The 115,343-nt window shown below is 72.1% G+C and carries 100 protein-coding genes, 3 pseudogenes and 1 riboswitch; of the genes and pseudogenes, 31 read left to right on the top strand and 72 right to left on the bottom strand.

Annotation, left to right across the window (positions count from 1 at the left end; genetic code table 11):
• Nucleotides 1–51: 51 nt before the first annotated feature.
• On the bottom strand, nt 52–1,041 hold the full coding sequence (gene selD, locus KBX50_RS13110) for a selenide, water dikinase SelD (RefSeq protein WP_210937300.1): 990 nt from the start codon (nt 1,039–1,041) through the stop codon (nt 52–54).
• A gap of 188 nt (nt 1,042–1,229) precedes the next feature.
• Between selD and KBX50_RS13105 the strand changes: the two genes are divergently transcribed.
• The 4 genes from KBX50_RS13105 to KBX50_RS13090 all read left to right on the top strand — a co-directional run bounded on the left by KBX50_RS13105 (nt 1,230) and on the right by KBX50_RS13090 (nt 4,552).
• Nucleotides 1,230–1,976, top strand: coding sequence for an amino acid ABC transporter ATP-binding protein (locus tag KBX50_RS13105; RefSeq protein ID WP_093410231.1), 747 nt, complete (start codon nt 1,230–1,232; stop codon nt 1,974–1,976).
• Between the two features lie 60 nt (nt 1,977–2,036).
• A complete protein-coding gene (locus KBX50_RS13100; protein ID WP_093410229.1) occupies nt 2,037–2,903 on the top strand; it encodes a glutamate ABC transporter substrate-binding protein in 867 nt (288 codons plus the stop codon).
• An 81-nt stretch (nt 2,904–2,984) separates the two neighbouring features.
• A complete protein-coding gene (locus tag KBX50_RS13095) occupies nt 2,985–3,659 on the top strand; it encodes an amino acid ABC transporter permease (RefSeq protein WP_210937299.1) in 675 nt (224 codons plus the stop codon).
• Nucleotides 3,656–4,552, top strand: a complete 897-nt coding sequence (locus KBX50_RS13090; RefSeq protein ID WP_210937386.1) for an amino acid ABC transporter permease — start codon at nt 3,656–3,658, stop codon at nt 4,550–4,552. The genes KBX50_RS13095 and KBX50_RS13090 overlap by 4 nt, the downstream gene beginning before the upstream one ends.
• 119 nt (nt 4,553–4,671) lie before the next feature.
• Here KBX50_RS13090 and rny read toward each other — a convergent pair whose 3' ends face one another.
• From rny to KBX50_RS13050, 11 genes and pseudogenes are all read right to left on the bottom strand, one after another.
• Nucleotides 4,672–6,438: a ribonuclease Y gene (gene rny / locus KBX50_RS13085; RefSeq protein ID WP_210937298.1), complete on the bottom strand. Its 1,767-nt coding sequence runs from the start codon at nt 6,436–6,438 to the stop codon at nt 4,672–4,674.
• Nucleotides 6,435–6,560: a hypothetical protein gene (locus KBX50_RS33345; RefSeq protein ID WP_282101379.1), complete on the bottom strand. Its 126-nt coding sequence runs from the start codon at nt 6,558–6,560 to the stop codon at nt 6,435–6,437. The genes rny and KBX50_RS33345 overlap by 4 nt, the downstream gene beginning before the upstream one ends.
• Before the next feature lie 660 nt (nt 6,561–7,220).
• Nucleotides 7,221–7,985, bottom strand: a complete 765-nt coding sequence (locus KBX50_RS13080; RefSeq protein WP_210937297.1) for a regulatory protein RecX — start codon at nt 7,983–7,985, stop codon at nt 7,221–7,223.
• A 10-nt stretch (nt 7,986–7,995) separates the two neighbouring features.
• The gene (locus KBX50_RS33340; protein ID WP_269742610.1) at nt 7,996–8,496 is read right to left on the bottom strand and encodes a hypothetical protein; all 501 of its coding nucleotides are present in this window, start codon (nt 8,494–8,496) and stop codon (nt 7,996–7,998) included.
• A gap of 171 nt (nt 8,497–8,667) precedes the next feature.
• Nucleotides 8,668–9,243 (bottom strand): annotated as a pseudogene (locus KBX50_RS33335) (LAGLIDADG endonuclease); the annotation flags it as partial.
• 39 nt (nt 9,244–9,282) lie between these two features.
• Nucleotides 9,283–10,134, bottom strand: a pseudogene (gene recA, locus KBX50_RS33330) (recombinase RecA); the annotation flags it as partial.
• 185 nt (nt 10,135–10,319) lie between these two features.
• Entirely contained in the window at nt 10,320–10,520 is a 201-nt protein-coding gene (locus tag KBX50_RS13070) for a DUF3046 domain-containing protein (protein WP_210937295.1), read from the bottom strand.
• A gap of 4 nt (nt 10,521–10,524) precedes the next feature.
• Nucleotides 10,525–11,907: an MFS transporter gene (locus tag KBX50_RS13065; protein ID WP_210937294.1), complete on the bottom strand. Its 1,383-nt coding sequence runs from the start codon at nt 11,905–11,907 to the stop codon at nt 10,525–10,527.
• 68 nt (nt 11,908–11,975) lie between these two features.
• Nucleotides 11,976–13,115, bottom strand: coding sequence for an acyl-CoA dehydrogenase family protein (locus tag KBX50_RS13060; protein WP_210937293.1), 1,140 nt, complete (start codon nt 13,113–13,115; stop codon nt 11,976–11,978).
• 75 nt (nt 13,116–13,190) lie between these two features.
• Nucleotides 13,191–13,892, bottom strand: a complete 702-nt coding sequence (locus KBX50_RS13055; RefSeq protein WP_210937292.1) for a UdgX family uracil-DNA binding protein — start codon at nt 13,890–13,892, stop codon at nt 13,191–13,193.
• Between the two features lie 441 nt (nt 13,893–14,333).
• A complete protein-coding gene (locus KBX50_RS13050) occupies nt 14,334–15,674 on the bottom strand; it encodes an aminotransferase class I/II-fold pyridoxal phosphate-dependent enzyme (protein WP_210937291.1) in 1,341 nt (446 codons plus the stop codon).
• A 34-nt stretch (nt 15,675–15,708) separates the two neighbouring features.
• On the opposite strand from KBX50_RS13050, the gene KBX50_RS13045 reads away from it, so the two are divergent.
• Complete coding sequence (locus KBX50_RS13045) at nt 15,709–16,953, top strand: bifunctional pyridoxamine 5'-phosphate oxidase family protein/GNAT family N-acetyltransferase (RefSeq protein ID WP_210937290.1); 1,245 nt, start codon at nt 15,709–15,711, stop codon at nt 16,951–16,953.
• Entirely contained in the window at nt 16,950–17,612 is a 663-nt protein-coding gene (gene leuE / locus KBX50_RS13040; protein WP_210937289.1) for a leucine efflux protein LeuE, read from the top strand. The genes KBX50_RS13045 and leuE overlap by 4 nt, the downstream gene beginning before the upstream one ends.
• A gap of 79 nt (nt 17,613–17,691) precedes the next feature.
• Here the strand turns inward: leuE and KBX50_RS13035 are convergent, their stop codons facing one another.
• The 10 genes from KBX50_RS13035 to KBX50_RS12990 form a co-directional block, all read right to left on the bottom strand.
• The gene (locus KBX50_RS13035) at nt 17,692–18,633 is read right to left on the bottom strand and encodes a sporulation protein (RefSeq protein ID WP_210937288.1); all 942 of its coding nucleotides are present in this window, start codon (nt 18,631–18,633) and stop codon (nt 17,692–17,694) included.
• 9 nt (nt 18,634–18,642) lie between these two features.
• The gene (locus tag KBX50_RS13030) at nt 18,643–19,710 is read right to left on the bottom strand and encodes a hemolysin family protein (protein WP_210937287.1); all 1,068 of its coding nucleotides are present in this window, start codon (nt 19,708–19,710) and stop codon (nt 18,643–18,645) included.
• A complete protein-coding gene (locus KBX50_RS13025; RefSeq protein WP_210937286.1) occupies nt 19,707–21,059 on the bottom strand; it encodes a hemolysin family protein in 1,353 nt (450 codons plus the stop codon). The genes KBX50_RS13030 and KBX50_RS13025 overlap by 4 nt, the downstream gene beginning before the upstream one ends.
• 214 nt (nt 21,060–21,273) lie before the next feature.
• Nucleotides 21,274–21,609, bottom strand: a complete 336-nt coding sequence (mnhG, locus tag KBX50_RS13020; RefSeq protein WP_093410188.1) for a monovalent cation/H(+) antiporter subunit G — start codon at nt 21,607–21,609, stop codon at nt 21,274–21,276.
• Nucleotides 21,606–21,869, bottom strand: a complete 264-nt coding sequence (locus KBX50_RS13015) for a monovalent cation/H+ antiporter complex subunit F (RefSeq protein WP_210937285.1) — start codon at nt 21,867–21,869, stop codon at nt 21,606–21,608. The genes mnhG and KBX50_RS13015 overlap by 4 nt, the downstream gene beginning before the upstream one ends.
• Nucleotides 21,866–22,462, bottom strand: a complete 597-nt coding sequence (locus KBX50_RS13010; RefSeq protein ID WP_210937284.1) for a Na+/H+ antiporter subunit E — start codon at nt 22,460–22,462, stop codon at nt 21,866–21,868. Before KBX50_RS13010 ends, KBX50_RS13015 begins: the two co-directional genes overlap by 4 nt.
• Nucleotides 22,459–23,961: a Na+/H+ antiporter subunit D gene (locus KBX50_RS13005; protein ID WP_210937283.1), complete on the bottom strand. Its 1,503-nt coding sequence runs from the start codon at nt 23,959–23,961 to the stop codon at nt 22,459–22,461. Before KBX50_RS13005 ends, KBX50_RS13010 begins: the two co-directional genes overlap by 4 nt.
• 37 nt (nt 23,962–23,998) lie before the next feature.
• The gene (locus KBX50_RS13000) at nt 23,999–24,463 is read right to left on the bottom strand and encodes a Na(+)/H(+) antiporter subunit C (RefSeq protein ID WP_210937282.1); all 465 of its coding nucleotides are present in this window, start codon (nt 24,461–24,463) and stop codon (nt 23,999–24,001) included.
• Entirely contained in the window at nt 24,460–27,294 is a 2,835-nt protein-coding gene (locus KBX50_RS12995; protein ID WP_210937281.1) for a Na+/H+ antiporter subunit A, read from the bottom strand. Before KBX50_RS12995 ends, KBX50_RS13000 begins: the two co-directional genes overlap by 4 nt.
• 147 nt (nt 27,295–27,441) lie before the next feature.
• Nucleotides 27,442–27,819, bottom strand: coding sequence for a hypothetical protein (locus KBX50_RS12990; RefSeq protein ID WP_210937280.1), 378 nt, complete (start codon nt 27,817–27,819; stop codon nt 27,442–27,444).
• 181 nt (nt 27,820–28,000) lie between these two features.
• Between KBX50_RS12990 and KBX50_RS12985 the strand changes: the two genes are divergently transcribed.
• Nucleotides 28,001–32,566: an ATP-dependent helicase gene (locus tag KBX50_RS12985; RefSeq protein ID WP_307870942.1), complete on the top strand. Its 4,566-nt coding sequence runs from the start codon at nt 28,001–28,003 to the stop codon at nt 32,564–32,566.
• A gap of 7 nt (nt 32,567–32,573) precedes the next feature.
• Here the strand turns inward: KBX50_RS12985 and KBX50_RS12980 are convergent, their stop codons facing one another.
• Nucleotides 32,574–33,182, bottom strand: a complete 609-nt coding sequence (locus tag KBX50_RS12980; protein WP_210937279.1) for a hypothetical protein — start codon at nt 33,180–33,182, stop codon at nt 32,574–32,576.
• 177 nt (nt 33,183–33,359) lie between these two features.
• Between KBX50_RS12980 and KBX50_RS12975 the strand changes: the two genes are divergently transcribed.
• A complete protein-coding gene (locus KBX50_RS12975; protein WP_210937278.1) occupies nt 33,360–34,271 on the top strand; it encodes an S-adenosyl-l-methionine hydroxide adenosyltransferase family protein in 912 nt (303 codons plus the stop codon).
• A 26-nt stretch (nt 34,272–34,297) separates the two neighbouring features.
• The gene (locus tag KBX50_RS12970) at nt 34,298–34,540 is read left to right on the top strand and encodes a CPCC family cysteine-rich protein (RefSeq protein WP_210937277.1); all 243 of its coding nucleotides are present in this window, start codon (nt 34,298–34,300) and stop codon (nt 34,538–34,540) included.
• Nucleotides 34,541–34,630: 90 nt separating this feature from the next.
• Here the strand turns inward: KBX50_RS12970 and KBX50_RS12965 are convergent, their stop codons facing one another.
• Complete coding sequence (locus KBX50_RS12965) at nt 34,631–35,833, bottom strand: hypothetical protein (RefSeq protein WP_210937276.1); 1,203 nt, start codon at nt 35,831–35,833, stop codon at nt 34,631–34,633.
• A gap of 110 nt (nt 35,834–35,943) precedes the next feature.
• Here KBX50_RS12965 and KBX50_RS12960 point away from each other — a divergent pair, with 110 nt between their 5' ends.
• Together KBX50_RS12960 and KBX50_RS12955 are read left to right on the top strand one after the other, a co-directional pair.
• Nucleotides 35,944–36,747, top strand: coding sequence for an Fpg/Nei family DNA glycosylase (locus KBX50_RS12960; RefSeq protein ID WP_210937275.1), 804 nt, complete (start codon nt 35,944–35,946; stop codon nt 36,745–36,747).
• Between the two features lie 273 nt (nt 36,748–37,020).
• Nucleotides 37,021–40,740 carry a hypothetical protein gene (locus KBX50_RS12955; protein WP_210937274.1) on the top strand — a complete coding sequence of 1,240 codons (3,720 nt, stop codon included), beginning with the start codon at nt 37,021–37,023 and terminating at the stop codon, nt 40,738–40,740.
• A gap of 86 nt (nt 40,741–40,826) precedes the next feature.
• Here the strand turns inward: KBX50_RS12955 and KBX50_RS12950 are convergent, their stop codons facing one another.
• The 7 genes from KBX50_RS12950 to KBX50_RS12920 all read right to left on the bottom strand — a co-directional run bounded on the left by KBX50_RS12950 (nt 40,827) and on the right by KBX50_RS12920 (nt 47,119).
• Nucleotides 40,827–41,609: a hypothetical protein gene (locus KBX50_RS12950; protein ID WP_210937273.1), complete on the bottom strand. Its 783-nt coding sequence runs from the start codon at nt 41,607–41,609 to the stop codon at nt 40,827–40,829.
• A 38-nt stretch (nt 41,610–41,647) separates the two neighbouring features.
• On the bottom strand, nt 41,648–42,508 hold the full coding sequence (locus KBX50_RS12945) for a PspA/IM30 family protein (RefSeq protein WP_210937272.1): 861 nt from the start codon (nt 42,506–42,508) through the stop codon (nt 41,648–41,650).
• 183 nt (nt 42,509–42,691) lie between these two features.
• The gene (locus KBX50_RS12940) at nt 42,692–43,150 is read right to left on the bottom strand and encodes a helix-turn-helix domain-containing protein (RefSeq protein ID WP_210937271.1); all 459 of its coding nucleotides are present in this window, start codon (nt 43,148–43,150) and stop codon (nt 42,692–42,694) included.
• Between the two features lie 272 nt (nt 43,151–43,422).
• A complete protein-coding gene (locus KBX50_RS12935; RefSeq protein ID WP_210937270.1) occupies nt 43,423–43,926 on the bottom strand; it encodes a CinA family protein in 504 nt (167 codons plus the stop codon).
• Between the two features lie 59 nt (nt 43,927–43,985).
• Nucleotides 43,986–44,579 carry a CDP-diacylglycerol--glycerol-3-phosphate 3-phosphatidyltransferase gene (pgsA, locus tag KBX50_RS12930; protein WP_210937269.1) on the bottom strand — a complete coding sequence of 198 codons (594 nt, stop codon included), beginning with the start codon at nt 44,577–44,579 and terminating at the stop codon, nt 43,986–43,988.
• Between the two features lie 71 nt (nt 44,580–44,650).
• Nucleotides 44,651–46,138 (bottom strand): 30S ribosomal protein S12 methylthiotransferase RimO, encoded by a 1,488-nt coding sequence (gene rimO, locus KBX50_RS12925; RefSeq protein WP_210937268.1) that lies wholly within the window; start codon nt 46,136–46,138, stop codon nt 44,651–44,653.
• 57 nt (nt 46,139–46,195) lie between these two features.
• Entirely contained in the window at nt 46,196–47,119 is a 924-nt protein-coding gene (locus KBX50_RS12920; RefSeq protein ID WP_210937267.1) for an ornithine cyclodeaminase family protein, read from the bottom strand.
• Between the two features lie 90 nt (nt 47,120–47,209).
• Nucleotides 47,210–47,276, top strand: a riboswitch (guanidine-III (ykkC-III) riboswitch).
• 57 nt (nt 47,277–47,333) lie between these two features.
• Between KBX50_RS12920 and KBX50_RS12915 the strand changes: the two genes are divergently transcribed.
• Nucleotides 47,334–47,648 (top strand): multidrug efflux SMR transporter, encoded by a 315-nt coding sequence (locus tag KBX50_RS12915; RefSeq protein WP_210937266.1) that lies wholly within the window; start codon nt 47,334–47,336, stop codon nt 47,646–47,648.
• Between the two features lie 99 nt (nt 47,649–47,747).
• Entirely contained in the window at nt 47,748–47,975 is a 228-nt protein-coding gene (locus KBX50_RS12910; RefSeq protein WP_093410153.1) for a hypothetical protein, read from the top strand.
• A gap of 383 nt (nt 47,976–48,358) precedes the next feature.
• Here KBX50_RS12910 and KBX50_RS12905 read toward each other — a convergent pair whose 3' ends face one another.
• Nucleotides 48,359–48,736: a glyoxalase/bleomycin resistance/extradiol dioxygenase family protein gene (locus KBX50_RS12905; protein WP_210937265.1), complete on the bottom strand. Its 378-nt coding sequence runs from the start codon at nt 48,734–48,736 to the stop codon at nt 48,359–48,361.
• Nucleotides 48,729–51,176, bottom strand: a complete 2,448-nt coding sequence (locus KBX50_RS12900; RefSeq protein WP_210937264.1) for a DNA translocase FtsK — start codon at nt 51,174–51,176, stop codon at nt 48,729–48,731. The genes KBX50_RS12905 and KBX50_RS12900 overlap by 8 nt, the downstream gene beginning before the upstream one ends.
• Before the next feature lie 112 nt (nt 51,177–51,288).
• Between KBX50_RS12900 and KBX50_RS12895 the strand changes: the two genes are divergently transcribed.
• Together KBX50_RS12895 and KBX50_RS12890 are read left to right on the top strand one after the other, a co-directional pair.
• Entirely contained in the window at nt 51,289–51,768 is a 480-nt protein-coding gene (locus tag KBX50_RS12895; protein WP_210937263.1) for a YbjN domain-containing protein, read from the top strand.
• 116 nt (nt 51,769–51,884) lie between these two features.
• The gene (locus KBX50_RS12890; protein WP_210937384.1) at nt 51,885–53,423 is read left to right on the top strand and encodes a YbjN domain-containing protein; all 1,539 of its coding nucleotides are present in this window, start codon (nt 51,885–51,887) and stop codon (nt 53,421–53,423) included.
• Nucleotides 53,424–53,466: 43 nt separating this feature from the next.
• On the opposite strand, the gene KBX50_RS12885 is transcribed toward KBX50_RS12890, so the two are convergent.
• The 6 genes from KBX50_RS12885 to KBX50_RS12860 all read right to left on the bottom strand — a co-directional run bounded on the left by KBX50_RS12885 (nt 53,467) and on the right by KBX50_RS12860 (nt 60,216).
• Nucleotides 53,467–54,651, bottom strand: a complete 1,185-nt coding sequence (locus tag KBX50_RS12885; protein WP_210937262.1) for a S1 family peptidase — start codon at nt 54,649–54,651, stop codon at nt 53,467–53,469.
• 166 nt (nt 54,652–54,817) lie between these two features.
• Nucleotides 54,818–56,509 carry a ribonuclease J gene (locus KBX50_RS12880; protein ID WP_210937261.1) on the bottom strand — a complete coding sequence of 564 codons (1,692 nt, stop codon included), beginning with the start codon at nt 56,507–56,509 and terminating at the stop codon, nt 54,818–54,820.
• A 52-nt stretch (nt 56,510–56,561) separates the two neighbouring features.
• Nucleotides 56,562–57,488: a 4-hydroxy-tetrahydrodipicolinate synthase gene (gene dapA, locus KBX50_RS12875; RefSeq protein ID WP_210937260.1), complete on the bottom strand. Its 927-nt coding sequence runs from the start codon at nt 57,486–57,488 to the stop codon at nt 56,562–56,564.
• A gap of 78 nt (nt 57,489–57,566) precedes the next feature.
• On the bottom strand, nt 57,567–58,310 hold the full coding sequence (gene thyX / locus KBX50_RS12870) for an FAD-dependent thymidylate synthase (RefSeq protein ID WP_210937383.1): 744 nt from the start codon (nt 58,308–58,310) through the stop codon (nt 57,567–57,569).
• Between the two features lie 62 nt (nt 58,311–58,372).
• Nucleotides 58,373–58,990 (bottom strand): DUF2752 domain-containing protein, encoded by a 618-nt coding sequence (locus tag KBX50_RS12865; protein WP_374224616.1) that lies wholly within the window; start codon nt 58,988–58,990, stop codon nt 58,373–58,375.
• Complete coding sequence (locus KBX50_RS12860; protein WP_210937259.1) at nt 58,987–60,216, bottom strand: winged helix-turn-helix domain-containing protein; 1,230 nt, start codon at nt 60,214–60,216, stop codon at nt 58,987–58,989. Before KBX50_RS12860 ends, KBX50_RS12865 begins: the two co-directional genes overlap by 4 nt.
• A gap of 78 nt (nt 60,217–60,294) precedes the next feature.
• Between KBX50_RS12860 and KBX50_RS12855 the strand changes: the two genes are divergently transcribed.
• Nucleotides 60,295–60,849 (top strand): GNAT family N-acetyltransferase, encoded by a 555-nt coding sequence (locus tag KBX50_RS12855; RefSeq protein ID WP_210937258.1) that lies wholly within the window; start codon nt 60,295–60,297, stop codon nt 60,847–60,849.
• Here the strand turns inward: KBX50_RS12855 and KBX50_RS12850 are convergent.
• Entirely contained in the window at nt 60,745–62,031 is a 1,287-nt protein-coding gene (locus KBX50_RS12850; RefSeq protein WP_210937381.1) for a glycosyltransferase family 87 protein, read from the bottom strand. The two genes, KBX50_RS12855 and KBX50_RS12850, sit on opposite strands and share 105 nt — an antisense overlap.
• 35 nt (nt 62,032–62,066) lie before the next feature.
• Between KBX50_RS12850 and KBX50_RS12845 the strand changes: the two genes are divergently transcribed.
• Complete coding sequence (locus tag KBX50_RS12845) at nt 62,067–62,648, top strand: GNAT family N-acetyltransferase (protein WP_210937257.1); 582 nt, start codon at nt 62,067–62,069, stop codon at nt 62,646–62,648.
• A 30-nt stretch (nt 62,649–62,678) separates the two neighbouring features.
• On the opposite strand, the gene dapB is transcribed toward KBX50_RS12845, so the two are convergent.
• The 6 genes from dapB to truB all read right to left on the bottom strand — a co-directional run bounded on the left by dapB (nt 62,679) and on the right by truB (nt 69,949).
• On the bottom strand, nt 62,679–63,452 hold the full coding sequence (gene dapB, locus KBX50_RS12840) for a 4-hydroxy-tetrahydrodipicolinate reductase (RefSeq protein ID WP_210937256.1): 774 nt from the start codon (nt 63,450–63,452) through the stop codon (nt 62,679–62,681).
• 73 nt (nt 63,453–63,525) lie between these two features.
• Nucleotides 63,526–64,824: a pitrilysin family protein gene (locus KBX50_RS12835; RefSeq protein ID WP_307870940.1), complete on the bottom strand. Its 1,299-nt coding sequence runs from the start codon at nt 64,822–64,824 to the stop codon at nt 63,526–63,528.
• A 200-nt stretch (nt 64,825–65,024) separates the two neighbouring features.
• On the bottom strand, nt 65,025–67,391 hold the full coding sequence (locus KBX50_RS12830; RefSeq protein WP_210937254.1) for a polyribonucleotide nucleotidyltransferase: 2,367 nt from the start codon (nt 67,389–67,391) through the stop codon (nt 65,025–65,027).
• A 221-nt stretch (nt 67,392–67,612) separates the two neighbouring features.
• A complete protein-coding gene (gene rpsO / locus KBX50_RS12825; RefSeq protein WP_013732184.1) occupies nt 67,613–67,882 on the bottom strand; it encodes a 30S ribosomal protein S15 in 270 nt (89 codons plus the stop codon).
• A 193-nt stretch (nt 67,883–68,075) separates the two neighbouring features.
• Nucleotides 68,076–69,005 carry a bifunctional riboflavin kinase/FAD synthetase gene (locus tag KBX50_RS12820; RefSeq protein ID WP_210937253.1) on the bottom strand — a complete coding sequence of 310 codons (930 nt, stop codon included), beginning with the start codon at nt 69,003–69,005 and terminating at the stop codon, nt 68,076–68,078.
• Nucleotides 69,006–69,064: 59 nt separating this feature from the next.
• Nucleotides 69,065–69,949 carry a tRNA pseudouridine(55) synthase TruB gene (gene truB, locus KBX50_RS12815; RefSeq protein ID WP_210937252.1) on the bottom strand — a complete coding sequence of 295 codons (885 nt, stop codon included), beginning with the start codon at nt 69,947–69,949 and terminating at the stop codon, nt 69,065–69,067.
• Nucleotides 69,950–70,147: 198 nt separating this feature from the next.
• On the opposite strand from truB, the gene KBX50_RS12810 reads away from it, so the two are divergent.
• Complete coding sequence (locus tag KBX50_RS12810; RefSeq protein WP_247673598.1) at nt 70,148–70,426, top strand: hypothetical protein; 279 nt, start codon at nt 70,148–70,150, stop codon at nt 70,424–70,426.
• On the opposite strand, the gene KBX50_RS12805 is transcribed toward KBX50_RS12810, so the two are convergent.
• From KBX50_RS12805 to rimP, 10 genes and pseudogenes are all read right to left on the bottom strand, one after another.
• The gene (locus tag KBX50_RS12805) at nt 70,415–71,746 is read right to left on the bottom strand and encodes an MATE family efflux transporter (protein ID WP_210937250.1); all 1,332 of its coding nucleotides are present in this window, start codon (nt 71,744–71,746) and stop codon (nt 70,415–70,417) included. The genes KBX50_RS12810 and KBX50_RS12805 overlap by 12 nt on opposite strands.
• Before the next feature lie 530 nt (nt 71,747–72,276).
• A complete protein-coding gene (locus KBX50_RS12800) occupies nt 72,277–72,486 on the bottom strand; it encodes a DUF6186 family protein (RefSeq protein WP_210937379.1) in 210 nt (69 codons plus the stop codon).
• Complete coding sequence (locus tag KBX50_RS12795; RefSeq protein WP_210937380.1) at nt 72,486–72,893, bottom strand: hypothetical protein; 408 nt, start codon at nt 72,891–72,893, stop codon at nt 72,486–72,488. Before KBX50_RS12795 ends, KBX50_RS12800 begins: the two co-directional genes overlap by 1 nt.
• Nucleotides 72,894–72,956: 63 nt before the next feature.
• Nucleotides 72,957–73,952, bottom strand: a complete 996-nt coding sequence (locus KBX50_RS12790) for a bifunctional oligoribonuclease/PAP phosphatase NrnA (RefSeq protein ID WP_307870947.1) — start codon at nt 73,950–73,952, stop codon at nt 72,957–72,959.
• 200 nt (nt 73,953–74,152) lie between these two features.
• Nucleotides 74,153–74,650, bottom strand: coding sequence for a 30S ribosome-binding factor RbfA (gene rbfA / locus KBX50_RS12785; protein WP_093402020.1), 498 nt, complete (start codon nt 74,648–74,650; stop codon nt 74,153–74,155).
• A 133-nt stretch (nt 74,651–74,783) separates the two neighbouring features.
• Complete coding sequence (locus KBX50_RS12780) at nt 74,784–75,077, bottom strand: DUF503 domain-containing protein (RefSeq protein WP_210937249.1); 294 nt, start codon at nt 75,075–75,077, stop codon at nt 74,784–74,786.
• Between the two features lie 91 nt (nt 75,078–75,168).
• A complete protein-coding gene (gene infB, locus KBX50_RS12775) occupies nt 75,169–78,141 on the bottom strand; it encodes a translation initiation factor IF-2 (RefSeq protein ID WP_210937248.1) in 2,973 nt (990 codons plus the stop codon).
• Between the two features lie 93 nt (nt 78,142–78,234).
• A pseudogene (locus KBX50_RS12770) lies at nt 78,235–78,565 on the bottom strand (YlxR family protein).
• 16 nt (nt 78,566–78,581) lie between these two features.
• Complete coding sequence (gene nusA, locus KBX50_RS12765; protein WP_210937247.1) at nt 78,582–79,625, bottom strand: transcription termination factor NusA; 1,044 nt, start codon at nt 79,623–79,625, stop codon at nt 78,582–78,584.
• Nucleotides 79,622–80,263 carry a ribosome maturation factor RimP gene (gene rimP, locus KBX50_RS12760; RefSeq protein ID WP_210937246.1) on the bottom strand — a complete coding sequence of 214 codons (642 nt, stop codon included), beginning with the start codon at nt 80,261–80,263 and terminating at the stop codon, nt 79,622–79,624. Before rimP ends, nusA begins: the two co-directional genes overlap by 4 nt.
• A 168-nt stretch (nt 80,264–80,431) precedes the next feature.
• Here rimP and KBX50_RS12755 point away from each other — a divergent pair, with 168 nt between their 5' ends.
• The 7 genes from KBX50_RS12755 (at nt 80,432) to KBX50_RS12725 (ending at nt 86,986) form a co-directional block, all read left to right on the top strand.
• A complete protein-coding gene (locus KBX50_RS12755; protein ID WP_210937245.1) occupies nt 80,432–80,935 on the top strand; it encodes a hypothetical protein in 504 nt (167 codons plus the stop codon).
• Between the two features lie 76 nt (nt 80,936–81,011).
• Nucleotides 81,012–81,458, top strand: coding sequence for a ferritin-like domain-containing protein (locus tag KBX50_RS12750; protein ID WP_210937244.1), 447 nt, complete (start codon nt 81,012–81,014; stop codon nt 81,456–81,458).
• Nucleotides 81,459–81,543: 85 nt separating this feature from the next.
• Complete coding sequence (locus KBX50_RS12745) at nt 81,544–82,125, top strand: PadR family transcriptional regulator (protein WP_093401640.1); 582 nt, start codon at nt 81,544–81,546, stop codon at nt 82,123–82,125.
• 110 nt (nt 82,126–82,235) lie between these two features.
• The gene (locus tag KBX50_RS12740) at nt 82,236–82,940 is read left to right on the top strand and encodes an ABC transporter ATP-binding protein (RefSeq protein ID WP_210937377.1); all 705 of its coding nucleotides are present in this window, start codon (nt 82,236–82,238) and stop codon (nt 82,938–82,940) included.
• A complete protein-coding gene (locus KBX50_RS12735) occupies nt 82,937–85,663 on the top strand; it encodes an FtsX-like permease family protein (RefSeq protein ID WP_307870939.1) in 2,727 nt (908 codons plus the stop codon). Before KBX50_RS12740 ends, KBX50_RS12735 begins: the two co-directional genes overlap by 4 nt.
• Before the next feature lie 28 nt (nt 85,664–85,691).
• Entirely contained in the window at nt 85,692–86,171 is a 480-nt protein-coding gene (locus tag KBX50_RS12730; protein ID WP_210937243.1) for a nitroreductase family deazaflavin-dependent oxidoreductase, read from the top strand.
• A 95-nt stretch (nt 86,172–86,266) separates the two neighbouring features.
• Nucleotides 86,267–86,986, top strand: coding sequence for a nucleotidyltransferase domain-containing protein (locus KBX50_RS12725; protein ID WP_210937242.1), 720 nt, complete (start codon nt 86,267–86,269; stop codon nt 86,984–86,986).
• A 1-nt stretch (nt 86,987) separates the two neighbouring features.
• On the opposite strand, the gene KBX50_RS12720 is transcribed toward KBX50_RS12725, so the two are convergent.
• Both KBX50_RS12720 and map read right to left on the bottom strand, forming a co-directional pair.
• Entirely contained in the window at nt 86,988–87,704 is a 717-nt protein-coding gene (locus KBX50_RS12720; RefSeq protein ID WP_210937241.1) for a VIT1/CCC1 transporter family protein, read from the bottom strand.
• Nucleotides 87,701–88,558: a type I methionyl aminopeptidase gene (gene map, locus KBX50_RS12715; protein ID WP_210937240.1), complete on the bottom strand. Its 858-nt coding sequence runs from the start codon at nt 88,556–88,558 to the stop codon at nt 87,701–87,703. The genes KBX50_RS12720 and map overlap by 4 nt, the downstream gene beginning before the upstream one ends.
• A 94-nt stretch (nt 88,559–88,652) precedes the next feature.
• Here map and KBX50_RS12710 point away from each other — a divergent pair, with 94 nt between their 5' ends.
• A complete protein-coding gene (locus KBX50_RS12710; RefSeq protein WP_307870938.1) occupies nt 88,653–88,967 on the top strand; it encodes an STAS domain-containing protein in 315 nt (104 codons plus the stop codon).
• Between the two features lie 19 nt (nt 88,968–88,986).
• Here KBX50_RS12710 and KBX50_RS12705 read toward each other — a convergent pair whose 3' ends face one another.
• From KBX50_RS12705 to KBX50_RS12685, 5 genes are all read right to left on the bottom strand, one after another.
• Nucleotides 88,987–92,694, bottom strand: a complete 3,708-nt coding sequence (locus tag KBX50_RS12705) for a SpoIIE family protein phosphatase (protein ID WP_210937238.1) — start codon at nt 92,692–92,694, stop codon at nt 88,987–88,989.
• 173 nt (nt 92,695–92,867) lie between these two features.
• Nucleotides 92,868–93,635, bottom strand: a complete 768-nt coding sequence (locus tag KBX50_RS12700; protein ID WP_210937237.1) for a 3-oxoacyl-ACP reductase — start codon at nt 93,633–93,635, stop codon at nt 92,868–92,870.
• A gap of 2 nt (nt 93,636–93,637) precedes the next feature.
• Nucleotides 93,638–94,993, bottom strand: a complete 1,356-nt coding sequence (locus KBX50_RS12695) for an aldehyde dehydrogenase (RefSeq protein WP_210937236.1) — start codon at nt 94,991–94,993, stop codon at nt 93,638–93,640.
• A 144-nt stretch (nt 94,994–95,137) separates the two neighbouring features.
• Nucleotides 95,138–96,502, bottom strand: coding sequence for a glutamine synthetase family protein (locus KBX50_RS12690; protein ID WP_210937235.1), 1,365 nt, complete (start codon nt 96,500–96,502; stop codon nt 95,138–95,140).
• Between the two features lie 93 nt (nt 96,503–96,595).
• A complete protein-coding gene (locus KBX50_RS12685; protein ID WP_210937234.1) occupies nt 96,596–96,856 on the bottom strand; it encodes a YciI family protein in 261 nt (86 codons plus the stop codon).
• A gap of 59 nt (nt 96,857–96,915) precedes the next feature.
• On the opposite strand from KBX50_RS12685, the gene KBX50_RS12680 reads away from it, so the two are divergent.
• Nucleotides 96,916–97,578 (top strand): Crp/Fnr family transcriptional regulator, encoded by a 663-nt coding sequence (locus KBX50_RS12680; RefSeq protein ID WP_210937233.1) that lies wholly within the window; start codon nt 96,916–96,918, stop codon nt 97,576–97,578.
• Between the two features lie 217 nt (nt 97,579–97,795).
• Here KBX50_RS12680 and KBX50_RS12675 read toward each other — a convergent pair whose 3' ends face one another.
• The 4 genes from KBX50_RS12675 to pcaF form a co-directional block, all read right to left on the bottom strand.
• On the bottom strand, nt 97,796–98,296 hold the full coding sequence (locus KBX50_RS12675) for a DUF456 domain-containing protein (RefSeq protein WP_210937232.1): 501 nt from the start codon (nt 98,294–98,296) through the stop codon (nt 97,796–97,798).
• Between the two features lie 72 nt (nt 98,297–98,368).
• The gene (locus KBX50_RS12670; protein WP_210937231.1) at nt 98,369–100,531 is read right to left on the bottom strand and encodes a bifunctional diguanylate cyclase/phosphodiesterase; all 2,163 of its coding nucleotides are present in this window, start codon (nt 100,529–100,531) and stop codon (nt 98,369–98,371) included.
• A 4-nt stretch (nt 100,532–100,535) separates the two neighbouring features.
• Entirely contained in the window at nt 100,536–101,354 is an 819-nt protein-coding gene (locus tag KBX50_RS12665; RefSeq protein ID WP_210937230.1) for an SAM-dependent methyltransferase, read from the bottom strand.
• 115 nt (nt 101,355–101,469) lie between these two features.
• Nucleotides 101,470–102,672 (bottom strand): 3-oxoadipyl-CoA thiolase, encoded by a 1,203-nt coding sequence (gene pcaF / locus KBX50_RS12660; protein WP_210937229.1) that lies wholly within the window; start codon nt 102,670–102,672, stop codon nt 101,470–101,472.
• 103 nt (nt 102,673–102,775) lie between these two features.
• On the opposite strand from pcaF, the gene KBX50_RS12655 reads away from it, so the two are divergent.
• From KBX50_RS12655 to KBX50_RS12645, 3 genes are read left to right on the top strand one after another with little or no spacing between them, the layout of a single operon-like run.
• Nucleotides 102,776–103,741 carry a glutathione S-transferase family protein gene (locus tag KBX50_RS12655; RefSeq protein ID WP_210937228.1) on the top strand — a complete coding sequence of 322 codons (966 nt, stop codon included), beginning with the start codon at nt 102,776–102,778 and terminating at the stop codon, nt 103,739–103,741.
• Nucleotides 103,734–104,456: a DUF998 domain-containing protein gene (locus KBX50_RS12650; protein WP_210937227.1), complete on the top strand. Its 723-nt coding sequence runs from the start codon at nt 103,734–103,736 to the stop codon at nt 104,454–104,456. The genes KBX50_RS12655 and KBX50_RS12650 overlap by 8 nt, the downstream gene beginning before the upstream one ends.
• Nucleotides 104,457–104,484: 28 nt before the next feature.
• A complete protein-coding gene (locus KBX50_RS12645; protein ID WP_210937226.1) occupies nt 104,485–105,552 on the top strand; it encodes an NADH:flavin oxidoreductase/NADH oxidase in 1,068 nt (355 codons plus the stop codon).
• Nucleotides 105,553–105,618: 66 nt separating this feature from the next.
• Here KBX50_RS12645 and KBX50_RS12640 read toward each other — a convergent pair whose 3' ends face one another.
• Together KBX50_RS12640 and KBX50_RS12635 are read right to left on the bottom strand one after the other, a co-directional pair.
• Nucleotides 105,619–109,353 carry an ABC transporter ATP-binding protein gene (locus KBX50_RS12640; RefSeq protein WP_210937225.1) on the bottom strand — a complete coding sequence of 1,245 codons (3,735 nt, stop codon included), beginning with the start codon at nt 109,351–109,353 and terminating at the stop codon, nt 105,619–105,621.
• Between the two features lie 144 nt (nt 109,354–109,497).
• Nucleotides 109,498–110,337, bottom strand: a complete 840-nt coding sequence (locus tag KBX50_RS12635) for a DUF4081 domain-containing GNAT family N-acetyltransferase (RefSeq protein WP_210937224.1) — start codon at nt 110,335–110,337, stop codon at nt 109,498–109,500.
• A 239-nt stretch (nt 110,338–110,576) separates the two neighbouring features.
• Between KBX50_RS12635 and KBX50_RS12630 the strand changes: the two genes are divergently transcribed.
• Nucleotides 110,577–111,155: a PadR family transcriptional regulator gene (locus KBX50_RS12630; RefSeq protein ID WP_210937223.1), complete on the top strand. Its 579-nt coding sequence runs from the start codon at nt 110,577–110,579 to the stop codon at nt 111,153–111,155.
• A 61-nt stretch (nt 111,156–111,216) separates the two neighbouring features.
• Here the strand turns inward: KBX50_RS12630 and ispG are convergent, their stop codons facing one another.
• Genes ispG through dxr form a run of 3 tightly spaced genes read right to left on the bottom strand, consistent with a single transcriptional unit; the run spans nt 111,217 to nt 114,860 of the window.
• A complete protein-coding gene (ispG, locus tag KBX50_RS12625) occupies nt 111,217–112,389 on the bottom strand; it encodes a flavodoxin-dependent (E)-4-hydroxy-3-methylbut-2-enyl-diphosphate synthase (protein ID WP_210937222.1) in 1,173 nt (390 codons plus the stop codon).
• A 9-nt stretch (nt 112,390–112,398) separates the two neighbouring features.
• The gene (locus KBX50_RS12620) at nt 112,399–113,649 is read right to left on the bottom strand and encodes an RIP metalloprotease (protein WP_093401662.1); all 1,251 of its coding nucleotides are present in this window, start codon (nt 113,647–113,649) and stop codon (nt 112,399–112,401) included.
• Nucleotides 113,649–114,860 (bottom strand): 1-deoxy-D-xylulose-5-phosphate reductoisomerase, encoded by a 1,212-nt coding sequence (gene dxr, locus KBX50_RS12615; RefSeq protein WP_210937221.1) that lies wholly within the window; start codon nt 114,858–114,860, stop codon nt 113,649–113,651. Before dxr ends, KBX50_RS12620 begins: the two co-directional genes overlap by 1 nt.
• Between the last annotated feature and the right edge of the window lie 483 nt (nt 114,861–115,343).

The raw sequence follows: 115,343 nt of genomic DNA, 5'->3' as shown, positions 1-115,343 counted from the left end.
TCGGGTATCGTGCGCGTTCCCACGCAACGGCACGCGTACCGAAACCTGCGTTCAGCGCAGGACGACCCGGTGTTCCCCGGGGGGCAGCAGCTCACCGATCACCGGGGCGCCCGGTATCTCCCCGGCGATCAGCAGCCCGCCCGAGGTCTGCGCGTCGGCCAGCAGCAGCCGATCCTCCTCGGTGGCGGCGCCGAAGTCCGTCCACGGGGTCACCCACTCCAGGTTGCGGCGGGAACCACCGCTGACGTACCCGTCCCGGACCGCCTCTCGGGCACCGGCCAGGTACGGCACCCGGGCGGTGTCGATCGCCACCGTCAGCCGGCTCGCCCGGGCCAGCTTCGAGGCGTGCCCGAGCAGACCGAATCCGGTCACGTCGGTGCCGCAGCGCACGCCGGCCGCCACGGCCGCCCGCGCGGCGTCCCGGTTCAGCGTGGTCATCGCCGCCACCGCCGCCGGGAAGCTCTCGCCGGTGCTCTTGTGGCGGGTGTTGAGCACGCCGACGCCGAGCGGCTTGGTAAGTGACAACGGCAGGCCGACCCGCCCAGCGTCCAGGGTGATCACCTCTTCCGGCCGGACCAGCCCGGTGACGGCCAGGCCGTACTTCGGACCGTCGTCGTCGACGCTGTGCCCGCCGGCCAGATGACAGCCGGCCGCACGGGCCACATCCAGGCCGCCGCGCAGCACCTCCCGGGCCAGTTCCAGCGGCAGCACCTCGCGAGGCCAGCAGAGCAGGTTGAGCGCGACCAGCGGACTGCCGCCCATCGCGTACACGTCGGACAGGGCGTTGGTGGCGGCGATCCGACCCCAGTCGTACGCGTCATCGACCACCGGCGTGAAGAAGTCCGCAGTGGTCACCAGGCCGGTGCGCTCGTCCAGCCGGACCACCGCGGCGTCGTCACCGTGGTCCAGCCCGACCAGCAGCTCAGCGGTGCCGGCGGTCGGACCGAGGCCGGCCACCATCGCCTCCAGCTCACCGGGCGGGATCTTGCAGGCGCACCCGCCGCCACGGGCGTACCGGGTCAGCCGCACGGGCTCGGTCATCTCCTCATGATCTCCGTCACCCGGGCCGGACGCCAGCCGGGCGGGTCAAATTCGGACGCCGGAGTCGGATCATCCAGGGTGTTACCGCTCCGTGACCATCTGAGTTGTGTTCCGCCACTTCACCCCGCCTACAGTGGCCGCTACCGGGGGTCGACCGACTTCCGACAGCGACGAGGAGGACAGACGACGTGGCGACGGGCGAACCGCTCATCGTGCTGGACTCGGTCAACAAATGGTTCGGGCCGTTGCACGTACTGGACGACGTCTCGCTGTCGGTGGGGCGGGGCGAGGTGGTCGTGGTGATCGGCCCCTCCGGTTCCGGCAAGTCGACCCTGTGCCGCACCATCAACCGGCTTGAGCCGATCAACTCCGGCACCATCACCTTCGACGGGCAGGCGCTGCCGGCCGAGGGCAAGGCCCTGGCCAAGCTGCGCAGCGAGGTCGGCATGGTGTTCCAGTCGTTCAACCTCTTCGCGCACAAGACGATCCTGGAGAACGTCACCCTCGGCCCGATCAAGGTCCGCAAGGAGAAGCCGGCGGCGGCCCGGGAGCGAGGGCTGGCCCTGCTCGACCGGGTCGGCATCGCCAACCAGGCCGACAAGTACCCGGCCCAGCTCTCCGGCGGCCAGCAGCAGCGCGCCGCGATCGCCCGCGCGCTGGCCATGCAGCCCAAGGCGATGCTCTTCGACGAGCCCACCAGCGCGCTGGACCCGGAGATGGTCGGCGAGGTGCTGGACGTGATGACCTCGCTCGCCCGCGACGGCATGACCATGGTCGTGGTCACCCACGAGATGGGTTTCGCGCGGCACGCGGCCAACCGCGTCATCTTCATGGCCGACGGCAAGCTCGTCGAGGATGCCGCTCCGACGGAGTTCTTCGCGAATCCGCGCAGCGAGCGCGCCAAGGACTTCCTCTCCAAGATCCTCACCCACTAGGCGTCCGGTAGTGGGGCGGGCCGTGACCCGGCCGGCTCCAGTTGAAGAAGGAGATCAGGTATGCGAATGAAGCGGATGGCGGCGGTTGCCGCCGTTGCCGGCCTCGCGGTCGCGATGACCGCCTGCGGCGGGGACAGCGACGAGGGCGGCTCCGGCACGGGCGCCGGTGGCATCGTCGGCAAGGCCGAGAGCCAGAACAAGCTGGTCATCGGCGTCAAGGCCGACCAGCCGGGCCTGGGCCTGCAGACCGGTAGCCAGTACGAGGGCTTCGACATCGAGATCGCGAAGATCATCGCGAAGGGCCTCGGCGTCGAGGAGAGCGGCATCGAGTGGAAGACCACCGTGTCGGCCAACCGGGAGCCCTTCATCGAGCAGGGCACCGTCGACCTCGTGGTGGCCACCTACACCATCAACGACGAGCGCAAGCAGAAGGTCAACTTCGCCGGACCGTACTACATCGCCGGCCAGGACCTGCTGGTCAAGGCGGACTCCACCCTCACCGGCCCGGACCAGCTGGCGGGTAAGACGGTCTGCTCGGTAACCGGTTCGACGCCGGCCAAGCGGATCACCGAGAACTACCCGGATGCCAAGCTGCAGCAGTTCGACGCGTACTCGAAGTGCCTGCCGCTGCTGGAGAACGGCCAGGTCGACGCGGTGACCACCGACGACATCATCCTCGCCGGCTACGCCGCGCAGGACCAGTACGCCGGCAAGTTCAAGGTGGTCGGCAGCACCTTCTCCGACGAGCCCTACGGCATCGGTCTGAAGAAGGACGACACCGACGGCTGCGAGAAGGTCAACGAGATCCTCAAGGCCGCCGCCGAGGACGGCAGCTACAAGGCTGCCTGGGACGCCACCCTGGGCAAGAGCGGCACCCCCGCGCCCGAGCTGGACACCACCAAGCTGACCCACTGCGGCGCTGTCTGACCGGTACCGGAGCCGGCACCCCTTGCGGGTGCCGGCTCCGGCCTGTCACCGGCCCTCATAACGTGCCCCGGGAGCCGAAGCATGGACGTATTCACCGATCCGCAGAACTTCGACGCGTTCGTGTCGGGCTTCGTCTGGATCCTCAAGCTGACCGGCGCGTCCGCGGTCTGCGCGCTGGTGGTCGGCGTGCTGCTGGCCGCGATGCGGGTCTCCCCCGTACCCGTGCTGCGCGGCTTCGGCGCGGCCTGGGTCAACATCTTCCGCAACACCCCGCTGACCCTTGTCGTCTTCTTCTGCTACTTCGGGCTGTACGCCACCCTCGGGCTGAGCCTGTCTCAGGAACTCGACGTCAACATCTACTGGCTCGGTGTGATCGGCCTGTCGACCTACACCGCCGCCTTCGTCTGCGAGGCGGTGCGCTCGGGCATCAACACCGTGCCGGCCGGCCAGGCCGAGGCGGCCCGGGCGATCGGGCTGTCGTTCGCGCAGACGCTGCGGATCGTGGTGCTGCCGCAGGCCGCCCGCTCGGTGATCGCGCCCTTCGGCAGCATCCTGATCGCGCTCTGCAAGAACGCCACAATCGTCGGCACCATCGGGCTCGTCGAGGCCTCCAGCGTCATGAAGGACCTGCTCAACAGCTACGGTAACGCCGTCATTTTGATCTTCCTGGTCTTCGCCGGCACGTTCGCCGCGCTCCTGATTCCCACCGGCTACTTCTTCGGCTGGTTGGCCAACCGTCTGGCGGTGAAGCGCTGATGAGCACCAGCGTCCTCTACGACCACCCGGGACCCCGGGCCAGGATCCGCAACGCGGTGCTGAGTGTCGTCTTCGGCGTCGTGCTGCTCGGGCTGCTCTACTGGATCTACACGAAGTTCGACCAGGCCAACCAGTGGGAGCCCCGGCTGTGGGAGCCGTTCACCCGGTCGGCCACCTGGACCCAGTTCATCCTGCCGGGCCTGTGGGCGACCCTGAAGGCGGCCGGGGTCGGCATGGTGCTGTCGCTCGCCTTCGGCGTCGTCTTCGCCTTCGGCCGGCTTTCCGACCGCTGGTGGGTCAGCGTGCCGGCCGGCATGGTGGTGGAGTTCTTCCGCGCCGTCCCGCTGCTGCTGATGATCTTCTTCATCTTCTACGGCGTACCGTTCCTCATCAAGGGTCCGGTGACCGCCTTCTGGGCCGTGGTGATCGGCCTGACGCTCTACAACGGGTCGGTGCTGGCCGAGGCGTTCCGGGCCGGAATCCGGGCCGTGCCCGGCGGGCAGTCCGAGGCGGCGTACGCGATCGGCATGCGTAAGAACCAGGTGATGCGGATGATCCTGCTGCCCCAGGCGGCCCGCGCCATGCTGCCGATCATCGTCAGCCAGCTGGTGGTGCTGCTCAAGGACACCGCGCTCGGCTACATCGTGGCCTACCCGGAGCTGCTCCAGCGCGGCGTCAACGACCTCTCCGCCAACTACGGCAACATCATCGCCTGCGCCATCGTCGCCGCCGTCATCTACATCGTGATCAACTCGCTGCTCACCTGGTTCGCCGGCTGGCTGGACCGGCGCAGCGGTGTTCGGGCCTTCCGGGTACCGAAGCAGACCGCGCCGGCCGGAGCGGCGGACTCCACCCCGGAGGGCGGCGCCACCGTCTCCGAGCCGCAGGGCTGAGCGGGTACCGCTTCGATGCGGCGCGCGGCTACCTCGCCGCGCGCCGCATCGCCGTCCGTGGAGCCCTGGGACTGAACGCCGCCAGCAAGGGACTCCCGCTGCGGGGTCGAGCGGACGCCTCAGCGGGCGATCTCGGTGACCCGGGACTCGCGGACCACCGTCACCCGGATCTGCCCCGGATAGGTCAACTCCTCCTCGACCTGCTTGGCCACGTCCCGGGCCAGCACCGCCGCGCCGATGTCGTCGACGTCGTCGGGCTTGACCATCACCCGGATCTCCCGGCCCGCCTGCATCGCGAAGACCTTCTCCACCCCGACCTTGCCGGCCGCGATCTCCTCGATGCGTTCCAGCCGCTTGACGTACGCCTCCAGGCTCTCCCGCCGCGCTCCCGGCCGACCGCCTGAGCAGGCGTCGGACGCCTGGGTCAGCACCGCCTCCACGGTCTGCGGCGGCACCTCGTTGTGGTGCGCCTCGATGGCGTGCACCACGTCCTCGCTCTCGCCGTACTTACGGGCCACGTCCGCGCCGATGAGGGCATGGCTGCCCTCCACCTCGTGGGTGAGCGCCTTGCCGATGTCGTGCAGGAAAGCCGACCGCTTGATCAGCGGCACGTCCAACCGCAGCTCGGCCGCCATGATCCCGGCGATGTGCGCGGTCTCCACCAGGTGCTTGAGCACGTTCTGCCCGTACGACGTGCGGTAGCGCAACCGACCGAGCAGGGTGACCAGCTCCGGGTGGATCTCGGTGATGCCGACCTCCACCAGAGCGTCCTCGGCGGCCCGGTGGCAGAGTTGGTCCACCTCCTGCCGGGCCAGCTCGTGCACCTCCTCGATGCGGTGCGGGTGGATCCGGCCGTCCAGCACCAGCTTCTCCAGCGTCAACCGACCGACCTCCCGGCGCACCGGGTCGAAGCAGGACAGCAGCACCGCCTCGGGAGTGTCGTCGATGATCAGGTTGACCCCGGTGACCGACTCGAAGGCCCGGATGTTGCGGCCTTCCCGGCCGATGATCCGCCCCTTCATCTCGTCGCCCGGCAGATGCAGCACACTGACCACACTCTCGGCGGTCTGCTCGCTGGCCACCCGCTGGATGGCGTCGACCACGATGTGCCGGGCCCGCTGCTCGGCCGTCGACCTCGCGTCGGACTCGATGTCCCGGACCAGCAGCGCGGCCTCCCGCTTCGCCTGGCCCTCGATCGCCTCGACCAACTCGGCCCGCGCGGCGTCGGCGGTCAACCCGGCTACCCGCTCCAACTCACGTCGCCGCTGGTTCTCGACCTCGGCCAGCTCGGCCTCCCGCTCGGCCAGCGCCGCCTCACGGGCCGCCAGCGCGGCGTTGGCCGCGGTGAGCTGGCGTTCCCGTTCCGCGAGCCGCTCCACCTCCTCGGTGTGCAGCCGCTCCCGCTCGTCCATCCGGGTCGCCCGCCGCTCCACCTCGGCGGCCTGCTCCCGGGTGGTCGCGGCCAGCACCGCCACCTCCCGCTCACCGCTGCGCCGGGCCGCCGTGCGCAACTGCTCGGCATCCGCCTCGGCCTGCTTGTGCGCCCGTTCCAGCACCGTGTCCGCCTCGGCGCGGGCGTCGTCGAGCACCCGACGTGCCTCCGCCCGGGCGGCCTTCGCCTCGGCCTTGGCCGCCGCCGCCTCGGCGCGGGCCGCCGCCGCCGCGGACTTCGCCACATCGATGGTGCTGTTCGCCTCGTCGGCGGCCGTGCGCAGCGCGGCCAGCGACTGCTCCTGCCGGTCCTTCTCCGCGACGTACGCCGGATCCTCCGCCGCCGGACGCGACATGAAACCCCGCATCAGGCGCACGCCGAACAGAACCGCACCGAGGACCACGAGGGTCAACACCAGCACGGCGACGAGAATCACGACGTCGAAGGCGCTCATCGAACGGCTCCGTCCGGCCGGTCGCCGACCCCGAGGGCGACGGCAGGTGGGCCGGAACTCTGCTCACCGTCGTCGCTGGCCCCGGACTCCGCCGCACCGGGAGCGCCCGCCCCCGCGCTCATGCCGGCGCTCCGTTCCGCTGCGTGCCCCTGGCGGGCAACGCCGAACGAAGCCTCAAGATCGGCCCGCTCCGCTCGCTCATACCGGGACTCCGGTGAACCTGTGCCGCCTCGCCATGGCGCGCCTCCCCTGAACCGTCGCGCCGCAACAGCCTGCCGGGTGGGCACGCTCCTGCGACTCTGGACGCCCGACCGGAGCGCATGGCCGTGGGTTGGCTTCCTCCGCCGACGTCCCTGACGGCCGTCGGCGGGCCGGGTGCACTGTCACGTGAGCCCGGACCGGCCTGTCCGGAGCTGACGTACGCGGCCGAAGGTGCCGGCCAAAGTGATGCTGTTCTGTTACGGGATCTATGTTGTGCGCTTAGCCTGCGCTTGGTCGGGCAATGTGAGCCTTATGGCGAGGCTAGGTCTCAACCGGGCTCCGGTCAAGAACGGATGATCAAACCACCCGGACGGAGAGAAGTTAAATCGTCACCCTCCGCCTATGAACACTCGGACGCCAGTGGGCAAAAAAGACGAACAACCAACGCCGAGTTGACTCATCAGGGCTGGTCACGTCGCGAAGGTGGTCGTCGCAGCCGCGCCACACGCATCGCCCGCGCCCCCGGGACGGGCCAGGCCGGGATCACAGTTGGTGGACGGCACGACAGCGCGAACGCGCGGTCAGCGGTCGATCTCGCCCTCGGCGTCGGCGAGGGCGTCGGCGTCGATCTGCTCGGCGAACTCGGCCGCCTCGGCGCTCTGCGCGGCGATCGCGTCCTTCACCGCCCGGATCGCGACACCGGCCGGGTACCCCTTGCGGGCCAGCATGCCGACCAGTCGCCGGAACACCGCGTCCGGCTCGCCCCGGGCGGTCCGCAGTTTCCGCTCCACCAGGGCGCGGGCGGTCTCCGCCTCGGTGGTCTCGTCCAGCTCGTCCAGCGCCTCGCTGGCCGTGTCGCCGTCCACGCCGCGCTGACGCAGCTCGTTGGCGAGTGCTCGGCGAGCCAGCCCACGGCCGGCGTGCCGGCTGCTCACCCAGGCCCGGGCGAACGCGGCGTCGTCGATGATGCCGACCTCGTCGTACCGGTCGAGGACCTGGTTGGCGGTCTCCTCGGAGATGCCCCGCCGCGCCAACGCGCTGGCCAGCTCGGCACGAGTACGCGGACGCACCGCGAGCTGCCGCAGGCAGATCTCCCGGGCCACCTCGGCCTCGTCGCGAGGCGTGGCAGCCGCGTCACCGCGTGCCGAACCGCCGGCCCGTCGGGTGGAACCAGCCCTGCCCGAGGCCGGGGAACCTGGAGCCGACACGTCCGGAGCCGACGGGTCACCCGGGTCGGAGGCGTTGCCGGCGGCGCGGCGGCCTCGACGGGGTCGTGGTGTGGCGTCACCCGCGCGGGGCGGACTGGCATCCCAGCCCCGCCCCGAGCGGGCACGTCGTCCTGCCACGGATCGTCGATCAGAAGTCGACCGGCGGCAGCTCCGGGCCACCGGCGGCGTCGCCCGCGCCGACCCCGACGCCGAGCTTCTCCAGGATCTTCTTCTCGATCTCGGCGGCCACGTCCGGGTTCTCCCGGAGGAACTCGCGGGCCTTCTCCTTGCCCTGGCCCAACTGGTCGCCCTCGTAGGTGTACCAGGCACCGGACTTGCGAATGATCGACTGCTCGACGCCGACGTCGATCAGCGAACCCTCACGGGAGATGCCCTTGCCGTACATGATGTCGAACTCGGCCTGCTTGAACGGGGATGCGACCTTGTTCTTCACGACCTTGACCCGGGTGCGGTTACCGACCACGTCGGTGCCGTCCTTCAGACTCTCGATGCGCCGCACGTCGAGCCGGACCGAGGCGTAGAACTTCAACGCCCGACCACCGGTGGTGGTCTCAGGGCTGTTGTGCACCATGACACCGTCGACGAAGTAGTTGTGGTTGCCCTCAACCTCGATGTCGAACCGGTTCATCGAACGGGTCTTCGGCTTGACCCGGACATCGATGACCCGTGCCGGCACCGGCATCAGCTCCGCCGCGACGAACTGCGGCTCGACGGCGCACTGGCCCCGGAAGCGCGGCAGCAGCTTGGCCTCCATCGCCGCCGGCACGTAGGGAGCAACCAGCTCTTGGAACTTCGCCGACGACTCCGTGGTGAAGACGATCGACGCCGTCTGTCGGGCCCCCCGGGACACCAGCTTCACGTCCATCCCGTACGCGTCGCGCAGATGCTCCACCAGACGATCCCGGCTGCCCTCCGCCATCGCCTCGACGCAGATCTCGATCCGGCCGGAACCGCCGGCCGTACGCTCCTGCAGGCCCTTGGAGCGGACGGTGAAGCAGCCGTCGTCCATGTACCACACCGCGAGCGCCAGAGGAGTCAGCGCCTTGAGGTAGTCCCAGCTGAGGTGCTTCTTGCCGTCACCCAGGTAGACCGCACGGCGCAGCTCGTCCAACTCCGGCAGCGGGGTGAAGTCCACGAAAGCGGCGCCCCGTGCGTCGGTACGCCGGGAGTGGCCGATGTTGCCCAGCAGCGAGACCTTCCAGTCGAGGTAGTCGACCTGCTGTGCACCGTGGCCGAGGCGGAAGCGGACACCGGAGCGATCCTGGCGGTTCGGCGACAGGTTACCGTCACCCATCAGCGAGCCGAGCAAGACCTGCCACTGCTGCTCGCTGAGACGGCGTGACTCGGCGAGCATCACCCGGTCGCCGGCGATCAACTCGCCCGCCTCCCGCCAGCCGCCGGGAGTGCGTACCAGGTGGTTGGCGGTGGCGGCGAACTGCGCCCGCCCGTTGCCACCCGACTTGGCGACGGTGAACTGGAGGAACTGCTCCGCCGGACCGTTGTTGAACCAGTTGGTGATCCGCTTCGGCTCCACCCGGTCGGTGTCCGGGTTGTAGGAGAGGACCTCGACGTCCATCCGCTGGTTGACGATCTTGCCGATCTTCTCCTGCGTGCCGTCGGCCAGAGTGACCCGGGTCGAGTACGACATGCAGCCGAACATGACCCCGATCTTCTCGCGGAGCTGGTTGATGAAAATCGCGGTGGTGCCGGTGTTGTTGAGCACACCGGTGATCTTCCGCAGCGCCTGGCTCATCAGCCGGGCCTGGAGACCGACGTGGCTGTCGCCCATCTCGCCCTCGATCTCGGCGCGCGGCACCAGCGCGGCCACCGAGTCGATCACGATGATGTCGATCGCGCCGGAGCGGACCAGCATGTCCGCGATCTCCAGCGCCTGCTCGCCGGTGTCCGGCTGGGAGACCAGCAGGGCGTCGGTGTCGACACCGAGGGCCCTGGCGTACTCCGGGTCGAGCGCGTGCTCGGCGTCGATGAAGGCGGCGATACCGCCGGCCCGCTGGGCGTTGGCCACCGCGTGCAGGGCGACCGTGGTCTTACCGCTGCTCTCCGGGCCGTACACCTCGACGACCCGGCCGCGGGGCAGACCGCCCACGCCGAGCGCCACGTCGAGCGCGATGGAACCGGTCGGAATGACCGAGGTCTGGATGACCGGTCGCTCCCCCAGCCGCATCACCGAGCCCTTGCCGAACTGCTTGTCGATCTGAGCGAGAGCAAGGTCGAGCGCCTTCTCCCGGTCAGGACCTGCCGCCATCGTTGCCACCCCTGCCTTCGCCGGCGTCTTTCCTGAGCTTCGCGTCACGCGGGACACGCTAGGCGCTGGGTCCGACAGAAAACCAGCCGACTGGCCGTGGCCTGTGGACGAGCACCCCGCTGTGGACAATAGCCGAACAGGTGTACGACTCGGCAAGAGACACGCGGAAGTAACGAATCGGCTGCTCAGCGTAGCCGGACGGGGACCCGGTCCGGATAGGCCGCGACCACGGCGCGCCACACCACGTGCGTCTCCACGCCGGCCTTGAGGGCCTGCTCGATGGTTCGCCCGCCGAGTTCCGACAGCACCTGGTCGCTGGCGATGCTGGCCGCGTACGCCGGACCGAACGCCTCGGCCAGGCGCGCCCAGAAGTCGGTCAGCCGCACGTGATCAGTCCTTCCTGTCCGGTGCAATCATCGGCACCGGACGCAACGCTAGCGCCAGCAGGGGTGCCACCGCGACCGCGGCGAGCAGGGTCAGCACCGGATAGCCCGCCAATTGCATGACAAACCCGCTCAGTGCTCCGGCCGACGCTCCGGCCAGCCCCATGAGCAGGTCGGACAGGCCCTGGGCGCTGGGCCGCACCTCGTCCGGTACCGACTCCGACAGCAGGGTGGAACCGGCCACCATGGTCGCCGACCAGCCGAGCCCGAGCAGGATGAGCCCGACGGTGAGCCGGGGCGTGTGGTGCCCGGCGGTGCCGGCGACCGCGCAGGCGGCCAGCAGCGTGCCGATCCCGCCGAGGATGACCGGGCGCCGACCGAACCGGTCGGCGAGCCAGCCGACCACTGGTGCCAGCGCGTACATGCCGGCGATGTGCAGGCTCAGCACCAGCCCGACCACCGGCAGCACCTCGTCGACGGCGTAGTACTCCCGCAGGTGCACCGGGGTCATCGCCATCACCGCCACCATCACCAGGTGGCCTACGGCCACGGCGGACACGCCGAGCCGGGCGGCCGGTCGGGCGCGTACCACCGACCAGGCGGCGCGCATGCCCACGCCGCGCCGGGCCGGCGCTGCCGGTGCCGGGACCGGGCCGGCCGGGGCGAGCGCGGACGCCGCCTGGGCCGGCTCGGCCGGGACCGGTGGTGGACCAGGCGGAGGCGGCTCGGACGCGGCGGCCCGGGCCACCGCGAGCCGGCGCGCGGTGAGCAGCGGGTCGGGCCGCAACCACAGCAGCAGTACGCCGGCGGCGAGCACGAACGCGACGGCGCTGAACGCGAACGGGCCGGACAGCGCCGGCAGCCCCCAGCCGCTTGTGGTGCGGTCGGCGAGCGCGGCGAAGTTCGGGGCGGCCACCGCGCCGATGGTGGTGGCCCAGACGATCAGCGACAGTTGCCGGGCACGCCGGTCCGGTTCGGCGAGATCGACCGCGGCGTAGCGGGCCTGGAGGTTGGCGGCGGAGCCGCCGCCGAAGAGGAGCATGCCGAGGAAGAGCAGCGGGACCGACCGGGTTGCCGCGGCGAGCACGACAAGCGCCCCGCCCAGCGCCCCGACCACGTACGCGACGGCCAGGCCGGGGCGGCGGCCGTACCCGGTGATGATCCGGGTGACCGGCACGGCGAGCAGTGCGGCGCCGACGACGGCGGCGCTCTGCGCCAGGCCGGCCACGGCGGTGCCGGCGATCTCGGCGGCGAGCAGAGCGCCGACGGAGATGCCGATGGTCACCCCGATGCCGCCGACGACCTGGGTGGTGAAGAGCAGCCGCAGGGTGCGCCGCTGGATGGGCGCGACGTCCGGATGCGCCGGCGTGGTCGTCAGGTCAGTGGCCAACGGGAGGCTCCTTGGTAAGGGGTGACCATCCTTTCGCACCCGACCGCCAGCCGGCAGCCCGGTTCTCGTCACAGCCCCAGACCGCGGCCGATGATCTCCTTCATGATCTCCGTGGTGCCGCCGTAGATGGTCTGCACCCGGCTGTCCAGCCAGGCCCGCGCCACCGGGTACTCCGCCATGAAGCCGTAGCCACCGTGCAGCTGCACGCACCGGTCGGCCACCCGGTTCTGCAACTCCGTGGTCCACCACTTGGCCTTGGCCGCGTCGGTCACCGACAGCCGGCCGGCGTTGAACTCGGCCACGCAGTGGTTGACGAAGGTCCGCGCGATGGTGACCTCGGTGTCCAGTTCGGCGAGGAGGAACCGGTTGTGCTGGAACTTCCCGATCGGCCGGCCGAACGCCTCCCGGGTACGCGCGTGGTCCAGGGTGAGGGCGAGCAGCCGTTCCGCGGCGGCGACCGCGGCGACGGCGATGCTGAGCCGTTCCCGGGGCAGGTTGGCCATCAGGTGGTAGAAGCCGTGGTTCTCGGTGCCGATGAGGTTGGCGGCCGGCACCCGACAGTCGTCGAAGAAGAGTTCGGCGGTGTCGTTGGCCTTCAACCCGACCTTGGCCAGTCGGCGGCCCCGGGTGAAGCCGGCGGTTCCGGTCTCCACCGCGATCAGGCTCACGCCGTGGGCGCCCTCGTCGGCGGTACGGGCCACCACGATCACCAGGTCGGCCAGTTCACCGTTGGTGATGAACGTCTTCTGCCCGTTGAGCAGGTAGCTGTCGCCGTCGCGGACGGCGGTGGTGCGGACGCCGGCCAGGTCGGAGCCGGCGCCGGGTTCGCTCATCGCGATGGCGGTGACGAGATCGCCGGAGCAGAACCGGGGCAGCCAGCGCTGGCGCTGCTCCTCGGTGGTCAGTTCGGTGAGGTACGGCGCGACCACGTCGTTGTGCAGGCCGAAGCCGAGCCCGGAGCAGCCCGAGTTGACGATCTCCTCGACCAGGACGGCGTTGTACCGGAAGTCCCGCTGTCCGCCGCCGCCGTACTCGGGGTCGACGTCCATCCCGAGCAGTCCGGCGGCACCGGCCTTCCGCCACACCTCGCGGTCGACGATGCCGTCGGCCTCCCAGCCGTCGTGGTGCGGCACGGCCTCGCGGTCCAGGAACCGCCGACACAGGTCCCGGAACTCGTCGTGGTCGGGCTCGTAGAGGTGCTGCTGCATGGCGGCAAGTGTGGCACCGTCCGCGACGTCGTCGCGTGGTCGGTGCCGGCGCTGCGGTGGGGGCGAGCGGGCGGATCAGCGGGCGAGGGCGCGAGCCGCGACGGTGAGGTCGGCGACCAGCCCGTCGTACGCCACGTCCTGGTTGTCGGCCCGGAGCACGGCGGAGGGGTGGATGGTGGCCAGCAGCTGGGCCGGGGGCGCGTCGGTGGTCCCTCCGGCGCTGTCCACCGGTACCCGTTGGAAGTCCTCCGGATGTTGGGCGGCGGCCGGCCAGGGCAGCAGTTCGCCGCGCTGGCGGGTGACCCGGAACGTCGGGCCGAGCAGCGCTTTCGCGGCGGTTGCCCCGAGCACCACGATCACCTCGGGGGTCAACTGGGCGAACTCGGCGACCAGCCAGGGCCGGCAGGCGGTGATGTGTACCCGGTCGGGGGTCTGGTGGATCCGCCGCTTACCGCGTAGTTCGAAGCGGAAGTGCTTCACGGCGTTGGTGAGGTAGATGTGGGCCGGGTCCAGCTTGGCGTCGTCGACCGCCTTGCGCAGCAGCCGGCCGGCGGGGCCGACGAAGGGCAGCCCCTTCTGGTCCTCCATGTCGCCGGGCTGTTCGCCGACGAAGACCACCCGGGCGGTGGCGTCGCCCCGGCCGAAGACGGTCTGTGAGGCGTCCCGGTACAGCTCGCAGCCTCGGCAGCCGGTGGCGGCGGCCCGCAGGTCGTCGAGGGTGTCGGCCTGCGGCGGGATGAACCGCTGTGCGCCGGGCGCGGTGTCGGTGTCGGCCATGGCGACTGTTCTACCCGCTGTGACGCGCCCCACGCGAGCGGGAACGCGGGTTGCTGCCGCTTTCCGCACCCGTTCGGCGAAAGGGGCAGCCCCGGCAGCCCGCGGCAGCCGCGCGGGAGAGACAGCGCGGCCGGCTCACGAAGAGCCAGGCCCACCGAGAGGCAGGGCCCCGCGGAGGGCAGGACCGGGATGCCGCAACTCGGCGTATCCACCGGCCGGGACAACCCGAGATGCCGCAAGCCGGGCCGCCCTACCCAAGCCCTGCCGCAGACCTGCGTCGAATCAGCAACTGCGGGGATGTTGCTGCCCTGAACCCCGACCTGGCCAGCAACTTCCCCGATGTTGCTGGCTCATTACCACGCCGACACAGCAACATCGGGGAAATTGCTGCGTCACCGCCGCCAGGGCGGGTGGGGGCAGGTGGGGGCGACAGGGTTCTGGTCAGGCGGTGAAGTTCGGGGAGGGGGTGGGGCGGGCTGCGCGGGCGACCGCGTCGGCGAGCGCGGGGATCTCCTCCTCGTTCAGGTGGCTGACGGTGATGCGCAGCCCCGGCGGGCCGGCGATCCGGTAGAGCGCGCCCGGCGCGACCGCCCAGCCGGCGTCCCGCAGGGCGGTCAGCGCGCTGGTCTCGTCGTCCACCGGCACCCAGACGTTGATGCCGGTGCGGCCGTGGGCGGGCAGGTCACGGCGGGCGAGGGCGGTGATCAGGGCGTGGCGCCGTCGTTCGTAGCTCGCAGCGGCCCGGTCGACCAGGGCGGTCACCTCCGGATCCTTCCAGAGCGAGAGCACGAGGCGTTGCAGGACGGTGGAGACCCAGCCGGTACCGACCCGGGCTCGGCCGGCCACCCGCGCCACAGTGGTCTCGTCTCCGGCCAGCACAGCCAGGCGCAGGTCTGGGCCGAAGGGCTTGCTGACCGAGCGGAGGAAGGCCCAGTGGGTGGTCGCTCCGGCGAGCGGGTGCAACGGTACGCGGGCCAGCTCGGCGGCGTGATCGTCCTCGATCAACAGCAGGTCGGCCCGGCCGGCGAGCAGGGCACGCAGGGCGCTGGCCCGGTCGGCCGAGACTGCCGCGCCGGTGGGGTTCTGGGCCCGGCTGGTCACGATGAGCGCTCGCGCTCCGGCGGCGAGGGCGGCGGCGACTCCCGCGACGATCGGCCCGTCGTCGTCGACGGGCATTCCGATCGGTCGTAGCCCGAGCGCGGCGAGCAGGTCGAGCAGGCCGGTCCAGCCGGGATCCTCCACGGCTACCGCGTCGCCGTGGCGCAGGTGCGCGCCGAGCAGGCGTTCGATGCCGTCCAAGGCGCCGCCGGTGAGGGTCAGCCCGGGGGCCGGCACCCCGTCGGCGGTCAGCCGTGCCCCGGCCACCTCGGTCATCTCGGGCAGTACGCCGAGGTCGGGATAGGCCACCGGGTCGCCGACGGTATCAGCGAGGGCAGCCAGATGCCGACGCAGCGGCGGCAGCAGTCGCTGGTCGGGTTCGCCTCGGGACAGGTCGCGCAGCCCGGGGGCGGGTGGTGGGCGCAGCGCGGCTCGGCGGGCGGCGACCGGTGGTCGGGGGCGTACCCGGGTGCCGTGCCGGCCGGCGGTGACGACGAGGCCACGGCGACGCAGTTCGGCGTAGGCGCGGGAGACGGTGGCCGGGCTGACGGCCAGGTCGGCGGCGAGAGTGCGCACCGGTGGCAGTGGGTCACCGGGAGCAAGGGCGGCGTCGCGGATGCCGGACTCGATACTGGCCGAAATCTCGGCGGCCGTCGCACCCGTCACCTGATAGCGTACTGACACAAACACAGCATTGTACTAGAACAAAGGTGGAAGCATGTACTCGCCAACCACCCGCACCACCGCCAGTCGTTCCCGGGAGCGGATGAGCTACGACCGCACCGCCAGCCACGCCGTGCTCGACGAGGCGTACCACTGCGTGCTCGGGTTCACTGTGGATGGTGAGCCGCGCGTGCTGCCCACCCTGCACGTACGCATCGGCGACACGCTCTACCTGCACGGATCCACCGGCAGCCGGCCACTGCTCGCCGCCCGCGCCGACGGCCTGCCGGTCTGCGTCGCGGTCACCCTCCTCGACGGACTGGTCTACGGCCGCTCCCAGTTCCACCACAGCGCCAACTACCGGTCGGTCGTCGCGCACGGCACCGCCCACCTGGTCACCGACCCGGGCGAAAAGTCCGACGTGCTGACCGCTCTGGTGGAGAAGGTCGGCACCGGCCGCGCGGCGGACAGTCGCCCGCCGAACCGACGGGAGCTGGCCGAGACCGCCGTGCTGGCGCTGCCGCTGGCGGAGGTGTCGCTGCGCAGCCGCACCGGCGCGGTACGCGACGACCCGGCCGATCTCGACCTGGCGCACTGGGCCGGGGTGGTGCCGCTGCGGCTGACCCCCGGCCTGCCGCAGCCGGACGTCGGGGTCACCGCACCGCTGCCGGCGTACCTGCGTCCGGACCGCTCGCCCTGGCACGAACCGGCGGTGCTGGGCGGCGCACACGTGCTGCTGGAGCCACTCGATGAGGCCCACACCGACGAGTTGTACGCCGCCACCGCCGACGCGGAGGTCTGGCGGCACCTCAGCCGGCCACTGCCGACCGGGCCGGAGCAGCTGCGTGAGGTGATCTCCGCCGCCCTGGCCGAGCAACACCGGCAGGAACGGGTCGCCTGGGCGCAGCGCTGCGCGGTCACCGGCGCGGTGGTCGGCACCACCTCGTACTACGAGATCGACCCGGAGCGTCGGTCGGTGGCGATCGGGCACACCATGCTCGGCCGGCCTTGGTGGCGCACCGGGATCAACACCGAGGCGAAGCTGCTGCTGCTCACCCGCGCCTTCGACGAGCTGGGTGCGGTGCGGGTGGTCTGGCACACCGACATTCGCAACGAGCGTTCGCAGCGCGCCATCGAGCGGCTCGGCGCGACCCGGGAGGGGGTGCTGCGGATGCACCGGTTGCGCCCCGACGGCTCGTGGCGGGACACCGTGCAGTATTCGATGACCGTCGACGAGTGGGCGAAAGCACAGGTCAGCCTGCGGGAAAGGCTTCGTGTCCGGCCCACGTCGGCCCGATGATGTCGGACGTGCTGGGAATCACCGACATCTGGACGTACGTGCTGGGCACCGTGGCCATCGTGCTGCTGCCCGGCCCCAACTCGCTGTTCGTCCTCTCCACCGCCGCGCGGCGCGGCGTCGGCGTCGGCTACCAGGCGGCGAGCGGCGTCTGGGTCGGTGACGCGATCCTGATGTTCCTCTCCGCCGCCGGAGTGGCCTCGCTGCTCAAGGCGTACCCCCCGATCTTCCTCGTGATCAAGTACGCGGGCGCCGCGTACCTGGGCTATGTGGGGTTGACCATGCTGCGTGGGGCGTGGCGGCGCTGGCGGGACCGCAACGACCCGGGCACTCCGCGGTTGATCGACGCCGCAGCGCCGGCGGCGACGCGCAGCCCGTTCCGCAAGGCACTGGTGATCAGTCTGCTCAACCCGAAGGCGATCCTGTTCTTCGTCTCGTTCTTCATCCAGTTCGTCGACCCGACGTACCCCTGGCCCGCGCTGTCGTTCCTGCTGCTCGGTCTGATCGCCCAGGTGACCAGCGCGCTCTACCTGACCGCGCTGATCTTCGCGGGCACCTTCCTGGCTGCCCAGTTCAGCCGGCGCCGCCGGTTGGCGGCCGGCGCGACAAGCGCCGTGGGCGCCCTCTTCCTCGGCTTCGGCCTCAAGCTCGCCCAGGGCTGACGAGACGCACGGGAGCCTCCCGGCGGACGAGCCGCTGCGGTGCCGGCGCGAACGGCGTCAGGTCGTGGCGCGAACGGCCTCAGGTGCCGCCACCTCCGCCGCCACCACCGCCCTCGCCGCCACCGACACCGGCGCCGCCCGCGTCGCCACCGGACGGCGGTCCGGGTGGCAGCGGCCGGTCCGGTGGGCGGCTGACGTGGGCCGACTCGGAGATGGTGGCCGACCAGTCGGCGTGCGCCGCCGCGGCGGCGTGCCGGTTGATGGCCTCGCGCAGCCAGCCGTCCACGGTGCTCACCCAGTCCCGCTGGTCGGCGCCGACGTGCCAGATCCGGAACCGACTGATGCTGGTGTGGGTGATCCCGGCCAGCGCCAGCCGCCGGTCACACCAGAGGATCACCTCCAGGCCGGCGGAGTTCGCTACGAAGATCACCTCCAGTTCGGTGATCGGCCCGGCATAGAGCGGACCGACCCAGAAGCCCCACCGCTGGTGCAGCGGCAGGGCGTGCTCCACGCCGGGCAGCCGGCCGTCGAGCAGGCCGGACTGGCGGACGCTGAAGCCGAGCGTGTCCAGGGCGGCCAGGATGTGCTGCTGGGTCGGCAGCGGGTGAACGAAGACCGGCACCATCGCGCCCTGGTCCAGGGTGGCCTCGATCGCCACCTCGGTACGCAGTCCCATCCGCAGGCTGAGCAACGGCACCCCGCCGTACGTGGTCACCGGTGTCTCCCACGGGATCGGGAACTCGAACGGGATCGACCGGGCTCGCCCGGCCCGCAGCACCAGGGCACCGGCCACCTGGGCCTGGTGAAACTGCACCAGCCGGCGGGGAGCCTCCGGATCGTCCGGCTCGACCGTGCTGACCAGGCCGAGCCGGACGTGCAGGACCGGTACGTCGACGGAACCGGCGATGAGGTTCACCCGCCCCGGCAGGCGCAGGCCGGGGCGGGTGCTCGGGTTGGCCAGCGCGGTCTGCACCGTCAGGCCGGTTCCGCCCGATTCCGGTGACACCCCCGTCAGCCGCACCTGTGGCTCCTATCTGAGCCGGCGTACCGCGCGCGGGATCGGATCGGTCTCGTCGTCGAACTCCCCGATGACCTCCTCCAGCAGGTCCTCCAAAGCGACGAAGCCGACCGGCCGGGTGGGACCACCACCGTTACGGACCAGGGCGAGTTGCGACTGGCGGGCCCGCATCACGGCCACCGCCTCGGTCACGGTGGCGGTGTCGGGGAGCGTGATGGCGTCGTTCATCAGGTCGGCGGCGGTGGCGTCGGGCCGGCCGGCGGTGGCCCGCACCGCCTCCCGTACGTGCACCAGACCGCAGACGTCACCGGCGGCGTCCAGCACCGCCAGCCGTGACCGGCCGCTGTCCCGACTGACCTGCTCGATGCGGCCCGCCGGATCGTTCCGGCGCACGGTCACCATCCGGTCGAACGGCTCCATCACCTGGGCGACCGTCGTGCCCTGCAACTCCAGCATGCTGGTCAGCAGTTCGTGCTGGGCGGCGCCGAGCAGCCCGTGTTCCCGGGACTGTTCGAGCAGCATCCGCAGCTCGTCGGGGCCGTGCACCTGGGCCAGCTGGTCCTGCGGGTTGACCTTCACCAGCCGCAGCATGGCGTTGGCCACCGCGTTGAGCACCGACAGCACCGGACGGGCCACCCGGGCGAAGGCCCGGAACGGCAGGGCCAACAGCAACGCGGACCGTTCCGGGTGGGTGATCGCCCAGGACTTCGGTGCCATCTCACCGACCACCAGGTGCAGGAAGGTGACCAGGCTCAGCGCGAAGATCAACGCGATCACGTGGCTGGCGCCGTACGGCAGACCGACGGCGTGCAGCAGCGGACTGAGCAGCCGCTCGATCGCCGGCTCGGCCAGGGCACCGAGGCCCAGCGTGCACAGGGTGATGCCGAGCTGTGCGCCGGCCAGCATCAGGGACAGCTCGCGTACGCCGTCGAGGGCGGCCCGGGCGGCCCGGCCGCCGCTGGCCGCCGCCTGTTCCAGGCGGTACCGCTTGCTCGCCACCAGGGCGAACTCGGCGGCGACGAAGAAACCGTTGAGGGCCAGCAGGACCACCGAGGTGATCAGCGCGAACCCGGTGCTCATGCCGTCACCTCCGCGTGCCCGTCGATCACCTGGAGGCGGACCGAGTCGGCCACGTGCCGGTCCACCTCCAGCACCTCGACCAGGGCGCGTGGCGGCACCTGCCCGTTGTCGCCGTCGGCCGGCAGGCTGATCTCCAGCCGGTCGCCGACCTCGGGCACCCGGCCCAGCTCCCGCATGACCAGCCCGGAGAGCGTGTCGTACTCGGGTCCTTCGGGCAGGGCGATGCCGGTGCTGTCGGCGACCTCGTCGATACGCCAGCGGGCGGGTACCACCCACGAGCCGTCATCCTGCCGCGCCGGGGCCCGCTCCGGCGGGTCGTCCTCGTCGCGGATCGGGCCGACCAGTTCCTCGGCGATGTCCTCCAGCGTGATGACGCCCGCGAAGCCGCCGTACTCGTCGACCACGCAGGCGAGCTGGCGGTGCCCGGAACGGAGCCGGTCCAGCACGGTGGGCAGCGGCAGCGTCTCGGGTACCAGCAGCGGCGGTACGGCCACCGCGCTGACCGGGGTGGTGGCGCGCTCGGCCGCGGGCACCTGGAGCACGTCGGCGATGCCGATCACGCCAACCAGGTCGTCGACGCCCTCCGCGCCGCGCACCGGGAAGCGGGAGCGGCCGGTGTCGAGCAGTTCGACCACTCGGCTGACCGGCTCGTGCGCGCGCACGGTGTGCACGTCCACCCGGGGCACCATGGCCTCACCGGCCGTCAACTGCCGGAAGTCGAGCCCTCGGTCCAGCAGCTCCGACATGTCAGCGTCGAGGTGCCCCTCCAGCCGGGACTCGGCGATGATCTGCTCCAGGTCCTCCGGGGTGGCGCCGCTGGGCAGTTCCTCGATGGGCTCGATGCCGACCCGCCGTAGCAGCCGCACCGCGGACTTGTCGAAGAGCTTGATCAGCGGGCCGGCGATGGCCAGGTAGGCCAGGGTGGAACGGGCCAGCGCTCGGGCGACCGGTTCGGGGCGGGCGATGGCCAGGTTCTTCGGGGCCAGCTCACCCACGACCATCTGCACCACGGTGGCGATGACCAGGGCCAGCGCGACCGACAGCGGCAGGCTGACGCCGGTGGAGACGCCGGCCACGCCGAGCAGCTCGGCCAGGCCGGCACCGAGGTACGGCTCGGCGACGTAGCCGACCAGCAGGGCGGTCACGGTGATGCCGAGCTGCGCGCCGGAGAGCATGAACGACAGCCGTCCGGCGACCTCCAGGGCCCGGGCGGACGCCTGGTCACCCTCGGCGGCGAGTTGCTTCAGCTTGCCGCGGTCGACCGCGACGTAGCCGAACTCCTGCGCGACGAAGTAGCCCGTCGCGACGGTCAAGACAACGATCAGGAGAAGACCGACGAGGATCAACACGGGAGGTTCAGGGCTCCCGGGGTCGTCGGTGTGTGGGGATGCCGGGGCCTACCCGGCTGGCTACTGCTGCCCTCCTGGGCAGAGGAGTCGATCATGTGGTCATTCTACCGGCGTCACGGCCCGGGCCGGGTGGGTGTGCCTACTGTTTCTGCCGGCCAGGATGGGCGGCACCCGGGACGACCTCCGTCGCCGGGCCGACCTGTGGGGCGCTGGTTCACCGGTCGGCCAGCTCGTCGACGTCGAGCAGGTTCCGGTCGACCCGCCCGGCCCGGTACGCGGCCCGACCGATCATCTGCGCGGCGACCGGAGCGGTGGCCAGCTGAAAGACGCCGACGAGAACGATCATGCCGAGGTCGGCCGGACTGCGCAGCCGGAGACCCACCCCCAGCAGCAGGAGCAGCACGCCGAGCACCTGCGGCTTGGTGGCCGCGTGCATGCGGCTCAGCGTGTCCGGGAAACGCAGCACTCCGATGGCGGCGGCCAGGCTCAGCAGCGCACCGGCGGTCAGGCTGACGACAGCCAGCCAGTCCGCGACGGCACCGGGTGTCATGGCCGGTCCCGGACGGCGAAACGGACAAGCGACACCGATCCGACGAAGCCGAGTAGGGCGAGCACCACCAGCACCGGCAGGGTGGTGGCGTGCCGGTTGACTGCCGCCTCCGCGCCGACGGCACCGACCATGGTCGCGAGCAGCATGTCGGCGGCGACGACCCGGTCCAGCAGGCTCGGACCCCGGTAGAGGCGGACGAGGGCCAGCAGGGCGGTCACCGACAGCAGGGTGGTGAGGACGACGGCGAGGAAGACGGTCACGGGAACTCCTTGTCAACGGGTCCGGTGCGCAGCCGGCGCAGCTCGGCGTTCGAGCCGATCGTCGCGACGATCCGCCGTTCCACGGCACGGACCTGGTCGCGGCTGGCGGCGAGGGCGGTGGGGCCGCGTACGTCGAGCACGTGGACGTAGAGCATTCCGGCGTCCCGGTCCACCTCGATGATCAACGTGCCGGGCACCAGGGAGAGCACTTCGGCGGTGAGGGCCAGATTGAGGTCGGTGGGCAGCCGCAGCCGTACGCCGATGATGGCTGAACGGGGCGTGTAGCCGGGTTGCACCGCGATCCGGGCGACGTGGACGCTGGCCCGGACCAGCTCGACGACGAACCGGCCGCCGAACACCACCAGACCCCACAGGCGGAGCCGGCCGTGGAAGGTCACCGGGGGCAGTGGGAAGAACAGCAGCACCACGCCGGCGGTCAGCAGCCCGCCCAGCAGGTTGCCCCAGGTGAACTCCCCCCAGAACAGGTTCCAGGCCAGCACCAGCCAGCCGTAGGCGATCAGCTGGTCACGCCACCGACCCGTCCGGGTCCGCTGGTCCGGCGGTGCGGGCGGCTCGACGCCGGGCGCGGTCATGACGCCCCGCCGGGCAGGACAGCGCGCACGTACGGGGTGCGCTCGATCAGATCCGCCGCCGCCCGCCCGGTGAAGTCGAACAACGGCCCCGCCACGAAGGTCAACGACACGCCGAGCGCCACCAGGGCGACCGTGGCGCCAACCATCAACGCCGGCAGCGGGGCGGTCGGCGCGACCGTTTCGCAGGGTGAGCGCCAGAAGGCGATGTTCCACACCCGACTCGCCACGTAGAGGGTGAGCAGGCTGGTCACGGTGCCGACGGCCACCAGCGTCCAGGGCAGCGGCCCGCCCACCGCGACACCGGCCTGGAGCAGGCCGAGCTTGCCCAGAAAACCCGAGAACGGTGGAATGCCGGCCAGGTTCATCGCGGAGACGAAGAAGAGCACGCCGACCATGGGTGCCAACCGGGCCAACCCGCCGAGGCGGCGCAGGTCGGTGCTGCCGGCCCGTTGCTCGACCAACCCGGAGATCAGGAACAGGGTGGTCTGGATGGTGATGTGGTGAACCACGTAGAAGATGGCACCGACCAGCCCGGCGACCGTGCTCAGGCCCACTCCGAAGATCATGTAGCCGATGTGGCTGACCAGCGTGAACGACAGCAGCCGCTTGATGTCCGACTGGGCCACCGCGCCGAGGATGCCGACCAGCATGGTCAGCCCGGCCGCCACCATCAGCAGTTCCCCTGCCTGCTGCCCCGGAAAGAGCAGGGTCTGGGTCCGGATGATCGCGTACACGCCCACCTTGGTCAGCAGGCCGGCGAAGACCGCGGTGACCGGGGCCGGGGCCGTGGGGTAGCTGTCCGGCAGCCAGGCCGACAGCGGGAAGACCGCCGCCTTGATGCCGAAGGCCACCAAGAGCATCAGTTGCAGGCTCAGGCGTACGCCGTCCGGTAGCGCGTCCAGCCGCGCGGTGAGCTGGGCCAGGTTGAGGGTGCCGGTGGCCGCGTAGACCAGGCCCACCGAGATCAGGAAGATCATCGACGCCAGGATGTTGACCATGACGTAGGTGGAACCGGTGCGGATGCGCGGACCGGTGCCGTTGAGGGTGATCAGGACGAAGCTGGCGGCGAGCAGCATCTCGAAGCCGACGAAGAGGTTGAACAGGTCGCCGGCGAGGAATGCGTTGCACACGCCGGCGGTCAGCACCAGATAGGTGGGGTGGAAGATCGCCACCGGGGATCTCTCCCCGGTCTCCGCCTGGCCCTGCCCGATCGAGTACAGCAGCACACAGAGGGTCACCGCCGAGGAGACCACCAGCATCAGCGCGGCCAACTGGTCGGCGACCAGCACGATGCCCACCGGTGCCGGCCAGCCGCCGATCTGCACCACAAGTGGCCCCTGGCGGTACGCCTGCACCAGCAGCACCACCGCCACCGACAGGCTGATGCTCAGGCAACCCACGCTGACCGTTCGCTGGATCTGCGGCCGGCCCGCCAGCAGCAGGGTCAGCGCGGCACCCAGCAGCGGCAGCACCACCGGCAGCGGCACGAGCGTGCTCATCGCCGCCACCGGGCCGGCCCGGTCGACGCGTACCGGATCATCCCGGGCCCTCCTCGCGGTGTGGGGCCGGCGCGTCGACCTGCTGGGGGTCGGCCGTCGGCGGCTCGCCGGTGAGGTCCGCGACGGACATCTCCCGTTGGGCGGCCCGGCGGACGATCTCCCGGTCCTCGATGTCGTCGGGCACCTCGTCGTCGCCGCTGAGGTACCAGCTGCGGTAGCTGATCGCCAACAGGAAGGCGGTGAAGCCGAAGGTGATCACGATGGCGGTGAGCACCATGGCCTGGGGCAGAGCGTCGCTCATCGCCGCCTCGTCGCTGACGCCGACCACCGGCGCCGCCCCGGATCGGCCGCCGAAGACGATCAACAGGTTCACGCCGTTGCCGATCAGGACGACGCCGAGCAGAACCCGGCTCAGGCTGCGTTCCAGCAGCAGGGTCACGCCGCAGCCGACGAGTACCCCGATCGTGACGAAGGAGACCAAATTCGCTCCGGTGGCCCTCACCGTGCCTCCCCTCGCCGGCCGGCCAGCCCGCCATCGGCCTCGCCGGCCGCCTCGATGTGCCGGTCCACCTCGGCGCCGAGGCTGCGTAGCACGTCCAGCGCCAGACCGATCACCACCAGGTACACACCGACGTCGAAGAAGAGGGAGGTGACCAGGTAGAAGTGGCCGATCAACGGCAGCCAGAGGTCGACGGTGGTGCTCTCCAGCACGGTGCCGCCGACGATCAGGGACACCACCCCGCTGCCGACCGAGAGCAACAGGCCGGCACCGAGCACCGTGCCGGCACCGATCGGCGCCGCCTCGACCAGTTCGTACCGGCCACCGGCGAGGTACCGCATGGTCAGCGCGAGGCTGGCCACCAGCCCACCGGCGAAGCCACCACCGGGCGCGTTGTGCCCGGAGAAGAGCAGATAGAGCGAGAAGAGCACGGCGGTGTGCGAGATCAGGCGGGTGACCACCTCCAACACGATCGACCGCTGCCTCTCGTGCAGCGTGGCCCCGCCGCGCAGCCAGACCGCCCGTCCGGCGGGTGCCTCGTCCTCCGCGACCTCCCGCCGACGAGGACGCGGCCCGGTGCGCGACTGGTGGAAGATGAGACTTGCCACTCCGGTGGCCGCGGCCACCAGCACCGCCATCTCCCCCAGGGTGTCCCAGGCACGGATGTCCACCAGGGTCACGTTGACCACGTTGCGGCCGTGCCCCTGCTCCACCGCCAGGTGCGGAAAGTCCTCCGAGATGGAGCGGGCCTGCCGGGCCGCCGCGGCTCCGACGGCCAGCGCGGCCACGGTCGTACCGACGATCACCCCGATCGTCCGCCGGATCCAGCGACTGCGCCGCAGTGGCCGCATCGAGAACCGCTCGGGCAGTCGGCGCAGCACCAGCACGAAGATCGCGATGGTCATGGTCTCCACGAGGAACTGGGTCAGCGCCAGGTCGGGCGCGCCGTAGAGCACGAACAACATGGCGGTGCCGTAACCGGTCATGCCGACCAGGAGCATCGCGGTCAGCCGCCGGGTGGCACCCACGGCGAGCAGAGCGGCGACGCAGACCACCAGCAGCACCACCGGTTGCGCGGGCGTGGCCCACAAATCCAGTGGCTGCTCCCAGGGTTGGATGAGGATCACCGCCCCGCCCGGCACCGCAGCCAGGACGATCAGGATCAGACCGAGGTACTGCGGCAGCGACCCCCGCTGGGTGACGCTTGTGACGCCCACCGCGGCCTGGTCGAAGCGGTGGGTGATCAACTCGTACCCCCGCTGGCCGGTGACCGGCCAACGCAGCCGGGCCAGCGCCGGTGCCAGTGGACCGCGCAGCGCGAACAGCGCCGTACCACCCGCCAGGGCCAGCGCGGACAGCCCGAGCGCGGGGGTGAGCCCGTGCCACAGGGCCAGGTGTTTCCCGACGGTGCCGAAGAGTTCCGGGTACGGACGGAGCAGGTGATCCAGCGCTCCCGCGGCCGGGCCGGCGACGAGTCCGACGACGGCCAGCAGGGCCGGTGGGGCCAGCAGCGTCGGCTCGATCCGTCCCAGGTCGGTGGCGGCGGCGCCGGGTCGGTCGGCGAACGCGCCCCAGACGAACCTGATGCTGTACGCGACGGTGAGCACGGTGCCGACCACGAGTACCGCCAGGACCAGCGGCCGGTCGGCGAAGGCGGCGAACACGGCCTCCTTGGCGACGAAGCCGAGCAGGGGTGGCAGTCCAGCCATCGAGGCGGCGGCGAGCACGGCCACCCCGGTCAGCACCGGCGCGGTGCGCCGCAGTCCCGACAACTCGCGCAGATCCCGGGTCCCGGCACCGTGGTCGATCACGCCGACCACGAGGAACAGCGCCGCCTTGAACAGCGCGTGAGCGAGCAGCATGGCGACTCCGGCGAGCGCGGCGTCCGCCGTGCCCACCCCGACGACCACCGTCAACAGCCCGAGCTGGCTGACCGTGCCGTGTGCCAGCAGCAGCTTCAGGTCGGTCTGCCGTAACGCCGCCCAACCACCGACAAGCATGGTGGCCAGGCCGGCGATCAGCACCACCGGACGCCACGGGCCGACCACGGCGAGCACCGGGGTCAGCAGGCCGAGCAGGTAGACACCGGCCTTCACCATCGCCGCCGCGTGCAGGTACGCGCTGACCGGCGTCGGTGCGGCCATCGCCACCGGCAGCCATGAGGTGAAGGGCAGCACCGCCGACTTCGACAGCGCACCGACCAAAATCAGCAGCACCGCGACGACCAGGTACGCCCCGCCGGGCAGCGGCTGCTGGGCCAACTCCGACCAGCGGTAGGTGCCGGCGTGGTGACCGAGCATGAGGAACCCGACAAGCATGGCGAGGCCGCCGAAGGTGGTCACGGTCAGCGCCTGGGCGGCTGCCCAGCGGCTCGACCGCCGCTCCGTGCTGTGGCCGATCAGCAGGTACGAGAAGACGGTGGTGAGCTCCCAGCAGACGTAGAGCAGCAGCAGATCGTCGGCGAGGACCAGCCCGAGCATCGCCCCGGCGAAGGCGACCAGCACGCCGGCGAACCGCGAGTTGCCGAGCGCGTCGGGCGGAAGGTAGCGGGCGCAGTAGCCGAGCACCAGCGCACCGACCCCACCGACCAGCAGGGTCATCAGCCAGGACAGGGTGGTCATCCGCAGCGCCAGGTCCAGGCCCAGTTCCGAAATCCAGGGGTACGTCTCGACCACCGCACCGCCGTGGGCCACGTCGGGTGTGCGTACCAGTGCCCAGCCGAAGGCGGTCGCCGGCACCAGGGCCAGCAGGTAACAGGCGCGCGGACCCCAGCGGCGGACCAGCAGCGGCGCCACAACGGCCGCCACGAGGTGCAGGATCAGCAGTACGAGCACACGCGCTCCCGGTCGAGGTGGCCGAGACGCCCCACGGGGGTTGGGGGTCTAGCAGCGATCAGACGACAGTTCAGCGCGCGATGCGTGGTTTTCCCGAAGTAAACACACTTTCGCCGGCAAAGCGGCGGAAAACCGGTAACGACCGAATCAGTTGTGCGCGGCGACGTCCGTCGCGGCGCTGTCACCGCGACTCGGGCGGCCCTCGACGACCAGGTCCGGCCGGCCCAGTTGGGACGCGGCCCGGTTGACCAGTCGCTGCGCGGCGGCCAGGGACCGTACGGACAACAACCGGCCGCGGCTCTCGCGGCGCAGGACGAAGTAGTGCACGGCGGCCCGCACCTGGGCTCGGTCGGCGGCGCTGGCCTGCGCGGTGGAGACGACCAGCTCGCGCAGGCAACTGGCGAGCCGCTCGGCCAGTTCGAGTTCCGGGCCGTGCAGCCCGGCGCGCAGGGCGGTGACGTGGCTGTCCACCTTGCGGATCAGGATGTCGGTGCCGGGCCTTGAACTCCGCTCCTCGACGGCCATCCGACCCCCCTCCGCCGCTCGCCACACCGCGAGTGAAGTTACTTTATGTTGCCCCGCAAGAGCAAGCAGTTAAGTGAGACTTAACGGATTCTTGGCGCAAGTCACCTCAAACGCCTTAACAGGTGATTCGCCGCCCGGCTCGCGACGGACGAATGTCGGTGCCCGGGGGCAGGATTGGTTCGTGGCGGATTCCAGCACGACCCCGGGCGAGCAGGTGCTCTCCCGGTTCGGCCCGGCGACCCGGGAATGGTTCGATGCGGCGTTCGCCGCGCCGACGGCGGCGCAGGCCGGTGCCTGGAACGCGGTGGCCGCCGGCCGGCACGCCCTGGTCGTGGCGCCCACCGGATCCGGCAAGACCCTCGCCGCGTTCCTGTGGTCACTCGACCGACTGTCCCGCGAGACGACCCCCGCCGACCCTCGACAGCGCTGCCGGGTGCTCTACGTCAGTCCGCTCAAGGCGCTCGCGGTCGACGTCGAGCGCAACCTCCGCGCCCCGCTCACCGGCATCCGGCAGGCCGCCACCCGGCTCGCCCTGCCCCCGCCGGAGATCACCGTCGGGATGCGTACCGGCGACACCCCCGCCGACGAGCGGCGGGCCTTCGCCCGCACCCCGCCGGACATCCTGATCACCACGCCGGAGTCGCTGTTCCTGCTGCTCACCTCCGCCGCACGGGACTCCCTGCGGGGCGTGGAGACGGTGATTGTCGACGAGGTGCACGCGGTCGCCGGCACCAAACGCGGCGCTCACCTGGCCCTCTCCCTGGAGCGGCTCGACGAGTTGCTGCCCGCCCCGGCACAGCGCATCGGGCTCTCCGCCACCGTCCGACCGCTGGACGAGTGTGCCCGCTTTCTCGGCGGCGCCCGCCCGGTCGAGGTGGTGGCCCCGGCCACCGCCAAGACGATCGAGGTCAGCGTCCAGGTGCCGGTGGAGGACATGACCCGCCTCGACGAGCAGCCGACGCCGGAGGACGACCTCGCCGGCCCCCGCACGGCGTCCATCTGGCCGGCCGTGGAGGAACGGGTCTTCGCCCTGATCAGGGCGCACCGCTCGACGATCGTCTTCACCAACTCCCGACGCAGCGCCGAACGCCTCTGCGCCCGGCTCAACGAGCTGGCCGCGGATGAGACGGCCGCGACACCACCCACCACCGGTCCGGCCAGCCGGACACCGGCCGAGATGATGGCCCAGGCCGGCGCGGTGTCCGGTGCCCCGCCGGTGATCGCCCGGGCGCACCACGGCAGCGTCTCCCGGGAGGAACGCCGGCAGATCGAGGAGGCGCTCAAGGCGGGCCGGCTGCCGGCCGTGGTGGCCACCTCCAGCCTCGAACTCGGCATCGACATGGGCGCGGTCGACCTGGTCGTGCAGATCGAGGCACCGCCGAGCGTGGCCGCCGGCCTGCAACGGGTCGGCCGGGCCGGGCACCAGGTCGGCGCGGTGTCGCGGGGGGTGGTCCTGCCCAAGCACCGGGGAGACCTGCTCTCCTGTGCCGTGGTCGCCGAGCGGATGGGCGAGGCCGCCATCGAGGAGCTGCACCATCCCCGCAATCCCCTGGACGTGCTCGCCCAACAGGTCGTCGCGATGGTCGCCCTGGACGAGTGGCGGGTCGGCGACCTGGCGGCCGTCATCCGTCGGGCCGCGCCCTTCGCCGAGCTGCCCGACTCCGCGCTGCACGCCGTCCTGGACATGCTCTCCGGCCGCTACCCGTCGACCGCCTTCGCCGAGCTTCGCCCCCGGGTGGTGTGGGATCGCGCCACCGACGTGCTGACCGGCCGTCCGGGCGCGCAACGGCTGGCGGTGACCAGTGGCGGCACCATTCCCGACCGGGGCCTGTTCGGCGTCTTCCTGGCCGGGGCGGAACGGGCCGCCCGGGTCGGCGAACTGGACGAGGAGATGGTCTACGAGTCCCGCGTCGGCGACGTCTTCCTGCTCGGTTCCTCGTCCTGGCGGATCGAGGAGATCACGCCGGACCGGGTGCTGGTTTCCCCCGCCCCCGGGCAGGCGGCGAAGATGCCGTTCTGGAAGGGCGACCAGCCGGGCCGGCCGGTGGAACTGGGCCGGGCGATCGGCGCCCGGGTGCGTGCCCTGCTCCGGCAGGACACCGAGCAGGCCACCGCCACGCTGCGGGCCACCGGGTTGGACGACTGGGCCGCCGGAAACCTCCTGACCTACCTGCACGAGCAACGGGCGGCGACCCGGGCCCTGCCGGACGACCGGACGGTCGTCGTCGAGCGCTTCCGCGACGAGTTGGGTGACTGGCGGCTGGCCGTGCACAGCGTCCTGGGCGCCCGGGTCAACGCACCCTGGGCGTTGGCCATCGGCCGCCGGCTGGCCGAGCGCTACGGCGTCGACGCGCAGGTGATGCCCGCCGACGACGGGATCGTGGTCCGGCTGCCGGACACCGCCGACACTCCGCCCGGCGCCGACGTGGTGGCCTTCGATCCGGAGGAGATCGCCCAGCTGGTCGAGGAGTCGGTCGGCACTTCCGCGCTGTTCGCCGCCCGGTTCCGGGAGTGCGCCGCCCGGTCGCTGCTGCTGCCGCGCCGGGATCCGCGCCGCCGCCAGCCGCTCTGGCAGCAACGGCAACGCGCCGCCCAACTGCTCGACGTGGCCCGCGAGTACGCCGACTTCCCGGTCACCCTGGAGGCGGCACGGGAGTGCCTCCAGGACGTCTTCGATCTGCCCGCCCTGACCGAGGTCATGCGCGACCTGGCCGGCCGCCGGGTGCGCCTGGTCGAGGTGGAGAGCGCCCGTCCGTCCCCGTTCGCCCGCTCGCTGCTCTTCGGCTACGTCGGTGCCTTCCTCTACGAGGGCGACGCGCCGCTGGCGGAACGCCGGGCCGCCGCCCTCACCCTGGACTCGGCCCTGCTCGGTGAGTTGCTCGGCCGGGTCGACCTGCGCGAGCTGCTCGACCCGGCGGTGCTCGCCGAGACCGAACGACAACTGCGCTGGCTCACCGCTCAACGTCGTACCCGCGACGCCGAGGACGTGGTCGAGCTGCTGCGGCAGCTCGGCGATCTGAGCACCGGTGAGCTGGCCGAGCGCGGGGCACCCGAGGCGTGGCTGACCGAGCTGGCCGCCGCGCGGCGGGTGCTGCGGGTGCGCATCGCCGGGCAGGAACGCTGGGTCGGCGTCGAGGATGCCGGCCGGCTCCGGGACGCTCTCGGCGTCGCCCTACCGGTCGGTATCGCCGAGGCGTACCTCGAACCGGTCGCCGACCCGCTCGGCGACCTGGTGGCCCGGTACGCTCGCACCCACACCCCGTTCACCGCCGCCGGCTGCGCGGCCCGCTTCGGGCTCGGGGTCTTCGTGGTCGAGCAGACACTGCGCCGGTTGGCCGCCACCGGCCGGGTGGTCTCCGGCGAGTTCACCCCGGACACGGCCGGCACCCAGTGGTGCGACGCCGAGGTGCTGCGCCTGCTGCGCCGCCGTTCCCTCGCCGCGCTACGCCGCGAGATCGAGCCGGTACCACCGCAGGCCCTGGCCACCTTCCTGCCCCGCTGGCAGCAGGTGGGCTCGTCGGCTCGCGGGGTCGAGGCGGTGGCCGCGACGATCGAGCAGTTGCAAGGTGCCTCGGTGCCCGCGTCGGCGCTGGAACGGCTGGTACTGCCCGCCCGGGTCGCCGACTACTCCCCCGCCCAGCTCGACGAGCTGTGCGCCAGTGGCGAGGTGCTGTGGGCCGGCGCAGGGTCGATCTCCGGTGGGGACGGCTGGGTCAGCCTGGCGTACGCCGACTCGGCTCCGCTGCTGCTCCCGCCGCCGGATGACACCCTCGCCCGTACGCCTCTGCACGACGCGGTGCTGGACGCCCTCGACGACGGGCAGGCGCTGTTCTTCCGGCCCCTGGCCGATCGGGTCGGCGCCACTGACGACGCCGAGCTGACCGCGGTCATCTGGGACCTAGTCTGGGCCGGTCACCTCACCAACGACACCCTGGCGCCAATGCGGGCGGTGCTGGGCGCCGGCGGCGCGCACCGCGCCCGCCCGACCGCGGCCCGTGGGCGTTACCGCCGCCCGGGACGGGTGGCACTGCCCAGTCGTGGTGGGCCGCCCACGGTGGCCGGGCGCTGGTCGCGGTTGCCGGAGCGGGACACCGACCCGACCCGCCGCGCCGCCGCGCTCGCCGACGTCCTGCTGGAACGGCACGGCGTGCTGACCCGGGGCGCGGTCGTGGCCGAGCAGGTGGCGGGGGGTTTCGCCGCCGTCTACCCGGTGCTGTCCGCGCTGGAGGAGCGCGGCGCGGCCCGGCGGGGCTACTTCGTCGACGGGCTGGGCGCGGCGCAGTTCGCGGTGCCCGGCGCGGTGGACCGGATCCGTGCCGGCGCCGACCCGCTCGACGGTGGCCGGCGGGTCGGGGCCACGGTGGTGTTGGCGGCCACCGATCCCGCGAACCCGTACGGTGCGGCGCTGCCCTGGCCGGAGCGCGCCGTCGATTCCGGTGACGCGACCTCACCGCCGACCACCGGGCACCGGGCAGGTCGCAAGGCCAGGGCGCTGGTCGTGCTGGTCGAGGGCGAGTTGGCGCTCTACGTGGAGCGGGGCGGGCGGACGCTGCTCTCCTTCACCGACGATGTCGATGCGCTGGGCGCGGCCGGCAAGGCCCTGGCCGACGCCGTTCATTCCGGCGCGCTGGGCCCGATCTCGGTGGAACGCGCCGACGGCGAGTCCGTACGCTCGTCGCCGCTGCGCGACGCACTGACCGCCGCCGGATTCCGCACCACCCCGCGCGGCCTCCGGCTGCGTACCTAGACCGGCCTCAGCGGAGCTTGTCGAGGACCTTCTCGTAGCGGGGGCGGTCGGCGGGCGGGGTCGGCGCCTCAAGGTAGTTGAGCACCACGGTGCCGTTGCGGTAGGCGGCTCCGCTCCACCGCTCGGCCAGGTCACCGGCGCTGCTCTCGTCCGGGAAGACGTAGACGGCCACGTTGTCGGTCACGACCAGCTCCGAGCAGCCCAACCCCAACCCGTCCGGTCCACAGTCGATAGACCGGTCCCGGACGTTCGCCGCCTTGAGCCCGGCCGCCCGGAACGCGGCCACGACCTCCCGGCCGGTCGGCTCGCCGGCCTGGCGCGGTGGTAGCTCCACCGGCGGCGGGCTCGGCGGCCGCCGCTCGGTGGTGCCGTCGGCCTTCGGCCCGGTGGTCGCCGGTCGGGACGACGGCGGCGGCGCGGCACTGCCCGGGGCGGTCGGGCTCGCCGTACCGGTCGACGGAGTTGCGGCGTCCGGGCCGGCCGGTGGCGTCGGATCCGCCGATGGGTTGCCGACTGTCGGTGCGGCGGCGGGCGGTGCGTCCTGATCGGCACCGCATCCGGCGAGGGCGACGGTGACCATGAGCAGAACGACGGTTGGCAGCATCCGGTGACTCACCCCCGCAGTCTGTCCAACCGGGACCGCCACCGGCAGTGGCCGGTCGGTCAGCCACGCTGTCGGCAATCCGGCATCAGGAAACGCCGGAGTCACGGCTTCCGCACCGCACCTGGATGACAACCCCGGCCGGTGCCATCCGCACGTGTGGCGGCGGATACGGGCGTACGATCCGGTGCCGTGACCAGCAGTGCCGCCCGCGAGTACCGGCCACCGGCCGAGGCCCTCTCGCTGACCACCGACTACGGCCTCGTCGACGGCTTCGTGGCGGTCTGCCACGGGGTGATCGCCCGGCTCGCGCCGGCGCTGCGGGTCATCGACGTGACCCACCTGGTGCCGCCGGGTGACATCCGGCGGGGCGCGGCGGTGCTGGCCCAGACCGTGCCGCATCTGCCGCCCGGGGTGCACGTGGCGGTGGTCGACCCCGGGGTCGGTACGAACCGCCGGGGTGTCGCGCTGGGCACCCCGGGTGGCCTGCTGGTGGGACCCGACAACGGCCTGCTGCTGGACGCCGCCGAGGCGCTCGGCGGGGTGATCGAGGCGGTGGAGCTGACCAATCCGCGCTGGCTGGCGCCTCGGGTGTCGGCCACCTTCCACGGGCGGGACGTCTTCGCCCCGGTCGCGGCCCGCCTGGCTCTCGGCGCCCCGCTGGCCGAGGCCGGCCCGCCGGTCGAGCCGGCGACGCTGGTGCGGCTACCCGAACCGCTGGTCCGCCGACTGCCGGACGGGTTCGTGGCCGAGGTGGTGACGGTGGACCATTTCGGCAACGTCCAGTTGGCCGCCCCGGCCGAGCTGCTGGACCCGCTGCCGGCGCGGGTGCGGGTAGGTCCGGCGACCGGCGAGCCGACGCACGGCCCGGCCGCCGAGGACGGCCCGACGGGTGTTGGCAGGTGGGACCGGGACGTGGTGCACGGACGTACGTTCGGCGACGCCCCGGTTGGCGCCCTGGTGGCGCACGCCGACTCCGCCGGTCGGGTCGCGCTCTCAGTCAACGGTGGACACGCCGCCGAACTGCTCGCGGTGGCCCCGGGTACGCTGCTGCGGGTCCGGGGTTACCGCGTCGTGGGGGACGCTTCCGGACAACACGGATGAAGCGTCTACTGTGGAAAGCTGTCAAGGTGGATGATCGCTGGGTTCCCGCCGCTTGTCCCTGCTGCGCGTACCGGACCGGCGGCGGCACCTGCCCGGTCTGTTTCTGGACAGACGACGGTCAGGGCGACGCCGACGCGGACGTCGTACGCGGCGGGGCGAACGGGGACTTGAGCCTGTCGCACGCCCGCCTCAACTTCGCCGTCTACGGTGCCTGCCACCCCCGGTACCAGGAGCTGGTGCGCACGCCGAGACCGGAGGAGCTGCCCTGAACCGGCCGGCACGGGCAGCCCAGCGCACCCGCTGACGCGGCGAGCCGGGCCGGCCTGGGGAGGACGCCGACCCGGCTCTGGGTGCCGGTCTCAGCAGAGCGGCACCGACCCACCCCAGACCGTCGAGATGTACGCATGGCTGACGAACTGACCGCTGGCCAGGCGGTTCCACCGGCTTGTCGTCCGGTACGGACCGGCGATCGTCTGCCCGATGACGTAACACTGGATCGGCACGTTGGCGTGCTGGGCAGCCAGGCCCCGGGACTGGTAGCTGGTGCTGGGGCCGGACCGCACGGTCAGCGGGCCGTCGCCGACCACCCCTCGCGGACCGGTGCCGGTCCACAGGTACGCCACGTCGACCCAGGCGTTCGTGGACAGCTGCAACCCGTCCCAGAACGTCCCGTCGGCGAGGTCGATGCCGGCCGGGTTGAGCACCACCCGACCGAACTGGTCCCGCCCGCCGTTGTAGCCGTTCTGGTAGGCGGCCTGCGCCTGTGGCCTCCCCTGCGGCAGCGCCTTCCAGTTCTCCCGCACGGCGCTGAGGTTCCAGTAGTCGTCGCGGGTGTTCCACGGCCCGACGTCCCAGACCGGGGCGTACTCGCAGCGGCTGCCGGTGATGGTGCAGACCCGCACGGTGTAGTCGCCGGTGTTGCGCGGAGACAGCCCCCGGCGGGAGGGCAACGCGACGAAATGGTCCCGGGCGCGGACCGTGTGCCCGTTGGCGGTCAACTCGCCGACCAGTCCGATCCGGGTCGCGTACACCCGGTAGGTCAGGCCGGGGGTGGCGGCGGTGACCGCGGCGACGGTGTCGGCGGTGAGCCGGACGGCGCGGACCTCGGTGCTGGCGCCGGAGGGACTGCCGGTCAGCACCACCCGGGCCTGTACCCGCCGGACCGGCCGGTCGAAGACGGCAGCCGGCGCGGCGTCGCGCCACTCGGTCCAGCCTGCCGTCCGCCAACCGCGGACCTGGACGACCGCGGTGGCACCGGGCCGGCTGGCGGCGGTGACCTGGGCGCGGATCCGGGTGGCCGGGCGACTGAGGGTACGCGGTGCGGCCACCAGCATGCCCTCGGCCACCGCGCTGCGCCGGGCCGGCACCCCGGGTGGCCGGGCGTCGGCCAGTCGCAGCCCAGCACGGGTGTGTCGCACGTTGACGTCGTCGGCATCGACGATCGACAGGTCTGCGGCCCACCGGTCGGCGCGACCGGCCGAGGAGGCGGAGTGGGGATGGAGGGTGACGGCGAGGACGGTGGCCAGGACGACGGCCAGGACGGAACTGCGGGGATGATTCATCGGCATTCTCCTCAGAACTCCCCGATAGTGCCTATATCCGTAGATCGAACAGAAGCGCCATACAAATAGCGATACATGTGAATTGCGCTCGGGTGAGGGAGAATGGAGCCGTGCCCGAAGGTGACACCGTCTGGAACACCGCCCGCGTCCTGGAACGCGCGCTGGGCGGTGCCCGGCTGACCGGCAGCGATTTCCGGGTGCCCTCGCTCGCCACCACCGACCTCACCGGCTGGTCGGTACGCGACAGCGCGAGCCGGGGCAAACATCTGCTGCTCCGGCTGGACGCCCCCGCCGACACCGGTGAATCGCGCTGGACGCTGCACTCGCATCTGCGGATGGACGGCACCTGGCGGGCGTACGCCCCCGGGGAGCGGTGGACCGCCCGACCGGCGCACCTGATCCGGGTGGTGCTACGCACCCCGGTCGCGACCGCCGTCGGTTACCACCTGCACGAGGTGGCGCTGGTGCCCACCGCCGACGAGGAGCGCCTTGTCGGTCACCTGGGCCCCGACCTGCTCGGCGGTGACTGGGATCCGGCCGAGGCCGTCCGTCGGCTCGCCGCCCACCCGGACACCCCGGTCGGCGTGGCCCTGCTCGACCAGCGCATCCTGGCCGGCGTCGGCAACCTCTACAAGTGCGAGGTGCTGTTCCTCCGCGGCGTGCACCCCCGCACCCCCGTGCGGGAGGTGCCCGACCTCACCGGCCTGGTGACGCTGGCGCAGAAGTTGCTGGCCGCGAACCGGGGCCGCTGGACGCAGAGCACCACCGGCGCGCTGGGGCGTGGCCGGACCAGCTACGTGTACGGGCGACGGGCGCAGCCGTGCCGGCGCTGCGGCACCGCCATCCGCAAGGAGGAACTGGGCGACCGGGTCACCTACTGGTGCCCCACCTGCCAGCCCGGCGACCCGGCCTGAGCCCGCATCTTCCACCCCGGCGGACGGGGCACTGCCGTGCATCTTCCACGCGACGGTCTGGGCAGGTCGGAGCCGGTGGACGGCCAGCCACGCGACCGGCGCGGAGTGGCGGCGGCGACACGCCGGCAGCTCGGCAGATTGGCACGAAAGGGGACTTCCTAACCGGCCACCGCGCGTCGCATGCTGCGGTTGAGGGCTCACGGAATGTCAGCACGCGCGTCCGCGCCGCCACGTCGGGGTGGTGACCGCCGCGCCCCGATCACCGGGAGAGCCATGGCCGTGTTCCGCAGACTCCGGTCGACCTGGCTGGACCGCGCCGCCCGCACCGACCAGCCGGGCGAACCGGGCACCGTCCCCAGCACCCGAACCGCCCCGGACACGGAGAACGGCACACACACCCGTCCTGACACCGACGGAACCAGTCCCGGCGGCACCTCCCCGGGCGCACCGACGCGGACACCGGCGACGCCCGAGCCGACGCAGCCGGCACCGTCCAGGCCGCCACGCCCGGGGCCGGCGAGTCTGGACCCGGCGGCCGTACCCCGCTGCTTCGGTCCGGTGCCCAATCACGCCTCCAGTCCGCTGCCCATCCACGAGGAGGACGGGCAGGTGGTGGCCGGCACCGGGTTGCGTAAGTTCATCGACCCGCTGCCCGGCCTGGGCGAGTTGGGGCGTACTCCGCTCGGCGCCCACCTGCCGGTCGCCGTGCCCGACACGATCACCTATCCCGGTTGCGACTACTACGAGATCGGGTTGCAGGAGTACACCCAGCGGCTGCACCGGGACCTGCCGGCGACCCGGCTGCGCGGCTACCGCCAGCTCAACCTGGGCACCAACCCGGACGGGCACAACACGGTCACCCCGCCCCGACGACCCTGGCATCTCGGTCCGGTCGTGCTCGCCCGACGCGGCCGGCCGGTACGCGTCAAGTTCATCAACCAGCTGCCGACCGGCGACCTCTTCCTGCCGGTCGACCCGACGGTGCCCGGCGCCGGCCCGGGACCCCTCGACGGGCCGGCGCCCTACCCGCAGAACCGGGCGGTGCTGCATCTCTGCGGGGCGCTCACCGGCTGGATCAGCGCCGGCAGCCCGTGGCAGTGGATCACCCCAGCGGGCGAGATCACCCCCTATCCCACCGGTGCCGCCCTGACCCACGTGCCGGACATGACCCACCCGGGGCAGGGTGCCACCACCCTCTACTACCCGAACGACCAGAGTGGGCGGCTGCTCTGGTTCCATGACAACACCGTCGGGCTGTCCCGGCTGACCGTCTACTCCGGCCAGTTGGCGCTCTACCTGCTCACCGACGATGCGCAGGAGCGGTTGATCGACGACGGGACGCTGCCGGCCGAGCAGTTGCCCCTGGTCTTCGAGGACAAGACGTTCGTGCCGGACGACGCCCAGCTCGCCGCGCAGGACCCGACCTGGAACCGGGACCGGTGGGGTGCCCGGGGCTCCCTGTGGCACCCGCACGTCTACCAGTCCCGCCAGAACCCGTACCGTCGCGACGGCATCAACCCGACCGGCCGGTGGGACTACGGGCCCTGGTCGCGTACCGCCGCCGCGGATCCCGACGCCTCCGCCGCCGCGGTGCCCAACCCCCACCACGATCCGGTCACCGACCCGGACGAGCCGCCGGAAGCGCCCGCTGTGCCGCACCCCAGCGCCGTGCCCGCCGCGTACGGCGACACGGTCCTGGTCAACGGCGCCGCGTACCCCTATCTGGAGGTGCAGCCGAAGGTCCACCGGTGGCGCATCCTCAACGCCTGCACCGACCGCTGGCTCAACCTTCAGCTGTACCGGGCCGCCTCGGACGTGCCGATGTGGACGCCGGAGGGCACCTTGGCCGACCCCGACGCCGGCGAGGTGCCGATGGTCGACGCGGTACGGGCCCCCGGCCGGCCGACGGACTGGCCCACCGACGGGCGGCCCGGCGGCGTGCCGGACCCGACGGCGGCCGGCCCGCAGATGATCCGGATCGGCAACGAGTGCGGCCTGCTGCCGGCACCCGTGGTGGTGCCGAACCGCCCGATCGGCTTCCGCTACGACCGACGCGACCCGACCGTGCTCAACGTCGACGGCCACGCGTTGCTGCTCGCCCCCGGCGAGCGGGCCGACGTGCTGGTGGATCTCGCCACCGTCGACCCCGGCACCACCCTGATCCTCTACAACGACTGTCCCGCTCCGCTGCCCTGCTTCGACCCCCGATACGACCACCACACCGGTGGCCCCGACCGCACCGCCGAGGGCGGCGCACCGCCGACCGTGCCCGGGTACGGGCCGAACACCCGCACCCTGATGCAGCTACGGGTGACGGGCACCCCGGCCACGCCGTACGACCTCGACCGACTGCGGGACCGCCTGTCCGCCACGTACGCGGCCAGCCAGCGGCCCCCGGTCGTGCCGCAGCCGGCCTACGATCCCTGCTTCGGCACCAGCAGCGCCCCGACCCGGATCCCGGTGCACGTCACCACCGTCGAGTTCACCCCGCCCGGCGGCGCACCGGTCAGCCTGCCGCTGAACCTCAAGTCCGTCCGACAGGTCTTCGAGCCCGAGTACGGGCGGCTCACCGGCCGGCTCGGGGTGGCACACCCACACGGCGGACCGCGCGGCGAGGCCACCCTGCCGCTCGGTCCCACCGAACCGGCGACCGAGGTGGTGCACGCCAGCGACCCGGCCCTGTCGGTCGGCACACCGGGCGACGGCAGCCAGCTCTGGCGGGTACGCGGCTCCGGGCGGCAGAGCCATCCGGTGCGGTTCGACGGCCTGGACGTTCAGGTGGTCGGCCGGGTCGGTCGGGACGGCACGATCCGGCCGCCGCACCCCGGCGAACTCGGCTGGAAGCAGGTGGTACGCGTCGACCCCGGTGAGGACGTGTTGCTCGCGCTGCGTCCCGAGGCACCGGCCCTACCATTCAAGATCGGCGACAGCGTACGGCTGCTCGACCCGACCCGGCCGGCCGGTACCCGGCTCGACTCCACTCCGATCAGCCCCGTCGACGGGCGACCCGCCGCGGTGGTCAACCAACTCGTCAACCTGGGCTGGGAGTACCGCTGGGGCAGTGCGGCGGCAGGTCACCGGGACCAGGGCATGAGCCGGCCGCTGGTGGTCCGGGTCTCGCCTCGGGCACCCACCGGGCTCACCGCTGCACCGGCCCCCGGCTCGGCGACCGCGCTGCCAGCGATCACCCTCGCCTGGACCGGCAACGGCAGCCGGCCACCGGCCACCAGCCACCTGTTGCAACGGGCCACCGACGCGACCTTCACGAACGGGTTGACCACCATCACCGTCGCGGCCACCGCGACCCGCTACACGGACGCCACCGTCACTCCCGGCGTCACCTACCACTACCGCATCCGCGCCGAGAACGCGGCGAGCTGCTCCACCTGGTCGAACAGCGTCCCCGCATCGGTGCAGCTCACCGCGCCGGCCAAGCTGACAGCGACAATTCCCCCCGCCGCACCGCTGCGGGTCGCGCTGCGCTGGGCCAACCACTCGTTCGCCACCGGCATCGACGTGCAGCGGGCGACGAACCCGACATTCACCAGCGGGCCGGGCACCACCGCGATCAGCGTCGGGGACAACCACCTGGACCCGGCGGTCGCGCCCGACACCACCTACTACTACCGGGTACGCACCACCTACCTGGGCGCCGCCTCACCCTGGTCCACCGTGGCGACGGTGACCACCCCACCCACGCCCGGCACACCGACCTCGGTCAGCGTGGCCACCACCGCCCCCGGCCCGGACACCGCCACCGTGGTCCTGGGCTGGTCCGCCAGCACGCCCCCCGGCCAGGGCGCCGGCTTCACCGTGGAGCGGGCCCTGGATCCGGCGTTCACCCGGGAACTGGCCACGTTCACGGTCACCGGCCGCGGCTTCACCAACACCGGCCTGGCCCGGGGGGTCACCTACCACTACCGGGTGCGCTCGTTCAACGTCGTCGGCGCCTCCCCGTACACCGGCCCCATCCCGATCACCACCCCGGCCTGACCGGCGGGCTCGCCAGAACAGCCGGTTGCTGTTGACCAAGAGGTTCGGGTCGTAGACGTGGCCGGACCCTGACGAAAACCTCTTGATCAACCTAACGGGGCGGGGCGGGAGACCGTGCGTAGCTCCGACAGGGCTGAGGCGAAGCCGTGGAGGAGGTCCGTCGCTTCGGTGAGGCGGGCGGCGGCGGGGTGTTCGGTCTCGGGGCGGTACTCCTCGGCCAGGTAGCCGGCGGCGGCGACCACCAGGCGCTCGTACGCCGCCACGCCCGTCTCCAACTGCCCGGTGAGCGCCTGGTGCGCCTCGGCCAGCGGCGGCTTGGCGTCGGCGGGGGCGAGGCGCACCGCGCGTTCCACGCTGGCGACCCGGTTGGCCAGCTCGCGTAGCGACTGCTCGGCGGCGGAGGCTTCGGCGACGGCCGGTTCGGCGAGGCCGGTCAGCCGGCCCGCCATGGCGGCCATGGTCGCGGCGGCCCGGTCCAGGCGCTCCCACGGCTGGGCGGCGGCGGTGCCGCGCAGCGCGGTGCGGGAGCGGACCCGACGCACCTCGGCCAGCACGCCGGCACCGGCGGGGAGACGTTCCACGGCGGCCACCAGGCGGGCCCGGTTGCGGGCGGCCACCTGGGCCGGGTCCAACGGTGGCGGGGCGGGTTGGGCGGCGAGGGCGCGCAGGTCCACCCAGCGCCACGCGGCCAGGGCGGTGGCCGCGCCCGCGGCGGCGGCCCAGGCCGCGTCGGCGAGACCGAGCCCGGCGTACGGGGTCAGCACCGCTGTCGCGCCGCCGAGCCCGCCGGCCAGGACGCTCCACCGGCGGGCGGAGCCACGCAGTCTGCTCAGCCGGCGGAAATACCGGGTGCGCTCGTCCGCTGCCACCGTCGCCTCCTCGATCTCCGTCAGCCGGCGATTTCCACTCAGCCGGCGGCCGTGGTGTCGCCGGTGCCACGCTCACGGCTCATGCTGGCGCGGATCTCGTCGAGCCGGGCCACCCCGGGGTCGGCCGTGGCCGGCTGGTCGGTGACGGCATCCCGGTCCGCGCCCGCGCCGAGCTGGTCGCCGGCCATGCTGGCGCGGATCTGGTCCAGCCGGGCGGAACCGGCCGTGTCCAGCGTCGCCTTCTGGATCTCCAACATCCGGCCCTCGGTCGAGTTGCCGGCCAGTTCGGCGCGGCCCATGGCGTTGGCGTAACGGCGTTCGATGCGGTCGCGTACCTCGTCGAGGGTGGGGGTGCTGCCCGGAGCGGTGAGCGCCGACATGGACTCCAGCGAGGCGGCGACGCTCTCCTGCATCTTGGCCTGCTCCAGCTGGCTGAGCAGCTTGGCGCGCTCGGCGAGCTTCTGCTGGAGGATCATGGAATTGTTCTCCACCGCCCGGCGGGCCTGCCCGGCCGCGGCCAGCGCCTGGTCGTGCAGGGTCTTCAGGTCCTCCGCGGACTGTTCGGCGTTGACCAGCTGGGTGGCCAGGGTCTGCGCGGACTGCTCGTACCGCCCGGCCTCGACCTCGTCACCCTTGGCCCGGGCCTGGTCGGCCAGGACCAGCGCCTGGCGGGCATTGGCCTGCAACCGCTCGACGTCGGACATCTGCCGGGACAGCTTCATCTCCAACTGCCGCTGGTTGCCGATCACGGCGGCGGCCTGCTGGACGAGCGCCTGATGCTGCCGGTGCGCCTCGTCGATCGCCTGCTGGAGCTGCACCTTCGGGTCGGCGTGCTCGTCGATGCGGGCGCCGAAGAGCGCCATCAGGTACTTCCACCCCTTGACGAACGGGTTCGCCATCTCCGCGGTATCCCCTCAATCACGTCGCTGCGCCTGCCCCACCCCCGGGGAACCGGCTCGGCTACCGGCGATGGTGGCTCCATCGTCCCAGCCGGGCGCCAACACGGCATCCGTACCGGCGAGAGGGGACGTCCGCGATCAACCCTACGCGGCGGGCGCTACCGCGACCATCGGCCGCGAGGCTCAGGCGGCGCAGACCACGTCCCGGTCGCTGCGGTCGGCGGGCCGGACCCGGGCACTGCGCAGCGTGGCCTTGAGCGGGGAGTCCTGCCGCACCGAGACGGCCACGTTGCCGTCCGAGGTGACCTGGCGTACGCCCCGACCGGTCGCCTTGTGCACCGACCCGGCGGCGACCGGCGTCGACTCGGCCGGCTCGTCCTGCACCGGCACCAGCACGCCCGGCATCTGTTCGGCGAGCGCGACCGTGTCGCTGACCTCCCGCAGCAGCTCGGAAAGGCGGGCACCCAGCGCGTCGCAGATCGCCGCGAGCAGCTCGCTGGAGGGCTCCTTCTGGCCGCGTTCGATCTCCGACAGGTAGCCCAGGCTGACGTTGGCTGCGGACGAGACCTCGCGCAGCGTGCGGTGCTGCCCCTGCCGGCGCGCCCGTAGTGCGTCACCGATCACCCGGCGTAGCAGGACCATCGCACCTCCCCTGAGGGACACAATTCGCCCGGCCAACCGGTCTTACGAGAGCACCGGCTGTCGGAGCCTTCCCGCAACCGTACCCGCTGTGCGCCGCCGCGACATCCCGCCCCGCCCGGTCGTCCCACGGTCGCCGCCGACCGCTCAGTCGATCGGCGCTGGCGCGGCTGTCCGGCACGCAGGGACGACGTCACCTGGAGTGCCATCGATCCGCGTCGCCGAAGATCAGCAATGTCGAAGAGCCGCACCCTCGAAGAGCGGCGGCAGCGGGGTCAGGTCGGAGCCTGGATGTGGTCGGCCAGCAGGCGCAGCGCCTCGGTCACGGCCGCACCCCGCACCTGGTCGCGACCACCGGCGAGGTTCAGCTGCCGCACCTCGGTGCCGTCCGGGCCGGCGACCGCGACGAAGACCAGGCCGACCGGTTTGCCGTCCTGCGGTTCCGGTCCGGCCACGCCGGTGGTGGCCAGACCCCAGTCAGCACCACAGCGTCGCCGCCCACCCTCGGCGAGCGCCTTCGCCACGTCAGCATCGACCGGGCCACGCTCCGCCAACAGCTGCGCCGGTACGTCGGCCAGCCGTTGCTTCAACTCGGTGGCGTAGACCACCAGCCCACCCCGGTAGACGGCGCTCGCCCCGGCGATCTCCACGACCGTGGCGGCCAGCAGGCCCCCGGTCAGCGACTCGACAGTGGCGAACGTCTCCCGCCGATCGGCGAGGCGGTGCACCACGCCCGCCGCCGCGGCGCCCATCGACCCCTCGCCCTCGCGTACACCCATGATCTGCATCCTGCCCGGCCGCGAGGCGGTCTACGCGTCGCAACGCCGGTGAACCGTTCTCACCCCTGGGTGCGCCGCAGCCGGGTGGCCTGGGCAATGTAGTCCAGCCCGGTGACCAGGGTGACCGCGACCGCCGCACCCATGATCCACGGCCCGATCGAGGCCAGGGCGGCCGGCATCGGCCACAGGTACCAGGTGATGGCCAGCACCTGGAGCGCAGTCTTGATCTTTCCGCCCCGGCTCGCGGCGATCACGCCACGCCGGATCACCCAGAACCTCAGGGCGGTGATCCCCAGCTCCCGCGCCAGGATCACCACCGTCACCCACCAGGGCAACCGGTCGTACCAGGACAACAGCAGCAGGGCGGCGCCGGTGAGTGCCTTGTCGGCGATCGGGTCGGCCACCTTTCCCACGGCGGTGACCAGCGCGAACCTCCGGGCGATCCACCCGTCCACGAGATCCGTCACCGAGGCCACCGCGAAGATCACGCAGGCGATGACCTGCCATCCGGCGTGCGTCATCCCCGACACGACCACCGAGGCGGCGAAGACCGGGACGAGCGCCAGCCGCAGCGCGGTCAGGGCGTTGGCGGCGTTCACCACGGGGACCCGGGCCACCACCGGCACCGGAGGCGACTCCGTCGCCCCGGTCATCGCATCGCCCCGCTCGGCTGGCGCACCCGGCACCGCACCTCGTGCCTCCTCCGCCTCGTCCCAGCCCACCGTCACCGCGCCGCGCCGGGCGCGGCGGAGATCATCTCATCCGGCACGGCGAGCAGGTCGACGCCCTCGGTACCGGTCACCGTGGCGCGGACCAGGTCCCCGGGGCGCAGCGCGGCCAGGTCGACGCCGCCGCCGTCGGGGGCAACCAGAGTGGTCGACCCGTCCACCTCCGGCGCCTGGTGTGCGGCCCGTCCCTCGACGACCCCATCGTCGACCGAGTCGACGAGCACCTCCACCGTCGAGCCGAGGCGGTCCTCGGCCCGCTGCGAACACAGCTCGTCGGCGAGCGCGCTGAGCCTGTCGTACCGGCGTTTGATGGTGGCGGCGGAAACCTTGCCCGACAGCCCGGCGGCTTCCGTGCCGTCCTCGTCGCTGTAGTCGAAGACGCCGATCGCGTCGAGCCGGGCCTCGGTGAGGAACCGCACCAGTTCGTCGACGTCGCCCCGGGTCTCGCCGGGGAACCCGACGATGAAGTTGCTGCGGGCCCCGGCCTGAGGCGACAGTTGCCGGGCGGCGGCGAGCAGTTCCAGGAAACGGTCGGTGGAGCCGAAACGGCGCATCCGGCGCAGCACCGGCTCGCTGGAGTGCTGGAACGACAGGTCGAAGTAGGGCGCCACCCCGGGCGTGCTGGCGATCGCCTCGATCAGCCCGGGCCGGGTCTCGGCCGGCTGAAGGTAGCTGGCCCGTACCCGCACGATGCCCTCGACGGCGGCGAGCTGGGGCAGCAGCTTCTCCAGCGCGCGCGGGTCGCCCAGGTCCTTGCCGTACGAGGTCGAGTTCTCGCTGACCAGCACGAGTTCCCGGACACCGCTCTTGGCCAGCCACTCGGCCTCGGCGAGCAACTCGTCCGGGGTACGCGAGACGAAGGCGCCCCGGAAGGCGGGGATGGCGCAGAACGCGCAGCGCCGGTCGCAGCCGCTGGCCAGCTTGAGCGAGGCCACCGGGCCGCTGTCCAACCGGCGACGCAGCACCGTACGCAGGTGCGCCGGGGTGTGCTCGTCGACGTCGGTGCCGCGGCCGTGTCCCGGCAGGGAGACCGCGCTGTCGCGGCGGGCGACCGGGGTCAGCGGCAGCAGCTCGCGCCGGTCGCGGGGAGTGTGTGCGGCGACCTCCCGGCCGGCGACAACCGCGTCCAGCCGGGCGGCGATGTCGGGGTAGTCGTCGAAGCTGAGCACCGCCTGCGCCTCGGGGAGGCTGTCGGCCAGTTCCCGCCCGTACCGCTCGGCCATGCAGCCGGCCGCCACCACCTTCGCCCCGGTGTCGGCGGCGGCCAGCAGCGTCTGGATGGAATCCTGCTTGGCCTTCTCCACGAAGCCGCAGGTGTTGACGACCACCACGTCGGCGCCCTCACCGTCGGTGGTCACCTGCCAGCCGTCGGCGTGCAGGCGGGCGGCCAGTTCCTCCGAGTCGACCTCGTTGCGGGCACAGCCCAGGGTCAGCAGCGCGACCCGGCGACCATCGGGGGAAGGAGAGGAGGTGGCAGACACCATCCGAGGGTACCGGGCGGTGGTGCCCGTACTGGCGACGGCGGTCCGCACCGGGTCGGGTCAGGCCGCGGTGGCGAGGATCCGGACCACGCGGTCGAGCAGGTAGACCTCGGTGCCGGCCAGACCGACCGAGCAGAAGACCGAGATCTGGTCCGCGTCGGTGCGGCCGGGTGTCGTGCCGGCCAGCACCGCACCCAGGTCGCGCAACCGGGAGGCGTACGGCGGCAGCGCGGCGAGCATCGGCGGGGCGTACGACCGCGCCTGCGCCACCGAGTCACTGGCCAGCACGGTGGCGGCGTCGAGCAGGTCGGTGCCGAACTCCGCGCGGTCCACCTGCTTGAAGCCGACCACGTTCACGTGAGTCCCGGGGCGCAGGTCGGCGGCGCTCAGCACCGGTGTCGGGCTGGTGGTGGCCAACACCACCACGTCCCGGTCGCGTACCGCCTCGCGGGCGGTGTCCACCGCGCGGGCCGAGATGCCGAGTTCGGCCCGTACCCGGGCGGCGAACGCCTCCCGACGCGCCGTCGAGCGGCTGTGCACGGTCACCTCGCGCAGGGGTCGCACGGCGGCGGCGGCCCATACCTGGGTCCACGCCTGACCGCCGGAGCCGATCACCCCGACGGTGGCCGCTTCCGCGCGGGCCAGCGTGTCCACCGCCACCCCGCCCAGCGCGCCGGTACGCCGGGAGCCCAGCTCCTCGCCCACGGCCACGGCCCGCACCGCCCCGGTCCGCCCGTCGTGCAGCACCACCACCTGCTCGCTTTCCGGGTGCCCGAATGTGTCGTACGCCCGGTATCCGTACCACTGCCCGACCAGGTGCCCGGCGGTGAGCACCATCCGGCCGGCGCCGAGCGACGCGGCGGCCCGAGGCGGGGCGACGAGCCGCCCGTGGTACGCGGCGAGCAGGGCCTGACGCATCGCGTCGACCGAGGTCGCTGCGTCAAGCGCGGCGGCGACCTCCGGATCGGAGATGAGCACGGTCACGGGTCCATGGTGCAGCTTGAAGCAGGCTTGAGGTCCATCCCGGGTGATCCGTCTCACCCGGACGGCCCGTTGCCCGGTGCTACGGTCGATTTCGGCGGCCCACGTGGCCGCCCCGGACGAGTCGTGGGCGTACCCGGTCAGGCCAAGACGCCCCGCATGGCGGACCCGACTCGTCCCGGCCCGGCGGCCGGGCCAATCCCGAAGAGGTGACCCGATGGCCTGGATCGTGCTGGTGCTCTCCGGACTACTCGAAACGGCCTGGGCGATCGCCCTGGACCGCTCCGCCGGATTCACCCGACCCGTCGCCTCGATGGTCTTCGCGATCACGCTGGTGCTGAGCATGGCCGGCCTGGCGTACGCGCTGCGGGAGATCCCGGTCGGCACCGGCTACGCGGTGTGGGTCGGCATCGGCGCGGTCGGCACCGCCCTCGTCGGCATGGTGGCGCTCGGCGAACCGGCCAACCTGCCCCGCCTGCTCAGCCTGCTGCTGGTGGTGGCCGGCGTGATCGGCCTCAAGCTGTTCCACTAGGGCGCGGGCGGCGAACGTCTGCGCGGGCGGGCGTGACGAACGTCCGTAGTGGGTAGAGATCCGGCAGCAGACCTGAGACTCATCCCCTTGGAGGAAGACATGGCCACCAGCACCGTCCGCTCGACCAGCGCCGCCCGCATCTGCACCATCGTGGGTTTCGTGTGCGCGGTACTCGCGCTGCTGCTCAACCCGATCCTCTTCGGAGTCATCGGTCTGGTCCTCGGCGTCGTCGGCGCGGTGCTCGGTGACAAGCCGCTCGGCTGGTACGCCGCCGCGGCCAACGTGGTCGCCATGCTGCTGAGCATGCTGATCCTCAGCGCGCTCTGAGCCCGGCTACTTCGACGGCCCGCCGCGCTCCGCGGCGGGCCGTCGTCATGCCTGTGCCAGCCGCACGACGGCCTGTTCCGTCCCTCGCCCGCACGTGGCTGTTCCACCTCTGTGGAGCGACCAAGTGCGGATACGCACCGCTACCGTCTCCGCCGGACACGATCCGTAGCATCAGCCGCGCACCCCACCCCTTCCCCCTCCTCCCCTTTGCTCTGCTTCAACCCACGCAATAGCTCGTGAGCTGCGGTGACCAAACGGCCCCCTGCCCCCGAACGACGACCGATCATCACCCTCGGTAACCGTTGCGTATGTTGAAGCAGAGCAAAGGGAGCGGAGGGGTTGGTGGGTTCCGGCTAGATAATCACCTTGAGTGACGGGACTGGTCAGCCGTGGTCGGCGATCAGCACCCGGTTGCCGGCCGGGTCGCGAACGATCGCCATCCGCTCGCCCCACGGCTGCCGCTGCGGCTCGGCGAGCACCTGCACGCCCGCCTCGGCCAGCCGGGCCAGGGCCGCGGTGCAGTCCGCGACGTACACCCAGAGGGTCGCCGGGCCGGCCGGCTGCTCGCCGGCCTCCTGCCGCCCGATGCCCAGCTGGCCGTCGCCGAAGCGCAGCGAGACGTACGCGGCCTCCCCGGTCTCCGGGAAGCGGTACGCGACCCGGCCGCCCAGCAGCCCCTCGTAGAAGCGCAGTGCGGCGTCGAGATCGGCGGCCGTGATGATCGGAAACAGCTCGCTGGCCAGTGCCGTCGAATCAGCCATCGCCGCCCCGCAGACCCTCCAGGACCTCTTCCAGCTCGTCCGGCTTGACCAGCACGTCACGTGCCTTGGAGCCCTCCGACGGGCCGACCACGCCCCGGGTCTCCATCAGGTCCATCAGCCGGCCCGCCTTGGCGAAGCCGACCCGCAACTTGCGTTGCAGCATCGAGGTCGAGCCGAACTGCGAGGTGACCACCAGTTCGACCGCCTGCATCAGCAGGTCCAGGTCGTCGCCGATGTCCTCGTCGATCTTCTTCTTGCTGTCCTGCGCGGGGGTCAGCACGTCCGGGCGGAACTCCGGCTCACGCTGGTCCTTGCAGAACTTCACCACATCGTTGATCTCGCGCTCGGTGACCCAGGCGCCCTGGATCCGCACCGGCTTCGAGGCACCCATCGGCAAAAACAGCCCGTCGCCCCGGCCGAGCAGCTTCTCCGCGCCCGGCTGGTCGAGGATGACCCGGGAGTCGGCCAGCGACGAGGTCGCGAACGCCAGCCGGGACGGCACGTTGGCCTTGATCAGGCCGGTCACCACGTCGACCGAGGGCCGTTGGGTGGCGAGTACCAGGTGAATGCCGGCGGCCCGGGCGAGCTGGGTGATCCGTACGATCGAGTCCTCGACGTCGCGCGGGGCGACCATCATCAGGTCGGCCAACTCGTCCACGATCACCAGCAGGTACGGGTACGGACGCATCTCGCGTTCACTGCCCGGCGGCGCCTTGATCTCGCCGTTGCGCACCTTGCGGTTGAAGTCGTCGATGTGCCGGACCCCGTTGGCGGCGAGGTCGTCGTAGCGCATGTCCATCTCACGGACGACCCACTCCAGCGAGTCGGCCGCCTTCTTGGCGTTGGTCACGATCGGGGTGACCAGGTGCGGGATCCCCTCGTAACCGGTCATCTCGACCCGCTTCGGGTCGATCAGCAGCAGCCGCACCTCGTCCGGCGTCGCCCGGGTCAGGATGGACATGAGTAGAGAATTCAGGCAGCTCGACTTGCCGGCCCCGGTGGCCCCCGCGATCAGGATGTGCGGCATCTTCGCCAGGTTGGCCACCACGTAGCCGCCCTCGATGTCCTTGCCGAGGGCGACCACCATCGGATGGTGGTCGCTGGTGGCGGCGCGCGAGCGCAGCACGTCACCGAGGGCCACGTTCTCCGGGTCGGTGTTCGGGATCTCCACACCAACCGCGCTCTTGCCCGGGATCGGGCTCAGGATGCGTACGTCCGGGGACTTCACCGCGTACGCGATGTTGCGGGAGAGCTGGGTGATCCGCTCGACCTTGACGCCGTGGCCCAGCTCGACCTCGTAGCGGGTCACCGTCGGGCCCCGGGTGAAGCCGGTCACCGCCGCGTCGACGTCGAACTGGTCGAAGACACCGGTGAGCGCGGCGATCACCTCGTCGTTGGCCTTGCTGCGGGTCTTCGGAGCGGCCCCGCTGCCGAGCATGTTCGCCGGAGGCAGCGTGTAGTCGCCAGCCAGGCCGGTCAGCGCGAGCTGCTCGGCCCGGGTCGGCGCGGGCGAGTGCTCCGGCGGCTCGGCGGGCTTGCGGCTGGCCGGCACCCGGGACGGCGTCTTGCGCGGCAGGACCATGGTCTCCTGCAGGTCCGCGCCGTCCAGATCGTCGAACTCGTCCGGGTCGACCGGCGGTGCCGCACGTTTGGCGGGACGGCGGCGAGTCGGCGTCGCAGGTGCCTCCGCCGTCTCGGTCTCGTCCTGCCCGACCACCCCGCCGGCCAGCAGGCCGAGCCGCTCGGGGATCTTGTTGATCGGCGTCGCGGTGACCACCAGCAGCCCGAACACCAGCAACAGGACCAGCAACGGCACCGCCACCCAGGCGGTGACCGCGCGCTCCAGTACGCTGCCCACCCCCGCGCCGATCAGGCCGCCGGCGAAATCCCGCTCGCCCGGGCCGGCCGGCTGCTGGCCGATGTGCAGCAGCGCCGCGGTGGAGACCAGCATGGACCCCCAGCCGACCAGCCCACGCCCCCGGTGCTCGGGATCGCCGGGCTGACGCATCAGCCGCCAGGCGCCGATGCCCAGCAGCACCGGCACCACGATGGAGATCGCCCCGAGGAAGAGCCGCACCGTGTCGGCCAGTCGGGCACCGACCGGGCCGGCCGCCGAGAACCAGATCGCGCCCGCACCGAGCAGGGCGAGCCCGATGAGCAGCAGGCCGGCGCCGTCGCGGCGATGCTCCGGGTCGAGGTCGCGGGCCGAGGCGGCCTGCCGACCCGCCGCGCGCACCGCCCAGCCGACCCCGTGGGCCAGCCCCATCCACAGTGCCTGGATCGCCCGACCGACGTACGCGGCGGGGCCCGGTCCCCTGGTCGAGGTACGGCGCCGCACCGGCGCACGGGTCTTCTTGGCCGGCTGGCGGGCACGACTGTTCGCGCTGCCACGCGGCGACGCGCCGCGCCGCCGACTCGCCTGAGGGGTACGGCCCGCCATAGCATCACCGTAACGGCGGGCCGGGTGATTGGCCGGTCATCCTGGTCGCTCCGCGTGTCGCAACGCGGTCCCCGCCGCCTGCCGTGATATTCGCCTCGCGAGGGAGTGTCCGATGGGGTCGCCGGAATTCGAGGACCGCGCCGGCGACCCGTTGGCGGGTCATCCGTCGACGCTGCGACCGCTGACCCGGGAACTCGTCGCCGCCGTGCTGAGCCATCGCGGTCACACCGTGGCCGGCGACGCCGACGGCGCGCTGGTGGGCAGGTGGGCGCAGGGGCACATCTGGTTCCTCCGCGCCGGAGACGCCGGGGAGTTGCTCCAGGTGCGTACCGTCGCTGCGCCCGCCTTCGCGGTCGAGGACGTGCCGTGCCTGCACGACTTCTGCAACACCTGGAACCGTGACCGGTTCTGGCCGAAGGCGTTCGTGCACATCGACGACACCGGTCAGGCCCGGGTCTGCGGCGAGGTCATCACCGACCTGGAACGGGGCGTCACCCCGCACCAACTGGATCGGCTGCTCGACCGGGGGATCTCGGCCGGCTGTCGACTCGCCGACGAGGTGGGCCGGTTCGCGGGGACGGCGCGCCCGTGACCGGGCCGGTCCCCGGCGCTCGTCGGAGCCGCGGCCGGGCGCGAGGCACCGCCCGGCCGGCCGACGGCGTACGCGCCGACCAGCGGATCGCCACTGCCCTCGCCGACGCGAGGGACATGCCCGACGGCGAGGTGCGCGTCAGCGAGTTGGAACGGGTCGCCGCTCTCGCCGAGGCGGACGGCGATCGGCGTACCGCGCTGCACGCCTGGTCCGAGCTGGTGGAGACACACCTGCGCGGCGGCGAACGGTGGCGGCTGTTCGAGCCGGTCCGGCGTTGCCTGCGGGCAGCGGAGCCGGACGACGACACGCTGCGCCGCTATCGGCGGTACGCCGTCGAGGCGCTGCTCGGCACTCCCCGCATCAGCCTGGACCAGGCTCGCGGCGTCCTGAACGGGCTCACCGAGGAAGGCGGCGAGGCGAACGCGGCGCTGGTGGCGCAGCTGCGGTGCCGGATCGCCGATCACGTGGGCGACGAGCCCGCCGCCCGACGCTGGCTGGCACGGTGGCGGGTCGGCGCACCCGATCCGGCCGCCGGGTGCGCCGACTGCCTGCCGGTACGGCAGGCGGAACTGCTGGCCGGCTGGGGCGACTGGGCTGCGGCGCTCGACGTGCTCGATCCATTGCTCGACGCGCAGGCCGGCTGCACCGCCCAGCCGGAGGCGGCCCTGACCGCGGCGCTGCTGCCCTGGCTGCGGGCAGGCCACGCGCGGCGGGCGGGTCACGCGCACGTACGGGCGTACCGGCGACACCGGACGGAACCCGACGGGTTCGGCCATCTCGCCACCCACCTGCGTTTCTGTGCGCTGGGTGGGCATCTCGACCGCGGTGTGGAGATCGTCGTCGAGCAGTTGCCCCGCCTGGACCGACCGCACGAGGACCTGTCCGTGATGGAGTTCGCCGCGGCGGGGGCGCTGGTCTGCGCGCTGGCGGGCGAGACGGCCACCGGTCGGGCGGTCCACCGACCGGCATACGGTGGACGGCCGGCCGCCGAGGTCACGGTGGGTCAGCTCGGCGCTGAACTGCTCGCCGTCGCGACCACGCTGGCCGGTAGCTTCGACGCTCGCAACGGCACCGGGCACCAGTCCGGCCGGATCGCCGCCTGGCTGGCCGAGCGTCCGCTCGTCCCGCCGGTGCCGTTGCCGGCCGAAGAGGAGTTCGAGTCGGCCGACGAGTTCGGGCCAGCTGGGGCACCCGGCCCCGACGACCTGCCGGGACCGGACGGCGACACCACCGAGCTGGCCGTGAACGAGATCGGTGCGCTGACGGTGACGATGATCACCGATGTGCTGGACCGACGGGGTGACGGGTACACCGTCGATGCCGCCGGCACGGTGCTGGGACGGTGGAGTGACGCGGTGATCCAGTTCCGGCGGGCCGGAGAACGCCACGACATCCTGCACGCTCGGGTGGTGGCCGGGCGTCGGCTGGCGGCGACCCGGCGCACGGAGGCGTACGCCTTCTGCAACGCCTGGAACCGGGACCGGCTGCTCCCCAAGGCGTACGTGCATGATCCGGGCGACGGTGAGCTGGTGCTGGCCGGCGAGGTGACCACCGACCTGGCGTACGGTGTCGCCCCGGATCAGGTCGCGGTGCTGGTCGACGCCGCCGTCCGCACCGGCGTCGCGTACGCGGCGGCGGTCGCCGCCCTGCCCTGACTCGATCCCGGCCGGGCGCGGACCCGGCCGGGATCGCGGCCGATCAGCGCCGGCTGCTCAGGGCGCGGAAATTCCGCGTGGTGAGCAGGGTCAGGTTGTTGCGCTGGAGGATCTCGTTGACCGGCTGGTAGAACGTGGTCCCACCGCGGACGCAGTCGCCAGATCCACCGGAGGTCACGCCCTGCGCCTGGTTGCCCGAGATCCACGAGCCACCGGAGTCACCGGGCTCGGCGCAGACGTTGGTCCGCACCAAACCGCCGACCAGACCTTCCGGGTAGCGGACGGTGGCGTTGCGGGCCTGGACCGTGCCGCAGCTGACCCCGGTGGTGGAGCCGGAGCGGCAGATCGACGAACCGACCGGCACCTCCTGCGAACCGGCCACCCGGGCCACCCCACCCCGGAAGTCGGTCACCTCCGGCAGCACCCGGGTGTTGTTGTTGACCTGCACGAAGGCCCAGTCGTCACCGGGGAACGACGAGGCCCGGAAGACGCCCTGCGGTGCCCGGTCGGCGCCGGTGGTGCGGTCGCCGACCTGTCCGCAGTGGCCCGCGGTGACGAAACCGCCGGCCACCGCGAAGCCGACCGAGCAACGGCCGCTGCCGATGAAGTACGGCTCGCCGCCGCGTACGTCGGCGAAGAGGCGTGGCTGTTCCTCGGTGGCCATCCGCACCGCGGTCCGCGGCACCCCGGCGCGGGCCACGAAACGCCACCCGGCCGCTTCCGCGCCCGGCTGCGCGAGGACCACGACGGTGTTGTCGGCGACGTCGACGTACCAGCCGGAGACCTGCTGGGCGCGGGCGGCGGTACGGTCCATCCGCGTCTTGAGGGTGTCGAGCTGACGCACCCCACGCTCGACCACCTTCGGGACCGCCCCGGCGGCCCGGACCCGCTGCGCCTGTGCCGCGTCGGCGACCGCCACGTTGAGCTCGCTGCCGTCGGCGCTGAGCCAGCTGCCGCCGTAGGCCCCGCCGAGGTCCGCCCGGAGCTGGTCGACCACCCCGGAGGCCCAGCGTTCGGTCTTCAGCCGAGCAGCCACCTGCGCCTCGTCCAGCCGCAGGTCCCGGCGCATCGCCTCGACCACGTCCGGGTCGACGCCCTCCACGGCCCCGCTGGTCGGTGCGCCGACCGGCGCGCCACCGTCACCGGCGAACGACGGCAGGGCGACCGCCGTCGCCGCGCCCAGAGCCGCCACCACGACACCGATGGCTGTCAATCGTCTGCGGTCCATCCGCCATGCTCCTCCCGGCTGGCGCGGTTACGCCTGCCGGCTCGGAGTACGGGCAAAACGCTCGACCGGTTGAACCCACCCACCGACTAATCGATTTGCTGACGCCGATGGGCCACCACCCGCCAGGGGTGGTGGCCCATCGAAATCGGTCCGGTACGCCCGGTGGTCAGACCTCGACGACGGTGGGAACGATCATCGGGCGACGACGGTACGCGTCATTGACCCAGCGCCCCACGGTGCGCCGGACGATCTGCTGGAGCTGGTGCGGGTCGGTGATCCCGTCCGCAGCGGCCCGGTTGAGCGCCTCGGTCACCAGCGGGATCACCGCGTTGAAGGCTCCCAGGTCCTCGGAGAACCCCTTGGCCGAGACGGTCGGGCCGGCGACCACCTTGCCGGTGACCGAGTCCACCACGACGGTCGCGGCGATGAAGCCACCGTCGCCGAGGATGCGCCGCTCGGTGAGCAGTGACTCGCTGACGTCGCCGACGGCCAGGCCGTCGACGTAGACGTAGCGGCTCTTGACGTGCCCCACCAGGCTGGCCCGCCCCTCGACCAGGTCGACCACGTCGCCGTCCTCGCAGAGCACCACCCGGTCCGCTGCCACGCCGGACTCGATACCCAGTCGGGCGTGCGCGCGCAGGTGTCGCCACTCACCGTGCACCGGCATCAGATTGCTGGGCCGGACCACGTTGAGCAGGTAGAGCAGTTCCCCGGCCGGGGCGTGCCCGGAGACGTGCACCTTGGCCACGTCCTTGTGCACGACCACGGCACCGGCCCGGGCCAGCCGGTTGATCACCCGGTAGACGGAGGTCTCGTTCCCCGGCACCAGCGACGAGGCGAGCACCACCGTGTCACCGGGTGCGATGGTGATGTGCCGGTGATCACCGCTGGCCATCCGTCCCAGGGCACTCATCGGCTCGCCCTGCGAACCGGTGGACATCAGCACGATCTGCTCGGGCGGCATCGAGGTCGCCTCGTCGAGGCCGACGACCAGGCCGGGCGGGATGTTCAACAGACCCAGATCCCGCGCGATGCCCATGTTGCGGACCATCGACCGGCCGATCAGGGCGACCTTGCGACCGTGCTCGGTGGCCGAGTCGAAGACCTGTTGCACCCGGTGCACGTGGGAGGCGAACGAGGCGACGATGATCCGGCCCCGAGCCTTGGCGAAGATCGAATCGAGGACCGGGCCGATCTCCCGTTCGGGTGTGACGAAGCCCGGAATCTCCGCGTTGGTGGAGTCCGACAGCAGCAGGTCCACGCCCTCGGCACCGAGCCGGGCGAAGCCGGCCAGGTCGGTGATCCGGCCGTCCAGCGGCAACTGGTCCATCTTGAAGTCGCCGGTGTGCAGCACCAGCCCGGCCGGGGTCCGGATGGCCACCGCGAGCGCGTCGGGAATCGAGTGGTTCACGGCGAAGAACTCACACTCGAACGGGCCGAGTCGCTCCCGGCCGCCCTCCCGCACGGTCAGCGTGTACGGCTGGATGCGCCGCTCGGCCAGCTTCGCCTCCACCAGCGCGAGGGTGAACTGCGAGCCGACCAGCGGGATGTCGGGCTTGTGTGCGAGCAGGTAGGGCACCGCACCGATGTGGTCCTCGTGGCCGTGCGTCAGCACGATCGCCTGGATGTCGTTGAGCCGGTCGAGGATCGGGCCGAAGTCCGGCAGGATCAGGTCGACACCGGGCTGCTCCACGTCCGGAAAGAGCACGCCGCAGTCGACGACCAGCAGCTTGCCGTCGTACTCGAAGACGGTCATGTTCCGGCCGATGGCGCCGAGCCCGCCGAGCGGTATGATCCGCAGTCCGCCCTCCGGCAGCGGCGGTGGAAGTTGGGCCTCCTCGTTGTGCGCCTCGGTCACGCGTTCACCTCATTCTGCGACGCCGTCACCCGGCGTCCGTCGTGTCGTTTGATCATTCAGGGAGCGGTAGGCCCGCCGCCGCGCAGTCGGCGCGCAGCTGGGCGATCTCGCCATCGGTGGCGTCCACCAGCGGTGGACGGACCGGCCCGCCCGGCAGGCCCCGTGCCGCCAGGCCAGCCTTGACCAGGATCACACCCTGGGTACGGAAGATCCCCGTGTACAGCGGTAGCAGGCGGCGGTGCAGTGTCAGTGCGGTTGCCGTGTCCCCCGTGTCGTACGCCTCGATCATCCGCTTGGTCTCGGCGCCGGTGAAGTGCGTGGAGGTGCCCACCACGCCGACGCAGCCGACGGCCAGGGCAGGCAGGGTGAGCGCGTCCTCGCCGCTGTAGTACGCCAGCTCGGCCCGGCTGGTCACCCAACTCGTCGCCGTCAGATCGCCCTTGGCGTCCTTGACCGCGACGATGCGGCCGTGCTCGGCGAGCTGGACCAGGGTCTCGGTCTCGATCGCCACACCGGAGCGGTGCGGGATGTCGTAGAGCATCACCGGCAGCCCGGTGGCGTCGGCCACCTCGGTGAAGTGGCGTAGCAGACCGGCCTGCGGCGGCTTGTTGTAGTACGGCGTGACCACCAGCAGCCCGTGAGCACCGGCCTTCTCCGCGGAGGTCGCCAGCTCGATGGTGTGCCGGGTGTCGTTGGTGCCGACTCCCGCCACCACCCGGGCCCGGTCGCCGACAGCCTCCACCACGACCCGGATCAGACGTTCCTTCTCGGCGTCGGTGGTGGTCGGTGACTCGCCGGTGGTGCCGTTGACCACCAACGCGTCGTTGCCCTGCTCCGCGACCAGATGATCCGCCAGCCGTGCCGCGCCGTCGAGGTCGAGCGCCCCGTCGGCGGTGAACGGGGTCACCATGGCCGTGAGCACCCGGCCGAACGGACGGGAGGCCGTTCGCACCGGAGCGTCGAGGTGGTCGTGCGTCATGGTGACAACCTATCGGACGGCCGACGGCCGGCCACCGGGGAAGGGCTCAGCACCCCCGGGCGGGCGGCCCGACGCCCGTCAAGGCACCTGGGCGTACGGGCTCTGCGCCACCTCCGTGCCGTCGGGCAGCGTCGAGATGGTGAAGTCGGCGAAGACGTTCGGCGCCACCCGCTGCAACTGCCGGAGGCACTCCACCGCCAGCTCACGGATCTCCACGTCGGCGTGCTCGGTGGCGCGCATCCCGACGAAGTGCCGCCAGGCCCGGTAGTTGCCCGTCACCACGATGCGGGTCTCGGTGGCGTTCGGCAGCACCGCGCGGGCCGCCTGGCGGGCCTGCTTGCGCCGCAGGGTCGGGTTCGCCACGTCGGCGAAGCGCCGCTCCAGCCCCTCCAGCAGGTCGTTGTAGGCCCGTACGCTGGCCTCGGCAGCCTCGACGAACCGCTTGTGCAGCTCCGGGTCCTCGGCGATGACGGTCGGCTCCACCATCGCGGCGTCCCGCTCCGGCACGTACCGCTGCGACAGCTGCGAGTACGAGAAGTGCCGGTGCCGGATCAGCTCATGGGTGAACGAGCGGGACACGCCGGTGAAGTAGAAGCTCACCGAGCCGTGCTCCAGCACCGAGAGGTGCCCGACCTCCAGAATGTGCGCCAGGTAGCCGGCGTTGGTGGCCGTCGCCGGATTCGGCTTCTTCCAACTCTGGTAGCAGGCCCGCCCGGCGAACTCCGCGAGCGCCTGCCCCCCGTCGGCATCGGTCGACCACGGCACGTCCTCCGGCGGGTCGAACTGGGTCCACGCGATCAACCTGACCTGGGGCTGCACCATCTCCGGCATTCCTGGGACTGTAGCCGAGACCCACCGACGACCAGAAAACGCCGGTCCGGCCGCTAGACGTAGAGGGCGGTGAACGGGGGCCAGGGCAGGTTGCGGACCACCGAGAAGGCGAGCCAGGCGGCGAGGAATCCGCCGACCAGCTTCGGGCCGATGCGTAGCTCGGGAAGCCGCCAACCGAACGCCTGCCGACCGGCCCAGGCGACGAAGAGGTACGCCAGGAAGGGCAGCGCGAAGACGAAGAGGAAGTGGTGGCGGGCGGCGGCCGGCAGATCGGCGTGCAGCACGTACCAGAGGGCACGGGTGCCGCCGCACCCCGGGCAGTCCAGCCCGGTGGTCAGCTTGAGCAGGCAGGTCGGCAGGGCATCGGGCGCGGAGCGGGTGGGATCGCTGAGCAGCGTGTACCCGATGCCGGCGGCGACACAGCCGACCGCAGCCAACGGCACCACCCAGCGCGGCGTGCGAGCGTGCATCCGGGTCACGAACCGGGTGAGCCGGTCGGACTCGACCACCGGATAACCGGCTGGGTATCCCGTCGGCCAGTCGCCCTGCTGCGCGGCGCCCGCCGGCCCACCGGACGGGTGACCGGCGTCCAGGCGACCATGTGGGTGCTCGCCGTACAGGTCGGTCTGCGGCTGGGCGTCCGGTCGGTCAACGCTCGTCACGAGCCTCACCGTACACCGGCCACGCCCACCAGCGCGGCGGCCAGCGGTGCCGCGAGGTCACCGGCGGCCGGTGGCGCGACCGTGTCCAGGCCGAGCCAGCCGGCCAGCCGGTACAGCTCGGCCGCCAGGGCGATCGCCGTCTCCCCCGGGTCGACGCCCGGCTCCACCCAGGCGGCCGGCACCAGCAGCACCCCGGACTTGCGGTCCGCCTTCAGGTCGACCCGGGCGGTGAAGCGCTCGCCCTGGCGGAACGGCAGCACGTAGTAGCCGTACACGCGTTGCGGCGCGGGCACGTAGATCTCGATGCGGTAGCTGAAGTCGAACAGCCGCTCGGTGCGGGCACGTTCCCAGACCAGCGGGTCGAAGGGGCTCACCAGGCCGTTGCCGCGTACCCAGCGGGGCAGCCGGGCCTCGGCGTGCAACCAGGCGGGCTGCCGCCACCCCTGGACCGTGACCGGTCGCAGCTCCCCCGCCTCGACCAGCTCGGCGATGGCCTGCCGCGCACCGGCCACCGGCAGCCGGAAATAGTCGCGCAACTCCGGCTCCGAGGCCACTCCGAGCGACCGGGCGGCGATGCCCACCAGCGTGCGGTGGGCCTGCGCGTCGGTCGGCGTCGGCGCGGCCAACACCTCCGCCGGTAGCACCCGCTCCGGCAGGTCGTAACGGCGGGCGAAGGAGCTGGTGCGCTGTGCCGCGCACACCTCGCCGGCCCAGAAGAGGTATTCCAGGGCCTGTTTCACCGCCGACCAGTTCCACCCCCAGTTCCCGGTCTGTCGGGGTACGTCGTGCTCGATCTCGGCGACGGTCAGCGGGCCCCGGGCGGCCACCTCGTCGCGTACCCAGGCGACCAGGGCGGGCTGCTCGGCGACGATGCGGCGCATCCCGCCCCAGGCGTCGGTGTGTGCCCGGGCCATCCGCCAGCGCAGCGCGGGATGCAGGGCGACCGGCACCAACGACGCCTCGTGCCCCCAGTACTCGAACAACTCACGGGGACGGCGGTAGGCGGCGGAGTCGAGCAGCGTGGTGGGGTAGGGCCCGAGCCGGCTGTAGAGCGGCAGGTAGTGCGCCCGTTGCAGCACGTTCACCGAATCCATCTGGATCAACCCGACCCGGTCGAGCACCCGACGCAGGTGGCGGCGGGTGGGCGCCCCGGTGGGCGCCGGATCGGCGAAGCCCTGCGCGGCCAACGCGACGCGGCGGGCCTGGGCGAGCGAGAGCGATTCCGGTGCGGCCATCGCAGGCAGGCTACGACAGGCGTACGACATCGGTGCGGACACTGGACCTGCCCGCCCCGGCGGCCTAGAACTACTTCCATGCCCAGCATCCGCCGTGAGCAGCCCGACGACGCCGAGGCGGTGGCCCGGGTGCATGTCCGCGGCTGGCAGGCCGGCTACGCCGGGATCATGCCTGACGAGGTGCTGAACCGACTCAACCCGGTCGCCTGGGCACAGCGCCGCCGGGCCCTCGGCACCGCCGAGCCGGATCACCCGTTCACCACGTTGCTCGCCGAGAAGCACGGCACACTCGTCGGGTTCGCCACCTTCGGGCCGTACCGCAACAACCAGGATCGCGGCGACCTCGACCCGGCGTACGGCGAGGTGGTGAGCCTCTACGTCATGCCCGAGAACTGGGGTGACGGCACCGCTCGGGCCCTGTTCGCGGCGGCCCGGACGGGCCTGCGCGAGTCCGGCTGGACGGAGTACCGGCTCTGGGTGCTGGCGGACAACGACCGGGCCCGCCGGTTCTACGAGCGGGCCGGGTTGTCACCGGACGGTGAGCGGTCGACCTATCCGGTGCCGCTGTCCGGAGGGCGACCGGCGATCGGGCTGGTCGAGTTGCGGTACACCGGCCGACTCGACGGCAGCTGAATCCGACGGCGAACGGGGTGCGGCCGGACGCACCGGCAGGAAGGCCAGCAACGCCAGGCTGATCCAGACGTAGGTGTTGCCGAACAGGAAACCGTCGAGACCGGTGAAGTCCTTCTCCCACGCCCAGACGATCCGGCTGATCAGGAATGCGTACCCGATGGTCGCGCAGGCCAGCAGGACCCGACGTCGGCGACCGCCCGGTCGCGCGGCCATGCCCCGGTCCACCAGCAGCAGCAGGCCCGGCAGCAGCCAGACCAGGTGATGCACCCAGGTGACCGGGCTGACCAGGCACATCACCGCGCCGGTCAGGGCCAGCCCGGTGGCCTCGTCGCCCACGGACGCCGCGACCCGGGACCGCCACGCCCAGAGCACCAGCGTCGCGGCGACCAGCAGTAGCCAGGCCAGCGTGCTGGGGTTCTCCGGGTCCAGCCGGGCCACCACGCCCCGCAGCGACTGGTTGGAGACGAAGGCCAACTCGCCGACGCGCCCGGTGTTCCACAGGGCGCTGGTCCAGAACTCCCGGGAGGCGTCCGGGAACAGCGCCGCGGCCAGGACGGTCGCGGCGGTCGCGGTGCCCGAGGCGGTCACCGCCGCGCGCCAGCGCCCGGTCACCAGCAGGTAGACGATGAAGATGCCCGGCGTGAGCTTGATCGCGGTGGCCAGCCCGATGCCGATCCCGGCCCATCTGCTGCCACCCGGCAGCAGTCGGAGCAGATCCACCGCCACCAGGAAGAGCAGCAGCGTGTTGACCTGACCGAAGTTGATCGTCTCGCGCATCGGTTCGAAGGCGGCGACCAGGCACAGCGCCACCGCGAAGGCGAACCAGCGGGTCCAGCCGGCGCGCCGGGACACCGGATCCAGCAGCCACCAGATCAGCACCGCGCTGGTCACCACGCCGGCCGCCACGCTCACCACGATCGCCGCATGCCAGGACAGGTACGCCATCGGCAGCATCACCAGGGCGGCGAACGGCGGGTACGTGAAGCCGTACTGGGTGCCGGGCTTGAGGTAGTCGTAGATCTCCCCGCCGTCGTGCACCCACCAGACCAGGGCGCCCCGGTACACCTGCAGGTCGAAGAAGCCGTGCCGGACGGCCGCCACGGACAGGAACCCGGCCACCGCGACGGCGAGCACGATCACCGCGGCGACCTGTCCGACCGTCCGCCTGGCACCCTGCGCCACCGTCGCCTCCCTCACCCTGCGTAGGCTGTCGTGCCATGAGTCTCGGGTACGTCCGCCCGGCGCGTCCGGAGGACGCCGCCGAGATCGCCCGCATCCAGCTCGCCACCTGGCGGGTCGCCTACCGGCGACTGCTGCCCAGGGAGGTGCTGGACGGCCTCGATGAGGCGTCGCTGGCCGAACGCTGGGACGCCTCGGTGCGCCAGCCGCCGAGCGACACCCACCGGGTGCTGGTCGCCGTCGAACAGGCCGAGCAATCGTATCTGGTGGGCTTCGCCGCCTCCGGTCCGGCCGACGCCGAGGCACTGGCCCCCAACGAACCGGCCAACGCGCTCGGCGCCGACGTGGTGGCGGTGACCGACCTGCTGGTCGAGCCCCGGTGGGGCCGGCGCGGGCACGGCTCCCGCCTGCTCGCCGCCAGCGTCGACCTGTGGCGGGAGTCCGGCTTCGACCGGGCGGTGGCGTGGGTGTTCGAGGGAGACCAGGCTTCCCGGAAGTTCCTCACCACCGCCGGCTGGGAGCCCGACGGCGCGGGACGCGCGCTGGACGTCGACGACATGCTGGTCCCCCAGCTGCGCCTGCACGTCGCCGTCCCCACCGAACCGCCCCAGGCCGGCTGACCGGCCCGTCCGGCCCGTCTCGGCCGCAACTCAGTCGAGCAGGGCGTCCAGGCCGAGGGTCAGGCCCGGGCGGTTCCGCACCGCGCGTACCGCGAGCAGCACGCCGGGCATGAACGAGACCCGGTCGTACGAGTCGTGCCGGATGGTCAGGGTCTCGCCGGTGGCGCCGAAGAGCACCTCCTGGTGGGCGACCAGCCCGGTGGCCCGCACGGCGTGCACGCGTACCCCGTCGACGTCGGCACCCCGGGCACCGGCGATCTCGTCCTTGGTGGCGTCCGGTGCCGGACCGAGGCCGGCCTCGGCGCGGGCCGCCGCGACCAGGCGCGCCGTGTGCATGGCGGTGCCGCTGGGCGCGTCGAGCTTGCGCGGATGGTGCTGCTCGATGATCTCGACCGACTCGAAGTAGCGGGCGGCGCGCGCGGCGAACTGCATCATCAGCACCGCACCGAGACCGAAGTTGGGGGCGATCACGACACCCACGTCGGGCCGGTCGGCCAGCCAGCCGCGTACCTTCTCGATCCGCTGCTCGGTGAAGCCACTGGTGCCGACCACCGCGTGGATGCCCTGGTCGATGCACCAGCGCAGGTTGTCCAGCACGACGTCGGGAGTGGTGAAGTCGACGAGCACCTCCGCCCCCGCCTCGGCGGCGTCGACCAGCCAGTCGTCCTGGTCGACGGTCGCCACCAGTTTCATGTCGGCGGCCGCCTCGACGGCCCGGCACACCTCGGCACCCATCCGGCCGCCGGCGCCCAGCACGCCGACCTTGATCGACTCGGGGTTGGCCTTCTCCTGCTCGTCAGTCACGCGGCACAACCTATCCCAATCAGGACGTGGACACCCCGGGGGTGCACCGCGCCCATCCGGTCGGCCGAAAGGGTCAGGCGCTGAAGTCCCGGCCGGCGAACGGGCCGACGACGGCGAGGGACATCGGCCGGTCCAGCAGCTCGGCGGCGAGGGCGTTGACATCGTCGAGAGTGACCGCGTCGACCCGGTCGAGCAGTTCGTTGACCGGCACCAGGTCTCCGTAGAGTAGTTCGCCCTTGGCCAGGCGGCTCATCCGGGAGCCGGTGTCCTCCAGGCCGAGCACGAACGAGCCCTTGCTCATCCCCTTGCCCCGGGCCAGCTCCGCCTCGGTGATGCCGTGCGCGGCGGTACGCGCCAACTCGGCCCGGGTCAGCTCCAGCACCTCGTCGACCCGTCCCGGGGCGCAGCCGGCGTAGACGCCGAACAGGCCGCTGTCGGCGTACTGGCTGGCATAGGAGTAGACGGAGTAGGCGAGGCCACGCCGCTCCCGGATCTCCTGGAAGAGCCGGCTGGACATGCCCCCGCCGAGCACGTTGTTCAGCACGCCGAGGGCGAAGCGGCGCTCGTCGAGCCGATCGATGCCCGGACAGCCCAGCATGATGTGCGCCTGCTCGGTCTCCTTCTCCTCCACCACCGTGGCGGCGGCCCGGGTGCGTACGCCCGGGGTGGCCGGCCGCTGCGGCGCGGGCGCCGCCGGATCGGTGTCCAGCGGAGTGCCCCGCAGCGCCTGGCGGACCAGCCGCACCACGGCGGCGTGGTCGAGGTTGCCGGCGGCGGCGATGACGATCTGGGGCGCGACGTAGCGTCGCCGGTAGAAGCTCTGGATCTGCCGCCGGGTCATCGGGGTGACGGTATCCGCGGTGCCGGAGATCAGCCGGCCCAACGGATGGTCACCGTAGACCGCCTGGGCGAACAGGTCGTGCACCTCGTCGCCGGGTTCGTCGTCGTGCATGGCGATCTCTTCGAGGATCACGCCACGCTCGGTCTCCACGTCCGCCGGCTCCAGCACCGAGTCGGCGACCAGGTCGCACATCACGTCGATGGCCAGGGGGAGGTCCTCGTCCAGCACCCGGGCGTAGTAGCAGGTGTACTCCTTCGTGGTGAAGGCGTTGGTCTCGCCGCCCACCGCCTCGATCGCCGAGGAGATCTCCATCGCGTTCCGCTTGTGGGTGCCCTTGAACAGCAGGTGTTCCAGGAAGTGGGCGGCACCGGCCTGCGGACCGGTCTCGTCCCGGGAGCCGACCGCCACCCAGACGCCGAACGAGACGCTGCGCATGGCCGGAATCGCCTCGGTCAGTACGCGCAGCCCGTTCGGCAGCACCGTGCGGCGTACCGTGCCGCCCAGCGGATCGTCGCTCAGGGTCCGGGTCACCGCCCGGGTCGACCCACCGGCGGCCCGAGCGGTCGCGGTGGTCGAACGACCGGCCCGCGGCGTCGGCCCCGGTCGAGCCCCGAGAAAAGACGAATGCCGGGTCCGGGTCACGGCCACCTGCTTCCAGTACGACGAGAGGGCGGATGAGTTGACGAACCGGCCGGGCGACGGTGTCGCCCGGCCGGTCAGCGGTTCACGTGTCAGCTGTGCCGGGTACGGCGTCGGGGACGGTTGTCGCCGCCACCCTCGCCACCTTCGCCACGCTCCGGGCCACGAGCGCCCCGGTCGCCACCGCGCTCGCGGTCGCCCCGGTCACGCGGACCCCGGTCGCCACCCCGGTCACGGCCGGCGGGCCGCTCCTCGCCGGCTGCGGCGGCCGGTGCCTCGGCGCCCTCCGGGCGGACCTTGTCCAGGTAGATCTTGCCGCGCTGGTCGATGTCGGCGATCTCGACCTCGACCCGGTCACCGACGTTGAGGAAGTCCTCAACCTTCTCGACCCGCTTGCCGTCGCCCACCTTGGAGATGTGCAGCAGGCCGTCGCGGCCCGGCAGCAGCGAGACGAACGCGCCGAACGGAGCGGTCTTCACCACCGTGCCGAGGAACCGGTCACCCATCTTGGGCAGGGTCGGGTTGGCGATCGCGTTGATCCGCTCGACCGCGGCCTGTGCCGACGGGCCGTTGGTCGCGCCGACGTAGATGGTGCCGTCGTCCTCGATGGAGATCTCGGCGCCGGTCTCGTCCTGGATGGCGTTGATGGTCTGACCCTTCGGGCCGATCACCATGCCGATCTTGTCGACCGGGATCTTGACCGTGGTGACCCGCGGCGCGTAGTCGGACATCTCGGCCGGTGCCTCGATCGCCCGCTGCATCACGTCGAGGATGGTCTGCCGCGCCTCGTGGGCCTGCTGGAGGGCGGCGGCCAGCACGTCGGACGGGATGCCGTCGAGCTTGGTGTCGAGCTGCAACGCGGTGACGAAGTCGCGGGTGCCGGCGACCTTGAAGTCCATGTCACCGAAGGCGTCCTCGGCACCGAGGATGTCGGTAAGCGTGACGTACTGGGTCTTGCCGTCGACCTCGTCGGAGATGAGGCCCATGGCGATGCCGGCGACCGGCGCCTTCAGCGGCACACCGGCGCTGAGCAGGCCCAGCGTCGAGGCGCAGACCGAGCCCATCGAGGTGGAGCCGTTGGAGCCGAGCGCCTCGGAGACCTGCCGGATGGCGTACGGGAACTCCTCCCGCGAGGGCAGCACCGGGATCAGCGCCCGCTCCGCGAGGGCACCGTGCCCGATCTCGCGGCGCTTCGGCGAGCCGACCCGGCCGGTCTCACCGGTGGAGTACGGCGGGAAGTTGTAGTTGTGCATGTAGCGCTTGGACTTCTCCGGGGAGAGGGTGTCCAGCGCCTGCTCCATACGCAGCATGTTGAGCGTGGTGACGCCGAGGATCTGGGTCTCGCCGCGCTCGAACAGCGCCGAGCCGTGCACCCGGGGCAGCACGCCCACCTCGGCGCTCAGCGGGCGGATGTCACGCGGACCCCGACCGTCGATGCGGACCTGCTCGCGCAGCACCCGGCTGCGTACCTCGGACTTGGTCAGCGAGCGGAAGGCAGCGGAGAGCTCCTTCTCCCGGCCCTCGAAGCGGGCGCCGAGTTCCTCGTGGACCCGCAGCTTGATCGCGTCCAGGGCCCCCTCGCGGTCGGCCTTGCCGGCGATCTGCAGGGCCTCGGCGACGTCGGCGCGGGCCAGTTCGGCGACCGCGTCGTACGCGTCGTCCTGGTAGTCCAGGAAGACCGGGAACTCCGCGACCGGCTTGGCGGCGACCTCGGCCAGCTCGCTCTGTGCCCGGCACAGCTCGCGGATGGCAGGCTTGGCGGCCTCCAGGCCGCTGGCCACGACCTCCTCGGTCGGTGCGGGCGCCCCGCCGGCGACCAGCTTCACGGTGTGCTCGGTGGCCTCCGCCTCGACCATCATGATCGCGACGTCGCCGTCGGGCAGGGACCGGCCGGCCACCACCATGTCGAAGGTGGCCCGGGCCAGCTCCTCGTGGGTCGGGAAGGCGACCCACTGGCCGTCCACGTGGGCCATCCGGGTGGCCCCGATCGGGCCGGAGAACGGCAGGCCGGACAGCTTGGTCGACATCGACGCGGCGTTGATCGCGACCACGTCGTACGGGTGCTGCGGGTCGAGCGCGAGGATCGTCTCGACGACCTGGACCTCGTTGCGCAGGCCCTTGACGAACGACGGGCGCAGCGGCCGGTCGATCAGTCGGCAGGTGAGGATGGCGTCCTCGCTGGGCCGACCCTCGCGGCGGAAGAACGAGCCGGGGATGCGGCCCGCGGCGTACATCCGCTCCTCGACGTCGACAGTCAGCGGGAAGAAGTCGAACTGCTCCTTCGGCTGCTTACCGGCGGTGGTGGCGGAGAGGACGACCGTCTCGCCGAGCTGGGCCGTGACGGACCCGGCGGCCTGTCGGGCCAGTCGGCCGGTCGAGAAGGTGATCTCACGGGTGCCGAACGACCCGTTGTCGATCACGGCGGTGCGGGTTTCGGTGCCGAGTTTGGTCTCGGTCATGCTGCTTCAATGCTCCTTCGCATCGGGGGCCACGACGCGGGAGCGGTGCGGACGGCCGGTCTTCGATCGAAGCGCCCGGGACCACCGGCGGGATGCCAGGGTGCCCGGAGGCCACTACCGGAGACCGGTACGCCGACGCTCCCTTGTCTGGGTGGTCGTGGCCCGTTTCTCGGTTGGGACGCCGACGGGGGAGTGACCTGGTGGGCCACTCCCCCGTCACGTCACCGGCGCAGGCCGAGCCGCTCGATGAGCGACCGGTAGCGGTTGATGTCCTTCTTCTGAACGTAGTTGAGCAACCGGCGGCGACGGCCGACCAGCAGCAGCAGCCCACGGCGGCTGTGGTGGTCGTGCTTGTGCACCTTCAGGTGCTCGGTGAGATCGGCGATCCGCTTGGTGAGGACCGCGACCTGCACCTCGGGCGACCCGGTGTCACCCTCGGCGGTCGCGTACTCCTCGCGGATCTTGGCCTTTGCCTGCTGGTCGAGCGCCATGTTCTCCCTGTTCTGGTGGGTTGTCTCGATGCGGTCCGTCGGGCCGGGCTACGGCACCGGTGACGGACGGTCCTCGCACCCGCGGCGTCGAGCAGGCAGGCGAGGCCCCACGTCGGTCAGCCGACGTCTCAGCCAGCCTACCAGCACCCACCCGACCGGGCCGGTCAAGGGCCACGGGCGGGTCGGTGACGGGTCAGCCCAGCACCCGGCGGGTCCGCTCGACGTCCTGGGCGATCTGGGCGATCAGCGGCTCGATCGAATCGAAGCGGGTCTGCCCGCGCAGATGCGCCACGAAATCCAGCGCCAGCCGCTCGCCGTAGAGGTCGCCGTCGAAGTCCAGCACGTACGCCTCGACTCGGCGCTCCCGGCCGGAGAAGGTCGGGTTCGTACCGATCGACACGGCGGCGGCGAGCGGCTGCCGCCGACCCCGACGGATCATCCGGGCGGCGTAGACGCCGTCGGCCGGGACCGCCGCGTGCCGGTGACAGAGCAGGTTCGCGGTCGGATAGCCGAGTTCCCGCCCACGCTGGTCACCGCGGACCACCACACCCTCCAGCCGGTGGGGGCGGCCCAGCGCGTCGGCCGCCGCGGTCACGTCGCCCGCGTCGACGCAGGATCTGATGTACGTCGAGGAGAAGACCGTGCCGGCCGCGGCGACCAGCGGAGCTCCCTCGACGGCGAAGCCGAAGGTGCGACCGAGCCGCTCCAGCAACGCCACGTCACCGGCGGCCCGGTGGCCGAACCGGAAGTTCTCGCCCACCACCACGAGCGCGGCGTGCAGGTGCTCGACCAGCACGTCGTGCACGAACGCCTCGGCCGACAACCGGGAGACCTCGGGCGTGAACGGGATCACACAGAGCACGTCCGCCCCGAGGGCCTCGATCAGCTCCGCCTTGCGGGACGGCTCGGTCAGCACGGCCGGATGGGAACCCGGCCGCACGACCTCGGCCGGGTGCGGGTCGAAGGTGACCACCACCGACTGCACGCCGAGTTCACGGGCGCGGTCCACGGCATGCCCGATGGTCGCCTGATGCCCCTTGTGCACACCGTCGAAGACGCCGATGGTGACGACCGACCGTCCCCAGCCACCGGGCGCCGCGTCGTACCCCCGCCACCGCTGCATGCTGCTCCTCCGCTGTCGTTGGCCCCGACCCTCGGCGGTCGGCCGTCGGGCACCCGGCGTCAGGCCGGGGCGAGCACGATCTCCGCGCGGGCCCGGCCGGCCCGCTCGCTGACGATAGCGATCAGCCCACCGGCCGGATCGAAGACCGCGTACGGCCCGGTGTGGCCGACGGGGTCGAGCGGACCGCCGTGGGAGAGCACCTTCGCCTCCTCGGCGGTGGCGTCCCGGCGGGGAAAGAACCGGTCGGCGGCGGCGGCGAGCGGCAGCCCCACCACGTCCGGCGCCCGACGCTCCAGCTCGTCGAGGGTGACGGCCTCCGCCAGGGTGAACCCACCCACGGCGGTACGACGCAGCGCGGTCAGGTGGCCGCCGACCCCGAGCGCCAGGCCCGCGTCGCGGGCGATCGCCCGGATGTACGTCCCGGTCGAGCAGGCCACATCGACGTCGACGTCGACCACGTCGGGCCGATCACGTCGGATCGCCAGCACGTCGAGCCGGGAGACGGTGACCCGCCGGGCCGGCAGGTCGACGCTCTCGCCCTCACGGACCCGCTTGTACGCCCGCTGCCCGTTGATCTTGATGGCGCTCACCGCGCTCGGCACCTGGTCGATCTCCCCGGTCATCCCGGCCAGCACGCCCCGAACCGCCTCGTCGGTGAGCATTCCGGCGGGCGTGGTGGCGATCACGTCGCCCTCCGCGTCGTCGGTGACCGTGGCCTGGCCCAGCCGGATGGTCGCCGCGTAGCTCTTGTCCGCACCGATCACGTAGGTCAGCAGCCTGGTGGCCCGGCCCACCCCGATCACCAGCACCCCGGTGGCCATCGGATCGAGCGTGCCACCGTGACCGACGCGCCGGGTCCGAGCCAGCCGGCGGATCCGGGCGACCACGTCGTGCGAGGTCATGCCGCCGGACTTGTCCACCACGATCAGGCCGTCTGTGCTCACGACGTGCAAGCCTGCCAGATCGGCGCGCCGGCCCGAGCACCGGACAGCCGCCGGAAAACCGGATGTTCGGGCTTGGACTCCCCTGACACGATGGGCCCATCGGCGACGGTGAGTGCCGCGCCGGCAGGCCACGGGGAGACCGAGATGACCACGGACCGCGGTCCCGATCGAACGCGCCGGCCCGAAGAAGGGGTCCGCATGCGTACGCCCGATCAGCCCAGCCCGTTGCCGGACTGGATGCTGAATCCACCACCGGCGAGGCGCACGCTGGGCACCCGCCTCGCCGAGGGCGTGGCCGCGCTGCCCGGTGCCGGGGCCCTGCGGCGCCGCTGGTGGGCCTGGCAGCGACGGCAGCCCCTGCGTCAGCGCTACCCCAACACCATGAAGATCTTCGCCCTGCTCGTCTCCTTCGTGGCGAGCCTGGCGCTGGTGCTCGTCATCTACGCGCTCTACGGCCAGGTCCTATCAGGCGGGTAGACGCTCCTCGCCGATGACCGCCCAGGCACCGCTGCGCAATCGCAGCAACAACCCGATCAGGCGGATCACGGTGAACAGCATCAGCCCGGCCCAGATGCCACCGAGGCCCAGATCGAGGGCGTACGCCAGCCAGATCGCCGGCAGGAATCCGCCGAGCGCACCGGCCACGGTGAGGTTGCGCAGATAGCGGATGTCACCCGCGCCGATCAGCACGCCGTCGAGGGCGAACACCACGCCGGCCAGCGGCAGCATCGCGGCGAACCAGGGCCAGGCCACCAGCGCCTGCTCGTGGACCGCGCGATCGGGGGTGAACCAGGTAGGCACCACGCCGGCACCGGCCGCCGCGAGCACCGCGAACGCCGTACCGCAGATCGCGCCCAGCCGGCCGATCCGGCGGGCCAGCGCCCGGGCCGTCGCGTCGTCACCACCGCCGAGCGCCGCCCCGACCAGCGCCTGCGCGGCGATGGCCAGCGCATCGAGCACCAGCGCCGCGAAGAACCAGAGCTGTACGGCGATCTGGTGGGCACCGACCGTGGCGGCACCGAACCGGGCGGCCACGGCCGTGGCGGACAGGAAGCTGGCCTGGAAGGCCACCCCGCGGATCAGCAGGTCCCGGCTGAGCACCAGTTGCTGGCCGATGATCCGGGGACGCGGGCGCAGCGCCACCCGCTCGGCCACCAGGGCGGCGGCGAAGAGAGCCCCGGAGAGGGTCTGCGCGATCACGTTCGCCACCGCCGAGCCGATCAGCCCCAGGCCCACCGGGTAGACCAGCACCGGACAGAGCACCGCGGAGAGCACATTGGGGCCGACCACGAAGAGCAGCGGCCGGCGGGTGTCCTGCACACCCCGCAGCCAGCCGTTGCCGGCGGCGGCGAGCAGCAGCCCGGGTGCGCCGAACGCGGCGATGCGCAGCCACTCGGCGGCGGCCACGGCCACGTCACCACCACCGGCCAGCGCGCCGGCCAGGGCACCACCGCCGAACTGCATGCCGACGACGACCGCCAGGCCCACGCCAAGGGCCGACCAGGAGGCCTGGACCCCCTCGGCCACCGCCGCGGCGCGGTCCCCGGCACCGAACCGGCGGGCCGCGCGGCCGGTCGTGCCGTACGCGACCACGGTCCCCAGCCAGGCGGTGAGGGTCATCACGGTGCCGCCCACGGCCACCGCCGCCAGCGGCACCCGACCCAGGTGGCCGACAACCGCGGTGTCGACGAGCACGTAGAGCGGCTCGGCGGCGAGCACCACGAGGGCGGGCAGGGCGAGCGCGGCGATTCGGCGCGGCGACGCGACCCGGTCGGTGGCAATGGTCGGCTGGCTCATCGCCGCCGATGGTGGCACGTGAGAAGTAAGGGGAGCAAGCTGGCGCACCACTTACCCCTGGTGACCGTCACCGGGGGATGGCGCCGGTCCAGCCCGACGACTCGGAAGCACGAGCGGACCGGCGATGACGCCGTACGCGTCGGCGGCCGGCGTCACCGCCGGTCGAACACCGTCACTGACGGGTGTCCATGGAGGTCTGCAGGGCGCGACGGGCCTGCTCACGGGCCTCGTCAGTGGTCTCGGGCTTGGGCTTGGCGGCCATGGTGAACCCCTTCCAGGGCACGCGTCACCGAGCGCGGCGGCGCGTCACGGGCGGTGCTACGACTGTCGCCCGAGAGCCGGTACCGGGGTCGCCGGAGCGGCGGATGGGCGGCCTGATGGCCCGGGTCGGTCAACCCTGAAGTGGAGCGGCACCGGGTATGGCTCCGCCCCTGACCTGCGCCGGAAAGCGACGCCAGCCGTTTCCCAAGTTATCGTTCAGGTCCACATGGTGCGCGCTGTTCCCGCAATCTGGACAGGTCGAGTCCCCGTCAACGAGCCAGGAAGTGCCAGCCGATCCACCACCAGAAGCCGAACAGCCCGATCCGGCCCACCGGTACCGGACCGACCTCGTACCGCATGACGTACGCGCAGAGTTCGCCGAGGGTCGGAATCTTCGAGCCCTCCCGCCGGGCCAGCCACTCGACCAGCCCGAACAGCGCCATCCCGAGCAGAAAACCGCCGATCGCCAGGGTCCGCATCATCGCCGCACCAGCCCCCAGAACGCCGACAGCCACACCAACCAGGCCGCCGAACGGACCAGGCGGTCCTCCAGCAGCGGATCGGCCAGCAGGGAGAAGGTGGGGAAGTCGTCACCGGCCGCCGCGATGAAGGTGACCCCCTCGAAGATCCCGAAGACCACCACCGGCAGCGCCCACCAGACCGCGCCGGGTGGCAACCGCTCGGGCGCCGGACGGGCCTGCACCCGCTTGGTCAGGCCGAGCCAGATCAGCACCCCGCCGGCACCGAAGACATAGACGTTCGCCTCGGTTGAGAAGGACGAGAAGCGGCCGCCCACCAGGGAGAGAGCGACCAACACCGGTACGCAGACGACCGGCCGCTCCCAGGTGCGAGGGGCGTCGACGGTGAGATCGTGGGGCTGCTCCATCATCCGATTCTCCCCGCCCTGTCCAGGTGCCGAAGCGCCGACGCCCCGGAGCTGACCCTGAAATCACCCCTGCTGGTCGGTGCCGCTCCTCGGGGCGTACGCCCGCAACTGGCTCCTGATCTGCTCGATGACCTCGTCCACGGTGCCACGACCGGTGAAACCGGCGGCCAGCCGATGCCCACCACCGCCCAGCGCAACGGCTACCCGACTCACGTCCGTCGCACCCTTGCTGCGCAGGGAGACCGCCCAGACGGCCGGCCCGGTCTGCTTGATCACACAGCTCACGTCGGCCTCCGCGGTGCAGCGCACCGGGTCGATAAGCGCCTCCAGCACGTATGGCCGCTGCTCGTGGCGGGCCAGGTCGTCCAGGGTCGCGTACGTCCAGACCAGGCCCTGCCCACCGGCCTCACCGGGCTCCAGCCGGGCTCGCCCGAGCACCTCACCGAAGAGTCGTACCGCGCCGAACGGCCGGCTGTCGAACACCCGCCGCGAGATGTCACCCGGACGGATCCCGGTCGCCAACAGCCGGGCTGCCATCTCGTGCACCGCCGGGGTAGTCGCGTCGAACCGGAACGATCCGGTGTCGGTACTCAGCGCCACGTACAGACATTCGGCGATGTCGGCGTCCAGCGACACGCCGAGGCGGTCCAGTAGCTGCTCGGCGAGCACGGAGGTCGCCGCCGCCGCCGGGTCGACCAGGTTCACGTCGCCGAAGCCGCAGTTCGAGGCGTGATGGTCGAGCACCAGCGCGGTGCCCTTTCCGGTCAACCGGTCGGCCAGCTCGCCGAGCCGCGACTCACTCGCCGCATCGAAACAGATGACCAGGTCCGGCTCGGGTTCCACCTCGGCCTCGGGCACCAGCAGTTCCAGACCGGGCAGACCGGACAGCGGCTCGGGCACCTCCGGCGGGCCGGGGAAGGTGGCCTGCAACCGGCGTACGCCGAGTCGCCGCAGCCCGAGCGCGAAGCCGAGCATGCTGCCCAGCGCGTCGCCGTCCGGGTTGACGTGGCAGATCAGCAGCACCCGACCGTCGGCGGGCAGTTGGCGGATCGCCGCCACCGCGGCGGCCCAGTCGGCCTCGGTCGGCCCGACGGGGGCCGGCGCGGAGAGACTAGGCCCGGCCGACTCACCCGGGCCGTGCCGACCGGTGGCGGGCGTCGACGGGGCCGGCTGACCGTCGGCGGCCGCACCGACCCGGCCGGGGCCGGGCTGACGCCGCACGACGGGATCCGGCTCGGTCACGGCACCACCGGAGGCGGTCACCGACGATCCCCGCCCCGGGCATCGTCGGCGGTGCCGTCGGGCTCGTCCTCGTCGTCGGCGCCGCCCTCGTCATCGTCCTCGTCGAGGCGGTACGGCTGTGCCTCACCGGCGTACTCTGCCCTCGCCGCCAGGCGCTGCACCTCGGCGTCCGCGTTGCGGGCCGCGGCGAGCAGGTCGTCGATGTGCTTGACCTGATCCTGGACGTCGTCCAGAACGAAGGTCAGCGTCGGCGAGTGACGCAGCCCGAGCGCCTTGCCGACCGTGCTGCGCAGCATGCCCTTGGCGCTGTCCAGCGCGGCGGCGGTGCCCGCCTGGGCCGCCGCGTCGCCGAGCACGGTGTAGAAGACCGTGGCGTCCCGCAGGTCGGCGGTGATCCGGGCGTCAGTGATGGTGATCATGCCGAGTCGGGGATCCTTGATCTGACTCCGCACCACCGACGCGACCAGTTCGCGCACCCGCTCCGCGTGCCGGCGTACCTTGGCCGCATCCGTCATCTCCGCCACCTCCACGGCGTCCCGCTACCGGCCGGGGCCGGTGACGCCGGCGTCACCGGAGCCCGCACCGACCCCAACACTCGAACCCTACCCGCGTCGTCCGCCCCGGCGTGCGGGGCGGCGGCCAACCGGGTCAGTCGTCGTCGCCGTACCACCGACGACGCACCGACAGCAGTTCGACCTCCGGACGGCCCGCCATCAGCCGCTCGCACGAGTCGAGCACCTCACGGACGTGTGCCGCCTCGGCGGCCACCACCGCCACTCCTATCTCCGCTCGCCCGTGCAGGTCGAGCGCCCCCACCTCGGCGGCCGACACGTCGAACCGGCGGAGCGCCGCGACGATCGGCCGCACGTACGACCTCTTGGCCTTCAGCGACCGGGAGTCCCCCGGCAGCAGCAGGTCGAATACTGCGGTTGCGGTGTACATCGTCTGGGGACACTACCCGCACCCCACCCCGCATGATCAAGGGGTTTACGCCGGTCGGCGTAAACCCCTTGATCAGTGCGTCACCGCAGGATCAGGCGCGAACCTTCTCCCGCATCTCGAAGGTCTCGATCACGTCGCCGACCTGGACGTTGTTGTAACCACCCAGAGTCAGACCACACTCGAAGCCCTCCCGGACCTCCGTCGCGTCGTCCTTGAACCGCTTGAGCGAGCTGATCGTGAGGTTGTCCGCCACGACCGTGCCGTCGCGCAGCAGGCGCGCCTTCGCGTTCCGTCGGATGACACCCGACCGGACGATGCAACCGGAGATGTTGCCGATCTTGGACGAGCGGAACACGTCGCGGATCTCCGCAGTGCCGAGCTCGACCTCCTCGTACTCCGGCTTGAGCAGGCCCTTGAGCGCCGCCTCGATCTCCTCGATGGCCTGGTAGATGACGGTGTAGTACCGGATCTCCACGCCCTCGCGGTCGGCCATCTCGCGGACCTTGTTGGAGGCCCGCACGTTGAAGCCGATGATCGTGACCGGCTCGGACGAGGCGCTCGCGAGCATGATGTTGCTCTCGGTGATCGCGCCGACGCCCCGGTCGAGGACCTTGAGCTGGACCTCCTCGGGAATGTCGAGGTTGAACAGCGCGTCCTCCAGGGCCTCCACCGAACCGGAGACGTCACCCTTGAGGATGAGGTTGAGCGACGTCTTCTCGCCCTCCTTGAGCTGCTCCATGAGCGTCTCGAGGGTGGCCCGGCCACGGGAGTTGGCGAACGCCGCCGCCCGGCGACGGGCCTGCCGCTGCTCGGCGATCTGCCGCACCGTGCGGTCGTCCGCCGCAGCGAGGAAGGTGTCGCCCGCCCCCGGCACCGCGGTCAGACCGAGGACCATGACCGGACGCGCCGGACCCGCCTCGGTGACCTGGTTGCCGTTCTCGTCGAGCATCGCCCGGACCCGGCCGTGCGCCCCACCGGCGACGATCGAGTCGCCCGCCCGCAGGGTGCCCTTCTGCACCAGCACCGTCGCGACCGCACCACGGCCCTTGTCCAGGTGCGCCTCGATGGCCACACCCTGCGCCGGCCCGTCGGTCGGAGCGGTCAGCTCCAGCGACGCGTCGGCGGTGAGCAGCACCGCTTCGAGCAGTTCCTCGATGCCGATGCCGGGCTTCGCGGCCACGTTTACGAACATGGTCTCGCCGCCGTACTCCTCGGCGACCAGGCCGTACTCGGTCAGCTGCTGGCGGACCTTGTCCGGGTTCGCCTCCGGCTTGTCGACCTTGTTGACCGCGACCACGATCGGCACCTCGGCCGCCTTGGCGTGGTTCAACGCCTCGATGGTCTGCGGCATGACACCGTCGTCGGCCGCGACCACCAGGATCACGATGTCCGTCACCTGGGCACCACGGGCACGCATGGCGGTGAACGCCTCGTGACCCGGGGTGTCGATGAAGGTCACCGCGCGGTCCTCGCCCTCGTGCGGCACGTGGACCTGGTAGGCACCGATGTGCTGGGTGATGCCTCCGGCCTCACCGGCGACGACGTTCGCCTTACGGATCGCGTCGAGCAGCTTGGTCTTACCGTGGTCGACGTGACCCATGACGGTCACCACCGGTGCCCGGCTGACCAGGCGGTCCTCCGCGACCTCGGCGTCGAGGTCGATGTTGAACTGCGCGAGCAGCTCGCGGTCCTCGTCCTCCGGGCTGACGATCTGCACGTTGAAGCCGAGGTGCTCGCCCAGCAGCAGCAGCGTGTCGTCGGAGCACGACTGGGTCGCGGTGACCATCTCGCCCAGGTTGAACATCTCCTGGACCAACGAACCCGGGTTGGCGTTGATCTTGTCGGCGAAGTCCGACAGCGAGGCGCCACGGGAGAGCCGAACCGTCTGCCCCTGACCCCGGGGAGCGCCCGAGCTCATGGTCGGGGCCGACAGGTTGTCGAACTCCTGTCTGCGCTGCTTCTTGGACTTGCGGCCACGGGTGGGCTTGCCACCCGGACGCCCGAAGGCGCCCGCGGCACCACCGCCACGACCACGGCCGCCGCCACCGGGACGACCGCCGCCACCGGCCGGCGCACCCGGGCGGAATCCACCGCCACCGCCGCCACCGGGACCGCCACGGTAGCCACCGCCACCGCCGCCACCCGGACCGCCACGGTAGCCACCGCCACCGCCGCCACCCGGACCGCCACGGTAGCCACCGCCACCGCCGCCACCCGGACGACCGGCACCGCCGCCGGGACGACCGGCACCCGGGCCACCGGGACGACCCGGACGCTGGCTCGGCATCGAGGCCGGGCTGGGCCGGGGCGGCATCGAGGCCGGGCTGGGCCGCGGCGGCATCGAGGCCGGGCTGGGACGGGAACCACCGGCACCGGCGGCCGGTGGCCGCTGCTGCTGGCTGCCCTGGATACCGAAGGGGTTGTTACCGGCGCCACGCGCCGGCGGGCGACCCTGCCGGCCACCCGGACCCGGGTTGGTGGCACCGGGACGACCCGCAGCCGGAGAACCCGGGCGGGGCGGCATCGTGCCGGGACCGGGTCGAGGACCCGGACGGGCACCACCGTCGGCCGGGGGCTCCCGGCGGACGTTCTCCCGCTGCTGCTGGCGGGCGGCCTGGGCGGCCTTGACCGCGGCCTCCTGCTCAGCCTTCAACGCGGCGGCACGCGCCTCGGCGGCGGCCACCTCAATGTCGTGAGCACTCGCCGGCTTGGCGACCGGGGCCGCCGCTGGCGGCGGACCGGGCACCGGGCCCTTCGGCTTCGGCCCGGGCACCGCCGGACGCCGTGGCGGCGTCGGCTTGGCGGTGACCCGAGGCTCGCCGGGGGTCGGCGACGGGGTCGGTGCTGCCGCCGTCGGAGCCGGTGCGGCCGGCGGCGCGGCCGCCGGGGCACCGGGGCCACCCGAGGCGACGAACGCGCTACGCAGCCGTCGGGCGACAGGCGCCTCTACGGTGCTCGACGCGGACTTGACGAACTCGCCCATCTCCTTGAGCTTGGCGAGTACGGTCTTGCTTTCGACCCCGAGCTCTTTTGCAAGCTCGTGTACGCGGGCCTTACCTGCCACTGCACTCCTCACTCCGAGGTCGTGCGGGCAGCACCCGCAGCGACCTCACTCGTGCACTTGAAGCCTGATCATTTCTGGGACTTCATCGTGTGCTCATGTCGGTCGTCCTACCTTGCTAGCGGCCCTCGTCCGGTCGGGTGACCGGACGTGGTGGTTGACGCGTCAGGTGCTCCGCGAGGGCCCCGTCATCCGGAACCCCGGCGACGCGCAGCGCGCGCCCGAAGGCACGACGCCGCACTGCCTGCGCGAAGCAGGCCGGATCCGGGTGCATGTTCGCTCCCCGACCCGGCAGCCTGCGGGCCGGATCAGGTCGGAGGCTGAAACCAGCCTCGTCGCCAATCGCGACAATCCGCAGCAATTCACTGGACGGTGCGCGCCGTCGACAACCCACACAGGTGCGCTCCGGCAGCGCGCGTCGTGCCACTGGTGAAAGTCTACCCCTAGCTACCCGACACCGCTCCGCCCGGTTCCCGGACGTGATCAGCTTCGGATTGCGCGGCGGGGGCGGCCTGTTCGGCGTCGGAGCGAATGTCGATCCGCCAACCGGTCAGTCGGGCAGCAAGTCGGGCATTCTGCCCCTCCCGCCCGATCGCGAGCGACAGCTGGAAATCCGGAACCGTCACCCGCGCGGCCCGGTTGGCCAGGTCGACCACCTCGACGCGCAGCGCCTTGGCCGGGGAGAGCGCGTTACCGACAAAGGTCGCCGGGTCGTCCGACCAGTCGATGATGTCGATCTTCTCTCCGTGGAGCTCACTCATCACCGCCCGGACCCGCTGACCCATCGGACCGATGCAGGCGCCCTTGGCGTTGACCCCGGCCGCGGTCGAACGTACCGCGATCTTCGTACGATGACCCGCCTCGCGGGCGATCGCGCCGATCTCGACCGTGCCGTCGGCGATCTCCGGCACCTCCAGGGCGAAGAGCTTCTTCACCAGATTCGGGTGCGTGCGGGACAACGTGATCTGGGGACCACGCATTCCCTTGGCCACGTGCACCACCACGCAACGGATCCGCTCGCCGTGGGTGTACCGCTCGCCGGGCACCTGCTCCGACTGCGGCAGCACACCCTCCAGCTTGCCCAGGTCCACGGTCACGATGCCCTTCTCGGCCCGTGCCTCGTGCGCCTGCACCACCCCGGTGACCAGGTCACCGTCGCGGCCGACGTACTCACCGAAGTGCACCTCGTCGGTGGCCTCCCGCAGCCGCTGGAGGATCACCTGCTTGGCGGTCATGGCGGCGATCCGGCCGAAGTCGTGCGGGGTGTCGTCCCACTCCCGCTCCACGGTGCCCTCGGCGCCCAGCTCCTGGGCGTAGACAAGTGCCGCGCCGGTCTTCCGGTCGATCTCCACCCGGGCGTGCGTCTGGGCACCCTCGGTGTGCCGGTAGGCGGTCAGCAGCGCGGTCTCGATCGCCGCGAGGATCGTGTCGAACGGGATCTCCCGCTCGCGCTCCAGTGCGCGCAGCGCCGCGAGGTCGATGTTCACCTCTCCTCGTCCTCCACATCGTCATCGTCGTCGACGTCTTCTGATTCGGCCAACTCGTCGAGGCGGGTGAACTCGACCTGCACCCGGCCCGGGCCAAGATCGGCGTAGGCCCACTCCGCGCGGTCCGCGTCGGTCTCCAGCACCACCCGCTCGGTGTCGGCGTCGACCACCCGCCCGGTGACCTGCCGGTCACCACCGGGCTGCCCGGACGGCGTGTTGCCACGCACGGTCACCCGGACCAGCCGCCCCACGTTGCGGCGCCAGTGCCGGGGCAGCGTCAACGGGCGGTCCACGCCCGGCGAGCTGACCTCGAGCTGGTACTCGCCCGCGACGATGTCACCGCCGCTCTCCTCGGCCGCGTCCAGGGCGGTGGAGACCGCGCGCGACACGTCGGCCACCGCGTCCAGGTTGATCCCACCGTCGGCATCGACGATCACCCGCACCACGTGCCGGCGTCCGGCTCGGGAGACGGTGAGGTCCTCCAGGTCGTAGCCGGCGGCCTGCACCACTGGCGCGATCACTGAACGCAGCCGCTCGCGGCGGGCGGCGAGGTCACCACGGGAGGTCTGGCCCGCGCGTGCAGCCTGGCCACCGCGGGGTCGCCCCGTCGTCCTGGTGGCACGGCCACGCTGCGTCATCCGAAGTACCCTTCCGCTGCTCGCCGACGCCATGCCGGCACGCCACCGGTGCGGACGCGCCGGTGGCTGCGCAGAGCGTAACGCGCCGCCCGGACGACGGCCCGGGCGGCGCACCGACGCCACCGCCGGACACCCGTCACGCCGATGGTGTTGACTTGTCCGGTGGCGATGGGCAGAACGACTTGGCAGGACGAATCGTCCGAGCTTTCCCGCCGCGGCCTCCTGCGGGCCGGTGCGCTGCTGGCGCTCGGCGGGGCCGCCGCTCCGCTGACCGGTTGCGGCCTGCTCGACCGCGACGAGCCACCACCGCAGCCCGATCCGCTCGCGCCGCTGCTGGACGAATCGCTGCGGCTCGCGGCGGGGCTGCGCGCCGCCGCCACCGCCCACCCCGATCTGGCCGCCCGGCTGCTCCCACTTGCCGAGTCACACGAGGCGCACGCCGCAGAGCTGGCCGGGCTGACCGGTGTGGCGACCGCCTCCGCCACGCCCACGGCCGCCCCGTCGGCCACGCCGCCGACGGATCGCTCGGCCGCGCTGGCCGAGTTGCGGAAGTCCGAACGCGCCGGCCGGGAGGCGGCGATTCGGGCCTGCGCGGCGGCGCCCGCCGAGCGCGCCGCGCTGCTCGGCTCGATCGCCGCCGCCCGCGCGACTCACCTGGAGGCGCTGCGATGAGCGAGCGTGGCGAGCGAATCATCAGACTCAGTGCCGAGCTGCCTCATGACGGCACGCAGCGAAGCGGAGTGCCGTCATGAGCGAGCGAATCATCAGCGAATCCGCCGAGGCGCTCGCCAGCGCCCTCACCGCCGAGTACGCCGCCATCTGGGCCTACGGCCCCGTCGGGGTACGACTGAGCGGCGCCGAACGCAAGGCCGCGGTGGAGGCGGAGGCATCCCACCGGACCCGCCGGGATGCCCTGGTGGTGCAGCTGAGCACCGGCGGCGGCAGCGTCCCGCCGGATCAGGCCGGATACGCGTTGCCCTTCCCGGTGACCGACCGGGCCAGCGCGCTGCGCCTCGCCGTGCAGGTGGAGGAACGCACGGCGGCCTTCTGGCGCGCGGCGCTACCGGTCAGCTCCGGTGCCGAGCGGGATCGCGCCCTGGCCGCTCTGATGGAGTACGCGGTACGAGCGACCCGCTGGCGGCGCAGCGCGGGGATCACCCCGTTGACCGTGCCGTTCCCGGGCCGCCCCGGCTGAGCCGGGCCGGCTGACGCATCGGGCGTAGGCGAACTCACGTCCGCGCCGGTTGCGGTCGGCATACCAGGTATGCATACTCCGGTCCATGTCCATCCGCCACGGCCTGCTCGCCCTGCTCGAACGCGGGCAGATGTACGGCTATCAGCTCAGGGCCGCCTTCGAGGAGTCGACCGGCGCCACCTGGCCGCTGAACATCGGGCAGGTCTACACCACCTTGTCGCGGTTGGAGCGGGACGGTCTGGTCAGGTCGCTGCCGGAGAGCGAAGCCGGACAACGGCCGTACGAGATCACCGACGCCGGCCGGGCCGACCTGGCCCTGTGGTTCGCCACCCCGATCAGCCGCAGCGACCGCCCGCGCGACGAGTTGGCGATCAAGCTGGCGCTGGCGTTGACCACTCCCGGCGTGGATGTCCGTTCGGTGGTCCAGACGCAACGGACGGCCACCATGCGAACGTTGCAGGAGTTGACCCGGCTCAAGTACTCCAGTGATCGTCCGGAGGATCTGCCGTGGCGGCTGGTGCTGGACGCGATGGTGTTCCAGGCCGAGGCCGAGGTGCGCTGGCTCGACCACTGCGAGAGCAGCCTGGTACGGCACCGCCCCCCGGCCGCCGGCCCAGCGCCCCTCTCCGAGGCGGTGGGCCACAGTGGTGAGGAGGCACGACGGTGACCGCCCCCGGGGGACGAAAGCCGGCCGCCCCCGACCCGCCGGCCGCCCCCGACTCCACCGCTACCTCGGACGGAGCCGGTCCCCGAGCAGCCGGCGACACCGTACTCGACCTGCGTGACGTGCACCGCACCCACGGCAGCGGCCCGGCAGCGGTGCACGCCCTGCGCGGGGTGAGCCTGGCCGTACGCCCCGGCGAGCTGGTGGCGGTGATGGGCCCTTCCGGTTCCGGCAAGTCCACCCTGCTCACTCTGGCCGGTGGGCTGGACAGCCCGACCGCCGGTGAGGTGCACGTCGAGGGGCAGCCACTGCACGCCCTTGATCGGCGTGGGCTGGCCAGGCTGCGCCGCCGCCGCATCGGGTACATCTTCCAGAACCTCAACCTCATCGGCAGTCTGACCGCCGTGGAGAACGTCGCTCTCCCCCTCGAACTGGACGGCACCGGGGTACGGGCGGCCCGCCGGCTGGCGCTCGACGCACTGACCGAGGTGGGTCTGTCGGAGTTGGGTGACCGGTTCCCGGACCAGCTCTCCGGTGGGCAGCAGCAGCGCGTCGCCATCGCCCGGGCGTTGGTCGGGCAGCGGCGCCTCGTGCTGGCCGACGAGCCGACCGGTGCGCTGGACTCGCAGACCGGGGAGGCGGTGCTGCGGTTGCTGCGCCGCCGGGTCGACGCGGGGGCCGCCGGGGTGCTGGTGACCCACGAGGCGCGCCATGCCGCCTGGGCCGATCGGGTGGTCTTCCTGCGCGACGGCGTGACGGTCGACTCGACTGCTCCGCTGGCCGGCGTGGAGGCCCTGCTCAGCGGTAGCGGCCGGTGAGCGATCGGCCGTCCCGGCTGACCAGCGGTGCGCGGCTGGCCGAGACGCTCGGGTCGTGGCGGGCCGCGCTACGCATCGCCCGCCGCGAGGCGAGACGGGCCCGTGGGCGTACCGCCCTGGTGCTGGCGATGATCATCCTGCCGGTGCTGGCGTTGAGCTTCGTCGCGGTCAGCGTCGACATGGCCCAGCTGAACCCGGGCGAGGAGTTGGATCGTCGGCTCGGCCGCGCCGACGCGGAACTTCGGGTGGTGGGGCGCGGCCCGGTCGAGCAGAGCCCCGACGGCGGCGGCTGGACCTCCGGAGACCGGGACGAGCAGCTCACCGCCCCGGTCGCCGCGGAGCACGTCGCCGCGCTGCTGCCCGAGGGCAGCCGGGTGCTGCCGATACGTCGCTGGGTGCCGTTCAGCGCCTGGCAGGGTGACCGGATCCGCGACGACATCGCCGCCACCGCGATCGACCTGACCGACCCGCTCGGGCGCAGCCTCGCCCGGATCCACCGGGGCCGGGCACCGGCCACCGCCGACGAGATCGCGGTGAACCTGGCCGCCCGCCGCAGCCTCGGTGTCGACCTCGGGGACCAGATCGCCGCCGGAGACGGCAGCCGCACCTGGACGGTCGTCGGCGTGGCCGAACTCCCCGAGCAACTGACCGCGATGGTCATCCTGCACCCCGCCGGGGCACCTCCGGAGACCCACCCCGACGAGGTCTTCCTGGCCGATCTGTCCGGCCCGCTCACCGACGACCTCTTCCGGCAGCTCAACCACAACGGCGTCGTGGTCGCCGCCCGCGTCCCCGCGCCGCCGGGGAAGCTGCCCGGGTACGTCGACTCGCGCATGAGCGGAATGAACGTGGAGGCGGTCAGCACCGGCGTACTCGTCGGCGGGCTCGGCCTGCTCGAAGTGGTGCTGCTGGTCGGGCCGGCATTCGCCGTCGGAGTACGCCGTCGACGACGGGAACTGGCTCTGGTGGCGGTCGCCGGTGGCGATGCGGTGCAACTGCGCCGAGTGGTGCTCGCCGACGGCGTGGTGCTGGGTGGGGTCGGCGCGGCGACCGGGATCGCGCTCGGCGTGACCGCCGCCATCGCCGGCCGGCCCCTGGTCGAGGAATTCATCTTCTCGCACCGGTTCGGTGGCTACCGCGTCTGGCCCGCGGCCCTGGTCGTGATCGCGCTGGTCGCGGTGCTGGCCGGGGTTCTGGCCGCGCTGGCACCGGCGTGGACGGCCGCCAGGCAGGACGTGGTGGCCGGGCTCGCCGGACGGCGTACCCCGCCCGTGCACCGACGCCGGTGGCTCGCCATCGGCGTCGCGCTGGCCGCCGGGGGAACCGTCGTGGCCGCGATCGGCGCGGTCGTCACCTCGCAGCCGGTCATCCTCGCCGGGCTGGTCCTGGGCGAACTGGGACTGGTGTTCGCCACCCCGACGCTGGTGGGCCTGCTGGCCCGGCTCGGTCGGTTCCTCCCGCTGGCCCCCCGGATCGCCGTACGCGACGCCAGCCGCAACCGGGCGTCGGCCGCACCGGCCATCTCCGCCGTGATGGCCGCGGTCGCCGGCAGCGTCGCCCTCGGCCTCTTCCTGGCCAGCGACAACGCCCGCACCGACCAGCGGAACCAGGCGCTGCTGCCGGAACGGACCGTGCTGGTCACCACCGGCGGCGATCCCGCGTCGGACCGCCCACCCACCCTCGACGAGATCAGCGGCCCGGCCCGGGAACTGCTCGGTGCCGGCACGATCGCCCCGCTGGTGGCGGCCGGCTGCTCGCCGGACTTCCACGCCTGCACGATCACCGCGACCATGCCGGCCGAGCGGGTCTGCCCCTGGCAGCCGTACGCGCCACTCAGCGCGGCCGACCAGTTGCGGGCCCGCGCCGACCCCCGCTGCCAGCACGGCGACGGCGAGCCCCAGGGTCCGTACCTGCGGGTCGCCGTGGACGACGGCACCACGCTGCCGCTACTCACCGGGGTCGCACCGGCCGAGGTCGAGGCCGCCACGGCCACGCTGCGCTCGGGCGGCGCGGTGGTCACCGACGCCCGCTTCCTACGCGACGACCGCCTGGATCTCCGGGTCCAGCACGGCGACGAGAAGCGGCCGGCGGACACCGCCACCGTGCCCGGACACGCGCTGCACACCGGGCTCGGCGAGGATTGGCTGCTGCTCTCCCCCACCGCCGCCGACCGGCTCGGGCTCGCGACCTGGCAGGTCGGCTGGGCGCTGGACGCTCAACAGCCACCGGACCAGCAGCGGCAGGACGACCTGGCCGCCGCACTTCGCCCGCTCGGCTCCGCGGGAGTCGCGGTGGAGCGGAACCGGGATCACGACGACGCCCTGCCGCTGCTGCTGTTGCTGGCGGCGGTCTCCGCCGTGGTCACCGTCGGGGCCGCCGGCATCGCCACCGGTCTGGCCGCCGCCGAGGGACGGGCCGACCTGTCCACCCTCGCCGCGGTCGGTGCGGGACCAGGCGTACGCCGTCTGCTGTCGCTCTGCCAGGCTGGCCTGATCGCGGTGCTCGGCTCGACGTTGGGCATCGTCGCCGGACTCGCCTCGGCCCTGATCGTGCTGGCCTTCACCAACCGGCGGTACGCCGACAGTTGGCCGATCGAACCGCCCTACCCGCTGGTGATGCCCTGGCTCACCCTGGCCGTGCTGGTGGCGGTACCACTGGTGGCGATGCTCGGCGCGGCGCTGTTCACCCGGTCCCGGCTACCTGTGGAACGCCGTCTGGACTGACCGGCACCTGACACCGCAGACTGTGCGGATGTCCGTGCTGGGAAGCCTCACCCGCCGGGTCGGTCGGTACCGCTGGTTCGGTGCCACGGTCCGGCTGCTGGTACCCGTCGACCGGGCCGTCGGGCGGCTGACCCGGGGCCGAGTTGTCGCCCTCGGGCTCGCCCCGTCGCTGGTGATCACCACGACCGGCCGTAAGTCTGGTCAGCCACGGAGCAACCCGCTGCTCTACGTGTCCGACGGCGACGGGTACGTGGTCGTCGGGTCGAACTGGGGCCAGGCCCACCAGCCGGCGTGGTCGCTGAACCTGCTCGCCGAGCCGAGGGCCGAGGTGGACGTCAAGGGTCGCCGGATCCCGGTACGCGCCGAGGTGGCCACCGGCGCCGAACGCGACCGGCTGTGGCGACTGCTGGTCGATGAGTGGCCGGCCTACGAGACGTACGTGGAGCGGGCCGGTGGCCGGGAGATCCGGATCTTCCGGCTGGTGCCCGCCGACACCCGCCGCGCCTGACCCCCGCCGCGGCTCGGCCGAGCGTCCCGACACAGGCGTTAGGGTGTGCGTGACCGACAGGTCGCTGTGGGTGGCGCGAACGCGGGGTGGTCGGCGTGGACGGTGTCCAGGAACACCGGGACGATCCCCGATGGGACGTGGCCGAACGGGTCGCCGCAGCCGTCCGGCGGCGGTTCCCGGCCGAGGTGCTCGCGGTCGCGGTCCACGGTCCGCTGGCCCACGGCGACGACGACGGAGGTGGCGACAGTGAGGTCGGGATGCTGGTGGTCACCTACCGGCCCGGCACCGGCCCGCCGGCCGCGACCCGCCGGGTGGACGGCGTACTTGTCGACCTGACCGTCGTGGCCGCCGAGGAGCGGCTGCGCCAGGCCCGGCAGTTGACCAGCCGGTGGCCGCTGACCGCCGACCGCTACGTGACCACCCGGGCCCTGCACGACCCGACCGGATGGCTGGCAAAACTGCGCGACGAGCACCTCGGCCGACTGGCCCGGGCGCGCCCGGCCGAGTTCACCTCGGCCGCCCGCAGGGCGTGGTACAGGGGCAGCGCCGCGCACGCCCGGGCCGCCCGGCTGGCCGAGTGGTACGAGACGGACCAGGCCCTGCTGATGCTCGGCGAGGCCCGGCTCGGCGCGGCCACGGTCAGCGGACTGCTCAGCCGCACCTACTTCCGGGACCCGGGCGACGCGGTACGGCGGACCGGGCTGGCCGGGGCGGACATGACCGAGGTGGGTGCGGTGCTGGCCCGCCAGTCGGCGGAACTCACCGCCCGTGGCCGCCCGGTCGACGGCACCATCGACGACCTGCTAGACGGCTGACTCAGCCGAGGCCGCCCGACACCCCGATCAGCGCGCCGATCAGGTATGTCGCCACCGCTGCGGCGGCGCCGAGCAGCAGTTGGCGCAGCCCGCCGGACCACCACCGACGGTTGGTGAACCGGGAGACGGCCGCACCGGCGACGAAGAGCCCGAGCCCGCCGAACGCCAGGGCCAGGGCCAGGCTGGTCGCCCCGAACAGGTACGGCAGCAGCGGCACCAACGCGCCCACGGAGAAGCAGAGGAACGACGAGAGCGCCGCCGCCCACGGGTTGGGTTGCTCGTCCGGGTTGACGCCCAACTCCTCCTGCACGTGCATCCGCAGCGCCTGCTCCGGGTGACGGCGTACCGCCTCGGCGACCTGGACGGCGAGGTCTTCCGGCAGGCCCCGGGCGATCCACAGGTCGGCAAGCTCGCGGGCCTCGGCCTCCGGGTGACGCTCCAGTTCCCGTCGCTCCTTGGCCACCTCGGCGGCGATCTGCTCGTTGGCCGACCGCACGCTTGTGTACTCGCCGAGCGCCATCGAGATGGCGCCGGCCACCAGGCCGGCGGTGCCGGTGAGCACGATGGTGCGGGGCGAGACGCCACCGCCGCCGACACCGGCGATCAGGGCGATGTTGGTGACCAGGCCGTCCATCGCACCGAACACGGCCGGACGCAGCCAGCCGCCGGAGACGTCGGCGTGATGGTGCTCACGCAGCGCCGCAGGGGTTTCGGTCACGGCAGCGTCAGGATCTCGTGGCCGTCCTCGGTCACCAGCACGGTGTGCTCGAACTGGGCGGTCCACCTGCGGTCCTTGGTGACCACCGTCCAGCCGTCGTCCCACAGGTCGTACTGGTAGGTGCCGAGCGTGATCATCGGCTCGACGGTGAAGGTCATTCCCGGCTCCATCACGTCCGTGGGGCGCGGGCTGTCGTAGTGCGGCACGTAGAGCCCGCTGTGGAAGGCCTCGCCGATGCCGTGACCGGTGAAGTCTCGGACCACGCCGTAGCCGAAACGCTTCGCGTACGACTCGATGACCCGGCCGATCACGTTGATCTGCCGGCCCGGGGTGACCGCCCGGATCCCCCGCATCATCGCCTCGTGCGTCCGCTCGACCAGCAGCCGGTTCTCCTCGGCGACCTCGCCGACGCAGAACGTCGCGTCCGTGTCGCCGTGCACCCCACCGATGTACGCGGTGACGTCGACGTTGATGATGTCGCCGTCGACAAGCGTGGTCGAGTCGGGGATGCCGTGGCAGATCACCTCGTTGAGGCTGGTGCAGCAGGACTTCGGAAAGCCCCGGTAGCCCAGGGTCGACGGGTAGGCCCCGTGGTCGATGAGGAAGTCGTGCACCACCCGGTCGATCTCGTCAGTGGTCACGCCGGGCTTGCAGTGCTCCCCCGCCAACTGCACCGCCTGGGCGGCGATCCGCCCCGCGAGCCGCATCTTCTCGATGGTCTCCGGTGTCTGCACGTGCGACCCCTGCCAGGGCCGGGGGGCCTTCTTGCCGACGTATTCCGGGCGGGCGATGTGGGCGGGCACCGGCCGCCACGGGGAGAGCGTGCCGGGGGTCAGCGGCGCACGGACGGTCATGACGCAAGCCTATCGCCGCCCGCGCAGTGACCCCCACCACCGGCCGCTGCGGGCGGTTGTTGCCCTACCACAAGCACTGTGTCAAGGTGTCTGCGTGGATCAAGGGGGCGCACCTCCCATCTTCTCCGCCAACGCGGAGACCGACGGTGATCACCTGAGCGTGGTGGTCACCGGCGAGGTCGACATGGCGACCGCCGACACCATGCTCCAGACGGTGCTGCGCGAGCCAGCCGGCCGGGTGACACTCGACCTGCGGGCAGTCACCTTCTTCGACTCGGCGGCCATCCACGCGGTGGTCCGGCTCGCCGGCCACTACCCGGACGCGTTGACGGTGCTGCCGTCCCGACAGGTCAGTCGGGTGTTGGAGATCGCCGGTCTGGGGACTCAGCCCTGGCTGCACCCGGCCTGAGCCGCCGACCGGCGCTCGGCTACTCGCTCAACTCCCGGCGCAGGGTGACCCGTGTCCCCTGCGGGGTGTGCTCGACCGAGAGATCCCCGAGTGCCCGGATCAGCGACAGGCCGCGACCCCGGAAACCCGATCCGGTCGACTCCCGCCACCGCCCGCTGTCAGACACCGTCGCCACCACCGTACGGTCCTCGACCCGCACCTCGATCTCGATCACCGGCTCCGCCGGGTCGACCGGGTGCTCGATGGCGTTCGCCGCCGCCTCGGAAACCGCCACGGTCAGGTCGAACAGGTCCGTCTCGCTCACCCGGTGGGCGACCAGGAAGTCCTCCAGCCGCTTGCGCAGCACACTGAGCCGGGTCGGGTCGGCGGGCAGCCGCAGCGCGAACCGGTTGAGTTCGACCGCCTCCAGGGCCAGGACCGCGACGTCGTCCCGTCGGGGCCGGCCGGCGACCCGCGCCACCACCGCGTCGACCAGGTCGGCGACGTGCTCACCGGAGCGGGCCGCGTCGGCGCGCAGCAGGGCCAGCGATTCGTCGATGCCGACCTGTCGGTCCTCGATCAGGCCGTCGGTGTAGAGCAGCAGCCGATCACCGGCCCGCAACTCGCCGGGGACGGTCTCGTACTCGGTGCCCGCGATGGCACCGACCGGCGGCCCGAGCGCCCGGCCGTGCAGGAACGCCACGTCGTCGCCCCGGATCAGCAGGGGCGACGGGTGCCCGGCGCTGGCGTAGCGCAGCCGACCCGTCCGGGGGCTGAACCACAGACAGAAGACCGTCGCGAACGAGCGTGACTCGGTGGACCCGACCAGCCGATTGAGCCGGGTCAACGACTCGCCGGGCTCGAAACCCTCCAGCACGTACGCGCGCAGCGCGTTGCGTAGCTGACCCATGGCCGCCGCCGCCGGCACCCCCTTGCCGACCACGTCACCGATGATCAACACGAGTTCGTCGTCGTCCCGGGCCACCACGTCGTACCAGTCGCCGCCCACCTCGACGTCCGCGCTGCCGGGCAGGTAGCGGCTGGCCACCACGGCACCGGGCAACTGGGGCAGGGTACGGGGCAGCAGGCTGTGCTGGAGAGTGGTGGCGATGCGGTGCTCGGCCTCGTAGAGCTGGGCGTTCTCCATGCGTACCCCGACCAGGCGGGCGAGCTGGGTCAACGCGGCCTCGTCGGCGTCGGCGCTCTCGGCGGCCGGATGCCACACCCGCAGCTCGCCGAGCGGCTGGTCGGCGACTCCGGTCAACGGCAGGACGAAGGACGGCTCGACGCTGCTGGCCCCACCGGCGTCGGCCTCGTATCGCGCCCCGCCGGCGGAGACCGCCACCCGGACGGCCTCGGCGAGACTCAACGCATGGCGGGCGGCGACCTGGAGCACGTCGGCGGTGGATCGGGCGGTGTTGACCGCGACCGCCGCGTCCGCGAGGGCACGCAGCCGGCGGATGATCTGGTTACGCAGCTGGCCGAGGGCCATGTTGGCGCGTACTCGGGCGATCAGCTCCTGCCCGGAGAAGGGCTTGGTGAGGTAGTCGTCGGCACCCACCGACAACCCGGCCACCTCCTCGGCGGAACCGGCGCGGGCGGAGAGCAGCACGATCGGTACGTACCGGGTACGCGGGTCCGCGCGCAGCGCGGCGACCAGGCCGAAGCCGTCCAGGCGCGGCATCATCACGTCGGTCAACACCAGGTCGAAAGCCCCGTCGGTGGCGAGCCGCAGCGCCTCCACTCCGTCGGCGGCGACACTCACCTCCCAGGTGGGCACGAGCAACCGGGTGACGTGTTCGCGCAGGTCAGGGTTGTCGTCGACGACGAGCACGCGGCCGCCGGGCCCGGCAGTGAGCGGCCGCACCCGTTCCGCCGAGGCAGCACCGTCCGGCACGGTCGGGGCGTCGGCCGGCACCGGGCGGGACGCGGCAGCGACCGGACCGGCGGTCCACTGAGCGGTCTCGGCGACGAAGAGCGGGGCCTGCCGCGGCTCCCGCTCGGTGTGATCGGCGTCGGCCACCCGGTCCACCGGTAGGTGCCCGGCCCCGAACGGGATGGTGACCACGAAGGTGCTGCCGGCGTCGATCTGGCTCGTGGCGCTGACCCGTCCGCCGTGCATCTCGACCAGTTCGCGCACCAGGGCCAGGCCGATCCCGGTGCCCTCGTGGCTGCGGGAGCGCACCCCCGGCACTCGGTGGAACCGCTCGAAAACGTGCGGGAGTTCCTGTACTTCGATGCCCACCCCGGTGTCGGAGACCTCCAGTTGGGCGGCGCCGTCGACCGCACGGACCCGGATGCTGATCTCTCCCTCGAAGGTGAACTTCAGAGCGTTGGAGACCAGATTGAGGACGATCTTCTCCCACATGTCCGGGTCGACGAAGACCGGCTCCGCCAACGGCGGGCAGTCCACCACCAGCCGCAGCCCGGCGCGCTCGGTGGCGGAGCGGAACGTGCTGGCCACCCGGGAGGTGTAGTCGGCCAGGTCGGTGGGCTCGTAGTGCGCCACCAGCCGCCCGGACTCCAGCCGCGAGAAGTCGAGCACCGTGTTGACCAGCTTCAGCAGCCGCAGCGCGTTGCGGTGCATCACGGTGAGCCGCTGCGTGTGGTCCTCGCTGAGCCTCGGGTCGGCGAGCATGTCCTCCAACGGGCCGAGCACCAGGGTCAACGGTGTGCGGAACTCGTGGCTCACGTTGGCGAAGAAGTTGGTCTTGGCCAGGTCCAGGGCGGCCAACTCGGCGGCCCGGGCCCGTTGCTGCTCGTACGCCCGCTGTTTGCCGACGGCCCGGGAGATCTGCGCGGCGACCAGCTCGAAGAAGGTGCGGTAGTCCCCGGTCAGCGGCAGCCGCCGGGCCATTCCCAGCACCAGCACCCCGACCGGTTCGTTGGTCGCGCTGATCGGGAGCACCACCGCCTCGTCGGCGGCATCGGGCGGGACCTGGCCGAGCAGATCGGCGGTGGACACCACCGCACTCGCGCCGGTGGCGGCCAGCTCCACCAGCCGGGCGGACGGATCGGCCGCGACGGTCACCGCACCACTGGCCCCGGCCAGGCGCGGGTGTCCTTCGCCGTCGCGCAGGTAGAGCAGCCCGAATGGGACGTCGGCCCGATGCCGGTCGAGCACCGCCGCCGCGACCCGGCCGAGTTCGTCGGTGTCGACCGGATCGGCCAGTTCCGAGCCGAGTTCGGCCAGCGCGCGCAGCCGGCGTTCGCTGAGCACCCGCCCGGTGGTCTCGCTACAGATGCAGAGCACCCCGCTGATCGCACCGTCGACGTCGCGGATCGGATCGTACGAGACGTCGAAGTAGACGTCCTCCACGAAGCCGTGCCGATTGAGCAGAAAGTGATGGTCCCGGGCCTGGTACGCCTCACCGCCGTGCAGCACGTCGGTCAGCAGCGGCCCCAGCACGTCCCACGTCTCCACCCAGTGCTCCCGGGCCGGCTCGCCCAGCACGGCGGGATGCTTGTCGCCGATGGTGGGCCGGTACGCGTCGTTGTAGAAGGCGCGCAGGTCCTCGCCCCAGAACATGGCGATCTGCGCTTTGGAGGCGAGCATCGTGCTGAGGGCGTTGCCGAGCGAGACAGGCCAACGGTCCGGCGGACCGAGCGGGCTGGTCGACCAGTCGCGGTCGCGCAACACTGCGCCCATCTCACCGCCACCCGCGAACGCCGCCGCGAGCAGCGGAGACATTCCACTTTCCGCTGCGGACGGCTGACCACCGTCCGCGCCCCCCTGGGCCGAGTTCATGCAGCCTCCCCGGCCGTATCCACGCCGCTCCCGATCACCGAATGCCCTGACCGCCTTCTACCCAGACGGATCAGCAACGTAACGCATACGGCGGTTCGGACGCTGTTCAGCTCCAGGTGGGCACCGGTGGTGGCCGCACCGACCACACTTGCTCACGTTCGGTGTCGGCTGGATCACAGCGGGGTGACGTACGCGCCGGTGATCCCCCCGTCGACCACGAACTGCGCGGCGGTCATGAACGAGGCGTCGTCGCTGGCCAGGAAGGCCACCGCAGCGGCGATCTCGGTCGGTTCACCGAATCGACCCATCGGCACGTGCACCAACCGGCGGGCGGCCCGCTCCGGATCGGCAGCGAACAGCTCACGCAGCAACGGCGTGGCCACCGGTCCCGGGCAGAGGGCGTTGACCCGGATGCCCTCCCGGGCGAACTGCACGCCCAGTTCCCGAGTGAGCGCCAGCACACCGCCCTTGCTCGCGGTGTACGCGATCTGTGACGTCGCCGCGCCCATCAACGCCACGAAGGAGGCGGTGTTGATGATCGAGCCCCCGCCCTGCCGGCGCATGTGCGGGATGACGTACTTACAGCACAGGTAGACGCTCGTGGTGTTGACCCGAAGTACCCGTTCCCAGGCGTCCAGCCCGGTCTCCAGGATGGAGTCGTCGTCCGGCGGGGAGATGCCGGCGTTGTTGAACGCCACGTCCACCCGCCCGTACCGCTCGACCACCCCGTCGAAGAGATCGCGTACCGCCGGCTCGTCGGACACGTCCGCCGCGACGAAACTCCCGCCCACCTCGTCGGCGGCCCGCTGACCGGCCTCGGTGTCCAGGTCGACACAGACCACCCGGGCGCCCTCGGCGGCGAACCGCCGGACGGTGGCCAGCCCGATACCGCTGGCCGCCCCGGTCACCACGGCCACCCGGTCCTGCAACCGTCCCGACATGCTCACTCCTCCGTGCTGACGAAGACGTTCTTGACATCGGTGAACGCGTGCAGGGCGTCCGGCCCCAGTTCCCGACCCAGACCGGAACGCTTCATCCCGCCGAACGGCGTCCAGTAGCGCACCGAGGAGTGGGAGTTGACGCTCAGGTTGCCGGCCTCCACGGCCCGGGCCACCCGTAGCGCCCGGCCCACGTCGCGGGTCCAGATCGAGCCGGAGAGACCGTACTCGGTGTCGTTGGCCAGCCGGACGGCGTCGGTCTCGTCGTCGAACGGGAGCACTGAGACGACCGGGCCGAAGATCTCCTCCCGCCAGTGACGGTCGCCCGGGGAGTCGGCGAGCAGCACGGTCGGTGCGTGCCAGTAGCCGGGGCCGTCGGGTCGCGAGCCGGTGAACGCCACCCGCGAACCGTCGACGTACCCGGTGACCCGGTCCCGCTGCGCGGCCGAGATCAGCGGTCCCATCTCGGTGCTCTCGTCGGCCGGGTCACCCACCCGGAAGGCCCGCACCGCTGGTTCGAGCAGTTCGAGGAAGCGGTCGTACACCCCGCGCTGCACCAGCAGTCGGGACCGGGCGCAGCAGTCCTGGCCGGCGTTGTCGAAGACGGCGTACGGCGCGCTGGCGGCGGCCCGCTCCAGGTCGGCGTCAGCGAAGATCAAGTTCGCCGACTTGCCGCCCAGTTCCAGGGTCAGCCGCTTCACCTGGCCCGCGCAGCCGGCCATGATCCGGGTGCCGACCTCGGTGGAGCCGGTGAAACAGATCTTGCGTACGGCCGGGTGGCTGACGAACCGTTCACCGACCACCTCGCCCCGCCCGGGCAGCACGGTGAACACCCCCTCCGGCAGACCCGCCTGTTCCGCCAACTCGGCCAGCCGCATCGCGGTCAACGGCGTCAGTTCGGCGGGCTTGAGCACCACCGTGTTGCCGGCGGCGAGCGCGGGCGCGAACCCCCAGGCGGCGATGGGCATGGGGAAGTTCCACGGCACGATCACCCCGACCACACCGAGCGGTTCGTGAAAGGTGACGTCCAGCCCGCCCGGCACCGGGATCTGCCGCCCGGTGAGCCGTTCCGGCGCCCCCGCGTAGTAGTCCAGCACGTCCCGCACGTTGCCCGCTTCCCAGCGGGCGTTGCCGATGGTGTGACCGGCGTTGGCCACCTCCAGCCGCGCCAACTCCTCCAGGTGCTCGTCCACCACGGCCGCGAACCGCCGCAACAGCCGCCCCCGGTCTCCCGCGCCGACCCCCCGCCACCGCTCGAACGCCCGCGACGCCCGCCCGATCGCCGCATCCACGTCCTCGACGGAACTCTCTGCCACCTCCCGCAACACCGTGCCACGAGCCGGATCCCGTACCTCACCCATCCACCCTCACCCCACCCACCCTTCGCCGATCATGCAGTTGTGGCATGGGAAAAAAGCCGCTTACTGCCGCCTTCGGGCGCCACAACTGCATGATCGCGGTGGGCCGGGCCGGGATCGCGGTGGGCCGGGCCGGGGTGGGGGCGGTCAGAGGCGTTCGAAGCCACGGGTCAGTTCCCAGTCGGTGACGGCGGCGTCGAAGGCGGCCAGCTCGACGCGGGCCATGTTGGCGTAGTGGGCCACCACCTCCTCGCCGAAGGCGTCGCGGGCGACTGCCGAGCCTTCCCAGAGGGTGAGGGCGTCGCGAAGGGTGCCGGGGACGCGCTCGGCGCTCGGGTCGTCGTACGCGTTGCCGGTGCACTCCTCGCCCAGCGCCAACTCGTTCTCGATGCCGTGCAGCGCGCCCGCCACCAGGGCCGCGATCGCCAGGTACGGGTTGACGTCGGCACCCGGCACCCGGTTCTCCACCCGCATCCCCTGACCGTGCCCCACCAAGCGCAGCGCGCAGGTGCGGTTGTCGGTGCCCCACCGCAGTGCGGTCGGCGCGAACGAGCCCGGCTGGTATCGCTTGTAGGAGTTGATGTTCGGCGCGAAGAACAGGCTCATCTCCCGCATCGTGGCGAGCAGCCCGGCGAGCACCCGCTCCCCGGTCAGGCTCAGGTGCGCCAGCCCGTCACCCAGCATCGCCGAGCCGCCGGAGGCGTCACGCAGCGAGAAGTGGATGTGGCAGGAGTTGCCCTCCCGCTCGTTCGGCTTGGCCATGAAGGTGATCGACATGCCCTCCTGGGCGGCGATCTCCTTCGCCCCGTTCTTGTAGATGACGTGATGGTCGGCGCAGGCGACCGCCTCGTCGTAGCGGAAGGCGATCTCGTGCTGGCCGAGGTTGCACTCCCCCTTGGCACTCTCCGGCACCAGCCCCGCGCCGGCCATCTCGGTGCGGATCCGGCGCAGCAGCGGTTCCACCCGGGCGGTACCGAGCAACGAATAGTCCACGTTGTACTGGTTGGCCGGGGTCAGCTCCCGGTAGCCGCGCTGCCACGCCTGCTCGTACGAGTCACGGAACAGCACGAACTCCAGCTCGGTGCCGGCGTACGCGGTCAACCCGTGCGCGGCCAGCCGGTCCAACTGCCGGCGCAGGATCTGCCGCGGCGAGGCGATCACCGGACCGGCACCGTCCAACCACTCCAGGTCGGCCAGGAGCAGAGCGGTGCCGGGCTGCCACGGCACCCGGCGCAGGGTGCCGAAATCCGGCTTCATCGCGAAGTCGCCGTAGCCGCGTTCCCAGCTCGACATCGCGTACCCGTCGACCGTGTTCATGTCCACGTCGACGGCGAGCAGGTAGTTGCACCCCTCGCTGCCGTGCCCGACAACCTGGTCGAGGAAGTACGGGGCGTGGAACCGTTTGCCCTGCAACCGGCCCTGCATGTCGACCAGGGCCAGCACCACCGTGTCGATCTCGCCCTCGGCGACGGCGACCCGCAGTTGTTCCAACGTGAGCGGCGGCTTTCTCATCCGCGAGCCTCCATCACCAAGGTCTACCGGCCGAGCCGATCACCGTCAACAAGACGCTCCGCCCGTACCCCCATCCGATCCCCCGCCAAACCGTCAGGGACCGACGACGGGTCGCCACCCGCGCACCGCCACGACACGGACACCGGCGGTGGTGAAGTAGGGATCCTCGGCCATGAGCCGATCGACCTCCGCCCGGTCGCCGGTGAAGACCAGCAACGCACCGCAGTCGCCGTCCCAGGGGCCGGCGAGGAGCAGCGCGCCCTGCTCGTGCAGCGCCCGCAACCGGTTCCGGTGGGCTGGCCGGGCCGCCAGCCGGGCAGGCTCATCGGTGAAGGAGAGTTCCACGCAGATCATGGCGAGGAGCGTAAGAACCGGGCGGTCGTACGGCTGTATCCCGCGATACGCTCCGCGAGATGGACCAGGTCGAACTGGCGGCGGTGCCGCTGTTCTCGATGCTCGACGAGGCACGCCTGGCGCGGCTCGCCACCGAGTGTCCGCCCCGCGACCTTTCCCGGGGCGCCACCGCCGCCCGCGTCGGCGAGCCGGCCCGACACCTCGTCGTGGTGATCCGCGGAACGCTTTCGGCGGGCTACGACACCAGTCACGGGTCGCGGGTCCGATTCGTGACGGTGACCGGCCCATGCGTGATCGACAAGGCCGCCGTACTCGGCGGCGGATCGCACACGGCAACCTGGACCGCGTCGACCGCCTGCCGGATCCGCCTGCTGCCGGCGGATCTCCTGCGAGATCTCATCGACCAGGTTCCGGCGCTCCGCGACCACGTCCTACGCCACCTGTCCGACCAGGTGAACCGCGACCGCCGGGCCCAGGTCCGCCGCGCCGCGCCGCAGCCCGTCACGCGGGTCGCCGCCTGGGTCGCCGAATCCATGCGTACGCGGGGCAGCCGGATCACCCTGCCGGGGGCGCAGCAGGGACTCGGTGAGGAGATCGGTCTGTCCCGGGTGACCGTCAACCGTGCGCTGCAGGTTCTCGTCGGCGCGGGCGCCATCCGGGTCGAGCCCGGCACCATCGTCGTGCTGGACCCGACCCGCCTCACCGCCATGGATGGCAGGTAGGAGCGCCAGGGTCGCAATTGCGTTGCCGGTCGGGCGGGGCGTACCCCATCCTTGGGCTTGTGACCAGGCCCGATCGCGACGGGCCGACCACCGGGCCCTCGGAACGGCCCGGCCGCCGCGGCGGCGCGGGAAAGCGTCACCTCTCTCTCGGGTACGGCGTCGCGCCCTACCCTGACTCCGTCCCGCGCCGCTTCGGTCAGCACCGTGCCACGATCGGTCAGGCCATCACCAGGCCGGCCACCCAGAGGGCACCGATCACCAGCCCGGAGAGGAACTCGACAAGCATCGACAGCCCCGCCGCGGCGACCGCCTGTTTCGTCGCCGGCCAGGCGAGTCGGGTGTCACCGAGCCGCAGCCGCTCCATCGCGAAGATCCCGCCGACGAAGCCGATGACCAGCCCGACCACCGGGATGACGAAGAAGCCGACCAGCCCGAGCACCGCGCCGGCCAGCAGCGACGTGGTGGGCACCCCGGCCCGCTTGAGGTTGCGGCCGGGCCAGGCGTACTTGACCACGGTGCCGGCCACGGCGACCAGCGTGGCGGCGGCGAGCACCAGCCACCGGCCGGTTCCGGCGTCGCCGAACAGGCTCCACACCAGTACGCCGCCCCAGCACAGCGGCAGCGCCGGCAGACCGGGCACCACCACCCCGGCCAACCCGGCGAGGATGGCCAGCGCGGCGACGACCGACACCGCCGTTCCGGTCTCCGTCAGCCCCACGTCGACTCCCCATCCGCTCGCCTCGACCCCGATCCACGGGCCACGTTCGTACCCGGAATGGTCACGGTCTGATCATCGCGGTCCGTCGCCACGCAACCGGGCCACCACCGTCTCCGCCGGACCCGGTGGGCCGAACAGCCGGCCCTGCGCGGTGTCGCACCGCAACGCCCGCAACCGCTCCGCCTGCGCCTCGGTCTCGACCGCCTCCGCGGTGACCCACAGTTCCAACGCGTGGGCCAGCCGCACCAGCGCGTCGACGATGCGTTCGTCGCGGTGGTCGGCATCGGCCGGCTCGGTACCCCGGATTCCCTCCACGAACGGGCCCGCCAGCTTCAGGCAGGTGATCGGCAGCCGGCGCAGGTACGCCAGATTCGAGTACCCGGTGCCGAAGTCGTCCACGGCCAGCCGTACGCCCAGCGCGGCGAGCCGGTGCAGGGTCCGCAGCGGCTCGCCGGCGGACCCCATCACCGCGCTCTCGGTCAGCTCCAGTTGCAGCAGTTCCGCCGGCAGGCCGCTGCTGGCCAGCACATCGGCCACGGTGTCCACGATCGCCGGGCGGTCGGCCTGACGGGCGGCCAGGTTGACGCTCACCACCAGCCTGGCGTCGGGAAATTCGGTGTGCCACAGCTGGGCGTCGCGGCACGCCTGCCGCAGCACCCACTCACCGAGACGGACGATCAGGCCGGTTTCCTCGGCGAGCCCGATGAACCGGTCCGGACCGACAAGTCCCAGGTGCGGATGCTGCCAGCGGACGAGCGCCTCGACGGCCAGCATGCGCCCGTCGAGCAGGGAGACGATCGGCTGGTAGTGCAGCACGAACTCGCCCCGGTCCAGGGCCGCCGGCAGCCCGGCGGTCAGCTCCGACCGGGCGAGGTCCCGGGCGCTGCGCTCAGGATCGTAGACCGCCCACCGGTCGCGGCCCTCCGCCTTCGCCCAGTAGAGGGTGGCGTCGGCCGCCTTCATCAGCTCCACCACGCTGGTGCCGGCGACCGCCGAGTCGACGATGCCGATACTCGCCGAGACCGCGAGCTGCTGGTCGCCGACGCACAGCGGCGCGGCGACGGCGGCCAGGGCCGACTCGGCCACCGCGATGACGTCCTCGACGGCGGCGACCCCGTCGACCAGGATGACGAACTCGTCGCCGCCCATCCGGGCGACCAGATAGCCCTGCTCGGCCACGCAGTCGGCCAGCCGTCGGGCGATCATCACGAGCAGCCGGTCGCCGAGGGCGTGCCCGAGACTGTCGTTTATCGCTTTGAACCCGTCCAGGTCGAGGAAGCAGACACCGACCCGGCCCGGCGCGTCGGGTTGCTCCACCAGGCTGGCCAGCGTGTCGAAGAACAGCGTCCGGTTCGGCAGGCCGGTCAGCGGGTCGTGCAGCGCCTGGAAGCGCAACCGCTGCTGGAGTTCGTACCGTTCGGTGATGTCCTCGACCACGGCCACGGTGAACCGCGGCCGGCCGTCGTCGTACCGGATCAGCGAGACGGCCAGATCCGTCCAGACGGCGCTGCCGTCCTTGCGGTAGTAGCGCTTCTGGACCCGGGCCGCTTCGTGCTTGCCCTCGATCAGCTCCTGGTACAACTCCCACATGCCGGCCGCGTCGTCGGCGTGGAACAGCGACGCCACGTTGAGCTGCCGCAGCTCCTCGATCGAGTAGCCGAGCATGTCGGCGAAGGCGTGGTTGACGTCGATGATCGTCCCGTCGACTCCGGCGATGCCGATGCCGATGGCCGCGCCGTCGAAGACCGCCCGGAAGCGGGCCTCGCTGTCACGCAGCGCCGCCTCGGCGTCGTCGCGCGCCTGCCACATGGCGCGGGCGATCCCCTCCTGCTGGACGAAGGTCCGCTCCCGCAGCGCGCGGGCGAAGCCGGCCGCGAGAGCGCCCCGCACCACCGCGATCCGCTCGTCCAACCCCGGCCGCCCGGCCGCATCGGCGAGCACGTCGACCCGGAACCGCTCGCCGAGCGTACGCACCGACCACTCGATCACTCCCGGTTCGGTGAGATGCGCGGCGACGAGTGACCGCCCGACCTCCTCCGCTGCCGGGGCCGGGGGCTCGGCGGAGAGCAGCACCTCCGCCAGCCGGATGGTGTGCGCGAGCAGCAGCCGCTCGGTCTCGGCCGCGCTCAGCGGCACGAAACCGAGCCGGCGTACGGCCCGCGCCCAGTCGGCGGCGTACCGCTGGGCGCCGGCCGGATCGACGGTGTTCCCGCCGGAGGCACCCACGGCGGCCATCGGATCAGCCGGCGGGCCGGTCGTTCCGGGCGACCCCGCCGAAGGCACCGAAGCGCTGCCCGTCGGCGGTGACCTCGGACGGCGAGTCGGGTCGCCACAACTCCATGTGCACCACCCCGGGATCCACGATGGTCCAGTCACCGAAGAACCCGGTGATCTCGGCTCGCGAGCGGAGGGTGATCTCCGTGGCGGTACGCGCCGACAGTCGTTGCGCGTCGAGCATCTCCTGCGGCTGGTCCTCGAATGTGGAGTGTGAGATGACCAGGTGGCTGCCGGGGGCGGCGGCCGCGCGCAGGGTGGCCAGGACGTCACCGGGGCGGTCGGTGTCCGGTACGAAGTGCACCACCCCGGCGAGGAGGATGCCCAGCGGCCGGTCGAAGTCGAGCAGGTCGAGCTTGCGCGCCTCGGCCAGGATCCGTTCCGGGTCACGCAGGTCAGCGTGGATGACGCCGGTCGACTCGTTGCCGGCGAGCAGTTCCCGGCTGTGCGCCACCGCGACCGGGTCGATGTCGACGTAGATCACCCGGGCCTTCGGGTTCGCGGCCTGGGCGACCTCGTGCACGTTGCCGACCGTGGGGATGCCCGAGCCGATGTCCAGGAACTGGTCGATACCGGCGTCGAGCAGGGCGCGCACGGCCCGGCGGAGGAACTCCCGCCCGGCCCGCATGGTCGCCGGCAGGTTCGGCGTCATGGTCGCGATCTGCTCGGCCAGTTGCCGGTCGATCTCGAAGTTGTGGGCACCGCCGAGGAAGTAGTCGTACACCCGCGCCGCGCTGGGCCGGGAGAGGTCGATCTCGGCGGGGAGTCCGTCCGGCTTCTGCACTGGCTGCACCTCACGTCGTCGCCGTGGATCGTGATGCTGACCACTCTAGGCGGGTCCGCGGCGCGGGGGGAGATCCACAACGGCCTTTTCCTGATCTACCGCCGGTGCCGGCGGCTCAGGCGGCCTCCAGCAGCAGCGCGATGCCCTGCCCCACCCCGATGCACATGGTGGCCAACGCCCGCCGCCCGCCACGTCGGCGCAGTTCCAGCGCGGCGGTGAGCGCGAGCCGGGCACCGCTGGCACCGAGCGGGTGGCCCAGGGCGATGGCGCCACCGTTGGGGTTGACGTGCTCCGCGTCCTCGGGCAGGCCGAGTTCGCGCAGCACCGCGACGGACTGGGCGGCGAACGCCTCGTTCAGCTCGATCACGTCGATGTCGGTCAGCGCCAACCCCTGCCGGTCCAGCAGCCGCCGGGTCGCCGGAACCGGCCCGATGCCCATCACCCGGGGCGGCACGCCGGCCGCCGCGGTGCCGGTCACCCGGGCCAACGGAGTGAGACCGTACGCGGCGACGGCCGCCTCCGAGGCGACCAGCAGCGCCACCGCGCCGTCGTTGACACCCGACGAGTTGCCGGCGGTCACCGTGCCGCCGTCGCGGAACGGGGTGGGCAGCGCCGCCAGCTTCTCCAGCGAGGTCTGTCGGGGATGCTCGTCCACCTCGACCAACCGGGTCTCCCGCCGGCCCGCCGGCACGGTCACCGGCACGATCTCCTCGGCCAACCGCCCGTCGGCCTGGGCCTTGGCGGCCCGCAGCTGGGAGCGGTACGCGAACTCGTCCTGCGCCGCCCGGTCGACGCCGTACTCGGCGGCCACGTTCTCCGCCGTCTCGGGCATCGAGTCGATGCCCCAGCCACGCTCCATCAACGGGTTCACCAGCCGCCAACCGATCGTGGTGTCGTACACCTCAGCGGAGCGGGAGAACGCGGTGGTTGCCTTCGGCATGACGAACGGCGCCCGGCTCATGCTCTCCACGCCGCCCGCGACGACCAGGTCCGCCTCGCCGGCGACGACCGACCGGGCGGCGGTGGCCAGCGCGTCCAGCCCGGAGCCGCAGAGCCGGTTGACCGTGCTGCCCGGCACCTGCTCGGGCAGCCCGCCGAGCAGCGCCGCCATCCGGGCCACGTTGCGGTTGTCCTCGCCGGCCTGGTTGGCGCAGCCGAGCACCACGTCGTCGGTACGCGCCCAGTCCACCGACGGGTGCCTCGCGACCAGCTCGCGGATCACGTGGGCGGCCAGATCGTCGGGGCGTACGCCGGCCAGCGCACCGGCGTACCGGCCGATCGGGGTGCGGACACCGGCCACCAGGTATGCCACGGTCATCGCGAGTCCTTCGGGGGGATGGGAAGGGTGCAGGGGCGCGTCCACCGGGTCCACGGGGACTGACGGCCAGGATATCCCCGGCGGGTGCCGATAGGTTGTGGGCATGGCACCGGCCCAGTTCAGCGCGGAGACCAGCGACGGCGGCGCGTTCGTCCGCCAACCCAACCGGTTCACCGGGCGGGTGACGCCGCACTCGACCGCACCGCCCGGTGGCGGGCCGGACGAGCAGGACCGCTGGCCGCTGGAGCCGGGCCGCTACCGGCTGATCTGGTGCCGGGCCTGCCCCTGGGCGCACCGGGCACTGATCGTGCGTAACCTGCTCGGGCTGACCGACGCCATCTCGCTGGGCACCGTCGACCCGATCCGGGACGACAGCGGTTGGCGGTTCGCCCTCGACCCGGACGGCTTCGACCCGGTGCTGGGCATCGGCTTCCTCTCCGAGGCGTACCTGGCCACCGATCCGGACTACACCGGCCGGGTCACCGTGCCGGCGCTGGTCGACACCCGTACCGGCCGGGTGGTCACCAACGACTACCCGCAACTGACCCTGGACCTGTCCACCGAGTGGCGGCAGTTGCACGCCCCGGACGCGCCGGACCTCTATCCGGTGGAGCTGCGCCCGGAGATGGACGCGCTGATGGCCGAGATCCACCGGGACGTCAACAACGGCGTCTACCGATGCGGCTTCGCCACCACCCAGCAGGCGTACGACGAGGCGTTCGCGGCGCTGTTCACCCGGCTGGACGCGCTGTCGGAGCGGTTGGCCGGCCGGCGTTACCTGATGGGTGACTCGATCACCGAGGCGGACGTGCGCCTGTTCACCACGCTGGTCCGCTTCGATGTGGCGTACCACGGACACTTCAAGTGCAACCGGCAGAAACTCACCGAACTGCCGGTGTTGTGGGCGTACGCCCGGGACCTGTTCCAGACCCCCGGTTTCGGGGAGACCGTCGACTTCGACCACATCAAGCGGCACTACTACGCCACCCACGGCGAGATCAACCCGACCGGGATCGTCCCACTCGGGCCGGACCTGCACGGCTGGACGACGCCGCACGGGCGTGGCTGAGCCGCCGGCAACGGTCCGCCGGTCGGTGCGGCGTGGCGCCGCGCTGGTCGCCGCGCTCTGCGCCCTGGCTGGCGCGGCTGCGGTGACACTCGCCGTGGTCGGCGGCCCAGGACCGGGCCTGACCGGGTACGTGAGTGAGGCCGGTGTCGTCGACAGCGACTATGCCTGGACGTACCGGATCGGAGTGTTCGCCCTGGCCGGGGCGCTGCTGCTGCTCGCCGTCGCGCTACGGTTCGGTGCGCCGCACTGCGGCGACACGGCACTTCGGGTCGCCGTGACGCTACTCGTGGCGGCGAGTCTGTGCACGGTCCTGTCCGGAGCGGTGACGTGCAGCGCGGGCTGCCCACTGCCGCCCTTCGAACGGGCCACCGTGGCGGATCTGGTGCACGGTGCGGCAAGTGTCGCCGCGACGGCGGCCGTGGTCTTCGCGATGCTGGCGGTCGCCTTCTCGCCGGTGGCGCGACGCCGGCTGCGGCGCACGGGCGCCGTCGCGGCAGCGGTGTCGCTGCCACTCGCGGGAGCGGTCGGTTTGGCGATGCTGCTGGTCGGCCGGAGTCCACTGGTCGGGGTGCTGGAACGGCTGCTGCTGACGGTTGCCGTCGGCTGGGCCCTGGCCACCGCCGCAGCGTTGGCGGTACGCGACCCCACGGCGGTGGCGGTGCAGGACCACCGGACACCGACCGTGCGCGAGCCCACAGCTCGCCGTCGGCGCTGAGGTCGCGCACCCGGGAGAGGATGGCGCAATGAGTTCGTTGTTCACGCCGCTGACGCTGCGGACGGTCACCCTGCCCAACCGGATCGCGCTGGCACCGATGTGCCAGTACAGCGCCGGTCCCGACGGCCTCCCCACCGACTGGCACCTGGTGCATCTCGGCACCCGGGCGATCGGTGGCGCGGGCCTGGTGATGACCGAGGCGACCGCCGTGCTGCCGGAGGGCCGGATCAGTCCGCAGGACACCGGGTTGTGGTCCGGCCGCCACGTCGACGCCTGGCGGCCGGTGACCAGGCTCGTGGCCGCGCACGGCGCGGTGCCCGTGGTGCAGCTCGCGCATGCCGGGTTCAAAGCGTCGACGTACCGGCCGTGGGAGCCGCGCCGGGGTGGGGTGCCGGACGCCGAGGGCGGCTGGACGCCGGTCGGGCCCACCGGTGAACCGTTCGTGCCGGAGTACCGGGTGCCGTCGGCCCTGGACGACACCGGGATCGCCGATGTCGTCGCGGGGTTCGCCGAGTCCGCCACGCGGGCGGTGGCGGCCGGCTTCGCCGCCGTGGAGATCCACGCTGCACACGGCTACCTGCTGCACGAGTTCCTCTCCCCGCTGACCAACCACAGGGCCGACGGCTGGGGCGGTGACCGGGCCGGGCGGATGCGGCTGACGCTGGAGGTGGCTCGGGCGGTGCGTGCCGCTGTCGGTGAGGACGTGCCGGTACTGGCCCGGATCTCGGCCACCGACTGGGTGCCGGGCGGCTGGACGGTCGAGGACAGCGTGGCCCTCGCCGCCGAACTCGCCGCCGCCGGGGTGGACCTGATCGACTGCTCCTCCGGCGGGGCGTCGCCATCCGCCAACGTTCCGGTCGGGCGCGGCTACCAGGTGCCGCTGGCCGCTCAGGTCCGCCGCGAGGCGCAGGTGCCGACCGGCGCGGTCGGCCTGATCGTCGAACCGGAGCAGGCCGAGGCGATCATCGCCGACGGCGAGGCCGACATGGTGCTGCTCGGCCGGGAACTGCTGCGCAATCCGTACTGGCCGCACCAGGCGGCCGCCAAGCTGGGCGCCGCGCCCAACTGGCCGGACCCGTACCTGCGGGCGGCCTGATCCGCGGGTCCGGCTGCCCGGTGACGGCCGAGGGCAGCCGGACCCGTGCGGATCTCAGACACGCTTTCAGCCAGCCAGGTGACCCCAGTGTTGTTCCAGGTCACGCCACGGGCCCTGGGCGGCGACCGTACCGGCGATGAGCACCACCACGTGGTCGGCCCGTACCAGCGCGGCCCGTTTCGAGGTGGAGCCGACCACTGTCACACCGCGGTCCCGCAACGCCTGCCACAGCGCCAGTTCGGTGGTGACATCCAGCGCGGAGGAGACGTCGTCGGCCACCAGCAGCTCGGTACGCGGAGCCAGCGCCCGGGCCAGCGCCAGCCGTTGCAGCTGCCCACCGGACAACCGGGTGCCCTTGTGCCCGATGAGCAGGCCGAGCCCGCTGCCGGTGGCGGCCAGGTCGTGTTCGAGCTGGGCGGTGCTGACCGCATGCTCGGCGTCCACCTGATGCCCGAGGGTGATGTTGTCGGCGACCGTGCCGGAGAGCACCCGGGGCAACTGACCGACGTAGCCGACCTGGTTGGGGCGCAGGAACAGCTCCGGCTCGGTCACCGATTCGTCGTTCCAGGTCAACAACCCGGTGTGCGGGGCGATGCCCGCGAGGGCCCGCAGCAGCGACGACTTGCCCGAACCGACCGGCCCGACCACGAGGACCAGTTGACCGCGTGCCACGGCCAGGTCCACGTCGCGTACGGCAACGGTGCCGTCGGTGTGCCGGACGCCGAAGCCGACCAGCTCCAGCCGACGCAGCGGGGTACGCGGTGGCGCCGTCGGGGCAGGGGCCGTACCAGCGGCGAGGTCGACCCCGGGCACCCGTGCCGAGTACGCCTCGATCCCGGTCATCTCCGCCGTCCGCCGGGTCCACACCCGCGCCGACGGCACCTGGGAGATCAACGAGGCGGTGGTCCAGGCGAACCAGCGGGCCGCGCCCAGCGTGGCGACCGCGACCAGAGCCGCTCCGGCGGAGAGCCCGCCGGTCAGGAACAACGCCCATACGCCGATCGGGAACAGCCCGCTGGCCACCGCCGGCGTGGAGCGCGCCCAGACCTGCACGGCGATCTCCCGGCGCTGCCGTTCGCTGCGTACGGTGTCGAGGTTGGCGAGGTGGGTCAGCACCGGTCGGGTGGCCCCGGCCAGCTTCACCGTGCGGGCCGCCGACAGGGTCGAGACCAGGGCGGTGGCGAAGGCCGCCCGGGCGGCGACGGTGTCCCGTGCCGCCCGCTCCAGCCTCGGGCCGAACGCCGTAGCCGCCAGTCCGGAGAGCACCATCGTGCCGAGGAAGAACAGTCCCGGCACCACGCTGTCAGTGATCAGCGTCATGGCGACCAGCAGGATCAGGCCGACGGTCTGGTCGAGCACGTTGTCGGCGAGTTGGACGACCCGTTCGGTGTCACCGCCCTGGGCCACCACCTCGGCGGGGGTGTGCCGGCTGACCCGGCGCGGGCCGGTCTGGCCGTGCACCAGGCGCGCGCTGATCCGCAGCATCTGCCGTACCCACCAGGCGGGAAACCACAGGTGGGTCCAGTAGTGCGCCGGGATGGCGAGGATCAGCCCAGCCGCGATACCCAGTGCGGGTAGCCAGGGATCGCCGGTGCCGTCGACCACGTCGGCCCAGAACCAGGCGAGCACCGGCCCGTCCAGGCCGAGGATCGCCAGCACGGCGAAGATGCCCACCGCCGCCGCGCCGTATCGGGGGTCGTTGAGGCAGAGCCGAGCGATCTCCCGCAGGGTCCGTGCCCGGGAGGCGGGGCGCTGATCGCCCCGGCCGCCCGTCCTCGCGTCGACTGGCGGTCCGCCGATCTCGGGTCCGCCAACCTCATGGCCCCCGGTCTCCCGGCCCTCCGCCGGCTCGACCGGCTCGGGTCCGACGACCGGTGTGGCAGGTACGACGGCTCCGACCGACGGGTCCGTCCGGACGGTGTCGGCCAGCGGATCACTCGCCTGGGACGGACCGGGAGCCCGGATGTCTGCGACCAGCAGACCTCTCGGGTCGCCCGAGTCGGCTGCGATCGCCGCGTCCGCCGGGTGGGCACCGACCAGCACCGGTTCCGGTCGCGGCCAGCCCGACCCGGCCAGCAGGTCAACCTCGGCGTCGCCGGCGGCACCACCCGCATGGCCGGCGGCACCGCCCGCGTCGCCGGCAGCGAGGAGTTCGGCGAAGCGCCGCGACTCGGCCAGCGGGGCGGCCTCGACCACCGCGCCGTCGGCCAGCACCACCACCTCGTCGCAGCGGCTCACCGACGACAGCCGGTGGGCGATGACGATGCCGATCCGGTCGCGCAGCAGGCGCTCGGTGGCCTGCTGCACCCGGGTCTCGGTGACCGGGTCGAGCCGGGCGGTGGCCTCGTCGAGGATCACCACGTGCGGATCACGGACCAGGATCCGGGCGAAGGCGACAAGCTGCTCCTGACCGGCCGAGAGCACGTGGCCGCCCTCGCCGAGGCGGGTGTCCAGGCCGGCCGGCAGCTCCGCGATCCAGTTGGCCAGCCCCAGCTCGTTCAGGGCCCGGGCGGCGGCGTCGAGCAGTTCGGGGTCGAACAGCGCCACGTTCTCGGCGAGCGTGCCGGCGAGGATCTCGGTACGTTGCGGCACCACGGCGATCCACCGGCGCAGCTGCTCCACGTCGAGGTCGAGCACGTCGCGCCCGCCCAGCAGGACCGTCCCCGGTGGCACGTCGACCGCCCGGGTGAGCAGCTTGGCCAGCGTCGACTTGCCCGACCCGGTCCGGCCGACCAGGGCGTACGAGCGGCCCCGCACGAAGGTCAGGTCGATGTCGCGGAGCGCGGGGCCGCGATCGGCGTCCGGGCCGGTGCTCGGGTAACGGTAGGTGAGGTCGCGGATGACCAGGTCACCGTCGCTGGGGGCGGCACCGCCGGTGGGTTCCTGCGGGGCGGCCGAGAGCAGTTGGACCCGCCCCCACGCGCCGAGGGCGTACTGCACCTCCGGCACCATCCGGCTGACGTGTTCGACGGTCATGCCGAAGGAGAGCGCGAGCAGCCAGATCGCGGTCATCCGGGCGGCGTCGACCCGGCCGGTGGTCAACGCCCACACGCCGCCGAGCACGACCACCGCCACCCCGGCCCGGGTCACCCCGGCCGCGACGGTGTTGACCTGCGCCGACATCTGCCACACCCGCAGGCCACGGCGCAGCACCTCGGCTGCCCGGCGGGCGTAGAGGCGAAGCACGTACGGCCGGGCCAGACTCGTACGTACGTCGTCCTGGCCGTGGATCGCCTCCTCCATCACCGCCGCGAGATCCGACCAGGCCGCCTCCTCGTGCATCCGGGCCGGGGCGATCCGGGCGGCGGGACGGCGCAGGGTGAAGGCGAGCAGGACGCAGAGCAGCAGCATGCCGATCCCGGCCGGCCACCAGACGGTGAGCGCGACGAGCGTGGACAGCAGGCCGACGGCCAGCGCCTGGGCCAGCCGTACGCCGGGACCGCGCACCCCCGAGGCGACGTCGTAGACGTCGCCGTCGATCCGGTCGAGCATCTCCCCCACCGGGGTGGTTTCCAGGGTGGGCACGGGCTGCCCCAGCGCCACCCGGCACAGTCGGCGACGCAGGTCGGCGGACCAGTCGGCGGTCACCCCGGCCATCACCAGGCTGACCACCAGGTCGCTGACGACCGCCGCGACCAACGCCACCGACAGCAGCACGAAGAACCCGACGGAGCGGTGCAGCAGCACCGGCCCGGCGAGCGCGGCGGTGGCCGCCTGGCCGATGCCGCCGAGCAGGATCAGGACGACCACCAGGGTCATCCGACGCGAGGAGGTGACCCACAGATCACGGAGCAGGCGCATGCGTCGGTTTCCTCCGGTCTGGTGGCGGAGTTTCCAGCCTGCTGCGCCCGACCCCCTGGCTCAACGTATTTTCGCCGGTGGCGGGGCGTGACGAGGATCTCCGCCGACCGGCGGACCAGCGGGCCAGCCGACCGGCGGGCCGGCTCAGAACAGCACGGTCGCCAGCGCGCCGACCGGGCGGAAGCCGCAACGCTGGTAGACGCGCCGGGCCGGCAGGTTGAAGTCGTTGACGTACAGGCTGACCGTGGGCGCGACCCGGGTCAGCGCGTCACGGACCACCGCCGCCATCGCGGCGGTGGCGATGCCCCGCCCCCGCCACTCGGGTGCCACCCACACCCCCTGGACCTGCGCGGTGCGCCGGGTGACGACCGCCAGTTCGGCTTTGAACACCACCCGGCCGTCGACGAAACGGGCGTACGCCCGACCTGAGCGGATCATCTCGGTGACCCGGCGTCGGTACCCGCGCCCGCCGTCGTCGGCCAACGGTGAGATGCCGACCTCCTCGGTGTACATCGCCACGGCGGCCGGGAAGAGCCGGTCGAGTTCGCCGCTGTGCACCCGGCGTACCTGCGGGTCGACGGGGACCGGGGGCAGCGCGTCGGTGACCAGCAACGGCTGGTTCGGGCGTACGTCGCGGGCCGGTCCCCAGGTGTCGGAGAGCCGCTCCCACAGTTGCAGCACGGCGTCGGCCCGCCCCACGATCGAGGAGCAGAGCCGTTCCTCGCCGGCCAGCAGGTCGGCGAAGGCGGCGATGGCCTGTGGGCTGGCCAGCACCGGGGTGAGGTTGCCGCCGAGCCAACAGACGGATTCGAGGTGGCGGCGGGAGCCGTACCCCAGCACCCGGCCCTCGGCCCGCCACCAGGCCAGCCCACGCGCGGCGACCCGCTCCGCGACCTGCGCGCTAGCGAACGGGTCGAGATCGAGCAACCGCTCGACCGCACGCCGTTCCGATTCCCCGATTTGCCGCACCGGCGCCGTCAGCACGGTTACCAGCCTGCCAGATTCGTTCACGTTCTGTTGGCGGACCGCAACCCCCACCCACCCGCGTCCGCCCCGCCCGCGTCCGCCCGCGTTGATCAAGAAGTTTTCGCCGTCCTCGGGCCCCCATCCTGACCCGAACTTCTTGGTCAACAAGGCGAGGTGGGCGGGTGAGTGAGTTGTCGGCGTTGTGTTGGCGATATATCGTTGATGCATCAGTGATAGCTCTGTGAAGGAGAACAGCGATGAAGTTCCATCGACGTGGACATGGGCTGCACGAGGGGCGGATGCGGGGGTTCGGTTTTCCGCCCTTCCCGCCGGGGCCGCCGTTTCCGCCGGGCGGGCACGGGCACGGCCGAGGCGGCCGGGGGCGGGGCCGGGGACGCCGGCCCAACGTCCGCAACGCGGTGCTGGCCCTGCTCACCGAGCGGCCGATGCACGGCTACGAAATGATCCAGGAGATCGACTCTCGCACCGGCGGGAGCTGGCGACCCAGCCCCGGTTCGATCTACCCGACGCTCCAGTTGCTGGAGGACGAGGGCGTCATCGCCGCCACCGAGGAGTCCGGCGGTGGCCGCAAGCGGTTCACCCTCACCGAGCAGGGCCGCGCCGAGGCCGACGAGGCGGCCCAGACGCCGCCCTGGGCGGAGGTCGCCGAGGACACCATCAACAGCTGGCACGACATTCGTCACGCCGGCATGCAGGCAATGCAGGCGCTGCGCCAGGTGATGATGACGGGCACCGACGACCAGCGGGAACGCGCCGCCCAGGTGCTCGACGAGACCCGCCGCAAGCTGTACGCGATCCTCGCCGAATCCGAGTGACCCCGGTACGCGCCGAGGGCGGCCACCCAGTGGATGGCCGCCCTCCTGCTGGTCGCATCCGTCAGTGCACGGTGACGGTGGCGCCGGGGATCAGGTCGCGCAGTTCCTCGGGCAGCTCGGCGCCCATCTCGTCGGCCAGCCGCAGCGCCTCCTCGATGAGGGTCTCCACGATCTGCCCCTCGGGCACCGTCTTGATGACCTGACCCTTGACGAAGATCTGCCCCTTGCCGTTGCCGGAGGCCACCCCCAGGTCGGCCTCGCGGGCCTCACCTGGACCGTTTACCACGCAGCCCATCACGGCGACCCGCAGCGGCACCGGCAGCCCTTCCAGGCCGGCGGTGACCTCCTCGGCCAGCTTGTAGACGTCCACCTGGGCCCGCCCACAGGAGGGGCAGGAGACGATCTCCAGGCCGCGCTCGCGCAGCCCGAGCGACTCCAGGATCTGGTTGCCGACCTTGATCTCCTCGACCGGCGGCGCGGACAGCGACACCCGGATGGTGTCGCCGATCCCCTCGGCCAGCAGCGCCCCGAAGGCGACTGCCGACTTGATGGTGCCCTGGAACGCCGGCCCGGCCTCGGTCACTCCGAGGTGCAGCGGGTAGTCGCACTGCTCGGCGAGCTGCCGGTACGCCCGGATCATCACCACCGGGTCGTTGTGCTTCACCGAGATCTTGATGTCCCGGAAGCCGTGCTCCTCGAACAGCGAGCACTCCCACAGCGCCGACTCGACGAGCGCCTCCGCCGTGGCCCTGCCGTACTTGGCCAGCAGCCGCTTGTCCAGCGAGCCGGCGTTGACCCCGATCCGGATCGGCGTACCCGCGTCCGAGGCGGCCCGGGCGATCTCCGCCACCTTGTCGTCGAACTGGCGGATGTTGCCCGGGTTGACCCGGACCGCCGCGCACCCGGCGTCGATCGCGGCGAAGACGTACTTCGGCTGGAAGTGGATGTCCGCGATCACCGGGATCTGCGACTTCTTCGCGATCGCCGGCAGCGCCTCAACGTCGTCCTGGCTGGGCACCGCGACCCGGACGATCTGGCACCCGGACGCCGTCAGCTCCGCGATCTGCTGGAGGGTGGCGTTCACGTCAGCGGTCAACGTGGTGGTCATCGACTGGACGGACACCGGTGCCCCGCCACCGACCGGCACGGACCCGACCATGATCTGGCGGCTGGCCCGGCGGGGCGCGAGCGGCGGTGGCGGTACGGGCGGCATACCGAGACTGACAGCGGTCACTTCAGGCACTCACTTTGGGAAGAGGGTGATCGGGTTGACCACGTCCGCGGTGATGGTGAGCAGGGTGAACACCCCACCGATCAGGATCACCACGTACGTGAAGGGCATCAGCTTGAAGTAGTCCACCCGGCCCGGGTCGGGCCGGCGCAGCCGCGCGTACAGCCAGGAGCGGGCCCGTTCGAACCAGGCGATGGCGATGTGGCCGCCGTCCAGCGGCAGCAGCGGCAGCAGGTTGAACACCCCGATGAAGAAGTTCAGCGAGATGAACAGCATGATGAAGATTTCCCAGGCGTTGTTGGCGACCGCCTCGCCGCCGAGGACGCTGGCGCCGACCACGCTGATCGGGGTGTCGATGTCCCGCTCGCCGCCGGTGATAGCGGTCCAGAGCGCGGGGATCTTCTCCGGCAGCCGCTGCAACGCCTGCGCGGTGGCCACCGCCATGTCGCCGATGAAGGTGCTTGTCGCGCCGACCGCCTCCACCGGGCCGTAGCTGACCAGGCCGGGAGTGCTGATGACCAGGCCGATGCCGAGCGCCGAGACGTCGCCGACCGGCCCGTCCGGGTTGTCGATCGGCGGGCGCTTGGTGGTGGCCAGCACCGTCTCGACGTTGCCGGGCTGGCCGTCGCGTTCGTACCCGATCTTGGCAGTGCTGCCGGGGCTGGTGGCCCGCAGCGTGGTGAGCAGATCGCCGTAGTTGGCGATCGGGGTGCCGTTGATCGAGGTGATCCGGTCGCCGTCCTGAAGCCCGGCCGCAGCGGCGGGGCTCGGCGCGTCACCGGTCTCGCAGGCCCGGTAGGTGGTGTCCGGCAGGACGCAGTCCTGGAGGGCGATCACCGCCGGCTCGCTGCGGATCTGCTCCTCGGTGCTGGGAAAGTTCGGGTTGGGCAGGCCGAAGGTCATCGCGGCCAGCCAGGCGGCGAAGATCGCCAACCCGAAGTGGGTCACCGACCCGGCGGACATCACGATGGTGCGCTTCCACACCGGGTAGCGCCACATGGCGCGCTTCTCGTCACCGGGCTCGACGTCGTCGTCCTGCGGCGTCATTCCGACGATCTTGCAGAAGCCGCCGAGCGGGATGCCCTTGATCCCGTACTCGGTCTCGCCGCGCTTGAACGACCAGAGGGTGGGGCCGAAGCCGACGAAGTAGCGGGTGACCTTCATGCCGAAGGCCTTGGCGGTGAGCATGTGCCCGGCCTCGTGCAGGCTCACCGAGATGAGAATGCCGAGGGCGAACAGCACCACCCCGAACGCGAACGACATCAAGCTCCTTCCACCGCAGCAGCGATGATCTCCTGCGCGTGTGCGCGCGCCCACGACTCGGCTTCGAGTACGTCCTCGACGGTACCCGGTTCGCCGAAATCGGGAGCCTCCTCCAACACGCGCTGCAACGTGTCGACGATGCCGAGGAACGGCAGCCGCCCGTCGACGAACGCCGCCACGCACTCCTCGTTCGCCGCGTTGTAGATCGCCGGCCGGCATCGACCGGCCTCCCCGGCCGCCTTGGCCAGCGCCACCGCCGGGAACGCCTCGTCGTCAAGCGGCGCGAACTCCCAGGTGTGCGCGGTGGTCCAGTCGACGGCGGCGGCGGCCTCCGGCACCCGGTCCGGCCAGCCGAGGCCCAGGGCGATCGGCAGCCGCATGTCCGGCGGGCTGGCCTGCGCCAACGTCGACCCGTCGACGAACTCGACCATCGAGTGGATCACCGACTGGGGGTGCACCATCACGGTGATGTCGGCGTACGGCACGTCGAACAGCTCGTGCGCCTCGATCACCTCAAGCGCCTTGTTGACCATGGTCGCCGAGTTGATCGTGACGACCGGTCCCATGTTCCAGGTCGGGTGGGCGAGCGCCTGCTCCGGCGTGACAGCCGTCAGCTCGTCGCGCCGCCTACCCCGGAACGGCCCACCGCTGGCGGTCACCACCAGCCGGCGTACCTCACCCCGGGTGCCGCCGCGCAGGCACTGGGCCAGCGCCGAGTGCTCCGAATCCACCGGGACGATCTGCTCCGGCCGCGTCACCGCGCCCTTGACCAGCGAGCCGCCGGCCACCAGCGACTCCTTGTTGGCAAGCGCGAGCGTACGCCCGGCGCGCAGCGCCGCCAGCGTCGGTGCCAGCCCGAGCGACCCCACCACCCCGTTGAGTACGACGTCGCACGGCCACTGCGCCAGCTCGGTCATCGCCTCCGGCCCGGCCACGATCTTGGGCAGCTTGAACTCCCCGCTCGCCCAGCCCCGCCGACTCGCCTCGGCGTAGAACGCCAGCTGAAGATCCTGCGCGGCGGACGCCTTGGCCACCCCCACCACGTCGACACCGAGTTCGAGCGCCTGGGCGGCGAGCAGCCCGATGTTGCCGCCACCGGCACCCAGCGCCACCACCCGGAACCGCTCCGGGTTGCGGCGCACGATGTCGATGGCCTGCGTACCGATCGACCCGGTACAACCCAGCAGCACAAGATCACGGGGGGACGTCACGCCGCCCATTCTTCCCCACCGCCGTCGAGCGCAGGGAAGGGCACCTTGTCGACGCCTCCGGTGGATAACTGCACGTCAGTGGCGGAGTACGCACGGTACCAATCACTTCCGACGCCGTGATCTCTCCTCGCAACACCGCCGTCCGGATCGTCACGGCCCTGAGGCCGCCGCCCGGCGAGCGCACACCGCGCAATTCGCGAACGACCACCCTCAACCACACACGCGCGCCAGCCACCCCGCTGCACGCCGTCAGCGCGTCGAAACTTAGGGCTCGCCAGCCAATCTTGGACAGTTTCCGTTAATTGCGAACTGTGCTGTCCCGAGACATGTGTCAAGGGGGAGTCCCGATAGATGTGGGGAGTGTGTCGATTTCCGTGTTTGGGCCTGTGGTGTGATCGATGCTGTTAGATGATGATCCGGTCGCCGTAGGCGAGGATCAGGGCGTTGAGGGCCTTGGCCCAACCGTAGACCCGGCCGGTGATG

The sequence above is a fragment of the Micromonospora sp. C51 genome (assembly GCF_018070435.1).
Classification (GTDB): Bacteria; Actinomycetota; Actinomycetes; order Mycobacteriales; family Micromonosporaceae; genus Micromonospora; species Micromonospora sediminimaris.
Note: the sequence above shows the minus strand (reverse complement) of the source record. Positions and strands in the feature narration are given on the sequence as shown.

Excerpts from the sequence above, each read along its gene's own strand:
- KBX50_RS12705 (WP_210937238.1), bottom strand. The coding sequence starts at position 92,694 with ATGAACTCGGCCCAGGGGGGCGCGGACGGTGGTCAGCCGTCCGCAGCG.
- KBX50_RS12905 (WP_210937265.1), bottom strand. The coding sequence starts at position 48,736 with ATGGCTGATTCGACGGCACTGGCCAGCGAGCTGTTTCCGATCATCACG.
- KBX50_RS13005 (WP_210937283.1), bottom strand. The coding sequence starts at position 23,961 with ATGAGCACGCTCGTGCCGCTGCCGGTGGTGCTGCCGCTGCTGGGTGCC.
- KBX50_RS12895 (WP_210937263.1), top strand. The coding sequence starts at position 51,289 with ATGGGGTCGCCGGAATTCGAGGACCGCGCCGGCGACCCGTTGGCGGGT.
- KBX50_RS12630 (WP_210937223.1), top strand. The coding sequence starts at position 110,577 with ATGAAGTTCCATCGACGTGGACATGGGCTGCACGAGGGGCGGATGCGG.
- KBX50_RS12620 (WP_093401662.1), bottom strand. The coding sequence starts at position 113,649 with ATGTCGTTCGCGTTCGGGGTGGTGCTGTTCGCCCTCGGCATTCTCATC.
- KBX50_RS12935 (WP_210937270.1), bottom strand. The coding sequence starts at position 43,926 with ATGGGTGTACGCGAGGGCGAGGGGTCGATGGGCGCCGCGGCGGCGGGC.
- rbfA (WP_093402020.1), bottom strand. The coding sequence starts at position 74,650 with ATGACGGATGCGGCCAAGGTACGCCGGCACGCGGAGCGGGTGCGCGAA.
- KBX50_RS12945 (WP_210937272.1), bottom strand. The coding sequence starts at position 42,508 with ATGGCGAACCCGTTCGTCAAGGGGTGGAAGTACCTGATGGCGCTCTTC.
- mnhG (WP_093410188.1), bottom strand. The coding sequence starts at position 21,609 with ATGACACCCGGTGCCGTCGCGGACTGGCTGGCTGTCGTCAGCCTGACC.
- KBX50_RS13010 (WP_210937284.1), bottom strand. The coding sequence starts at position 22,462 with ATGACCGCGCCCGGCGTCGAGCCGCCCGCACCGCCGGACCAGCGGACC.
- KBX50_RS12800 (WP_210937379.1), bottom strand. The coding sequence starts at position 72,486 with ATGCGGACCCTGGCGATCGGCGGTTTTCTGCTCGGGATGGCGCTGTTC.
- KBX50_RS13095 (WP_210937299.1), top strand. The coding sequence starts at position 2,985 with ATGGACGTATTCACCGATCCGCAGAACTTCGACGCGTTCGTGTCGGGC.
- KBX50_RS12910 (WP_093410153.1), top strand. The coding sequence starts at position 47,748 with ATGGCCACCAGCACCGTCCGCTCGACCAGCGCCGCCCGCATCTGCACC.
- KBX50_RS12730 (WP_210937243.1), top strand. The coding sequence starts at position 85,692 with ATGTCCGTGCTGGGAAGCCTCACCCGCCGGGTCGGTCGGTACCGCTGG.
- KBX50_RS12830 (WP_210937254.1), bottom strand. The coding sequence starts at position 67,391 with ATGACCGAGACCAAACTCGGCACCGAAACCCGCACCGCCGTGATCGAC.
- KBX50_RS12755 (WP_210937245.1), top strand. The coding sequence starts at position 80,432 with ATGGGCAGAACGACTTGGCAGGACGAATCGTCCGAGCTTTCCCGCCGC.
- pcaF (WP_210937229.1), bottom strand. The coding sequence starts at position 102,672 with ATGACCGTGGCATACCTGGTGGCCGGTGTCCGCACCCCGATCGGCCGG.
- KBX50_RS12885 (WP_210937262.1), bottom strand. The coding sequence starts at position 54,651 with ATGGACCGCAGACGATTGACAGCCATCGGTGTCGTGGTGGCGGCTCTG.
- KBX50_RS12680 (WP_210937233.1), top strand. The coding sequence starts at position 96,916 with ATGGACCAGGTCGAACTGGCGGCGGTGCCGCTGTTCTCGATGCTCGAC.
- KBX50_RS12845 (WP_210937257.1), top strand. The coding sequence starts at position 62,067 with ATGAGTCTCGGGTACGTCCGCCCGGCGCGTCCGGAGGACGCCGCCGAG.
- KBX50_RS12655 (WP_210937228.1), top strand. The coding sequence starts at position 102,776 with ATGGCACCGGCCCAGTTCAGCGCGGAGACCAGCGACGGCGGCGCGTTC.
- KBX50_RS12670 (WP_210937231.1), bottom strand. The coding sequence starts at position 100,531 with ATGGCCGCCGTGGGTGCCTCCGGCGGGAACACCGTCGATCCGGCCGGC.
- KBX50_RS12805 (WP_210937250.1), bottom strand. The coding sequence starts at position 71,746 with ATGAGCCAGCCGACCATTGCCACCGACCGGGTCGCGTCGCCGCGCCGA.
- rpsO (WP_013732184.1), bottom strand. The coding sequence starts at position 67,882 with ATGGCGCTCGACCAGCAGGCAAAGGCCAAGATCCGCGAGGAGTACGCG.
- KBX50_RS12685 (WP_210937234.1), bottom strand. The coding sequence starts at position 96,856 with ATGATCTGCGTGGAACTCTCCTTCACCGATGAGCCTGCCCGGCTGGCG.
- KBX50_RS12990 (WP_210937280.1), bottom strand. The coding sequence starts at position 27,819 with ATGGCCGTCGAGGAGCGGAGTTCAAGGCCCGGCACCGACATCCTGATC.
- KBX50_RS13060 (WP_210937293.1), bottom strand. The coding sequence starts at position 13,115 with ATGCAGCAGCACCTCTACGAGCCCGACCACGACGAGTTCCGGGACCTG.
- KBX50_RS12965 (WP_210937276.1), bottom strand. The coding sequence starts at position 35,833 with ATGAATCATCCCCGCAGTTCCGTCCTGGCCGTCGTCCTGGCCACCGTC.
- KBX50_RS12645 (WP_210937226.1), top strand. The coding sequence starts at position 104,485 with ATGAGTTCGTTGTTCACGCCGCTGACGCTGCGGACGGTCACCCTGCCC.
- KBX50_RS12780 (WP_210937249.1), bottom strand. The coding sequence starts at position 75,077 with ATGTACACCGCAACCGCAGTATTCGACCTGCTGCTGCCGGGGGACTCC.
- KBX50_RS12900 (WP_210937264.1), bottom strand. The coding sequence starts at position 51,176 with ATGGCGGGCCGTACCCCTCAGGCGAGTCGGCGGCGCGGCGCGTCGCCG.
- KBX50_RS12810 (WP_247673598.1), top strand. The coding sequence starts at position 70,148 with ATGCGTACGCCCGATCAGCCCAGCCCGTTGCCGGACTGGATGCTGAAT.
- thyX (WP_210937383.1), bottom strand. The coding sequence starts at position 58,310 with ATGGTGCAGCCCCAGGTCAGGTTGATCGCGTGGACCCAGTTCGACCCG.
- KBX50_RS33345 (WP_282101379.1), bottom strand. The coding sequence starts at position 6,560 with ATGAGCGCGGGGGCGGGCGCTCCCGGTGCGGCGGAGTCCGGGGCCAGC.
- KBX50_RS13045 (WP_210937290.1), top strand. The coding sequence starts at position 15,709 with ATGTACTCGCCAACCACCCGCACCACCGCCAGTCGTTCCCGGGAGCGG.
- KBX50_RS33340 (WP_269742610.1), bottom strand. The coding sequence starts at position 8,496 with ATGAACCGGTTCGACATCGAGGTTGAGGGCAACCACAACTACTTCGTC.
- selD (WP_210937300.1), bottom strand. The coding sequence starts at position 1,041 with ATGACCGAGCCCGTGCGGCTGACCCGGTACGCCCGTGGCGGCGGGTGC.
- KBX50_RS12750 (WP_210937244.1), top strand. The coding sequence starts at position 81,012 with ATGAGCGAGCGAATCATCAGCGAATCCGCCGAGGCGCTCGCCAGCGCC.
- KBX50_RS12940 (WP_210937271.1), bottom strand. The coding sequence starts at position 43,150 with ATGGTCCTGCTACGCCGGGTGATCGGTGACGCACTACGGGCGCGCCGG.
- KBX50_RS12640 (WP_210937225.1), bottom strand. The coding sequence starts at position 109,353 with ATGCGCCTGCTCCGTGATCTGTGGGTCACCTCCTCGCGTCGGATGACC.
- dapA (WP_210937260.1), bottom strand. The coding sequence starts at position 57,488 with ATGACGCACGACCACCTCGACGCTCCGGTGCGAACGGCCTCCCGTCCG.
- KBX50_RS13100 (WP_093410229.1), top strand. The coding sequence starts at position 2,037 with ATGCGAATGAAGCGGATGGCGGCGGTTGCCGCCGTTGCCGGCCTCGCG.
- KBX50_RS12745 (WP_093401640.1), top strand. The coding sequence starts at position 81,544 with ATGTCCATCCGCCACGGCCTGCTCGCCCTGCTCGAACGCGGGCAGATG.
- rny (WP_210937298.1), bottom strand. The coding sequence starts at position 6,438 with ATGAGCGCCTTCGACGTCGTGATTCTCGTCGCCGTGCTGGTGTTGACC.
- KBX50_RS12700 (WP_210937237.1), bottom strand. The coding sequence starts at position 93,635 with ATGTCGGGACGGTTGCAGGACCGGGTGGCCGTGGTGACCGGGGCGGCC.
- KBX50_RS12820 (WP_210937253.1), bottom strand. The coding sequence starts at position 69,005 with ATGCAGCGGTGGCGGGGGTACGACGCGGCGCCCGGTGGCTGGGGACGG.
- KBX50_RS12890 (WP_210937384.1), top strand. The coding sequence starts at position 51,885 with ATGCCCGACGGCGAGGTGCGCGTCAGCGAGTTGGAACGGGTCGCCGCT.
- pgsA (WP_210937269.1), bottom strand. The coding sequence starts at position 44,579 with ATGACCGGGGCGACGGAGTCGCCTCCGGTGCCGGTGGTGGCCCGGGTC.
- KBX50_RS12955 (WP_210937274.1), top strand. The coding sequence starts at position 37,021 with ATGGCCGTGTTCCGCAGACTCCGGTCGACCTGGCTGGACCGCGCCGCC.
- KBX50_RS12860 (WP_210937259.1), bottom strand. The coding sequence starts at position 60,216 with ATGGCCGCACCGGAATCGCTCTCGCTCGCCCAGGCCCGCCGCGTCGCG.
- KBX50_RS12795 (WP_210937380.1), bottom strand. The coding sequence starts at position 72,893 with ATGGAGCAGCCCCACGATCTCACCGTCGACGCCCCTCGCACCTGGGAG.
- rimP (WP_210937246.1), bottom strand. The coding sequence starts at position 80,263 with ATGACGCAGCGTGGCCGTGCCACCAGGACGACGGGGCGACCCCGCGGT.
- KBX50_RS13030 (WP_210937287.1), bottom strand. The coding sequence starts at position 19,710 with ATGAGCACCGGGTTCGCGCTGATCACCTCGGTGGTCCTGCTGGCCCTC.
- KBX50_RS13055 (WP_210937292.1), bottom strand. The coding sequence starts at position 13,892 with ATGGCCGACACCGACACCGCGCCCGGCGCACAGCGGTTCATCCCGCCG.
- KBX50_RS12695 (WP_210937236.1), bottom strand. The coding sequence starts at position 94,993 with ATGGGTGAGGTACGGGATCCGGCTCGTGGCACGGTGTTGCGGGAGGTG.
- rimO (WP_210937268.1), bottom strand. The coding sequence starts at position 46,138 with ATGGTGTCTGCCACCTCCTCTCCTTCCCCCGATGGTCGCCGGGTCGCG.
- KBX50_RS12690 (WP_210937235.1), bottom strand. The coding sequence starts at position 96,502 with ATGAGAAAGCCGCCGCTCACGTTGGAACAACTGCGGGTCGCCGTCGCC.
- KBX50_RS12855 (WP_210937258.1), top strand. The coding sequence starts at position 60,295 with ATGCCCAGCATCCGCCGTGAGCAGCCCGACGACGCCGAGGCGGTGGCC.
- map (WP_210937240.1), bottom strand. The coding sequence starts at position 88,558 with ATGACCGTCCGTGCGCCGCTGACCCCCGGCACGCTCTCCCCGTGGCGG.
- leuE (WP_210937289.1), top strand. The coding sequence starts at position 16,950 with ATGATGTCGGACGTGCTGGGAATCACCGACATCTGGACGTACGTGCTG.
- KBX50_RS12915 (WP_210937266.1), top strand. The coding sequence starts at position 47,334 with ATGGCCTGGATCGTGCTGGTGCTCTCCGGACTACTCGAAACGGCCTGG.